The sequence below is a fragment of the Psychrobacter sp. CX97 genome (assembly GCF_057396285.1).
Window position 1 is genome coordinate 57,672 of sequence record NZ_JBXYJE010000004.1, and the last position, 115,343, is coordinate 173,014.

The following is a 115,343-nucleotide window of genomic DNA, read 5'->3' on the forward strand; positions in this document are numbered from 1 at the left end:
CGTTATTATAGGTAATGTAGGTACCAATATTATAAAAAGTGGTAATGGCAATGACGTATTAGATGGAAACAAAGGCAATGATACTTTGACCGGAGAACAAGGTGCTGATACTTTTCTTTTCCGAGCTGAGCTTAGTAAAAACAACTTGGATACCATTACTGACTTCAGCCGAGAAGAAGGGGACAAAATTGGTTTGAGTAAGGCTATTTTTGGTAAGCTAAACGATAATTGGTTCACATCAGATCCGAATTTAATAGACGCCAATACACGTATTATCCAAAAAGGAGATGCGTTATACTTTGATGCGGATGGTTCGGGAAGTGCTTATAATCAAATACAATTTGCGATAGTAAATGAACCCCTTACAGAGAAAGACTTTGTTATTAACTTAGTTTTATAAGAGAGTTTTTTAAAAATAATTTCATCTAATTCAATTGTTTATTTATAATTATTCAGCAACATTAAAAATAATTCATTAGACCCAGATTATAATAATTTTTGATAATTGTGCTTTAAAATATCTAAAGTATTTTCTACTGGTCTAATTAAAAGAAGGTTTTAATAATGTTAAATACTAAATTCTCGCCTTGGCCAAGCTTTACTCAAGAAGAAGCAGATGCCGTCAGTCAGGTTCTACTCTCTAATAAAGTTAACTATTGGACAGGCAATGAAGGTCGCGAATTCGAACGAGAGTTTGCTAAGTTTGCTGATAGCAAATATGCCATTGCAGTGGGTAATGGTACTCTAGCCCTGGATGTTGCTTTAGAGGCTTTGGACTTGCAACCAGACGATGAGGTTATCGTTACGCCGCGTACCTTTATTGCTAGCGTTTCTAGTGTCGTTAATGCTGGGGCAAAGCCTATATTTGCTGATATTGACCCTGACAGCGGTAATATAGCCCCTGAAACAATTGCTGCTGTTATCACTGATAAAACTCGGGCCATTGTTTGTGTCCATCTAGCAGGTTGGCCTTGTGATATGGATGGTATTATGGCATTGGCTGATAGGCATAACCTATTCGTCATAGAGGATTGTGCACAAGCCCATGGCGCTCGTTATAAAGGTCGTAGTGTGGGAAGTATCGGTCATATTGGGGCATGGAGTTTCTGCCAAGATAAGATCATGACCACTGGCGGTGAAGGGGGAATGGTTACTACCAATGATGAGACACTGTGGCGTAAGATGTGGGCGTTTAAAGACCATGGTAAAAGCTATGCTGCCGTTTATGAAAAAGAGCATCCACCCGGATACCGCTGGTTACATGAAAGCTTTGGTACAAACTGGCGCCTAACTGAAATGCAATCTGCTATTGGTCGTATTCAGCTTAGATATATGCCTGAATGGACCAAAAAGCGCACGGTTAATGCGCACGCTATATTGCAAGCCTGTAAACCATGGGAAGCCAAAGGCTATTTGAATGTTCCTGTTATGGAAGAAACCGAAGGCTTTACAGAATGCACGCATGCTTACTATAAGCTATATGTTTATGTAAACCCTGATAATTTGCCAGCAGGATGGACACGTGATCGTATTATTACGCAGATAAACGAACATGATGTGCCCTGTTATTCTGGTTCAGCATCTGAGGTATATTTAGAGAAAGCTTTTGATAATACCGGATTACGCCCAGACCCAAGGTTACCGGTTGCGAAACAGCTTGGCAACACCAGTTTAATGTTTTTGATACATCCAACGTTAACAGAAGATGAGATTAAACAAACCGTTGAAGCGATTCATGCTGTATTTAACGATATGGATAGAAGATAAGCAAGGAATAGTTGTGTAGTATGAAGGATAGATTAGAAATAGTAAGCCATGCCTAATCAGTGAATACCCAATCAGGTAATGCATTAGCTGATTGGGCTAATTGTATAAATGTTCAATAACTCTACCACTAACCTTGAAACATGGTTTCCTTGTGTATCGTGTAACTAAAGTATACTAAGTTAACTTATGAGGAACGATTAGTGTTAGTCAGTAAAAAACTCTTTAAAAAATACTAAAACTTCATATTCTACTATCATAATTCAATCGCCAAAAACTGACGTAGCTCATCTGACTGTTGACTAACCAGGCGTTTTTTATTAACCGCACGTTTTAGCGCTGTCCAAATATCTTTATTTAACGCTTTATCACGTTGGTCTGCTTCCCGCCAGCCATAAATGTTCCAACCTTTTTGCTTCGAAACGCTGATACTTTCAGCATGGAGCTCTTCAAACAATATAGCAATAAACTCAGTTCCTAAAGCTTTATCATCGCTCACAACTGTCTTACCATTTAGATATTTTTGTTGTTTCATATCATTAGTAAGCATCATTTCTTCGTCATCATCTAATAGCTTAAATAACCTGACCCACATCGTACTCGCACCATAACTCTTGTCCATGACTTGTAAGAGCTCTGCACGATTTTTTGGTAAAGGAGTATCTACACCAGCTCCTACACCTTCAGCTAACAAGGACTCCGACCAACGCGCTAAACCTTCAGTCAGCCAGCCTTGTTTGAACATCATATAACTGTTTTGATAAAGGTGGAATAACTCATGTGCAGGGGTATTGTTTTTATGCGCAAAAACCTGATTGCTTACTTTCATACTAATAAAGCAATCAGGCGTACTCAAATTATTATTAGTTGTTACTTCATCATAAGCGATACCATAAGCTCTATTGGCAGGCGCTATGGTTACCGTTATAAATTTAGCGTTCTGATAGCGTGGGGCTGATAACGGCGGTTCTAATTTTAATACGCTTTTATATAGCCTATCTGCTATTACTAGTTGTTTTTGAATATCAACGACTTGCTCAGCTGAGGTTATGCGTGTTAACTCTTGTTCGACATCTTTATCAGTTTCTAGTGAGAACTTAAAAACATTTTGATTAGGTTGACTGGGGTATTTAAAAAATGCTCTGGGACGGTTAAGCTTATAACAAATACCTGCAGAGTTTATCAGTGCTGTCATAGAAGTAAAACTACCGTTATTATCAGATATATTCCAACTAGCTGCTGCGCTTGAATTCATAGGTTGTAAAGCTGTAATAAAAGCAGAAAGAACAAAAACTGTGCGTTTGTCTGGTAATTTCTTCAACATGGTTATTTCCTTTTAAGTCAAGAGATAGGGAGGCATATTCGCATTTTAAAAATTTTCAGTATTTTTAGCGATTTTCATATTTACATAATTTGCTTAGATTATTTAAAACAAATTTTTATATTCTCTGCATATAATTCATCGCTAATAAAGCAGTAATGATCAGAGTAGTAACTACTATATACTAGTCCAAGAACAACTTATTTAAACCAATACCATGAGACGCTTTAATCAAAATATGATCATTTTCTTGTATTAGAGCATCTAACTGCGTGGCAAGTTGTTTACTGTCTTGAAAATAGTGAACGGGTACTCCACTCTCTTTAAGTTTTGTGGATAGCTCTTGGCTCAACTTACCCACAAAAATAACCGTTCGGTAGCTCATACCTTGAATGATAGGTGCTAAATCTATATGATATTTCTCACTATTATTGCCCAGCTCCAACATATCCCCCAAAATCAAAAGTTTTTGACGGTCAGGCACATTAAGTTGTTCAAACGTTTGTAGTGCGGCCTTCATAGATAACGGGTTAGCATTGTAAGCCTCATCATAAAGCGTGATAGGTTTATTTTGATACGACAATGATACAACCTTGCCCCTTCCAGACACCGCTTCAAATGTTTCAAGTATAGCAATTGCTTCCTTAATAGATAGATTAAAGTGGCTGGTAACTGCTAGAACAGCCATAGCATTTACCACCATATGCTGACCCCGAGCCATCAAACTTAATGTATATTTTTGATTATCAATCGCGATTATGGCCTGACCTTTTGACTCGGTATTTTTTTTCTTATCGTTGAGAGATAGTGATTTATTTTGTGTATAGCTAAGCAGTTTAATTGTCGAGTCTTTATGTACGCCATAACTGATGACTTTAAGCCCTTGAATATGAGCACAACGTTCAATCAAATCATATTGGTCAATATCTCGGCAAACCACAGCAAGTGAGCCTGGCAACATACCTTCAAAAATGCGCGCTTTTTTTAGCGCAATATTTTCTAAGTTATAGTGGTACTCAAGATGGGCGGGAGCAATATTAGTAATTAAAGCCACATCAGGGCGAACTAAATCAGTGTTTACAGCCATTGAGCCAATTGCCATCTCCATTACCCAATAGTTAACCTCCTGAGACATAGAAGCTAAATTCCATGCAATGCCTGCTGGCAGATTAGCGCTGGATTTCGTATAATCAGCACCACCGAACTTATCTAATGTATGCGCTAACATACTCACTGTCGTTGTTTTACCAGCACTCCCAGTGACACCTATTACTTGACCCTTTAGAACTTGCCTAGCATACCGACCGATATCAATAGTTGCCTCCCGTACGTTACCAACCTTTAGTACAGGCACACCAACATCTTTGTATTCAGTTTCATCGTCTGTAATGATTGCGGATGCCCCTTTTTTAACTAATGATACAACGGCAACTTTAGGCAAATAACCTGTTTTCATGTTTTTGCCACGCGCCACCAGTAGCTGTCCCTGTTTAAAACTAGGTGACCAAATGCAAAGCCCTGTAGCTTGCCACTCTGACTGTGGGGGTTCTAGCCATCTACCTTTAGTCGCCTTTTGTAATGAATGACCCGTTAATACTGGTTTGGATGAGACTAATTGCCTATTAACATCTCGACATGTAACATCTCGACATGAAGCTAGCTTCGGATAAGTTGCCGTTTTTATGAAGGTATTGTAAGCAATTAGACCAGATAAATAGTGTTCCACATCATCAATTCGTACTCTAAAAGAATGATGACGAATAAAGAAACCATGCAAAATACTATTTGGGGCTTTATAAAACATGGCCACTTCAGGAAAGAAGAATCCATTCATTAAGTAGTTTGCTCGAATATTCAGCGCCTGATAAAACCCTTGGATATCAAAGCCATCTAATATATCGTGAAACTCTGGATACTCATCTAATTTCAAAAGCATGTTATGAAATGCCATCGATAACTCTAATAAAGTGGGAAAGGTAGTAATACGATTTTTGATAAAATCGGTGTAGCCCTTAATATTATCGACGGCAAACTTAAAGTACTTCTTTTCAGGTTTATAAATAACCAGTTCATTTGAACAATAAGATAACCAATGGTCATGTGCCCGATAATGCTTGGCCTCAATAAAATAGTCAAACGCTCGGATAACGCAGTTGAGCCAACGATCATCCCTCGTAAGTCCATATAATCGCATTAAAGCAAAGGCAGCTTCTCCATCATAGTATATGATGCGGTTTTTTTGTTTGAGGGTTAAATCTTTGCTATGTAAGACATGTACAAAGCTACCATCCTCTTGTTGCATCGCAAGAATACCTAGTGCTAATTTCTCAGCCAATGTATGGTATTGAACGGTAAAAGACGTATCTTCAAAGACCTGTAAATACTTGACCAATGCCAAGATAGCGACCGCATTTGCACCTAGTTTGATTTCTCCCCCTGTATCGATAACGTACGCTTTATCGTCATACAATTGAATCAGTTCATGAGTTAAGTAATACATCGCCTTATCGATTTGTGCCTGTATTTCTTCTAAAGCAAATGCTAAAGGCAACCCTAAGGACGATTTCGAATCACTGCTTGAGTTTGAACTCACTTCAAGACGACCAAAAGCCTTACAGGCTTCATAGCCCTCAATCAAGGCGTAGGTGCTACTGGCATGGCGTAGGCTGTTGTATGTATTGATGCTGCGATTAAAACATGGAAAATAGCCGTAAGTATATTGACCCGATGGATTAACTTGCTTGGCTAAAAAAATGCTGGCCTGCTCAATAATTGGCGCCGTGTTATCAGTCGATAAAGGCAACATACGACGCCTACCCTTGTTACGTGGTTGCAGCTCCAGAATATGAAACTCATCCGTTACTAGATTGATAAAGACCCCTGCTGTATTAAAACTAACGACAGGTAAGTCATCTTGAAATTCTGGAATTTGACTACTGCCATGGCGAGCTCTTAAATATACCTTTAGGTTATTCTCATTAACGCCTGCATGAGCAACTTTATGACCCTGATACAAACACGCATTGGCATTGAGTTCCATTTCAGTCGCAAGTAACCAAGGCTCACGTATACCTTGAAAAGCAATACCTGATCGATAATAATTACGCTTAAACCGCTTCAAGCTGTCCTTAAACCCGCCCCATCTCATTGGTGTTATTTGGTTTAACCACTCAAGTCTTAACCAAATGATAGGCGACTCAAATTTAGAGGATAGCGTGTGTAGTTTTTTAGCTACTATTGGCAATATTTGTTCAAACTTTATAAAACCATTGCTATACTCAAGATTGGCCTCACAGATACCTTGTCCCTGATTATTTAACTGTCTAACAGTTACTAAGTCATCAATAATGAAGGTTACCGTTTTAGCTCTTTTATAACCATCAGATACCGACAAGATAAAAGTGCTAGGCAGTGTATGTAACGTTGCATCTAGAAAGTCGTTATCCTTACGGTTATTAAGTACAAACTGAGTAATACGCGTTTGCACCCAGCTCTCATAAATGTGAAAAAGATTTTTTTCTAAATAGCTTACTACATCAATAGAAGTTGACTGATTAACTACTGGATATTCATGAGTTTTTATACTTTTACTCTTGGTCATTCTTATTGCCTTCTTAAGCTGTTTTACTTATATTGTCATTCACTGATAATGATACTACCGTTTAAAACCTTAATAACAATAAAAATTTTATAAGTTTATCTTAACTGACATTCAAATTTAGTCTAACAGTAACCCTTTTATGATATAACGAGATAAAGGCATACATCTATCATCTCAGAATTTAAAATATTAAGTCTAAAAGTGTTGTAACAGAAAATCATTGCGAACATTGCAATTCTTAAATTTAGCAAGTTTGAAAATTTTAGATGTTTTTAAAAGTTACAATGACCATACGGGTAGTCTATAGGGATAGTATTTAATGGATTTGAGCACTTGGCCCATGGAAGCGCCACTATTTTATAAGGATGTGGTCGTTATTAATAACACTACTATTATTATAAAGTCCTTTTTTGTATTGGTGTACGCCAATGCAAAATAAAAGAGTTAGTACAGATAAATCCCACCCCACACTACCAGTTAAGCCTAATAGACTACACTATGCTTGGGTTGTTGCCATAACGGCAGCCATCGCCATGTTGTGCGGACTTGGTCTAGGGCGCTTCGCTTTTGGTATGCTATTGCCATCAATGTCATCATCATTAGGTCTCAATTATAGTCAAAGCGGTTTGTTAGGTTTTGCTAACCTAGCCGGATATTTATTTTCGGTCATGATTAGTCCGCTGATTATACCCAAACTGGGTATAAGGCTAACCACCACCGCCAGTTTGCTGGTTATCTCTCTATCCATGTTTGGTATGGCATTGACCACAAGCTATCCCCTTCTATGCGTGCTCTATATCATGACAGGTATAGGTAGTGGCGGCGTTGTCTTGCCGATGATGAGTGGCATGTCATACTGGTTCTACCCTTCACACCGTGGTCTTGCATTAGGGCTTGTGATGTCTGGCGCTGGGCTTGGTATTATCTTATCTGGCTTTATGGTGCCAAAACTATGGCCAATTTTTGGTTTACTGTCGTGGCAAACCGGTTGGTTATTTTTCTCATTAATCAGTGCGTTAGTAGCTATTTTGATATTTTGCATCATGCATAATAAGCCAAGCGATATCGGCCTAGTACCTTTTGGGGAGGCGCCTAAGCATCCGCCAATAGATCAGCAAAAGATTCAACGCAAAGATATCAGGTTGCTAGGGTATTTAGGCATCATATTTGCTATTTATGGGGCAACTTATATGACTTATGTCACATTTATTGTGACCAGTATGGTTGATAACTATCAGCTTAGTGAAGCCTTGTCTGGGCAACTTTGGGCAGGAATAGGATTTTTAAGCATGTTTTCTGGGCTGATCTTTGGCTGGATTTCTGATCATATTGGTAGGCGTCTCGGTTTGGCCTTGTCCTTTTTCTTTCTTGCTATCGCTTATATGTTGGTTGGTTTTAATGACTGGAGTGCTGGACTTTACCTATCAATTATCATCTTTGGACTGGTCGTGTGGAGCGTACCAGTTATTATGGCGGCCTGTGCGGGAGACTACTTTGGAACAGCCGCTGCTGCCAGTGCATTGGCGGCGTTGACATTTACTTTTGCCGGTGGGCAGTCTCTAGGCCCTGTCGTTGCAGGCACTATTGCAGAGTTAACAGGAAACTTTACCACCAGTTACTTGCTATCAGGATTTGCGGCTATTATTGCTATTGGGCTTTCTCTACTGCTTCGCTCTTTTGAACCTAAAAACTAATAACTCTATTGTATTGTTGTAAATATATATCAAAATATAGCCATAATGCCATAAAGGAATTGTTACAATGGTTCTATACAAACTTCAGTGAGGACACTATGCAAATTGTAAAAACAGATGTGGCCATTATTGGTGCTGGTGGCGCAGGTTTACGAGCTGCTATAGAGATTGCCCGTGGCTCACCTGAAACTGAAGTGACCTTGATATCAAAAGTCTACCCGATGCGTAGCCATACAGTAGCGGCCGAAGGTGGCGCTGCTGGGGTTGTACGAGAAGATGACTCATTAGACAATCACTTCAACGATACAGTATCTGGCGGTGATTGGTTATGTGAGCAAGATGTGGTGCAATATTTCGTTGAGCACGCCACTGAAGAGATGATCCAGTTGGAGCACTGGGGGTGTCCTTGGTCACGCTTGCCTAATGGACGTGCTAACGTTCGCCGCTTTGGGGGCATGAAAATTCCACGCACTTGGTTTGCCTCTGATAAAACTGGCTTCCATATATTACATACCCTATTTCAAACGTCTATGCAGTATCCAAATATTAAACGTTTAGATGAGTACTTTGCTCTGGATTTGATTGTGGATAAAAGTATAGGTAGCACCACAAATACAGATCGCGTCACAAATAAAAATATGGGCTCGCTTGAAGGTGTGCTGACTTACGATGTACAAAATGGCAAAACGGTAGCCGTGCAAGCCAAAAGCGTCATTATTGCTACTGGTGGGGCTGGGCGAGTTTATACCTTCAATACCAATGGTGGTATCGTAACAGGTGATGGTATGGCGCTTGCCTATCGTCACGGTGTACCTCTACGTGATATGGAGTTTGTTCAGTATCATCCCACTGGCCTGCCTGGTTCAGGTATTTTAATGACTGAAGGTTGCCGTGGTGAAGGCGGTATTTTAGTCAACAAAGAGGGCTATCGCTATCTGCAAGACTACGGCTTAGGGCCTGAAACGCCTGTCGGCAAACCTAAAAATAAATATATGGAATTAGGGCCACGTGACCGCTTATCGCAAGCGTTTTATCATGAGTGGAAAGCAGGCAGAACAGTGGATACCCCACGTGGTCCGGCGGTATATCTTGACCTGCGTCATCTTGGCGAGTCTTATATCAATGAGCGCCTACCCTTTATTCGTTCGCTTGCACAAAAATTTGTCGGTGTTGATCCTGTTTACGACCCTATCCCCGTTCGGGCGACGGTGCATTATACGATGGGTGGTATTGAGACAGACAGCCGTTGTCAAACACGTATTGCAGGGTTATTTGCGGTTGGCGAATGCTCGTCAGTAGGCTTGCATGGTGCGAACCGTTTGGGATCAAACTCACTGACTGAGCTTTGTGTATTCGGTAAGGTAGCAGGCGAAGATGCCCTAGTATTTGCCAAGCAACATACTTCGGATCTATCACAAGCACAATTTGAGCAACTAGCTAAGCAAGCTTATCGTCCATTTGGCGAGCTGCTGAATCGCACCAATGGTACAGAAAAGCCTGCGGATATTCGCCGTGCCTTGGGCGAGATGATGGAAGCCAACGTTGGCATCTACCGCAGTGCGGAAAACTCTGAGATTGCTATTGCTGAAATAAAAGCCCTAAAAGAACGTTACAAAAATGTGCGAGTCACTGACCACAGCACTACGTTTAATACCGATTGGCTAACCACGATTGAGCTTGGCTATTTATTGGATGTTGCTGAGAGTATGATTTATAGCGCCAGTGCGCGTACCGAGTCTCGTGGTTCGCATCAGCGTTTGGATTATCCAGAGCGTAATGATGAAAGGTTTCTCAAACATTCACTAGCCTTTCATCAGCCAGAAGGGCTTGGCCCAAAAATTGAATATAGTGATGTACTCATTACCAAGTCAAAGCCTGCCACCCGTGCTTACGGCGCTGCTGGGGAGAAATGATATGACTCATCTAAATAGTAATAAACCTATTAAAGTAACGGTAATGCGTTATCGCCCAGATGTTGATGACCAGCCTTGGCCTGAATCATTTGATATTAAGTGGACGCAGGATATGTCTATTTTAGATGCGCTTGGGGCTATCAAGGATGATTTACAGCCCGAGCTGGCTTATCGTTGGTCATGTCGTATGGAGGTGTGTGGGTCTTGCGGTATGGTTATCAATGGCAAACCTAAGTTGGCTTGCTCTACGTTTGTGCGTGATTATGCTGTAGAAAATGGCGGTCAAGGGGAAATTGTTATTGGTGCGATGGATAACTTCCCCATTGAGAAAGATTTGGTGGTAAATACGGATGGCTTCATGAAAAAGCTTGAATCTGTAAGCCCTTATATCATCACCAAAAACCCAAGAGCCTTAAGTGAAAAAGAGAATATTCAAACACCAAAACAGTTGGCAAAATACAAACAGTACACCATGTGTATTAACTGCATGCTCTGCTACCAAGCCTGCCCACAAGTGGGTTTAAATGCTGAGTTCTTAGGTCCTGCGGCTTCTGCTTTAGCACACCGTTATAACTTAGATAGCCGTGATGAGGGTGCCAAGATACGCTTTAAAATGCTCAATGAAGAAAGTGGCATCTGGCCATGCACTTTTGTTGGCTATTGCTCAGATGTTTGTCCGAAAAAGGTTGATCCTGCTGGTGCTATTCAGCAAGCAAAAGCTCAAGGCGTGGGTTACTGGGCGATGGATTTAATCGGCAGTAATAAAAAAGAGCAAGAGGAGTCTTAATCATGGCCAGAAAACCTTATATCGCCAAACAACCTAGTAATTGGTACATGCAAAGTACTTTTTATAAAAAGTATATGTTGCGTGAACTGACCTGTGTGCCGGTCATTCTAGCTTCTCTAAACTTATTTTGGTGCATTGCTGCGCTCGCCACATCGCCAGAAGCATGGGAGAGCTGGATGGCCTTTCAGCGTAATCCTATCGTGGTTGTTTTTAATATTTTTGCCATTATCGCCGCCTTGTTTAATACGGTTGAGTGGTTTGCGGCCATGCCAAAAGCCATGCCTATTCAAGTGGGCGAGACGTTTGTCGAAGATAAAAAAATGATTGCGGGCAGCTGGGTTGCTTTCGTTATTATCAGTGTCATTATTTTTGCCATTATTGCAGGGCTGGCTTGGGGGAGATTATGAGTAAGAAGCACCTGAAGCCCATATTTTGGGGTATTTTCTCAGCAGGCGGTACCACAGCGGCGTTAACGCTTGCCCCTATTATTCTTATTATTTGTATCCTGTTACCTTTTGGCGTTATTGGCGATACGGTAACCTTTTATGAGTATGCGCATCGGTGGATGAGCCATTGGTTCTTTCTATTGCTGTTTTCGGTACTGGTTTTTACCTTTATGTGGCATGGGGCACATCGTCTGTACTACGTGCTGCATGACATGCACATTCATGTGGGTAGTGGCACTCGATATGCGCTATACACGTTGGCGGTTGCTGCGTTTTTAATCACACTGTTTGTTGGTTTGTAATCGAGTTACTCTAAAATGACTGCTGTCAATTAAAAGGTATAGGGTAATATATGTAGCTGTTTTACTTTGAACTGGCTATAACATAATGAATCAGATAATGTAGAGCGGTTTAGCCACGATTGTAGCGGTATCCTGCTCATTTAGGCGGGCTTTGTGGCTTAGGTTTTGCACTGGCTACGCGAAGCAAGAGACGGTGCAGACCTTAGCCACACACCCTTGCCTAGATGAACAGATACAAGCGAAAAGCGTGATGGGCTACAAACTTAATTGTTTATAACCCATCACGCTTTTTTTAGTCTTTAAAACCGTTTAAAGCCGTCTACTAAACCAAAGCTAAGCTTCTTTTTTGTCCAGCATGGTAATAGTAATGCCAGTGAAACCGAATAGGATGGTTAATAACAACGACAGATAACAGAAGAAAGCATACGGTAGATAATCAAGCACCGGCACACCTAAGGCTTGGCTGATGAACACACCGCAAACGCTCCAAGGCACTAATGGGTTAATGACCGTTCCGGCATCTTCAATGGTACGAGAGAGGTTTTTAGGATGTAGGTTTAATCGCTCAAAAGTTGGGCGGAACGAGGTGCCAGACAATAGCAGACTCAAGTATTGTTCTCCGATAAGTACGTTGATACTTAATGCTGCCATCGCTGCTGCAAAAATCGCTCGACCAGAGCTGGTTAAGGTGTCTTTAATACCTAATAATAGTGCCGGTAAGATGCCAAGTGCTCGTAATAAACCGCCAAGACTCAAGGCCAGTATCACAATGGTTTGTGTGAAGAACATACTTTGTACACCACCGCGCGACAACATGCCGCCCACTTCGCCCAAATCTAGGGCTTCAGCCGGTTTGTAACCCGCAAAAAAGTAACCCCCTAACTCGCCAATGCTTGGCGTGCTGTGCATAAAGGTTACAATCAGTGCCACAATAATAGTGCAAATAATGGTGTAGATGGCGTTGACTCTTAATAATGCGAGGGCAACCAACACGATAAAGGGTACAACCGAATAGCCATGTACCAAGCCACTGTCAATAAGTTGACCTTGTAACACGCTGACTTGACTCAAATCTGCACTAACCGTTTGTCCAGAAAAAAACCAAAACAACGCTAAGGTCAGTAACCATGCGGGTATTGTGGTGTACATCATATTGCGAATGTGCTCAAACAAATCAATACCCACAATCGATGATGCGATGGTACAGGTGTCTGACAAGGGAGACATTTTATCACCAAAGAATGCCCCTGATACCACGGCACCTGCGGCGATTGCTACATTTGCTTCAAACGCATTGCTCATGCCAATAAATGCCACCCCCAAGGTGGCTACAGTGGTTAAACTACTGCCCAGTGCAACACCGATGATTGAGGTTAGCACAAAAGCAGAGATGTAGTAATATTGAGGAGAGATAAGTTCAAAGCCGTAGTACATAATGGTTGGAATAGCGCCAGACATCATCAGAGCAGCAACCATTAATCCGATAAAGAAAAACAGATATATGGCACCAATACCACTCATCACGCCAGCGGCCATTTGCGCTTGCATGTCATTAAAAGTGAGCTTTTTGTATAGCCCGACACCAAGCAGAGCACAAATAGCTAAGATAAGGGATAAATGAGGTACCCAACCAAATCCAATCATGGTAACGCCCATGATGGCAATGATGATGGCGGACAAGACAAATGCCGTTTTAGGCGAAAACTGAGTCAAAATCTTTGGCTTCATAAAACATCCTTGTGTAGTTGATTTGATTAGCAATGCTTAGATTAATGTTGGAATTATCGTTTAAATATCAATAAGATATAATATAAACAAATATAGGAGTATATAAAACGGTCATTATTACCATCATTAATCAAAAATGCCTAGACTCATCACTGATGAGTTTAGGCATTTGTCTGTTTGCAATCGTATTAGTCTTCTTTACTACCGATAGCACCACGGTTAATTTGGTCGCGTTCTATTGATTCGAATAAGGCTTTGAAGTTTCCTTCTCCAAACCCTTCTTCATAGTCGCCTTTACGCTGAATAAATTCAAAGAAAACGGGGCTACCCAAGATGGTTTCTGAAAAAATTTGCAACAACAAGCGTGGTGTACCACCCTCAGTTGTACCATCTAGCAAGATGCCACGAGTTTGCAGCTCTGATACATCCTCGCCGTGACCAGGTAGGCGCTCATCTAGCATTTGATAGTAAGTTTCAGGTGGGGCAGTCATCAACGGAATGCCCGCTGCGACTAACTTATCAATACTCTCCAGCAAGTTATCACTCAATAAAGCGATATGCTGAATACCCTCACCGTTGAAATGCATGAGGTACTCTTCAATCTGACCCCCACCCTGCTTAGACTCTTCGTTTAAGGGAATACGAATTTTGCCATCAGGTGCGGTCATTGCTTTACTGGTTAGCCCTGTGTATTCGCCTTTGATATCAAAGTAGCGGATTTCACGGAAGTTAAAAATACGCTCATAAAAATCTGCCCAATATGCCATACGACCACGGTAGACGTTGTGCGTTAAGTGATCAATGACTTTAAACCCGTATCCGACTGGATTTCTATCCACATCGGGTAAAAACTCAAAATCGACATCAAAAATCGAAGCGCCATCTTCATAACGGTCAATCAAATAAATTAACGAACCGCCAATACCTTTGATGGCAGGCAATTTCAATTCCATGAAGCCGGTGGGCACGTCTACAGGCTGTGCACCGTTTTCAATAGCAAGCTCAAAAGCTTGTTTAGAGTTTTTGACGCGGAAACCCATGCTACAAGCACCTGCCCCATGCTCCTCAACAAAGTAGCTGGCTTGGCTTCTTGGCTCACGGTTTAACACAAGGTTAATATCGCCCTGACGATACAAGGCCACATCTTTTGATCGGTGATTGGCAACATGGGTAAAACCCAACTTTTCAAATAGTTCTTCTACTGCTTCTGGCTTAGGTGAGGCGAACTCAACAAAGTCGAATCCATTTAGTCCCATTGGATTGTCAAATAAATCAGCCATTGTCATTATCCTTAATAGTGGTTGTCCATTAAAAGCAAAAGTAACATCCTGATCAATTGAGTGAGGTGCAATAAATCTGCTGTACGGATATTAAACTTGCAATCATATTAAATTAGGTTTATTTATAAGACTAATTGTATTTTATGATTTATTTATCAGGATTCCTTATGAATATCACGATTAGACAAATTAATGCCTTTATCCAAGTGGCTGACCAAGGCAGTTTTACTAAGGCCAGCGAGCAGATGCATCTTTCTCAATCTGCCGTGAGCGGATTAATTAAAGAACTTGAATTTAACCTTGATGTGGTTTTATTTGATCGCACCACTCGCCAGTTATCACTATCTAATGCTGGCATGAGCTTATTGCCGCAAGCAAGGCGGGTATTAAACGAGATGCATTTATTAGAAAACGAAGCCAATAGTTTGACTAATTTAGCAAAAGGCCACGTGCGTCTCGTTGTCTCTCAGTTTGCCGCCTCATCTATGCCTGCCGTTGTCGCTCAGTTTGCTAAGATTTATCCTGATATTAGAATTTCTATTTTGGACTGTTCTGCTGAAGATGTACTGAAAAAAGTACAGAATATTGAAGTGGATTTGGGTGTGAGTTCTGAGCTTGTTTTTCTACAAGATGATGATGTGAGCACTGATCTACTATACGAGCTGCCCTTTTGTGTGGTTATGCCTGACAGCCACGCGCTGACACAAAAAGAGAGTCTTCATTGGGGCGACTTAGTAAATTACCCACTTATTACCTTAAACGGTCCATTTATTGAGCAAATAACCATGGAGCTTGATGAAGCCGTCGCCAGTCACATCCTACAAACTCAATATAAAGTCAACTTTATGTCTACTGCACTTGAGATGACCCGACAAGGTTTTGGTATCACACTCTGTCTACCCTACATGCCTGAGGTTATTGACTGGGTCAGTGCCAACCAACTACAAATGAGACCGCTTACTGACCCCATTAAAACCCGTAAATTCTTCATTTATCAAAGATCTTCTCGGGCGCTTTCGCCAGCGACTATCGCCTTCAAGACATTTCTACAATCGCACTTCAAGAGCTATTTCAAAGACATATAACACCTTAGTTATTAGAGCATGTCCTAATTTACATCCATTTAGATATAGCAAGCTGCATACAGTAACTTGCATTTTATGGGTACAAAGTAGGATACAGCCCATTCAATAAATGCCTTCTTACAAACAAACACAATACTGCTTGCAATATCGGGCACTATAAATTACATTATTTGTAATTAATTTACTAATTCGTAAATAATAAATAAGAAAGTTCTATTCTTAACTTAATTTCTAAAACCCTATGCAAGGAGCGCAACCATGTCAAACGCTGACAACACCCTTTCATCATTCATTCGTGTCGCTAATGATTGCGACTTCTCCATTCATAATCTTCCTTATGGTATCTTCAGTGATACCCCTGATGGTAAACGTCGTGCTGGTGTAGCCATTGGCGATAAAGTGTTGGATTTATCCGTTCTTGAAGATGAAGGGTTACTGGTACTAAACGGTGGTAATTATTTTGATCAACCTACTTTAAACGCCTTCATCGAGTCTGGTAGAGACAATTGGACCCACGCACGCCACACCATTCAAAATCTACTGTCAGCCGACAATGCTACTTTACGAGATGATAAACAATTGCAAGGTAAAGCCTTGTTTAATCAATCTGATGTGACTCTCCATCTGCCTGTACACGTGCCGGGATTTACGGACTTTTATTCCTCTAAAGAGCACGCCACCAACGTCGGCACTATGTTCCGCGATCCGAACAATGCACTACTCCCAAACTGGACTGAAATGCCTGTTGGCTATAATGGGCGTGCCAGTACCGTGATCGTTAGCGGTCAAGATGTGGTACGCCCCTCAGGTCAAATCAAACCTAAGGCCGACGAGCGACCCATTTTCTCGCCCTGTCGTCGTTTAGATTTTGAACTTGAAACGGCTTTTGTGGTTGGTAAGCCAAATAAAATAGGCCAACCTATTTCAATCGATAATGCTTGGGAGCACATTTTTGGGATGGTGCTATTAAATGATTGGTCAGCACGTGACATTCAAAAATGGGAATATGTGCCTTTAGGCCCATTTAATGCCAAAACCTTCGCTTCCTCTGTGTCTCCTTGGATAGTGACATTAGATGCGCTGGAACCCTTTAAAACAGCATGCCCAACTCAAGACCCTACGCCCCTTGCCTATCTGCGTGAAAGTAAAGTAGAAAATACCTATGATATTAACCTTTCGGTAGAGTTAAAAGCAGAAAACCAACAACAGACGACCACTGTGTGTAAAACCAACTTTAAGTACATGTATTGGTCGATGGCGCAACAACTTACCCATCACACCATTACCGGATGTGAGGTAAATGTTGGCGATATGATGGGATCGGGAACTATATCTGGACCGACACCAGACTCCTACGGTTCAATGCTTGAAATCGCTTGGAATGCGACTAAGCCTGTTGATATTGGTAATGGCTTGACGCGTACCTTTATTGAAGACGGCGATACAGTAATTATGAAAGGCTATGCCGAAAAAGACGGCGTGCGGGTTGGTTTTGGCGAAGTGAGAAGTAAGGTATTACCCGCTGTGACGTTTGATTTTAAACAGTAATTTTGATTAAAAAATTAGGTTTAAATCCAGATTAAACTTTAATAGAACTACTTGCCATATGCTCAGTTAGGGTCTTACTTAAACCCTTTAAGTAAGACCCTAAGAAGTGACATTAGAAGAACTATTTCAGTGCAACATCAGTCAAAAGGATATTGATAATGAGCTTTAAAATTGAACAAATCCACCATGTGGCTTATCGCTGCAAAGACGCTAAAGAAACGGTTGAGTGGTATAAAAAACATCTTAATATGGATTTTATTTTGGCCTTCGCTGAAGACCACGTTCCTTCTACCAAGGCATACGACCCATATATGCATATTTTTTTGGATGCGGGTAATGGAAATGTGTTGGCATTTTTTGAGCTACCCAATCAGCCCGAAATGGGATCAGACCCCAATACGCCAGATTGGGTGCAGCACATTGCCTTTAAGGTAAAAGATAAAGATGCCTTAATGGCTGCTAAAAAGCAGTTAGAAGACGGCGGCATTGATGTGGTCGGTGTGACTAATCATGGCATCTTCCACTCCATCTACTTCTTTGATCCCAATGGTCACCGCATGGAACTGACTTATGATGACGTTACCTCAGAAGAAAAAATCTCTCGTATTACCGAAGAGATGAAATACGATATGTTGGAGGAATGGACACGAACCAAACGTGCACCAGCACATACTCAGTTTTTGCATGCAGAGGAGCTGGCAGAGGTTAAAGAAGTTATCCCTGTTGGCGAATAATTTGTTAACCTTTAACTCGAGATATGCACTACAAGGTATGCGGCACGAAACATGCGGCAGAGACAACAGATACATAAGGCTTAATCTTTCATAAAGTCTAGACTGCTTGAGTACTACCCTATCTGCCCGCCGTTCTAAACAATTTAAAATCAAAAAAGGAATTTTGATGCCTACTAAACTATTAGTCAGTATTGCCCTAGCAGCCTTCATAGGCTTGTCAGGGTGTACCAATAAACAAGAAACGAATGCCAATGTTGAAGGAGATGCGGGCGTTGAGTCAAAAGCTAAAGACGCTGCGCAAGAGGTTACTATACTTCGATTCTCACATTTCATGCCAGCAACTGACCCTGTTAATAAGCAAGTTTTCGAACCTTGGGCGAAAAAGATTGAAGACGAGTCTAACGGTAGGCTTAAAGTTGAGATATATCCTTCAGCCACATTAAGTAAACCGGGTGCAACCTACGATGCCGCAGCGAAAGGAACAGTTGATATCGGCATGCAAGCTTATGGTTATACTGCTGGTCGCTTTCCACTCTCTCAGATTGCTGAGCTACCCGGTATCTCAAACTCAGCGGCACTGCAAAGCTGTGTTATTCATAAGTTATATGATGACGGCGTTATCGCTAATGAATATGATGACTCGCACTTACTTTATGTCATGGGCACAGGACCAGGCGCCTTACATACGGTAGATAAACCTATCAAAGTACCCGCTGATTTGAAAGGTCTACGCATTCGTCAGCCCTCAGCTGTCGCCAGCCATATTATTGAAACTGTGGGCGCGGCGCCTGTGGGGATGCCAGCCCCAGATGTCTATATGTCCATTGACCGTGGGGTTATTGATGGGCTGAGTTTTTCTTGGCAGCCCTTTGGTGCTTTCAGGTTAACGGAGCTTATGCACGCTCATACCAATATTCCTTTTTACAGTGCTGCTCTAGTCGTTAATATGAACAAGGACAAATATGAGAGCTTGCCGGATGATCTAAAGAAAGTAATCGACGATAATTCTGGTGCTTCTATGGCTGCTATTGCCGCTAAAGTTTTTGACACGGAGAATGCAGCCGTGATGGAAGAGGCTAAAGCGAATGGGGATATTATGATTGACATCCCCGACCCACTGAATGACCCCGATTGGAAGGGCCCTTTGCTTGAAGGGACGCAGCGATATCTTGATGAGGTTAGCGCAACAGGTTTGGATGCCCAGAGTGTTTATGAAAAAGCCAAAGAAGCCAGCTTAGCGTGTGCTCAATAGCGTTACGGTTTAATCGAGCCTGCATGTTACACCTGTTTGTTATAGGCTAGTTATATAGATTACATGCTGTGGTGTGTAGCGATTGACGAGATAACATCAGCAATATGCTGGTGTTTCTCTCTTGGTAGCTGCTCTGCCGTACCAATAACTGTAATGGCATACTCTAAAGGCTTGGTGGTAGACGGCGATAGCAATACCGGTAAAGATATAGCGTTGATGCCCATCAGTAAATCACCTGTTACAGCAGCATACCCTTGGGTTAAGATGGCTGCCTTAAGCTGTGTGAATCGTTCCCAATTCTTATCGAGATCACTGTTATGAATTGATCGGTTAGATTGCGTATTCTCACTGGAAAATGCCGACTGCATTTTGTCAGATTGAGTTTGCCACTCCGCAAACATAAGCCCTTTTACCACAGACTCAGGTTGATAAGCCGCAAATAAATAACCCGTTGCAGACGCCGTTAGTGGCATTCTTGAGCCAATGCGAGTAATAAGGCTAATAGGGCTATCAGGCTCTACAGACTGAATAATAACTGGACCCTCACTGACCCATTTTGCGATTTGTACACCACAGTTTAAAGCGTCTTTAATATCAGTTGCTGCATGCAATAGTCTCTGTAAAATATTGTTTTGCTCTAAGCTATTATGTCCAAGCGCATTTATTCGTAAGCCTAAGCTATAACGGCCATCCTCTAACTTTTGCGCATATTGCTTTCGGATGAGGCTTACCAAATAACGATGCACTTTTGCAGGATTCATATCCATAACTTGGGCAATATCTTTGAGCATCATAGGCTGATTTTTATCAATAAGTACATCTAACACAGACAGACCGATTTCAAGTGACTGCACACCACTTTGGATTTTGTTTGAACGTGCAGATGGTTCGACTAATGACATAGTTTTAGTTTACTCTGTAAAATCGTAATGTATTCTGAAAATTTAGCCATTGGGATATGAGATAAATTCTGACCTGATTATAACCATAATGTAAGCTGTTTAACATGTACAAAAGCAATTTCTATTAACGATGGCTGTTTATTGAAACTATCTATAACTGCTTATAAGGACACTAAGATGATGCAACTTTATGGCTACTTTCGCAGTGGCACATCATACCGCACTCGTATAGCGCTAAACCTTAAGGGGTTAGATTACCAATCGCTACCCGTTAATTTAGCACAAGACGAGCAATCTGAGGCGGCGTTTAAATCTATCAATCCACAAGGCTTAGTCCCCGTACTAAAAGTAGACGACTTACTGATGTTTCAAAGTCCTGCTATTTTAGAATGGCTAGAGGAAACCTACCCAGATAAGCCTTTATTACCTAAAGATGCAGAGGGTCGTTTACGTGTGCGTGCGCTCTGCGCTATGATTGGTTGTGATATTCATCCCATCAATAATCGTCGTATTTTACAATATCTACGCAACCAATTATCAGCAGATCAAGACCAAGTAATAGCATGGTGCCAACGCTGGATGGTGGATGGCTTTAGTGCATTAGAAACGTTATTGGCAGCAGATACTAGCCGCGGTAATTTTTGCTATGGCAATAGCCCTACCTTAGCAGACTGCTATTTAATTCCACAGATTTACTCAGCCAATCGCTTCAAGGTAGACCTCACGCCTTATCCAAACATTGCTGCTATTGATGAACATTGCCGATCATTGCCGGCATTTGAAAAAGCAGCACCGAATAACCAAGAAGATGCGCCAAAAAGCTAATTGTGACTGAACTGTTAGCCCCTAGATAATTAAGAAAGCTCTGCCTATTTCTAAGCAGAGCTTTCTTAATTTGACCATTTAAGACTAAACATTAAAGCAGTCTATTTTTCTTAAGCCATTCGACATTCAGCTCTTTTACGGCAACAATTTCTTCATCCATAAATTCTTTACTCTTACCGGGGTATTTAACGAGCGAATATCCATATAAAAGGATACCAAGCACTGTCCATCCCAAGAAAATCCACCATTCAATGGCTATTAGGGCCGACGGCATGCCCGGCATATATAAAGCCAATAAACCAAGACTTAAAATAATGGTCACAAAACCAACCGCTTTACCCGCAGGTATTTTGAAAGGTCGAACCATATCTGGCTCACGATAACGTAGCACTAAAAAGGCAAGGGCAACACAAGTATAAGCAATGACGATACCAAAACCACCGGCATCGACCACCCAAACCAACATTCTACGCCCAAATAATGGCGCTAAGGTGGCAAGCCCACCAATAAGCAGAATAGCATTAACTGGGGTATTGTATTTAGGATGAATTTTTGCCAAAAAGTTGGGTAACATGTGTGACTTAGCCATCGCAAACATTAAACGGCTGCCACCAATCAAAAAGGCATTCCAGCTTGATAGAATACCAAGTACACCAGCCATCACGAGTAATATCCCTGCCCATTTACCATTCCACGCATTAGTCATTGCATCGGCAGTGGCTAGGGTAGATTCTTGCGCTTGTAAAAGCGGTAGGGTACGTCCTACACTCCATGCAACACCAGCATACCAAGCAACGGCAACTATCAATGATAGTATTAGGAACTTACCAATATTTGGGCGGGTTAAATCAATCTCTTCTGCAGCCTGAGGAATCACGTCAAATCCAACAAACATGAACGGCACCATGATGATGACGGCCATAATACCACCAACTCCGCCAATAAAGGCAGGGGCTTGAACCGCATCAGAGTTAGCTGGTGTATATAAAAGCGCACCGATGAACAGCAATATACCAACCAGTAAAATGCCTGTCACTGCGATTTTCTGGAACATAGCACTAACACCTATACCGCGAATGTTCAGCCAAGTCACTACAATTGAGCCTATCATACCCACTGCCACCCAAGAGCCGTAAACATCCCAGCCAGCAACATTCCAAAGTAGACCTTGGTTAAAATTTGGTACAAGATATTCTACAACGGTCGGTAAGGCTACTGCTTCAAAAGCAACGACAGATAAGTAGCCAAATAAAATACTCCACGAGCATATAAACGATATATGCGTGCCCATCGCCCTATGGGTATAGGTATGCTCCCCACCTGTAATAGGCATTGAAGCAGCGAGCTCCGCATAAGTGACACCTATCAGTATTACCGCCAAACCACCAATCAAGAATGCCAGTACAGCACCCCAAATACCTGCTGAGATAACCCAGCCTCCCGCTAAGACTACCCAGCCCCAACCTACCATGGCACCAAATGCGAGTGCAATAATATCAACCGTTCCTAACGATTTTTTAAAATCAGACATAACAAATCCTTTGTTTTAATCTATGACTTAATTTAATACCACCGTCTACATTGCTCATCTCAACAAAAAGAGCTTATATCCGTAAGAAAACTAGCATTAATATTAGGTAACATTTATCCCGATTAATCTAAGAGCCTGTATTCATAGGCACGCCTTAATAATCTCTAAACCTTCATTTAGTATCTCGTCTGACACCGTTAACGGCACCATAATGCGTACCGAATTACCATGGCGGCCACAGGATGCCAATAACAGACCTTTTTCAAAAGCAGATGCTCTTAAGTCTACAGTTGCAGCAGGGTCAGGGCTACCCTTGTCATCGACTAAATCAAAAGCCAACATTGCCCCTTTATGGCGTATGTTTGCGATATTTGGATGGCTCAAATCTTCTAAAAATCTAGCGATCTTATTGCCGATAACCTGACTGCGCTCAAGTAAGTTTTCCTCTTCAATCACTTCCATAACTGCTAATGCTGCGACACAGCCAAGGGGGTTCCCCGAGTATGTGCCACCCAGACCACCCGGTTGTGGCGCATCCATAATATCAGCGCGTCCGATAACTGCTGAGAGGGGATAACCCCCTGCTAGACTTTTGGCACTGGTCATTAAATCTGGCTCTACCCCCAATTGCTCAGTCGCAAACAAGGTACCCGTACGTCCAAAGCAAGATTGTACTTCGTCAAAAATAAGCACAATGCCATGTTCATCACATATCTGACGTAGCGCTTTCGCAAAAGACGGAGTCACTTGATGGAAGCCACCCTCGCCTTGTACTGGCTCGATAATCATCGCTGCGACATCGCTAGGGTGAATGGATGCTTGGAATATCATATCAATACTATTTAGCGCCTGCTCTTCAGTCACACCAAGCTCAGGTGCGGGGAAAAGCGCATGATAAATAGACGCTGGCATCGGACCAAAATTGTTTTTGTAGGGTACTACTTTACCTGTGAGCCCCAGACACATAGCGGTACGACCATGCCAACCGCCAACAAATGAGATAACCCCATAACGACCCGTACTCGCCTTGGCAATTTTTAAAGTATTTTCAACCGCTTCAGCACCTGTGGTAAAAAATACTGCTTTTTTGTCGCCGCTGATGGGTGCTTTTTCGCACAGCTTTTCTGCCAAGGTCACATAGCTTTCATAGTTCATAATCTGAGCAGCGGTATGGGTAAACTTATCAAGCTGTTCACGCACACGCTGAGTAATTTTTGGATGATTATGACCGGTATTCAATACAGATATCCCGCCAATAAAATCAATATAACGGTTGCCTTCAATATCCCAAACCTCTGTATTTTTTGCTTTATCTGCAAACACCGGAAAAGCCACACCAAGCCCTTTTGGCAATACAGCTTGGCGACGGGCTAATAGTGATTGATTGGTTGTCGCGGTTGCTAGATTATTATTCGTCACATTATTCATCATATTATTCGTCATATTATTCGTCATATTATTCATAGTTACTTTCCTTGTATTAGATGGTTTGTCTAGGGCGTGTCCTCATTTTGAAAATGGAGATAAAAATTAGATAAATCGCAGTCAGACAAGGAAAATAATAGGTAAATATCGAGATATTTACCCGTTATTTGACGTGGTATGACAAGATTTAGCTATTTTTAGCCCATTTAAATGCAATTGTACGAATTGAGGATACGCCCTAGCGTTTGCTGAATAAAATTACCTGTAACGCTTACTTTCTATCACATTTAAATTCACTGAATTTAAAGTTATCGGCTATCAAAATTGGCCTTCAAAACAGCTATAAGAAGAAATCTAAAGTAGATATTGGGCAATCCAGCATGAATCGTACAAGGTATATTTTAAGCGAGACAAACCAGAGTACAAATTGAGTAAGGTTACCCCTTATATCAAGCTGTCATATCAATCCGTCATATCAATCCGTCACATCAAGCCACCGTAGAATGTTTGACTAAGGTTTGGGCAAGCATTAGCCCAGCTCTTGACACCAGTATTTAACAATCAGGTACTCTTCAATACCGTATTTCGACCCTTCTCTACCAAAGCCAGACTGCTTAACCCCACCAAACGGAGCGACTTCGGTGGATAAAATGCCTGTGTTTTGACCCACCATGCCGTATTCTAAGCCCTCAGTGACACGCCATGATCGGGCTAAATCTGTACTATAAAAATAGGCAGCCAAGCCGTAGATAGTATCATTGGCTTGTTTAATAACCTCAGCTTCATCATCAAATGTAAAGATAGAGGTGATGGGGCCAAAAATTTCTTCATGTGCAATATCCATATCTGCACTAATGTCCGTGATAACGGTTGGATTAAAGGTAAGTTTTGCAGCCTCGTTTTCACTACCGCCTGCTAGTAAGTTTGCCCCTTTATCTAGAGCATCTTGCAACAAAGCTTTTACTTTATCTAAGGCATCTTGGTTAATAAGTGGACCAATATCCACGCCCTCGGTAAGACCATTACCTACTTTTAATTCAGCCACTTTTTTGAGGTATATGTCTAAAAACTTATCTTTAATTGACTGTTGAACGTACACACGGTTGGCACAGACACAGGTTTGTCCTGCATTACGATATTTGGCCGCAATCAAACCCGCTGCTGCCTGCTCTAAATTAGCATCCTCAAATACAATGAACGGGGCGTTGCCGCCAAGCTCAAGCGATAACTTCTTAATCGTATCGGCACATTGCGCCATTAAGTTGCGACCTACCTCGGTAGACCCTGTGAAAGAGAGCTTATGAATACGTTTATCGCCTGTCAGTACATCACCGACGACAGATGATTTACCCGTCACTATCTGTAAAACGCCCTGAGGGATACCCGCTTGCATAGCAAGCTCGCCTAAAGCTAATGCTGATAAAGGCGTTTGCGAGGCAGGTTTAACCACCATAGTACAGCCCGCAGCTAAGGCAGGCGCAGCCTTACGAGTGATCATAGCAGAGGGGAAATTCCAAGGTGTAATAGCCGCACATACACCCACAGGTTGTTTAAGCACGGTGATACGTTGGCTGGCTTTGTTAGCAGGAATAGTATCGCCATAAACACGCTTGCCCTCTTCGGCAAACCAACGAATAAAGCTATTCGCGTACGTAATTTCTCCACGAGATTCTTTTAATGGTTTACCCATCTCAGCCGTCATTAGAACGGCTAAATCCTCATGGTTTTCATCAATGAGATCCGCCCATTTATTCAACAATTTTGCCCGCTCGCTAGGTGTTTTCGAGGCCCATTCGGCTTGTACACTATCTGCAGCAGCAACCGCCTGCTCAACTTGCGCTTGGCTTAAGCTAGGTACCTTACCAATAACTGAACCATCAAATGGGTTGGTTACCTCAATAGTGCTGCCATCTTCAGCATCAATCCAGCCATTGCCTGAACTATTGCCAACCAAGCATTGAGACTTAATCAATGAAGGATTCTTTAGTGAGAACATTACGACACTCCTTGGGCGCTAAAATTGCATTTGATTAAAAATATTAAATTCAATATACTGAATTGTTGTTTTTTATATAAGACAACTCATTATAAAGTGCCTTTTCGAGTAATTGCAATAAAGACGATAAAAATCGATTTTAAAATATAAAAGTTATTAATCCATACAAAGATCTATAGGAATAGCCATTTGAAACCATCTCAGCACAAGCCTCAGGAAAAAGCCAATGACCAAAGACCTGCTGTTAGCGTACCGGCTATTGACAAAATGTGCCTCATTTTAGATTTAATCACGGTAAGCCCTTTTCCGCTGACTTCAGCGGAGATTGCAACGCAGCTATCATTACCAAGAAGTAGCACTCACACTATTTTGCAAAGTTTATTATCCAAAAACTTGGTTTTTAAAGATCGTGACAATCGGTTTCACTTAGGATCATATCTGCTTTACTGGGCAGGAAAATACGAGCAACAGCACACGGTGATTCAACTATTCCATGAGCTAATCAACCACTACCCAACCTTACTCAAACATACAGTTACCCTATCAAAGATGGATGGTCATGAAGTCGTGTTTCTAGCCTGCCACGAATCTCCTGCCCCACTCGGTTTTACCTTCCATGCTGGAGTGCGTGTGCCCGCTGTGTTTGCGGCTACTGGTAAAGCCATGCTGGCAACCTATAGTGACGAGATGTTAATGCAGATGTATCAGTATTCGATGCCTGATCCGATGACCAGCTATGGCGTAACCACTTTAGGAGAGTTGCAGAATGAGCTCAGCCAAGTCAGAAAAACTGGGGTTTCATTGGATAACGGGCAGTTACGTGAAGGTATGTATTGTTTGGGCACTTGCATTCGCGACGCAAGTGGCACCGCCATAGCTGGCATGGCAGTGAGCTTTTTGCAAAGAGAGTACCAGCAAAATAAAAAGGAAGTGAGTGAGGCCTTACTGGCACTTTCAGCAGACATAACCGAACGATTGAGCTCAGCCAACGCGGCTTAATCAGTTTTTAATGACTAAAACTTTAGCTTTCTTGTCTTAGTTAATTTCTGTTGTTAAACGCTTCACCCTTATAACTAAAAAAAAAGCCTTACTCGGTAGGAGTAAGGCTTTAGCATTGCTATTTATAATTGCTATTGGTCTCATTAATATCCTGCGTGCGCCGTTGCATTACTAGTCGCACTAATATAGTCAGCGAACTACTAAACGGTTACGGCGTTAACCTCGTTAAGCCTACTCCAGTAGTACTTGCACTCGGTTGCCTTATAACCATTTTAGACTTCTTTGACTATAGTATCAATAGCACTAATAGTATCAATGACGGCATCGGTATCATTGGCATCAACATCAACTACACTATGTCATGAGACTGCAATTTTTCAATTTCATGAGCCGTTAGCCCTAAGCTTTTAAGGACTGCTTCGGTATCAGCACCAAATCTAGGTGGTGGTGTATCGTAGCGCACGGGCGTGCCAGATAACTTAATAGGATTGCCAAGCACATGAACAGGACTATCTGCAAAGCTTATTACCATATCACGCGCCGCCACTTGCGGCATTGCCAAGGCTTCTGTCACATTATGGATTGGCCCACAAGGTACATGTGTCGCTTGTAGAATAGCTAACCATGCATCACGATTTTTTTGTTTAAATGCAGTGGTTAAAATGTCTGTCAGCTCATCACGATTTGCTACTCGGCTTGGATTGGTGGCAAAACGCGCATCTTCATGTATCTCTAACCCTAATACCTCACAAATCTTAGCAAACTGGCTGTCATTACCACATGCTAAAATAAAATGATTGCCATCACCCGCTTCAAAAACTTGGTACGGGCAAATATTGGGGTGAGCGTTACCCAATCGGGGTGGCGTATCGCCAGTTGCTAAATGGTTCATACCAATATTTGCCAACATGGCAATAGCACTATCAAGAAGTGCCACATCAACCTGCTGACCTAAGCCTGTTTGTTGCCTCGCCAATAGGGCCGCTTGTATACCAATCGTCAGCTGCAAGCCTGCAAACAAATCCACCACAGCAACGCCAACTTTATGTGGCTCGCCGTCACTTGGGCCAGTAATGCTCATCAATCCTGATAAACCCTGAATAATATAATCATATCCTGGCTTATGGGCATCAGGGCCTGTTTGCCCAAACCCTGTTAGTGATGCGTAAATAAGCGTTGGGTTTAACGCTTTTAACGACGCATAGTCTAAACCGTATTTTTTAAGTCCGCCCACTTTAAAATTTTCCACCAACACATCACTATCCATAACTAGCTTTTTAATTAGCTCCTGCCCTTCTGACTGAGTAATATCCACAGTGATGGATTTTTTATTGCGATTAACCGTCGCAAAATAGGCAGAGGTTAACTCATCGCCATCAACAAAGCTCGGCGGTGTCCAATGCCGTGTTTCATCGCCAATTTTTGGTCTTTCCACCTTGATAACTTCTGCACCCAGATCTGCCAATATTTGTGTACAAGACGGGCCTGCCAACACGCGAGATAAATCTAGCACTTTAATACCCTGTAAAGCTTGGGTTTGAGCGGCTTGCTTGGTTATTGTTTTATTATTTATGGCTTGGTTGTTTATTGCTTGAGTGTGCATATTATCTCCACAAAAATCCATTTTCACATTTATTACAAAACATGCCCTAAAGCGCTTTAATCACTTTAGGGCATGCTGTGAAAGAAACTTTGCTTGTGAAAACTATAATTAATACCATTTTCAACAAATACAGTAGTGAGTTCAAGGTATAGACTAGCGAGGTAAACGATTAAAAGCACGACATTGGGTCGTCTAAACGAGGTTAACACCTCAGCAGCTTATAGGCTCACTGACTACCGACTGTATTAAGATTAAGCAAACGCTTGAATACCCGTCTGTGCACGACCTAAAATAAGGGCATGAACATCATGAGTACCTTCGTAAGTATTAACCGCCTCTAAATTCATAACATGACGAATAACGTGATACTCATCACTGATACCATTACCTCCATGCATATCACGGGCAACACGAGCAATATTCAATGCTTTACCACAGTTATTCCGTTTAATCAGTGAAATCATCTCTGGGGCTGCATTATGCTCATCCATTAACCGGCCAACCCGTAGTGCGGCTTGCAAGCCTAAGGCAATTTCAGTCTGCATATCAGCAAGCTTTAACTGTACCAGCTGGGTTGCTGCTAAAGGACGATTGAACTGTTTGCGGTCCAGTGTATATTGACGTGCTGCTTGCCAGCAAAATTCTGCCGCACCCATAGAGCCCCAAGCAATGCCGTAACGCGCTTTATTTAAACAGCCAAACGGACCTTTTAAACCGCGTATATACGGAAAGGCATTTTCTTCTGGTACAAACACATTATCCATCACAATCTCGCCTGTAATTGAGGCTCGCAGTGAAAACTTACCTTCAATTTTAGGTGCAGATAATCCTTCCATGCCTTTCTCTAAAATGAATCCGCGAATCTCATCATTGTCATCTTTTGCCCATACTACAAACACATCAGCAATCGGACTATTAGTAATCCACATTTTGCTACCTTTAAGCTGATAGCCGCCGTCTACAGATTTAGCACGGGTTTTCATCGACCCAGGGTCAGAGCCAGCATCCGGTTCTGTTAAACCAAAGCAGCCAACATAGTCGCCAGTGGCAAGCTTAGGCAAATATTTCTCTTTCTGCGCATCGGTACCATAAGCCCAAATTGGATGCATTACCAGACTTGATTGCACACTCATAGCAGAGCGATACCCAGAATCGACCGCTTCAACTTCTTTGGCGATTAACCCATATGCCACGCTCGACAACCCGGCACATCCATAACCGTCGATAGTCACACCAAGTAAGCCAAGCTCACCCATTTTACGCATGATGTTACGATCGAAGTTTTCATGACGGTTGGCTTCCTTAATACCAGGCATTAATTCGCTTTGGCAAAAGTCACGCGCCGAACGCAGAACCATTAACTCCTCTTCCGTTAACTGGTCACGTAGCAAAAAAGGGTCCGACCATTCAAATGATGGCTGTGAATATGTTGGCGTATCAGACATGACTAACTCCTTGTTAATGTCATCAATAATTGAGGCTTTACTACTCATTTGTTGCTATCAAAGGCTATGAAAAGTTAGCAGTAACAGCTAATGATAAGAGTTATATTAAAAGCGCTATTCAAACGTCGCTCCTTTTAAACAGCCCTAGTTTTGAACATTACGACGTTCAGCAGGTGCGGCGATACGAGTATGGATACTTTAAAAACTAATCGGTAAAAAATATTAGACAAACAAGTTCCACTATGCGAAACTAAGTTCCATTAATTGATAATTATTAAAGCAGATGTCATCACTGATGTAAAGTCATTGAGTTAAATCAGTGCATTCATTTAAATTAGTGCTATAACCATGCTTTAGCTATTGATGATTGGCTTAAGCATGAGCGCTATAACGTAGCCATACCAACCGACAGCCTAAGACAGGGGTATCAATATGAATACAATCAACACATCTGAGCAACCGCCTCACATAGATCCGCACCCCGAATTAACGGACTCAATCAAAGCCTCCCTGTCACAAGCAAAACATAATGATGATAGAGCCTTCATTCACGCACTCGGACGCGGTATGTTGTTGCTTAGTACCTTTGAAAATGCAAGCGAGCTGACTCACCAGCAACTATGTGAACTAACACAGTTGCCCAAAGCGACGGTCAGCCGACTGATTCATACCTTACACACACTTGGTTTTATGCGCCGAAAAGAGAATGACACCTACTGCTTAGGAAAAAACCTACTGAAGCTCAGTGCTAGCTCTTGGCACAGACATGACCTAGCAAACGAAGCGCTGCCCCTGCTTAAAGATTTTGCTATGGAAAATAAGGTGTCTGTGAATATTGCCACTGAGATAGAAGGCGAGATGCATTATTTGGCTTGCTATCGTAGTCCGGCTCGGCTTGCGGTTAATCTTGCTGCTGGCTCTAGCGTGCCCATTGATAAGACGGCAATTGGTCGGGCTTATTTTGCGATGCTTAGCCCATCTATGCAGCAACAGGTTATTGACAGCTTGCCAGATTTAGATAGTGAAGAAGAGAAACAGCACATTAGTGAAAAACTAAAAACTCAGGCGCAGTTTTTTTATCAACATGGGTACTGCCTATCAGATGGAGAATATTCTCCCGACATATTGGCCGTTGCCGTTCCTTTATACGACAGTACAAAAAGAGAGTATACCCATGCCCTAAACGCCAGTGTACCCAAGTCAAACTGGGCTACCCATGATTATGTGAACACTATTGTCCCCAAGCTTAAATTGCTTGCCTCACAAATAGAGGGCGAATAAGGGCGACTTTATTTTTTCAGAGTGTTACTAATTAGTTTAGTTTGAGCAACCAGCGCTATCAGCCCATTAATCTACTTATATAATGTAGTCTCCATTAATCTAATTATTCACATTTTTCAATATTCTCATACTTAAATAATTAACCACATAATATCAACCACACAATATTAAAAAGAGTAATTATGGAGTTTTTAGGGTTTACCTTAGACATTGCGAGCTTAAGCGAAAATGCATTAGGTTTGGTTATCAAAGTAGCAGTAGCAATACTGATATTTATTGTGGGCCGCTGGCTGGCTAAAAGACTGGTACATCTTGCCACTCGAATGATGAAACGCAGCCATCTAGATGATACGGTATCTGGATTTTTAAGTCGGTTATTATATGGCGTATTACTAGTTATTGTTATTTTAGCCGCGCTGAACAAAGTCGGTGTGCAAACGAACTCAGTTGTGGCTATTCTAGGTGGTGCCGCTCTAGCTATTGGTCTATCATTAAAAGACCAACTGTCTAACTTTGCAGCAGGCATCATAATTGTTCTATTTCGTCCTTTTGTCAGCGGCGACTTTGTACAAATTAGTGATTACACCGGTACGGTCACAAAAATTACCTTAGTCAACACCCATCTCACTACTATGAATAATCACGATGTCATTATTCCTAATAACGACATCAGTACATCTGCGATTATCAATTATACTGCTCTGCCCAATCGACGTGTCGATATCACAGTCGGCATTGGCTACGGTGCAGATATCAAGACAGCAAAGGAAATCATGCTAAAGCTTGCAAAAGATAACCCCCTTGCTCTTCAAGATCCTGAACCTATCGTACGAGTGACCAATCTTGGTGATAACGCTGTCGATTTAACCTTGAATGTATGGACAACGAATTCAGACTGGTGGGCATTAAACTGCGATCTACTTGAGCAGTTTAAAATAGCGCTGGATGATCATCATATCGAAATACCATTCCCACAACGCAGCGTACATATCGAAGGTTTAGAAAAACTGGTGGCTAATACCAAACAGTCCTAAACTACTGAAGAACTTGTGATTAAAAGGGTTTTATTTACAACTGTTTTTAACATAATGACAGTAGTTATACAGGGTGGCGATACCAACATTTCAGCGTAACAGCCTAGTGAATTTGAAGGGGAGACAGTATCGAAAAAAATTGCTTGATACTCTTAATGCTTGATACCCTCAAATAACATAAGGTATGTTATATTTAAACTGCCTATATTAAACTGCCTATAAATAACACACGACTCGTTAAGGATGACGAATGACACACTCAAATACCACAACTTACCCAGAAGACCCTTTTGTCCTAAGAGACAACAGCAACGCCATAAATGGTGTTGTTACCCTCACACTAAACCGTCCCAAGCAATTTAATGCGCTATCTTCTGATATGTTATCGGCTATACAAAAAGAGCTTGAAGGCATTGCACAAGATAAACATATCAGCGTTGTGGTTATTGGTGCAAATGGCAAAGCATTTTGCGCTGGTCATAACCTTAAAGAAATGCGAGCGAATGCCGATAAAGCGTTTTATCAGTCCTTATTTAAACAATGTAGCGATATGATGATGCTTATTAACCATATGCCGCAAGTGGTCATTGCAAAAGTTCAAGGTATTGCAACTGCGGCAGGGTGCCAATTAGTTGCTGCCTGTGACTTAGCGGTTGCTGCGGATAGTGCAAAATTTGCAACTTCTGGCATCAATGTCGGTTTATTCTGTTCTACGCCTGCCGTCGAAGTTAGCCGCAGCTTATTACCCAAAAAGGCATTTGAAATGCTCATTACTGGTGAGTTTATTGATGCGCATACGGCGTTGCAACAAGGCCTTATTAACCGCATTGCAGCCCCTGATCAATTAGAGGACGTGCTCCTGTCTTTAATCAACGCCATTACCTCCAAATCTCCCGTAGCAGTAAGTACCGGCAAAAGCATGTTTTATAAGCAATTAACTATGGGCGTGGAAGACGCTTATCACTATGCCAGTGAGGTAATGGTCGGTAATATGATGACAGATGATGTTGCCGAAGGGATTGATGCTTTTATTGAGAAACGACATGCGGTATGGAAAGGTCGCTAATCTCACTAAACCAAGATATTACAATATGGGCATTAAAAACATTGAAAAAATAGGCATTGAAAAAGCGTAGTGCCAATCCAAGGGTAGTTAAGCCGTTCAAACCTGTATTCACAATCTAAAACAAGACTGTTTTGACTAAAATAACGTAATATGAGGCGATATTTAGCGCCCATAGTCATTCTATTTAGCCTGATTTTTTAGCCTAATCTTTAGCGCCGTAGCGTGAATATTGTAGGTAGAAAGACTCCATGATCGCTTGCGAATACAGGTACTTAGCATTGACCTTAGCTTTTCTTATATTTCATTATCATACTGAATTACATCGCCATTTTCTTTAGTGAAACACTTCACTGGATTATCTAATACCTCAAATATCCTTTCTAAAGGGCGACTTAACACAGCTCCTTTATTGGAAATAACAATAGGACGGTTGATTAAAATAGGATGCTCAATCATCGCATCAATCAACTGATTATCAGAGATATCAGCAACTTCTAACCCTAGCTCTTTATATACTGGTTCTTTGCTTCGCACCAGCTCTCTTGGCGATATCTTCATTTGCGACAGCAGCTCGACTAAATACTCACGTGATGGCGGCTCTTTCAAGTAGTCAATAATGGTTGGCTGCTCGCCCGAGGCTTTAAGAATAGCCAAAGCATTTCGTGAGGTACTACATTTTGGATTATGAAAAATAGTGGTTGTCATAGTTTAAAAACCCTTATTGAATGATTGGTATATTAATACTTTCAGGGCAAAGCCTTTTTAAAACTGTTTTAAAACTGAGAGTTATTACACTTTAATATTTGATGACTTAAGTGTAATTTTAATACTCGCTGGATTTTAGACATAAAAAGTCCGGCCAATTCTACTATATCTTGCCAGAAAACAAGCAATTTCTCACGACAAATATTGTCGCATGAGTCCGTTACTATATTAAATTTGAGCAAAATTGAATTTTAGCAAATCAAGGTATAAGTGGCAGTGAGTAAAGTATTACTGCGGATAGTTAATACCGCATTCATACGGATAACACCACATTTAAGAAATCACTCAAATGTGAAGCTTGCTGCACTGGGGTGTAGTCTTGTGTATAAACAGAATTATATTGAGCTATATCGCATACTGAGCTATTGGCCATGACGGTAATGGTTGGAGCCTCAGTGAGCGCACTTGCAGGATGGGTAGATAGTGCAACAGAAACTGCCACAGTTAAAGTTGATAACTAAAATCGATATGACTTCGAGGCAACACTTACTCTCTATAAAATCAATAAACAAGCCGCACAATAAACAGCCGCACAATAAACAGTATGCTAAACAAAGGAGAAATACGCCATAGACATAGATAGGTTGATAAAGCTAAATCAACTTTAAGTCATATGAAACTAGTGTTTCTAAAACACTTAAGACGCTTAGCCAGACCATTTAATACCTATCTAAATATCGCACCATTTACTCGCTTATGAAAGCAATTTTACTCAGGTTAGCACCACTAGCTACTGCAAGTATCTGAGCGACCGTTTCATAGCGCGCATCTTTATCTGCACGCAAACGAATGGTTGGCTCCTCTTCGAGCTGGGATTGGGCTTGCATACGTGTTTCAAGCTGTTCTAAATTGATAGGATGATCGTCCCAAAATATGCCAGCGTCCTCATCTACGCTTATTTGAATCACTTTAGGAGGTTGCTGCTGCACAGTAGCACTTGTTTTTGGTAAATCTAACGGTACTGAAGGATTCAATATCGTAGCAGTTACCATAAATATGATCATCAGTACCAACATAATATCAATCAGTGGGATGAGATTCATCTCACTCATTCCTTGCATATCATCCTCGCCTAATTGGAAGGCCATTTCATACTCCTATCTACTCGTCTTAACGTTATGGTTCATCTAGTACCCAAAACTATCGGCAACTATGAAAAACTATCAAGTAAAGCTTAAAGGCTGACTGCACTGCCCTACTCTTTCAGCAAGCTTAGCCTGCTGTTGATGAGGAGTACTCTCTGGTTTGATTAGTCGCTGAAGTAGCCTTATCTTTTTTTACGGATACAGCTACTTGTCTACCATCGCCCTTTGCGGTATTACCTAAAATGCTATAGGCAACATCATTTGCCTGAAACAGAACTCTACGGTTAAGACGTACCGCTACGTTGTAAAAGATAACAGCAGGTATTGCTACTGCCAATCCAAGACCCGTCATAATAAGAGCTTCGCCTACTGGGCCAGCCACTTGACTTAATCCTGCCTGACCAGACTCACCGATACTATGAAGCGCGTGAAAAATCCCCCATACGGTCCCAAATAATCCAATAAATGGCGCAATACTGGCTGTGGTACCCAAAAGAGACAGACCTTTTTCACTGTTATAACGATAGCGTCCGATTTGTTGTAATAATATCTGCTCGGTTGCCGTTTTACGCTGAGAATCTGACAAGGTTGCTATTTCATTAGACTCGCCCTTAACTGCTGAGGAGAGATCCACTGCCACTTTACCTTTCATTTTATAACTTTGATAAATACGTAAAATACCAGTAACCCAAGATAGTATAGACAACGCAATTAAGCAAAAAAACAAAAACTTGGTTACTATATCGGTATACTGCCAATAACTTGTAAAGTCCATAATGAGTCCTTAGTTAACTAAATTTTGCAAACTTAATATCAATAATAGCCACGTTAATAGGCTTAATGTTTTATTTAAGGTATCCGGTAATCAAAAGGCAAAATAATATCACCCATTACAGGCACACCATTTTTAATAAAGGGATTAAATTTAGCCTGTTTCACAGACCTTATAGCTGCGTTATCGATAGTTTTATTGCCAGAAGAGCTGACAATGCTAGCACTGGTCACGTTGCCTTGTTTATCAACCCGCATTTTTATCGAGAGACTGTAGGTATCACCTGAACGTCCTCTTCTTCTAACCTGTTCGGGAAATACAAAATTGGGCTTGCGACGCCAGCTAGCTTGACTTGCAGAAAATGATTGAGGCGTGTTGCTGGCTGCTTTTCGCGCACTCTCTTGCTGTGCTTCTCGTTCTCTTGCTTGCTGTGCTTCTCGTTCTCTTGCTTGCTGTGCTTCTCGCTCTCTTGCTTGTTGCGCTTCTCGTTCTTTTGCTTGCTTCTGCAAACGCTGTTGTTCAATTTCCCACTGTCGCTGCTGCTCTAAGGTTTCATCTGTTGAAATAACTGGTTTCGACACAGGTTTTGGTTTTACAGGTTTTGGTTTTACAGGTTTTGGCTTTGTCACAGGTTTTGGCTTTGTCACAGGTTTTGGCTTTGTAATAGGTTTTGGCTTTGTAATAGGTTTTGGCTTTGTAATAGGTTTTGGCTTTGTAATAGGTTTTGGCTTTGGCTCAGCTTTACGTACCGGCATAGGTACGGGTTGTTGCTTCTGTTCATTAAGTTCTAATTGATGAGCTGGCTCTTCTTCAATAGGTTTAACCAACTGTATTTCGATTGGTTGCGCTTCTTGCTGATCGGGTAGTTTCAGTTTAGGCACTTCCATATTCGCTAATGCGGAAGCCACAATGCCGTGTAAAGCCACTACTGCAACAAAAGTGGCTATATTGACAAGTGTCAGTCTTTTCGTATTATGGTTCTCATTTGTCATGGCAGTCTATTGGTCGTGAAGAAAATTAACTTAAATGTAGTGCATTTCTGCCTACTTTTTTGTTCAAGCAAGCCTCTACTTATATTGGCTTCTAAGCTCATTTAGTAGGAAGATTATTAGTAGCAAGGCAATGCCCTAAAACAAAATAAGTTATCTATATTATTAATCCTACCTACTATACTAAGTACCTTAAATAATTAGATAATGCAGAGGGTAGATAATAATATAAAAACATAAACTTGTAAATAATAATCATTATCAATTTAGTTTTAATGAAATTTAGTTTTAATAAAGACACTGGCTTAGATGCGTTATCATCTATATTTGGATATGAGGGCAAGATAACGAAGATTTGAGGACAAGATAATGAAACAGTCACATTTTATTTATGGCACCTATTTTAAGCTTTTTATCGTTTAAAAAAGGTGACAAAATCGTATTTATACATTTTTTTAATTCAAGATAATCTCCAAAGCTGTCTGGGACATATATTTTTCCGCTTCCACTCACACCATAAAAACCTACACCATTTTTTTAGCTTTACCAAACATCGCATTATATGCTTTCTGCGCTACTGACCATCCAAAGTCAGTATAGATGGCATGTTTACCACTGCTATATAACCAGTAACCCTTTTTTTGAACCGCCCCGACTATATCGGAGAGTAAATTACTTGAGTCAGGCAGCTTTGTCTGACTCACTAAGACTATCATAATATCGTCTCTCAAACTCAAAAGGCGACACATAACCAATCGTGCTATGTAAACGTGTTTTATTAAACCTGAAAAGCGTTAAAAATCGATTAAGTATCGATTTAGCTTTGCAAGGCGAGAGCTGTGCTCGAGTGACAACCCATTCAAGGGTTGCTAATTCAACATCACTCACACCTTGCCACTGTTGTTTTAAATAATCAATCACCTCCGTTTAATAAAGCCCGTTAACCGTTTCATCTAATGCATTATCGTATGAGCGAGGTAATAGCAAAGCACTGCTTTGCCCGAGCGCAAGGGGAGAGCTGTGCTCGAGTAGATCACCTGTCATGCCAACAGATGCAATGACGCCAGAATCAGCCATCTTATCAGTATAGCGAATGGATAAATACTGAACACCTCTATCACTGTGGTGGATCACATCCTTGGGATGGTTTCTATCCGCTATTGCTTGATTAAGTGCTGCCATTACCATATCGGTATTCATACGGTTAGATACTTTCCAACCAACGATACTGCGGGCAAACACATCAATAATAAAAGCGGTATAGACCCAGCCACTTAACGTTTTAACGTAAGTAAAGTCAGCAACCCACAGTATTGCAGCGATGATTATCGCAAAAATAATCAGTAAACACGGTTTTAAAGGATCTATGAGTGCGAGAGGTAACTGTTATGACAATGCGCCAATAGAGAGCTTCTGGGGCGTTTTAAAGAATGAGTTGATATATCATCATAATTACAAAACTCGATTTGATGCAATCAACGGTATCATGAAATATATCGAGTTTTATTACAATGAGGAGCGATTAGCAAAGCACTGCTTTGCAGCGACGCAAGGCGAGAGCTATGCCGAGTGGAGTCAGGATTCAGCAGAGTTTAGGTATGAGATCGCCAAGACAGGTTTGGGTGGATTTCTATCGTCAAGCTGCCTGATTAAAATCTCCCAAGTTTAGGTGTACGGATTTGACAGCAGGGGTCACTCAGTAAATTGTGCGAAGTATTGGAAGTGACGCCTGGTGACATTCTAAAATATGTACCTGATGAGGAGAAAACTTAAGATTAAAAATAACTTTGGGCACGTAAAGAATGAGGTATGCAAGTAAGGGCATAAATTATAAATTATTTAATATCAATAACTTATAAGATAAAACTTTAATTTAAATCTTACGGATTCAATTCAGCAATAAAGTTTTGGGCACCATTTTCATGCGCTGAAATTTAGCTTGCATAGTTCAAGTTAGATCCAAAAAATTTATGTTAGGGTCTAAACTTATAAAAGATTAAATTTCTAAAATTTCAATGTTTTCAAGTTGGGGTCTATGCTATTTAAATGATGCAAAATTACCTAAAAATATATGTCAAGGTTGGGGTCAAATTTTGCTTAGTCAATTTTAACATGGGCACATTCTGGGCACCAAATGGGCACCTCGTTGGATTTGGCCAAAATTATTAGGTAGTTATACTTCATCAAATTGGTTTCACTAAATATTCAAAAAGTGCTTAAACCCCCAATTTTAAACGCAAAAAAAGCCCTACTGTTAAGTAGGGCTTTTTAAAATTTGGAGCGGGATAAGAGATTCGAACTCTCGACCCCAACCTTGGCAAGGTTATGCTCTACCACTGAGCTAATCCCGCATAATATCTAAAAACCAGATAAAACTAAATATTTTTTAGATAGGTTGGCTATTATAATCTATTTTTTTTATCTGTCAATATCTTATTTTCCAAGCCTGACTATTGAATGCTTGTGCACAGCTTTTGGGTTATCTATTCAAATCGGGTGCGTTGCTATTTATTGGCGACGCTGTATTTACTTAATCGATAATCTAACTTAGCTCTACTAATATTGAGTAACCTTGCCGCTTTAGAGACATTGCCATCACAGTGATCAAGAGCGGCTGTTATGACCCTCTTATTAAAGTCATCTAAATCAAAAGCATCATGAAGTAATGCGTGTAAGATATCATTATCAGAGGCTTTTTCATTACGTTGTTAGCTGCCACTTTTGCTTGATATTTTTAGCTTACTTTCTAAATGTTCATTCTCGTACAAGTCTTTATCAGAGAACTGTAAATCACTACTATCTATCAAACTATGCCCCTCATTTAAAATAACCGCCCGTTCAATCACGTTTTGTAATTCACGTACATTACCAGACCAGTCATGTAACTGTAAATATTCACGCGCTTGATCAGTAAACCCCTCAATAGTTTTGTTGTACATAGCCGCATACTTTTGTAAAAAGAATTTTGCCAATAAAAAGATATCTTGGCCCCTATCACGTAATGGCGGAATAAAAATAGGAAAGGTATTGAGACGATAAATACGCTACCTCAAATGAATTATACCAATCAATACTGGCAAAAAAATCTCCCGTATCAAAATCAGCTTTTAACTCAACAGGTACTACCTTTACCATTCCCCGTATGGTATGCAGCTGTGGTCCTGCTAAAAAACCTCTTTCCAACTCCCATTGGGTCTAAGCTTTTTTGCAATTTCTGCATCTTCAATGCCAGCATAATAACCGTATTGCGAGAATAAACGCTGGGTAGTCTCTTCTCCAAGGCCTTTGGATAAATCTTGACGAAGCCTCCATAGTGCAGAGGCATAGTTGAGCATCATACGCTGCCCACCAAACTATATCTTGCCAGCATTGACATCAAAGTGAATATGATCAAGCAAATCTTCAATACTCTTTGAGAACTGGCTATCCTCTATATCGGTGCTTGAGCTACTCGTGGCGTCTTTCCGTGTCTTTGTTGTTGCGTTCTCGCTTAAGGAAGAATTTTTAAGCGGTTTGGGGGCAAACGCTTTCGATGAATACTTTTTCATATCTATGCAATCCTTGCAACTGGCTAAGTCTCTATCCGTAGAGATTGGCTTAAATGTATAAAGGTAATACCTAATTTTCCAGTAATAAAACTTTTATACGCCATGTGTTATCAATTGAGCAAGCAATAAATGCAATGTTTGAATAGCAATTATGCCTAAACTGGTTAATAAATTTTAAATTCATTATTTCATGATACTGGTCAATTCATATTAATCAAATGATGAATTTTATACATGGATTAAACTTATTTGCTTTATAAAAAGGTCGACTCCAATTTTATTTAACTAATAAAATCAATAGCTTATTATCTTTAAATTAAATTTGGCACGCTACTTGTATTAACTTCATTAGTAACGTTGCGTTTCTTATGATAAGCATTCGAGCTCCGTATCAAAAGTCATTGCTATGACGACGTCAGTTTTTAAGTTCATTTGCAGGAAGCACTAGAAGGGATTCAGGATGAATTAAGATCAATCATACCTTGCCACCCCCATTAATAAACTCACTAAATACGTTCGTGTGCGAAGCGATGCAGATTCGAGGTTTGTCATGTTCGATTTTGCCATTGGCGACCCCACGTTGTTTGTGGAGCTGGTTCTACCGCCTAAAAGCTTTGAAGAATTTTGTGCTATCAACAATGTCGTCTACATGACGGACGAGCAGATGGCGCTTAATGATGCCGAAGAAGACAAATGGCGCTATGGTCAGGAGCCTACCTTGGTAGGTAGCAACCATACTGACATGACTGCCACCAAAACCCATAGTTAGCCCCTTAATAACGTGAACCTTAATAACGTACATTTTACAACTTTTTTCATTTTAGGGCTTACGCAAATGACTGTGTTTAAAGCGTTTACAGTCGACTAGGAGAGTTCCTCATGTCTTTAGAAATCAAAACAGCTGGCATTGAGCCCATCAGACATACTTATAACCATATTGCCAATCGATTTGGCGACAAACCTGCTACCCGATATCAAGAGGCCACTTATGATCTGCAAAGTGCGGTTAACTTCCATTACCGTCCGTTGTGGAATCCTGATAAAACCCTAAACGATAAAACCTACACTTGTATTGAAATACAAGATTGGTAAGACTTAAAAGACCCCAGACAGTTCTATTACGGCGCTTACGTTCAAAATCGTGCCCGTATGCAAGAAGGCGCCGAAACCAATTACAACTTCTTTGATAAGCGCGACTTACAGGCGAACCTATCTGATGAGGTAAGAGACAAAGTTATTTTAGGTCTTCTACCTCTTCGTCACGTTGAGCAAACTGCCAATCTAAACTTCATGTACGGCAGTGCTTATGGATATGGGACTGCCATTACCCAAGTCTGCTTATATGCGGGCATGGATAGACTGGGCATGGCGCAATATCTCTCTCGTATTGGCTTATTGATTGATGGTAATTCGAGCGATTCTTTAATACATGCAAAAGTAAGTTGGATGGAGAACGAAGCATGGCAAGGCATTCGTGCCCTGTGCGAGAACATGCTGGTGCAAAAAGATTGGTTTGAGCTGTTTATTGCTCAGGCATTGGTGCTGGACACTTACATCAAAGTCATTCATTACGACCACCTTGATAGCTGGCTGGTGGAGCATGGCGGGCGCGACATCGCAATGCTCACAGAGTTTATGCAAGATTGCTTTAAAGATTTAGGCAGATGGAGTACCAGTGTCATTAAAACCGTGGTTGCCGAAAGTGATGCCAACAAGCACCAGTGCTAAAGCTGGCTTGAGACGTGGAATGACAAAATCATGAGCGCTTATCAGCCTTTAATCGATGCGCTTTTTGATGAAGAAGACGCGAAAAATATTCAACAAGCCATCAATACTGAGCTTAAAAAGCGCTGTAAAACCATCGGGCTTAACCTTTAAAAGCAAGCTCTAACAATCAAAACAAGCCTTAACAAACAGCCCTTACTCATCTATATAAATAGGAAAACATCATGTCAAAAGTATATTTAGCCTTACAAGATAACGATATGTCACGCTAAATTGTGCAGGCAGTGGAAGAAGACAACCCTATGGCGATAACATTCTCGTATTTATCGGGTGGGACGAGCACCTGTTATTTTGTTCTGCCAAAGCTTTTCCCGTACCACCCAAAATGACGTTTAAGGACTTTAAAGACATTATTCTCAGAGAAGGCTTCAATCAACACCCAGACTTTGAACACATCAAATGGGATGAGGTGTTATGGAATTTAAATGACGAATCCATTACCCCGTCAGATGAGCAAACTTTAGCAGACATAGGATTTGACCATAAATCATTATTACGTTTTAAAACGCCGGGCTTAAATGGTTGGAAAGGAACGGGTGTATAGAGTTAATTCCTTTATCAACCCAACCTTTTTTAAACAACTTGAGGAGAATATCCAATGAGTTATGAAGTAACCATTGAGCCTACGGGCGACATCATTGAAGTAGAAGAGGACCAAACCATTCTTGAAGCCGCATTACGCCAAGGGGTGTGGTTGCCTTTTGCTTGTGGGCACGGTACTTGTGGCACCTGCAAAGTTCAAGTCATGGATGGGTTTTATGATGTGGGCGAAGCATCTGCCTTTGCTTTATTAGATGTGGATCGTGAAGAAGGTAAAGTTTTGGCATGCTGTTGCAAGCCAGAATCAGACTTAGTCATTGAAGCAGATGTCGATGTGGACCCAGACTTTATGGGCTATCCAGTAGAAGACTATACTGCGACGGTGGAAGATATTACCCCTCTTTTGCCGACCATTATCGGTATCCGATTGAAGCTTGACCGTGACATGCAGTTTCAAGCCGGTCAATACATTAATCTGGATATCCCTGATGTGGGCACACGCGCTTTTTCAATTGCAAATAGTCCCGCCCAGTCTGACACAGTAGAGCTTCATGTTCGTCTTGTGCCAGAAGGCAAAGGGACAACATGGCTCCATAATGAGCTTGCTGTTGGCGATAATATTCCGCTTTCAGGCCCCTATGGTCAGTTCTTTGTACGTAATAGCGATGAGCAGGATGTCATTTTCATTGCCGGTGGCTCAGGCTTATCTAGTCCTGAATCAATGATTCTCGATATGCTTGAAAAAGGCGATAGTCGCCAGATTTATCTGTTCCAAGGCGCCCGCAACGTACCCGAGTTATACCACAGAGAAAAATTTGAACAGCTAACAAATGAACATGATAACTTCCATTATATTCCCGCATTAAGTGATGAGGATACAGTGGGAGAATGGAGCGGATTTAAAGGGTATGTGAATGACGCTGTCCATCAGCATTTTGAGGGCAAGTGCTCTGGTCATAAAGCCTATTTATGTGGACCACCCCCAATGATTGATGCGTGTTTAACAACACTGATGCAGGCTCGCCTTTTTGAGCGTGATATTTATATGGAGAAGTTTTTAACTGCTGCAGATCTTGATGCTGGAAGTAGCCGTTCTGCTTTATTAAGAAAGGTATAACTGTTTTATAGTCACTAGAAAATAGAGTTAAAGTTATTTAAAGTAGTTACAAGGCAACCGAGCGACACTACGACAACAGTAAGTTAAGCGAAGTTACCACCGTAACCGTTTAGAGTGACTTTAATTTTAGCAAAGTAACCGTAAAGTATCCTTCATACTATTAAAACTATCGGTGCCAACACGATTAGATAATTCCATTTTATATTCTTCAGCAATCTCTAATAGCCCTTGAGCCATTTTTATCCCTTCTTCAGTAAGGTTCGCACTTTCATTGTCGTATATCACATGACTATTTCCCATTGCAGATAAGGAGTCCAACAAGGCCTTTTTCGGTTGCATAACCAAGTACGCTAATATTGCTAAAGACATTTTATTACCATCTGAAAGGCTGGCATATATCCGCCAAGCGTCTGGATTAACGCCTTTGCGCACACTCAAACGTCGATAAAACTCCTGACTCAAACTATTGTAAGAGGCTCTTAGCAAATACAATAAATGATTGTTCAGAAAGTCTTGCTCAAATGCAGTTTCAGTATGATCTGCATTGGCGGGCTCATAATGAGGATTAGCTTGTGCGTATGACCCTTGCGAAAACACCAGAGGTCGTAAGTTATCTGTCATTCTGTAGTCAAGCACTTTACCAACCATGATAAGATGATCGCCCCCTTCATAAACATTCCAGCGCTCACATTCTATTTGTGCCAATACATTGGGAAGTAAGGGTATTCCACCAATGCCATCACTATATTCAAGATCCTTAAATTTATCTTGCCCGCGGCCTGCAAACCTATTTGATAGGTTGATCTGGTGTTCCGATAAAATATTGATTGCAAAATACCGACAGTTTTTAAACGTCTCTAGGCTGTAATTTCCTTTATCAATACTCCAAAGTATCAGTGCAGGGTCTACAGAAACCGTATTAAAACTGCTGGCAGTCATACCAATAGGCTCGCCCTTCTGGCTACGGGTCGTAATAACCGTCACGCCTGTTGGAAATTGACCAAAAAGTTGGCGCAACTGTTTTGCTTCAAAGTTAGGCACAGTGTTCTCCCGAAGTAAATTAAATATCTAGAATTAATATGGAGGATTTTGAGCGCGAGCAGCATACTGCTATTTGATCGTTGTCTGCTTTTTCATCGTCAGTTAAAAACTGATCTCTATGATCAGGTTCCCCTTCAATGACATCCACGATACAGGTGCCACAGATACCTTGCTCACACGATACCTCGACCTTTATACCCGCCTCAGCCAGCGCTTGTACAATCGATTGATTCTCAGACACTTCAATGGTTTTGCCACTTTGCTCTGCGATCACAGTAAATGCCGTACCAGCTGTATCGACATCGACGTTAAAATACTCGCAATGTATGTTTGAGTCTGGAAAACCTAACGCTTTAGCAGAGTCCATGACCCAATTCATAAAACCACTTGGACCACACGTATACAAGTGAGTGCCCTCAGGAGCATTGCTAAAGTGCAACTGAGGATCTAAACGTTGGGTGTCCTCTAAATCATCACAGTGTAACTTTAGCGAGCTTCCAAATTCATTTTCTAACTCTTCGGCAAATACTGCTGATATCTTAGACTTTGCGCAATAGTGCAGTTCAAATGACTTATTAGCCGACTTCAAGGTATAGGCCATAGAGATCATTGGTGTAATCCCGATACCGCCCCCCACTAAAATGCTGTGTTCAGCAGATAAATCTAAGGGAAATAAATTACGAGGTTCACTAATGGTTATCACATCGCCTACATGAAATGTCTCGTGAATGCCAATTGATCCACCTCTAGATTCTGGTTCTTTTAAAATACCTAGGCGGTAAAACCGAGATTCATTGGGCGCACTACAGAGCGAATACTGGCGAACGATATCATCGTTAATATGCACATCAATGTGGGCACCTGCGCTAAATGCTGGCAACGCCGTACCTTCTTTATTCTCTAATGTGAGCGATAAAATATCGTCATTCAATCGTTTTTTTTCAGTGATAACAACTTCTATTAAATTACTCATTATCTATTCAATTCCATTTTGTGTCCCAATCTTTAAACCCTTGATCCGCAAAGTTTAAACTCTCATTACTAACGCATATATAAGCCACCATTTAAGTCCCAAGTAGCCCCCGTAACGGCAAACGCATCTCGGCTCATGAGCTGAGCAACTGTTTTCCCTATAAAGTCTGGACTACCTAATGCTTTTACCGGAATGACATTCTCTAATAAATGCTGCAGTTTTTCTGCAGACACTAACTCATGAACAATAGGCAAATCTAATGGGCCTGGAGCGACTGCATTTACGGTAACGCCACTTGCGGCTAAATGACCTGCAAACACTTTGGTCATCGTGAGCACTCCCCCTTTGCTTGAAGAGTAATGAACCCCAGCCGCTGCCCCACCATTTTGTCCCGCTAACGAGGCAATATTGACAATACGGCCATAGCCTTTCTCAGCAAGATAAGCACCAAATACTTGACAACCAAACAACGTACCACGCAGGTTGACGTTTATGACCTTATCAAACTCATCTGCAGTGACCTGCATGACAGGCGTTGTCAAAGTGAGCGCCGCATTATTGACTAAACCATTGACTTGTCCAAAATGCGCCTCAACTTTATCAAGTGCGTTCTCAAAGTCAGACTTTATAGTCACATCTAAACCAAAGCCAATAGCCAACTTACCACTAGCATCAATGTTCTTAGCCGCCTGTATGGCTTTGTCTTCATTGACATCTGTCATAGCAACACAAAAGCCATCTGACACAAGTGCCTTTGCAATACATTGTCCCAACCCTTGGGCAGATCCTGTTATGACAATAACATCCTTCATATTAGCTTCGCCTCTTATGCTTTATGCTCGCTTATATACCTTTACTATTGACTAACAAAGGCCGTTCTATCTATACTCTTTATAGTAAATAGCTAATAGTGCGTAGATAGTCTTCTGCATTAATCAGTTTGACAATTTTTTGATAAATTCTGAATGATTGATCTTGTTCAATTAGCTTATATTCAACATTGGCAATGAATTGTCTGATATCACCAAGTCGACATTCATTAATCATTAAGGCACATTTAGCCGTAATCATACCTTCAGCTTCGTCAACGACTAAGCGAGAAGGAAGACGAACCGTACCACTGGTCGTTGATGCTGAAATAGATTCGCCACTTTTTAAGCGTGCCACACGCATACGCCGCATTGCCGCATTGTCGTAAGCAAAGTTAAGCTGGTTCTTATAATCATCATTTTCTAAGTCAATGGGAACAATATACATCCCCTCGTCTTCCCAAAGTGTGAGCCACTGCTCATAATTCATTGAGTCCAACAAATCATTTTCATAATCAATGAATACTGAGACTTTATTATGTAAATCGTAATTCATTTCTATTCTCCTTGCTCAGCAGCCAGCATCATTTTTTCCCATTGGCGGTATGCCGCTTTCATACCCACTTCAGAGCACACTGAACTATAGGTGTTACCAAGCTCATTTTTTTGAGCGATGCCTTGCCCTCGGTTGACAAGAATCCACTCTCTATTTCCACTCCTCGAACCTTTTTGTACACGCTCCCAAGCCTCTGAGTCATCAGGTGTTCCAAAACCCATCGGTCCTTGAAAATGTTCATGTAAACGCATGCGTTTCTGATTAAATACATCAGGTGCACCATCGCCTCCGACAGCCACATGATGTATTTCTGTTTCGTTCGCTGAAATAGGTGCTAACACTCTAAAAAATGCCATTGAACAAGCAACATTAGGGAAAAGATTAAGATTGAAGCCTGAGCCATGCGCAGCGCGTACGAGTCTTCGAACTTCCTCATCACTTTTACCTTCTGCTATAAGCGCATCTGCTAAATCTTGAAAGCGCTCTGGAATAGGGGCATCAAGGTTTTCTTCTAAATCAACCAATTCAGGAATCATTACCATGACACTATGACCATTGCCTAAATCTTCGACAAATCCATCGCCATCCAAAAAGTCGAATATCTCAGCAGTATCGCCATCGAGAGAAGAAATAAACGATTTATGTATGATAGGAAAGTGATAAGCATCGGTTGTATTTTCAAGTTGAATTTTCCAGTTGCCTGGGAACCTAAAACGATGCGCCCCTAATGTTTTGATGGGGTAACCACCTCCTTGTTTCATAAATAAGTCCATCCACTTTTTAGCGCCACCAAGAAAATCTTCTAATGGTTCAATATCATCTCTAAAAGTGGCAAATAACATACCCTGATAAGATTCCATTCTAAGCTTAATGAGTGGTAGCTCTTCTTTATCTATCACACCTTCATAAGGGTCAGGATTTGGGATTGCTCTTAAAGAGCCATCTTGGCCGTAGCCCCAGCCGTGATATGGGCACACAAAACTTCTCGTATTGCCTTTATTTTTTTCACAAATAGTCGCACCGCGATGACGGCAACGGTTGACCAACACATGGATGTTCATCTTACGGTCACGTGATACGATAACCGAGTGCTTGCCCATGCGAGCCGTCTTATAATCCCCTTTATTAGGAATTTCACTTTCATGTCCAACCCATACCCATGTATTATTGAAAATGGCATCCATTTCTGCATCAAACAGTTGCTCGTCGGTATACATTTCTGATAAAACTTTATTGCCATCTTCTGAAACATACTGATTGATTGGTATTTTTTTCACACCTGACATAATAACTTCTCCTTGTAATAGGCGTTTTGATACGTCTAAATTCCCCTAAAAACCCTTTGCACGGTTTTAGTTAACCTAACGCTTATTGGGTGTTGGTAACTCTTTATTAACATCCCATGCCGTCTCTATAGGTCGATTAAAGATACTTTCGGTTTGGAAATGTTGAATTTTCCACTGTTCTCCTTCAAGAACAAACTCAACTGAGAGTTTCGCACTACTCAATTGTGATATACCTGAGTGAAATGTTGCTGTCTGCAACAATAACCAAGTACCTCTAGCCACTGTATTCTTTACTGTAATGAGCTCATTGGTTAAGTAGTGCGAATTCAAAGCAAAATGTGCAGGCGGTAACGTGTATTTTTCAAACATTTTAGCGATGCTCTCTTTTCCTTTATAAGCACCAAATGTGTTCTTGTAACGTTTACCAACACCTTCCCAAACCGCATCTTGAGTAAACAAATCCATGAGTAAATTTAGATCAAATCCCTCATCGAGTACATCGCATAATGCCATATAGCGGTGCATGCAGGCTCTCACTTCTTTTTCCTGCTCTAATGCCCACACTCGCCTACTTAGACTTGCTACTGTTTCTCTAGCTACTGTCTCTTTAGCCATAACACCACCCCAATCAATGCGTTATTCAGGTACAACCAGTTCTCTACCAATGCGCGCTTCGACTTTGCAATACTTCCAAAGTTTGTATGTACCATCACCAACAGGGGTGGTTCTAAAGAAATTACAAGACTCTATAACCGTTTCGAGATCTGGCACGTCTGCCATAATATAGGCTGTCCATGGCGACTCAGTTGAAGGACCAACTTGAATACGGTCATCATCCATAATGCCCAAAATATTAACACCTGGTAGCTCATCAATACTTTTCATCATCTGACTAAATGCCTGCCAAACCTCCCCCATGACCTCTGAAGTTGCATCCATAAAATTTTGATTAACACCAATACAGAATAAAACGCGGTATGAGTTTAATTTTTCCATGACTAAATCCTTTTTAAGTAGTTTCAATTAAATGAACAAATAAAATCGTCAAACTCTACTGTTTGCCATTACAAATAACCGGGGTACGGTTTGTGACCAAACGCCATTGCCCCAGCATTCCTAAAGGTAATCTCGCCCATAAACGCATGTTGAGAAACAAGGGAGGCATTCCTCAAAATTCGTGTCATAGGATGGGTATTTTGGGCACTGGTCATGCCCATTAATTTATACACTTGACGTATGGCTTCTACACACTCATGCGTTAAATGTGAACTGGATAAACGCAGCATACTAATTTGCTCATCACTGGGTTTTCCGTTTTCTAAAACAGCTTGCCAAGCATCATCAGTAGCTTGATAGAAAAAGGCTTTACTTGATTTAACTTTGGCTTGCATCTTTCCGATAGCTATTTGCACATACTCACGCTCGCCAATATTAGGAGCGCCCGTAACTGACTTGCGTCCTTCGGCTTCATTCAAGATGATATTTAACGCTTCACGCGCCAGTCCAAGCGAGGTAACAGCCAGTACTTGAGTCGCTAATGCTAAAGAAGGGTAATTAAATAACGGTTCAGTTAGGGTAAGCTTTCCGCCACGCTCAAATGTCCACTCCTCTTTAACATTCACATGATCAATCACAATATCGTGACTTCCTGTGGCTCTCATGCCAATCATGTCCCAAGTTTCATCGATCTCGGTCTGATCAACCGGTAGAACTGCCATTCTAGGTAATGCACTATCATCGTCAGGCTTAATACCCACGCCAATTAACGATGCCCCCATGCAACCACTAGCAAATTTCCAGCGACCATTTACCATATAGCCATCTTCCGTCTTTTGTGCTGGCATGACAGGAAATACCGCCCCTGCAAACACCACATCAGGCGTATCAGCCCAAACTTTCTCAATGGTTTCAAGTGGTAAACCGCCCAAGTAAAAAGGACTCATCCCAAAGCTGGCAACCCAGCCAGCGGAACCATCGGCCATAGAAATGGTTTCAATCAATTGGAGAAAGTCGGTTGGACTACGCTCATCGCCACCAAATCGCTTAGGTACAAAAGCACGATAAACACCGATTTCTTTAAACTTTTCTATGATGTCCTGATCAATATGACCTTGATTGTCAAAATCTGTCGCTCGAGCTCTAATATCAATGAGTAAATCATTCAACTTTGGATGCTCAATCAAAGGGGCTAAATTTGTCATATAAAATCCTTTTTTTATTTATAATGTTGGGTGCTACATAAGCGATTTGGCAATACGCTCACTTATGGCACATAAAAACGCATCGTCGTTTTTACGACCAACTAACTGCAAACCAACAGGTAATTCTGATTGAGAGGGGCAAGGTATAGAGATCGCAGGATGCCCCGACAAATTAAACGGGCGAACCAATTTAGAAATAGTGATATCTGTCTTGCCTGCTAATGCTTCTTCAAGGGTCATTGGAAAGTGAGGTAAAGTAGGTAGGGCAAGCACCCGTGTCTTTTCTAAAGTTTGATCAACCTGCTTGGTAAACGCAGTACGGACGCTTTCAGCCTCAGCAACCTCGGCATCCGTCGTATGGCTGGCTTTTTCAAGACGTTTAGCCACATCATCGCCCAACTTTCCAGTTGCAAAGAAATCTGCACAGGCAAGCCATGTTTCTCGATTAATGATTGTGAGTCCAGCTTGAAAAGCGTCATCCATCAGAGGAAGTTCTACTTTAACCAGTTCAATGAATGAACAGTCTGACAACGTTTTTTGAGTGATATCGAGAATATCGCTATTTGATTCGACAGTTATCCAGCCTACTTTTAAATTGCTTTCCTTTGCAATTTCTTGACGAGCACTTGTCGCATCAAAATCAGCACTGATTGCTTGCATAACTTTCGTGATAAACTCAGGTGTTCTTGCAAACACACCGACACAATCTAAAGAGGTGTTAGGGGGCCAGACGCCTTCTCGACTCACTAGCCCAAACGTGGGTTTAAATCCATAAATACCACAACATGCGGCGGGTAGGCGCACCGAGCCTCCTGTGTCTGTACCCATAGCAACATCGGCTTGATTGCCTGCCACAGCAGTTGCAGAGCCAGATGAAGAGCCACCAGGAATCAAATTCGGATATAATGGGTTAACGGGTGTGCCAAACACTTGGTTGATGCCTGTCATTCCAAATGCCAATTCATGCATAACCGTTTTTCCGCAAATGGAAAATCCGCTTTGCTTGAGGTATTTAGTGACCGTTGCATCGTATTGGGCAGGTCGTTGATCAAGGCATGCACGACTGCCTAGTTGCGTAGGAATACCAGCCACATCAATACTGTCTTTGATGGCAACAGTTGGCTGATCTGTCCCTGTTGTTGGGGTTTTAACGACAAAACTATCCATGTCTGGGTACCTTAATAGGGTGCCTAAAAATTCGTCCTTGTAGAAAAGTATCGTCAAATTTAGTTGAAATGTCAAATAGTTTTAGACTTTTATTTAAGGTTTTCTTCAAACACAGCTAAAAACAATCATCTAAAGAGTTTTTATATGAATCAAAATAAACCAGAGTATTTCCCTAATAATCCACATTTTGACTACTTGAAGTTTCCTTTTTACTGGATTGCGCAGGTAGAATCTTTATATACTCAAGAAATGGAAAAAACGCTTAAAACGATGGGAATGGATGCATCACGTTGGCGGGTTGGTCTTTTACTTCATGTGCATGATGAACTGACTATTTCTCAAATTTCACAGAATGCTCTGATGAAAATCTCAACCATTACAAAGATTGTTCAACGCATGGAAAAAGAAAGTCTGGTTACTGTTTACAAGCATGAAAGTGATGGCAGAGTGAGATTGGTCAGATTGACTGAGCAGGGGAAGTCGTACGTAAACTCAATTATTAAAACGACGGCGCCTATGTTTGAAAATGTCTTTAGTAACTTCAGTAAAGATGAGATTGAAACCTTTGTTCAACTGAGCAAAAGATTATTTGATAATCTTGAAAATAATGTAAATCTCTTTATGGTACACAACCAATAATTAACGACGCCATTTATTTTCTTAAATAGTAAGTTTAAATAAGACAACACCATCAAAATTGACTTAGATCGAAGTCTTACTAATTCTTATTCTTTTATTAACATACAAAAAACACTGAGCCCTGATTAATACAGGGCTTAGTGTTTTATTACAATAAACGATGACATGAATTTAATTTAAAACTGACATTTTAATTTAAGACTGACATGCCTTACTTACTTCTTTAGCTTTGGCATAGACACCTTGAGCATCTAGTCCTGATGCTTCAACTTGCGCTAGATACTTCTGTGTACCCTTTTCTAAGGGAATCTTCCAATCTGGGTCATTCAAAGGATCAGGGATCTCAATCATAATATCTCCTTTTGCAATAGCACCCGCCATTACTTTAGCAGCTTGGTTATCAAACACCTTACCGGCTATATCTGCCATCATTCTACCTGAGTTGTTATCTATAACTTTTTTAAGATCATCCGGCAAACTCTCATACTTATCTTTGTTCATTGTGACGTGTAATGCTGAGCTATAAAAAGGCATAATCGTATGTGTATTTACCAGCTCATTAAGTCTGAATGATCCTGTAGGACTCCATGGAAAACTCATTCCATCTATCACACCACGTTCTAAAGAACTATATAAATCAGGTGCGGGAAGACCGACTGGTGAACCTCCTGCTGCTTCAATGATATCACCTGCAATAGCAGATGGGCGACGTATACGTAATCCCTTCATATCTTCTGGTTTACGAATGGGTTTGTCTATAGTATGCAATACACCAGGCTCAGCACCAATCATAAATAAAACATGCGTATCCTCATACTCACTTGATATAACACCTTCATCATAAAGGGTTTGCAACATACAACTCATCTGAGTTGCTGAGTTTGATAATCCAGGTAGCTCAGCAATTTGAGTAAGCGGAAATCTGCCATTCATATAACCTTGAACTTGCATACCAATATCAATCACACCTTTTGACGTTGCATCGTAAGTCCCTTGAGGCTTACTTAATGTGCTAGATGGATATATTTCTATTTTCAACCTACCATTTGACTCTTCTGCAATTTTACGTACCCAAGGCTCAAATGTTTCAGTATGCATTGCAGCCGTAGATGGCCACAAATGTGAAAAACGTAAGGTTACAACGTCTTTTGATTCAGAGATTGACGTGGTCTCTTTAGAATTTTCAGCGTCCGCAGAGGTAATATTTTCTTTTGAACAGGCAGTCAAACTCAAAATGCCTGTTAAAGCCATTACTAGTGCTATGTTTTTATTCATCACAGAATCCTTTCTTGATGGTTTAAAATATGAGGGTGTACAGGGGTGGAACTAATAAAGTTATCAGATTATAAAACTCCATAATTGTTAATAACTCATTAATTAGGAGTGTTTAAAAAGACAATATTTAATAAGGATAGTTTTATAACAAATCCAGCATAACTACTTTACTTTTCAACTAAATCTAGCAGTCGTAACTGGATATGTCAACAAATATAAGGTTTTTTTAATACAACACAATTTATTGTCCATTGATAGAAAGGACAAGGACAAAGACAAAGTTACAGATAATATAGTTAAAGAAATTTAACATCGATACAAGCCAACCGAGTCAAAGCACTATAATTGTAGGCGACACATCGCTAACACCGTAGCGATTTATAAGGTCGCTGACCATAATCGTTTAACCATAAGGCTTAAACCATATACTATAGATAATAAAAAAGGCCGTCGTTACTTCTCATATGCAAAGAAGCAACAACGACCTTAAAGCTAACCATTAACTATAGTCAAAGAAGTCTAAAATGGTTACAAGGCAACCGAGTGCAAGTACTACTGTAGTAGGCTTAACGAGGTTAACGCCGTAACCGTTTAGTAGTTCTCTGACTATAATAGCTTATACAAGCGACACTATAATGGGCCTAGTTGTCAGACTATGTCATTATAACAATATGTAAATTATAATTTGTTAGTCAGTCAACTTTTGACCACTATTGTTTATGATAACTATTATTTAAATACCTTTAAGCGTTTTTCTAAAGGCTCGAATTCTTTCTCGCCGGCTGGCTGTTCGATACCACCAAACACCATTTGTGCCACAAGATGCCATTTTGAATCAATATTCCAAGTACTAGCAACTTGAGCATCAATTAATGGGTTATAGTGCTGCAAGTTAGCACCAATATTCAAAGTAGCAAGCGCTGTCCAAATAACATACTGATGCATCGCATTAGTATGATGAGACCACTCTGGGAATTTATTGGCATATAAAGCAAAGTTATTTTGTAAATACTCTACAACATTTTGATCTTCAAAGAAAAGTATGGTTCCCGCACCCGCTTTAAAGCCTTCTAGTTTTTGCTTAGTGCCTTCAAACTGTTCATCATCAGCAACCACTTTGCGTAGCTCATCTTCGGTTATTTGCCAAAGTTTTTTATGATCTTCACCAAATAGTACAACAATGCGAGTGGACTGCGAGTTAAATGCAGATGGTGTATGTAATATTGCGTGCTCAACAAGCTTGACCACCTCTTCTTTGGCAACAGGAAGTTGGTCATTTAACGCATAGATTGAACGACGCGCTTCAGCAGCATTTTGTAGAGTTTTTAAGTCAGACATAATTATTCTCCGTTTATTTTTCAAGGTAATAGCTTAAATAAGCTAATTTTTAATAAAGTTGAAAGATTCAGGTATTATAAAACTTATTCCTTAAATCCTTCAGGTAAAGGTGGCGCAGGTAATCTATGTAAGTCAGAGTCCACGTCACCGAAGCGTGGATGATGGTTGTTCCAATCAATGATAGATTGCTCTATCTCAGCTTTACTATCAGCGACAAAGTTCCACCATAATAAAACCTTATTGTTTAGAGGTTCGCCACCAATAAACATGATGCGAGTGCCTTTGTCCGCTTTGATTGTAATGCTGTTCGTTTTCTCAATATCGCTGTTGTCAAAGTAAACCATTTCATTTTGTTTGTAGAGCTCACCGCCAAAAACAATCTCGCCCTTGACCACTAACATGCCATACTCTGAACCACTCTCAGTAGTCAATGTGACTTCATTATCCTCAACAAAATTAACATCTAGCCCTATTAACTTTGAGTATTGTTTTGTTGGCGCCTTGTAAGTTTCTCCTGAGACAGACGTATAGCGTCCTGTGGTTAACACAAACTCAGTACTACCCTCCTGCCAGCTCGGCAATTCTGGATAATGATCGAATGCAGGTTCAATCTCTTTATCCGTAGGCAGGGCGATCCACAGCTGTACCATATTGATACGGCGGTCATCTTCATTGGCACCGCTTTTACTGGAAAATACACTTTGCTCAGTGTGGCTAATGCCTCTGGTTGGACCTGTTCCAGCAGTCATTAAGTTGACTTTGTTTGCAGTGATGATCTGTTCATTACCTAGACTGTCTTTATGTAAAATCTCGCCTTCAATCATCCAAGTAAACGTTTGCAAGTTTGTGTGTGGATGACGACCGACCTGCATGCCTTCATCGCCCTCATTAAAAGTAGAGGGTCCCGCATGATCCAAAAAGCACCAAGCACCAATGGTTTTTATTCTTTTATTAGGTAAGGCACGCGCAATAGGTACACCACCCACATCTTTAGCCCTAGGTTCTAATTTTGTTATGTCCATCAGTTGCCTCACTAAATGTTCAATGAATTAGGTTTTATCAGTCTTATAGATACAAAGCAGTGTTACCTACTTTACATTTTTATAGTTATTAAAGCTGGTACTGAAGTTTAGCTTAAATACCAGCTTAGTAGATTATCTTTTATTACATAAGTAATTTACACATAAGTACTTTACTTTACATAAGTACTTTAGATAAGTACTTTACATAACTAATTTACATAGGTACTTCCATTAATAGCACTCTCGAGTCTTCAAGTGCTTCAACATCAAATGAGTCAACCTCTTCAATACCCATGCCATCACGAGTCTCTAAGGTCACATCATCAATCTTAACCTTACCCTCGATAACAAAGGCATACACGCCATTCTTTTTGTTTTTCAACTCATAAGAAGCGGTTGCCCCTTTATCTAAATTGCCCATATGGAACCAAGCATCTTGATGAATCCACACGCCAGCATCATCAGGATTTGGCGACAAGATTTGACCAAACTCATTTGGCGTTAGCATATCAGCAATTTTTAATTGTTGATAACGTGGCTCTACCCCTTGTTTATTTGGCATGACCCAAATTTGGAAAAATTTAACAGGCTCGTCAGCATTGCCATTCATCTCACTGTGCGCAATACCTGTACCAGCAGACATGACCTGTATTTCGCCACTTTCAATAACGCCATTCGTACCAATGGTATCTTTATGAGCTAATCTACCAGATGTCGGAATAGAGATAATTTCCATATCACGGTGTGGATGCGTGCCGAAACCTTTACCACCTTCTACATGGTCATCATTAATCACACGTAGAGCACCAAATCCCATACGTTCTGGGTTATAGTAATTAGCAAAGCTAAAAGTATGTTTGCTTTTTAGCCAACCATGATCAGCATTTCCACGAGTGTCAGCAGCATGATAAATTGTTTTCATAATAAGTCCTTAATAGTTTGTGTGTGTTGCAAACAAGTTTAAATGACGCTGGCTTGTTTGTTTCAATGTCACTATTGTACTTGTTGATGGATATAAGATAAATAACAATAAAATCAAATCATAGTTCTCTAAAGTAGAACAAAATGCCTATAATAGAGTGTATTCAGTCAGGTAATTCATATAGCGATATACGTTTAAATAGACTAAAATTTAAATTGACACAATCAAAGGAGAATAAAAATGCCTAACAATGAGCCATTAACCTATGAGGTTATTGATAATAAAGAAGCAAAGCGCTTTGAGATCCATGTCGATGGTAAAGTAGCATTCGAAGATTATGATTTCTTTGAGACCAGCGAAGGCGAAAAAGGCATTGCTTACTTACATACCGAAGTGCCAAAAGAGCTGGGTGGCAGAGGCATCGCAGGCTATTTAGTAAAATATATATTAGATGATGCGTCTCGTAAAAATCTAAGAGTAAAACCAATCTGTCCTTATGTTAAAGCTTATATCGACAAGCACCCTGAGTATCATGATAACTCGGTTTTCCATAATGCAAAACCATAACTATAAAACTTAACCTGATATAAGGTAAAACAATAGCCAATAGTGCCTACTCTATTCAGCATTGGTAATTTAGATACTCACTTGCTTCTGTCTGATATAAGGGATATAAAAAGGGAGAGATATGCTGCGTACCTCTCCTTTTATAACTACTTATAACTACCTTTTGGTTTTAATTGCTTTTTATAGTCTAAAAATCTCACAAGCTGACCTCCATGCACCCATACATGCAATATAGTAAGTGGATGTTGAATTATAGCTATGTGTAAAGCCACTATTTATAGGATAGCTGTATATAGATTAGCTGTCTTGATTTAGCTTAGCCCGCGCGCTTGGCTTGTTTAATACCTTTATTTTTTAATATTTTTATTTTTTAATATTTTTATTTTTTAAAATCTTTATTTTTCTGAAGCGAATTCAGTAAATGCCTCAATAAACTTCTGCAAGAATTCTTGGGTACGTTCGATAACATTGCCCTCATCATCTAAGCTATCAGTCGCATGACTTAAAAATATTTCAGGATTAATCATCATTTGCACAGATAGGTGTTGCATACTTTTACGCACATCCAGCCCACTATTAATACCCCCATAGCTGCTTGGCGACGCAGTGACAACGGCGACCTTCTTGTTTGTCCAAACACTCTGTTTGAAGGGTCTAGAACCAATATCAATCACATTCTTAACAGCGGCTGGCATGGTACGGTTATGCTCTGGTGTGACAATGAGAATAGCATCTGCTTGCTTTATGTCATGACGCACACGCTCATAACTTTCAATCGTTAAACCATCATAATCCTGATTGTAAAGAGGGAGATCTGAGATTTTAATTTCTCGTACAGTAATATTGTCCGGTAGCTGTGAGACAATAAATTCTGCGAATTTCCTATTAATAGAATCGGTTCTTAAGCTGCCAATAATTAGGCCTACATTAACAACTTTATTATTCACTGCATTATTATTATTCACTGCATTATTATTTATGCCATTATTCATAATTGAACCCTGTACAATGTTATTCATTTAATTAGAAGGTACACAATAACTTAGGAGGTACGCAATAACTCGATTTTATGGATTCGATTTTAAAAACAAAAAAGCGACTGGTATTGATGATAATGCTTCCTGAACAAAAGGTACAGTCAGCAAATTCATCATCACCAGTCGCTCAAGTTTTAAATTATGCGCAATGCCTATGAATAATACCAAAAATACGATAGGTTATGCGACATAGCATGTTGTGACTATATTAATTTATTGTTTTCACGATCATCAATCGCATAGGCACCAGCACCGTGAACAAATAACATTAAAAAGCCACCCGCAATTGCGATATTTTTCATGAACATTGTCATCTGCATTTGGTCACTAAAGTCAGAGTGGAAAATCACAGCAGAAACAATATTAAAACCGACCATCAACAGTGCCACTAAACGGGTTTTGAAACCAAGAAGAATGGCAAAACCACCTAGTATTTCAAAGGCAATAACTAAAGGTAGTAGCATGCCTGGCACACCCATCGCTTCCATATAGCCTTGTGTCGCTGCATAGCCTGATATTTTGTTAAAACCTGACAAAATAAAAATAGCAGATAGAAAAAGACGACCAAGTGGTGCGCTGATCTCTTGTAACTTATTCATAATGGCTCTCCGATATATTTGTTTGATTAAAATTAGTTTGATTGAATTATCATATCTATATTATGAGTCGTTAACTCTAAATTACGTGCATATTGTATGCGTTGACTAAAATTAAATAAACCCTAATAATTACAAATGAGTGTTCCTATATTTAGAACAATTATTTACAGAAGTTATTAGGATAAAATTCGATAAATCACAAAGAGGCTTAAGTATGGGACAGCTTGAAGATATGGAAATGTTCATACGTATCGTTGATGCAGGCAGTATAACAAAGGCATCAGAACAACTTAGTGTCGTCAAGTCTGCGGTCAGCCGACGCTTAAAAGAGCTAGAGGAAACTTTGGGCGTTCAACTTCTTACTAGAACCACAAGACAATCTAACTTAACAGAAGCTGGCGAGTATTATTATCATAGAGCACAGAATATCTTAGATGAAGTAAAGGCGCTGAATGAGCGTACCAGTGGGTCAAAAACCAGCATTGGCGGTACACTTAAAATATCTGCACCCCTCTCGTTTGGGTTGATGCATTTTGCGCATATTATTGATGAGTTTGCTAGTAAGCATCCAAATATCAATTTTGAACTGGATTTTTCAGACAGAAAGGTTGACTTAATCGAAGAGGGGTTTGAGCTTGCCATTCGTATTGGAAACTTGCAAGACTCATCACATCAAGCCAAACGCTTGACCCCAATAAGATTTGCTCTTTGTGCTAGCCCAGATTATTTAGCTGAAAAAGGCATACCCACAACGGTTGAGGACTTAGAAGCTCACGATTTTTTACAATACGGTTTAGATAGAAATATAAATCTAGAATTGACCGATAAAGAGGGTGTTATACACAAATTGCCTGTTAGCTCTAAAATAAAGTCCACAAATGGAGAATTTCTGATTGATATGGCAATAAAAAACCATGGCATTACATTTTTACCCACTTTTATTTCCTACAATGCTTTAAAAAGTGGAAAACTTGTTTCGCTCTTAACAGACTATCAACTACCCAGTTTAACTGCTTACGCCGTCTACCCTAAAAATCGTTTTTTATCTCAGCGCTGCCGCTACTTTATTGACCATCTCAGTACATGCTTTAGTCATGAACCCTATTGGGATGCCGATCTATAGCCTGTTCTGGAGACATTATCTATATCAATCCTTTAATGTCATAAATACATTCATATTGGAATAAAGCTTATATGTCGTCAACGTCATCTACTCAATTCACTAAAGAGATCTGTGCTAGAGACCCACATGAGCCAAATCGTACGTCAACAACACTTGAGCTATTCTTTGACTTAGTTTATGTTATAGCGGTCTCTGCAGCAGCAAAAGGCTTTTACAACCAGTTAAGTGAACACGATATTACAGGCTTTATTACGTTTACTTTGGCATTTTTTATCCTATGGAATGCCTGGACGAGCTTTACATGGTTTGGATCAGGTTATGACCCAGACGATACCAACTATCGAATCTCTGTTTTATTTCAGATGTTAGGCTCATTAATGATTGCCTCTAACATCAATCAGTTTTTTGACAGCGGCTTAACTTGGCTAGGTGTCGTTGGCTACGCTATTATGCGGCTTGCCAGCTGTAGCCAGTGGTGGCGTGTTTATCAGCATGTACCGGATCACAAAAGCGTGGCTGGGCGTAGCATTATCGGACTCTTGGTACTGCAATGTATGTGGATAAGCTGGTTGTTTTTACCCTCTTCTATACAAACACCTGCTCTATTTATATTTATTGCTGGGGAGCTGATTATGCCCATATGGGCACGCTCAGAGCATTTTAATAACTGGCACCCCGAGCATCTGGCAGAACGTTATGGTCTACTGACTATCATCGTTTTAGGCGAAGGTATGGTCGGTGTCAGTACGACCATGCAACATTTTATCACTCAGCCTACTTATCATACTGGATCGATCTTTCTATTGTGTGCCTTCCTAATATCGCTGTTGTTTTTTTCGTGGTGGCTATATTTCAATATTCCCTTTAATGAGATCTTGGCGAGAGAGCATCGTCGTCACAACTTAATCTTATTTGGTTACGGTCATTTCTTTATCTTTGCCTCTTTGGCAGGTCTAGGCGCCTCTTTAAATCTTGTGCCTAATGCCATCGCTCATGCTTCAGATAACATTGCTCATAATGTATCGTCTATCTATACCATTTGTATGATCTTGCTACAGCTGTTGGCTTTTTTGGTTATATTAACATTAATGCGTAAAACGATGTGTCATCAATCTACTCATAATATGGCAGCGCTAACGACCGCTATTGCTATCATAGCCATCAGCATATTTATCGTGTATCTTGGCTTACCGATACTCTATGGCATAGGCGTCAGCGTTTTGGCACCCGTATCAATGATCATTTGGTTTAGGAGAGATACTAGAGATACTGACCCTCATTTTGAACGGGCTTGAGTGAATAAGCCTGACGAGCATTATCACTGCAGAACATTATGACTTAGCCAGACTGACTTTGTGAGTCATCTTTAGACTTATCAAATAAGTTATCAATTGGTTTATTGTGAACTTTTGAGCTATTAAATAGCCTTTTCTTTTCATCATTAAGCTCTTCCACCCAGAAGTTAATATTAAACTGTGCGTCATCACTTAGCTCGACACGGTGCCAGTATTGTGGTGGGCTGGTAGCGAATTGTCCTGCTTGTATCACAACCTTCTTCTCAGGTTCAGTAGCCGTTTCATCTGCAAAACCATAAAAAGTAACCACTCCTTGCATCACACAAATCTGACCAAAGACACCTTCGGCAGTATTGTGATGCGTTAGCAATGCCTGAGGCACATTTTCTTTAGTAAAAAATGGTGTTGAACGTTTTATTTTCCAGTGGCTGGGGATAATCGTGTGATTCATATTGTAGCTCCTATCTTTTATTGATCCAGCCTTTGTCAAAGTACTTAACGGTCTTCATTATGACGCTTTACCTTTTCAGAGCTGGCGTCATAAATCGCAGTCAGCTCTTGTTCCGATAGCAACGCTTCCACTAATGGAAACAGTTCTCGTTCTTCAAAACGAATATGATCATATAGCGCCGTACCCAGCTCACGAACTTGATCCACACCAATACTGGGCAACTCTATTAACTCATATAACTTTTTGTACTGTGATGCAATTGCATCAATAATATCTGCAACCTTAGGATGTGTTTGTTTATAACTTTCTAGTTTAGATAACATCAAATCATCTTCAACATCGAAATGATTGATCATATTCTGATTAATATAATGGGTTAATGCCGTCCAATGCTCAGCAATTTCTTTAGCATCATTAGAGCACTCCTTCGCATGTCTGGAAAGAACCAAACCTAAATGATGCTCTCTTGATAAAGGCTGGAGTTGATCGGCTCGCTTCATAGTACATCCTTATTATGTCATTATGTCCGATATCAAAAGTGAAATGATACAGATAGTTTTGTTTTTTCTTTATTGACTTAGTACTTAGCCTCTAAATATATTTTCTTGAGCCAGCTCCATCTGTATACCGTCAATATCAGCTTTATCAGCTTTATCAGCTTGCACAATGGCTTCTCTATCACTCTCAATACCATTGACATAGATAGTAGGCAATTCTTCACGACTTGAGGCAATTAAATGACTATGATTGCTACGCTCTTCAAGCATCGCTTTTTTGATAAACACTTAGTCAAAATGTGGTTTTTTCAAATCATCTGACGTTGGCATAATCCGAACATTATCATCTGCAGCGTGTTTCGGATCATAGGTCGTAACAGTCATGTGTCATGTGATACTGCGTTTAATCATCTGTCTCCCTATAGATTTCAATTAGTAATACTCCATTTTAATGACGTATTTAAAAACTGAATAAACTCTATAAAGGTACCACTAAACACTAGTGGTAAGGTCGGGTATTATATTAACCAGCATTCAAGCTCATTTTTGGACCAAAAGGCTCATAGTGAATGTTATCCCCACTGTGTTCCAGAGATATTAACCCATCTATCATGCTGTCCATAAAGGCCATAGAACCACAAACATAAACATCAGCAGGGTTTGGCAATGTATTTAGCCAAGACTCATTAAGAATTTGCTTGTTTTCAGAATAGAAATAATGCTTGTCTGTGTGTGACCCTTTTTTTAACACATTTTCCACTTGTTTAAAAAATGCATGGTGTTCAAAGTTTTGACACGCATAAGTCCAAATAATTGGACGCTCAGAGTTTTCTCGAACCTGTGTTTCAAGCATAGATAATACAGGAGTAACCCCAACGCCTGCGCTAATCAACACTAAAGGTATTTCGTTTTGATTGATTAACGCTGGGTTTAGTTTAAAATCGCCTGCAGGTGCAGATAATAAAATGGTGTCGCCTATCTCTACCTTATCGTGTAAGTGATTTGAGACCAAACCTCGGTGTGCGTTACGATTATCACGGCGCACTGCAAATTTAATCCCCTCGCTTGCATCTGTCGAGTAAAGCGAATAATGTCTTAATGCAATATGGTCACTGTCTTCTGGGTCGGTTTTAACAGTGATGTATTGACCTGCGCTGAGCTTAAGATTATTTAACTTAATCGATTCAGCATCTATAGGCTGTACTGTAAAGGCGGCGATATCGCTACCTGTGATTTCTTTTTTAACCACTTTAAATTCAGCAAAACCTTGCCACATTGCTGAATCATACATTTGTTTTTCAACATTGATAAAGACGTTAGCAATCTCATCGTACGCCTCTGCCCAAGCATTAATGATGTCATCTGTCGCTGCATCGCCGAGCACTTCTTTAATACCGCCTAATAGGTGCTTGCCAACTATGGGGTAATGCTCAGGTTTAATTTGTAGTGCACGGTGCTTATGACTAATCTGCATGACCTGCGGTAATAGCACCTCAAGATTCTCAAGATGCTTGGCAGCGGCCAATACTGTGGTTGCTAAGGCGGTCTGCTGACGTCCAAGCTTTTGGTTAGTTTCATTAAAAATATCCAGTAGCTCTGGATGCTCAGCAAACATGTTTTTATAAAATACAGTTGTTATCTCTGTACCGTGTTTTTCAAGCACAGGAACAGTTTGTTTGACAACGTCTAATGTTTTGCGAGACGCCATAGTCATATCCTTAGTGATTGCTTATCAATAGACTGCAAACAGCTCATTGATTATGAATTGGTTCAATCCTGCGTTGATGGGTCAAATGTGTAGTCTGCACTACTAGGGAGGTTACTTTAACATAACATTCATTTCAAATACATGTTATGAGCTTATATTATCCACACAATCATGTATTGCTTTGGTAAGACATTCTATTGAGACTTTTTCTGTCTCAGAAAATCTTCAGTAAAACCAATATCTTTAGGTTTAAACCAAAGCGCCGTCATATGGATACCAACAGCAAAACCAGCACCTACAATAGACATAAATAGCCGCGACACAAAAACCGCATCGCGGAGTTACCAAACGCAAAAAACCAATTGGGTATTGCCACCATTACCATTAATATGGAAAAACACGTCTGGGTCCAAACCGATCCAGTGCCATACCTACCACCACTCGTCCTGATATGGTTAATGCAACGTTGGCTATTAAAAATAGCTTAATATGATCATTGGTTAGGTAGTTTTCTATTGCTAGCATTGAGGTTACCAACGGTGCCATAGTGAACCAGACATAAAATGTTGTAAAAAACAACAATCGCATTGGTTGTTGTCTCAGCTATGTGTTCGCATAATAGGATATGGATTATAGATAGGGATGTTTTTTTGGTAGATTTAGCGAGAATAAAAGCTGAATGTATGCTTGTGCTTGGCTTGCTAACTATTTAAATCTTGCTAACTATTTAAATAAAGACTAGAAATTAAATAAAGACGAGAAACCAAGATTAGAACCCTGATTTTATAGAAAAAAAGTCTCACTACTCTTAAAATGAGTAGTGAGACTTTTCAATTGCTCTATGAGCCGAATTTGGAGCGGGAAAAGGGATTCGAACCCTCGACCCCAACCTTGGCAAGGTTATGCTCTACCACTGAGCTATTCCCGCGTTAATCAAGCCTTACAACTTGATAGGGTCGATATTATATAGGTTATTTAAAGTCTGTCAACACTTTTTGCTAAAAAATAGTTTATAGTTGTTCAAAAAAGTTATTTAGAATATTCATCAAACTTTTAGAACTTGTATTCATAAGCGAAAGTTAGGGAGTTTTTAGAATAAAATGACTCAATACGAAGCGCCATTAAGTTAAAAGCTCGGGTTGAATAGTCATTCTATTTAATACTAGCTTAAACGAAATAGTGGCTTATTTTAGTCAAAAATAGCCTTATAGGTTATGAATATAGTTTCTTAATGTGCTGTTATAAAGTGTAATTTACAATAATGAGTTAGTTTGTTACGGTCAGAAGGTTATTTTTTATATAGTATTATAATAGACGAACATTATTAACTTTTTTGATAAGGATATATGGAATGCATAGCATTGTAATGAGAAATTTTTTAATTCGTAGTACACTTGCAGCATCAGTTTCTATAATGGCGCTATCGGGCTGTAGCAGCACGACAAATACTGGTGTTTTAGGGGGCGATAGACAACAGCTTCTATTGGTATCAAACGAACAAGTCCTACAACTGTCCGCTCAAAGCTATAATAAGGCAATTCAAGAGGCGAGAAAAAAAGGCGTTTTAGATACTGATGCGGCCACCCTTGCTCGGTTAAAACGCATCGCTAATAGACTCATTGGTCAAGTAGAGTTATATCGTAATGATGCCAGCAAATGGAATTGGGAAGTACACACCATTAAGTCAAACGAGTTGAACGCTTTTGTTATGCCAGGCGGTAAAATAATGTTTTATACGGGGATTATTGACCGTCTAAACCTTACTGATGCTGAGATTGCAGCAATCATGGGTCATGAAATGGCACATGCTATCCGTGAGCATGCTCGTGAACGTATTTCTGGACAATATGCAACCCAAGCCGGTATTGGCATTGCGGCTAGTGTATTTGGTTTATCACAAGGTCAAGCGCAACTTGCCACTATTGCAGGTGATTTGGGCATTAGCCGTCCACACAGCCGTACGCAAGAGTCTGAAGCTGACAAAGTTGGTTTAGTGCTGATGGCAAAAGCAGGATATGACCCGCAGGCAGCAATTACCCTATGGCAAAAGATGCAACGTGCTGCTAAAGGTGAACCACCGCAGTTTTTAAGTACTCACCCCTCAAGCTCTAACCGTATTGCTTCACTGCAATCTTTAATGCCTCAAGTTAAACCTTATTATTTGCAAAGTCGTTAGTTTATGATTACATCTTTTATGATGTCAATCTATAAATAAACTTTCACGAAGACAGCCATTTAATAAGTAATGGCTGTTCTTTGCATTTTTTACTAGAGTGTCACACCCTTTAGCTGTTAATATATTATATACAGTTAACACTTGTTTTCTAATATTGATTTAGCTCAGGAACTTTTCACAGTGCAAACTCAAGACAAAATTATTCAAAGTTTACAAGTCTTAAACCCTACTCATACCCAGCTTATTAATGAGTCAATGAATCATGCAGGCTACTTTGAAGGTAAAGAGAGTCATTTCAAACTTACGATTGTCAGTGAGGCATTTGAAAATAAGCGTTTGGTCGCGAGACATCAATCGCTTTATGCGCTTGTAGACGCATTAATGACAAGTCAGGGAGGAAGCATTCACGCCCTTGCTATTCACGCTTATACCCCTGCAGAGTGGGGCTTACTAAATAAAAATAATGGCAATGTTCCCCAAAGCCCGCTTTGCGCGGGTACAAATGCTAACTAATAACTCAGCATTTTAACTGCTTGTTATGCTAATTGCCTGAGACTGTGAGACAGTTATGAAACATATACATATGATGATGGCGTTTATTACCATTGCTTTATTTCTATGGCAAAGTTATTTGCTGATAATTGCGAATAAGCGCCTAACTAAATCAGTCAAAATAGCAACACATGTCGTCTACACGTTATTGGTGGTTTCAGGGGTCATGGTTGTTATGCCCTTACTGTCTACCAACGCCCCATTACAGTGGGTTGCCGGTAAAATCATATTACTCGTTGCAGCAATAAGTGCTAGTATTAAGGCATTTAGATCGACAGCTACCAAAGAGCAAAGCAAAGCAGGAATTTTTATTGCTTTAGTTGCTTATGTTGGTATTTTGGCTTTAGCTTTTATTAAACCCAGTAATTTTATTTAATTATTTAATATTGGTCTTATATATTTATATGAATGGATCAAATCACTTGAATTTCGGATTGTATATGTTTACCTCAATGAAATCTCTCTTATCCACAAACAGCGTATTGCTTATGAGCTGTCTACTGCTCTCTAGCTGCGCCAGTACGGGAAATATATCGCCACAATATATTCCGCCAAGTAATTATCAAAGCTATGACTGTAAGGGTCTTTCACAAGAATATAGCCGCATCAATAGTTATGTTGAAAAAACGCAAGCTCAACAGTCTTCAATTACCACAACAGGTGTTGGCGTTGGGGTTTCTGCAGGGCGCTGGGGAATTTCTCCAAATATCAATATTGGTTTAGGGAAAAGGGGTAACACTCAAGCTCGTGACGCCAAACTTTCCCGTCTTTATGGCGAACGCGATGCAGTTATCCAGTCTGCACGTATGAAAAAATGTGCCTTTGCTACTCATTTAAAGATTTATGGTGAATAACTGGTAATAATTGAATAGCAATAATTAATGGATAGCATTAGATAAGGAAATACAACTATGACTCAATCTTCTTCTCGTCAAGCAAAACCGCCACACTTTGAACGTGATGACCAACAGCGCATTGTTATTACTGGTATGGGAGCTATCACGCCATTGGCATTGGATGCGGATAAGACGTGGCAGCGTATTCTAAAAGGTGAGAGCGGTATTAAGCCAATCACCCATTTTGATGCCTCAACCTATCGTGCACAATTTGCTGGTACAGTTGAAAACTTTGACCCCAGTCAATTCATGCCCGCTAAAGATGCCAGACGCTATGATAGCTTTATTCATTATGGCGTGGCTGCTTCGAGCATGGCTCTCAAAGATGCGGGATTTATCTCAGAAGTTTCTGCCGATGATGCTTTAGTTGAAAATGTAGACCCAAACCGTTTTGGGGTTATCATTGGTTCAGGTATTGGCGGTCTACAAACGTTGGAAAACAATCGAGATGACCTAAGAGAAAAAGGCATACGTCGAGTTTCGCCCTTTTGTATTCCAGGCACAATTATCAACATTACCGCAGGTATTGTCGCGATGAAACACGGTTTAAAAGGTCCCAACCTTGCTACCTCAACAGCCTGTACGACAGCGACCCATGCCATTGGTCTAGCAGCTAGATTAATCGCCTACGGTGATTGCGATGTGATGTTAGCAGGTGCTAGTGAAAAGGGTTCAAGCCCACTAGGAATGGCAGGTTTTGCAGCAATGGGAGCCCTATCCACTCAAAACGATGATCCTACTGGCGCAAGTAAGCCTTTTGATAAAAATAGAGATGGTTTTGTACTCGGTGATGGCGCAGGCGTGATGGTTTTGGAGAGCTTAGCGCATGCCAAAGCTCGTGGTGCAACTATCTTAGCTGAATTAGTAGGCTTTGGCATGAGCGATGATGCTCATCATATTACCGCGCCACCTGAAGGTGGCGAGGGTGCTGCACGCTCTATGAAGCATGCAATACTAGATGCGGGTATTAAACCGTGTGATATTGGCTATATTAATGCTCATGGCACCAGTACACCAGCAGGAGATGTTGCAGAGTCAGCCGCTATCGAAAATATTTTTCACGAATGTAAAGATGATATTCTGGTAAGTTCAACTAAATCGATGACGGGTCATCTACTTGGTGCGGCAGGTGCTATTGAAGCCATTTTTAGTGTTCAGGCATTACAAGATCAAATTGTTCCACCCACCATCAACCTAAAAGAAATTGACGAAAACTGTCGTTTAGATTACGTTGCCAATCATGCCCGTAAAGTTGAAGGGTTGAATTACGTCATGTCTAATAGTTTCGGATTTGGCGGTACCAATGGCTCACTTATTTTTTCTCGCTGGGAGAAATCAGAGTAGCTTGTAGCTTATTATTACTCATGTCATCATTAAGCTGCCATTTCTGATTTGCTTTTAGAGCACTAAGGCACTAAAGAGCAACTGGCTATCAAACCCCTGTTTAGGGCTTATTAGTCTAGTTACTCTTTAATGACTATTACTGAGTATTTTAGATTTATTAGGGCTGCATTGAGTTCACAAATAAGCATCACTGTGCTATGTTTGGATTCAATACAGCCTTTTATAATTAAGCCTACTAAGAAACATACCTAGAATAAACTTTTGACACATATGCTCAAAAATATTTCGCCTAACTGGAAAATACTCATATGACACAAATTGCATTTTCACATCAGTTTTCAAATCGTTGGTTAGCCGCCCCTCAGCAAATTAAAAACGCCATTGTTCAGGAGCTTGATGATATCGTTCAGCTGTTAGACCATAAAACTGAACTTAGTGAGTTTAAATTTACTACGCCAGATCTCCGAAGTTATATAGATACTATTTACGCAGATTTAGCTCGCGAAAAAGCAGCTAAACTGGCATTGCAACAGAAAGAAAAACTCGCTAAAGAAGCGCTAATAGATGACCAAGAGGCTTTAAAAGCAGTAGAGAATAAAATGAGTGATGCATCAAGCACCTCTAATACCCCCAGTAGTGGCAATAGTACCGACCAAAGTGATCATGCTAAAAACAAAACACACCTTATTATTAAGCCATCTTACGGCAAACCATTAACAAGCCAAGATACTGTCCTTAATGCTAATAAGACAGAGAACGGTAATGACAATAACAATAAAAGGAATCAAGAAAACCAAAATTCTAACTCTGCGGCTTCTTGGTCTGATCCCAAAACTGAATTAGAGAAACAGCCTGCTAGGGTAGAGGACTCAGTTACTTTATCTTCGGCAAATGATTGCACAGAAATTGATGAGTCTCTACTCAAAGAGCTTGAAACCCGAATAGACGATTATTTGAGTGAACAGCTGGCTATCATGTCTGAGGATTTAAAGTCCTGGCTTAGAGATCAAGTCAGTAAAAAATAAAAATCGCTGCCAGATGACCACTCCGTTCTAACCCCTACCCTCTAACTATAAAACCGCTTATACACTTTTATATAAACATATAAGTATATAAGCGGCTTTTATGCCTACTAAAAGCAAACTTAATGGAAAAATTGTGTAATAGACATAATCCAGTCCGCCTTAATCATGCAATACTTTGTAAATGGTTTTAGCCAATACACTTCCAATACCCTTCACACCTGATAGCTCTTGCTGCGAGGCACCTAGTAATTGCTGTAGCCCACCAAAGTGATTCAACAAATCACGACGACGCTTTTCGCCAAGACCAGGTATGGCCTCTAAAACGGACGATGATCGACGTTTATCTCTTTTCTTTCGGTGGGCAGTGATGGCAAAACGGTGCGCTTCATCGCGGATGTGCATAATGAGATGGAGTGCTTTAGAATCCATGGGTAGATCAAGTGGCTCATGATCAATAAAATGCAGTACCTCAAGCCCAGCCTTACGCCCTTCACCTTTTGCGACGCCAATTAACAACGTATCATCCAATATACCTAACTCTGAAAGCACATTTTTCGCCATATTCAACTGACCTTTGCCCCCATCAATCAACAACAAATCAGGTAAAGGCTGTTTTTTGTAACGTCGATTTAGAACTTGTGACATGGCAGCATAATCATCGCCACCTTGAATGTCGTGAATAGCATATTGACGGTAATCCCTTTTTCGTGCCCCGCCCTGATCAAAAACAACGCAACTTGCAATAGTCGCCTCTCCCATCGTATGTGAGATATCAAAACATTCAATACGGTCAATCGTAGTGTGAGTAATGGGCTCAAGAGTTTGTTTTAAAGCCAAAAACCTTGCATGCAACTCTAAATAATCGCCCAATTTAGTTTTTAAGGCGTTATTAGCATTTAGCTTCGCCAAGTCTAACCATTCCGCTCGATGTTCACGCACACTCGTTTTAATAATCGTTTTACTCTCAAAATGAGTACATAATGCTTCTTGAACGGCAGTTTGGTCTGGCAGTTCATGGCTTATAATAATTTCATTTGGCAGATCATCGGTGACCTGAAAATAGAAAGAGATAATAAATGCTGATAAGTTTTCGCCTATCGGCGCACTACTATCGACATCTGGGAAGTAATTTTTTCCGCCCAAGACACGGCCACCCCGTACGGTAAGTACATTAACACAAGTCATACCCGCTTGACTGGTAATGGAGATAACATCTGCTTCTCCCTTCACAGTGTACACTGCCTGACGGGCCTGTACTTCTCGCATTCTTGACAACTGATCGCGATAAAATGCGGCTCGCTCAAAATTCAGCTCATCAGCAGCCGATTCCATCTTATCGATAAGTGCCGTATGAATGTCACTTGAATCGCCACGCAAAAATCGAATGGTATTGTTTACATCTTCGGCATACTCTTCAGGTGTCACGAGTCCAACACAGGGCGCACGGCAACGCTTAATTTGATACTCCAAACATGGACGTTTGCGTTGTTTAAAGAATGTATTGGTACACTGACGCATCTGAAACATTTTTTGCATTAGAACTAGCGTTTCTCTAGCGGCATGTGCCGAAGGAAATGGGCCAAAAAACTTTCCTTTTTGATGCTTGGCTTTTCCGCGTCCATAGGCAAGTCTAGGATAAGGTTTATCAGCTGAGATAAAGATATATAAATATGATTTATCATCACGTAGCAATACGTTATAAGGTGGGCGATGCTCTTTGATTAGGTTTTGTTCAAGCAGCAGGGCTTCAGTTTCACTTCGAGTAATAATAGTTTCGATATTATGAATACGAGACACTAGCGCACGAGTTTTTGGATGGTCGATGGATTTAGCAAAGTAGCTATTTACTCGACTTTTTAAAGACTTAGCCTTCCCTACATATAGAATATCACCTTTTTTATCCAGCATCTTATAAACGCCAGGCAAGTTGGGCAAACGCTGAATGAGATGCTTAAGGCGGGCTTTTTTTTCATCGATATTATTAGATGCAGTTTCACTGATCATAGTAGTCGTATAGTCAATAATTATAGTCGAAGTACTCCAATGACGCAGTCTCAAATAGTTACAAAGCAACTAAGTACAGTTGTAAAGCAAACGAGGTTAAGCCCGCAACCATTTAGAATTACTTTGACTATATAACGCCAAAATTAAGTTTAGATTATTTATTAATGGGGGGATGAGTAGCCAATTACAAGTTAAAAAAGCCAGCACAAGGCTGGCTTTATGATATTTAGCTTGATTTCATTCATCTGAATAATCTCAATAAACACAACGTCATTATTTATTTGCTGAAACTCTCTAATAGCGCTGGGATACCTGGTAACATTCCTACCATGGCCATGACGACAGTCAATAAGATGAACATAGCTGCCGGTATAATCCAGCGGCTCATTTTAGTTAGATTAGCGCTTCGCTCTTTTGAGCCAATCAAGCCTAAGTTATCAAGCAGCACTGTGAGCGACCAACCAAATGCAGGATTAACCAATGCTGAGGCGAATACAACAATAGCGGCAGACTGTGTCGTTTTCCCTTCACGCGTCATTTCCATCCCAGCTTCAAGTAACGGAATGAATACACCCACAATTAGCGCCACACACATGACAGGCTCCCAAATAGCCAAGTCCATTGGGTAACCCCATATAGAAGCTACCACGCAAAAAAGTGCCGTTAAAATTGCACCTGCAGGAATCGGACGTTTAGCAATAGCAGCCGGCACAATATAGGTACCCCAAGATGAAGCAAAGTTTGCACCACCCAGTGCAGACCCCACCACCTGACGAAAAGAAGTACTGACCATGGTGTCATCAATATTCATTACCACTTTTTCAGTACGTTTTGGATAACTGATTTTTTGAAAGACTTGATGACCCAAAAAGTCTGGGGACCACATAGCCACTGCTAAGATTGCAAATGGTAATACAACGATAAAGCTCTCTAAACTTGGTAACCCCAGCATCCAACCTGTATTGTCGCCCCACCAATAAGCAGGGCTCATATGAGGCATACCTGGTGCGGTTACAAAATTGAAAGGAGCACCTAGTAAGAATGCGCTTCCACCTCCTAATAAACAGCTTAAAGGTACGGCAAGCCAACGCTTATTAAAGTGTTCTAAAATGGCATACAATATGATTGTTCCTAGAATTACCACAAAGGCTATATGCGATAAACCTATGCTTTCTGACCAAGTTAGTAGTTTTTTTACTTGACCAGTTGTTCCAATAAAGCCGAGGTAAAGTAATAAACCACCGCATACCCCTTTACTGGTTAAGTTTGCAAGTAAGCTGCCCCCTTTACTCATTGCAAGTAACAGACCAAATAGACCAATCAACAAGCCAAAAGCCATTGGGTGGCCACCCGCAAGTACCACAATAGGAATCAAAGGTATGAGTGGACCGTGCGTTCCCGCTAAGTTGGCTGTCGGTAATAAAAAACCTGAAAATAAGACAATAAATAAAGAAACGATAAGCAACTCATATCGTACGTTTTCCAAGATAAATGCATTATTTAAATCTAATGCGCCAGCAAATGTTGCTGCAATTGCGCCCACCATTACAATTTTACCAATCGTCGCTGCTAAAGCAGGAATCGTATCTTCAAACTCAAAACGATAATCACGAAAAGGGAGGTTCGGTTTCCAGCGCTTTGGTTGCATAATCTGCAACTCGTGATTTAAATAAGCATCACGGCTATCAAAACTTGAGCTAGGTTTATGCAGTTCCTTATACTCGCCCACTAACGATATATCATTGTTACTAGCAAGGGATTGTTGATAACTCTCTGAATTAGACATTTGGCTATTATTCATTTTACCTCCTTTTGCAAATGCGAGATCCTCCATGATAACCATCAAAGATTAATATAATCGAAAACCTCAATTTGCACATTTGGTACCATTATAAGGCGCTTATTTTAAGTCAACATCCCCAAAATTACGAGCCTAAATTAAAAACTGATAAAAATTAGCCACTTACCCTTATTGTAATATTAATCCTTAAGTAGACTAAAATACTATAGTCAAAGAAGTCTAAAATAGTTACAAGGCAACCGAGTGCAAGTACTACTGGAGTAGGCTTAACGAGGTTAACGCCGTAACCGTTTAGTAGTTCGCTGACTATATAATCAAATGTTTAATGTATCAATGTGCTAAGTACCATATCATCAAATGCTAGCCGTTTTAACAAGGTAGTTAGTTATGCTAGGTCGTTGTATAGGCAAAATATAAGCCGTCACACAAAAGACCCCCAACCTTTTATAAGGGGTGGGGGTCTTAGTTTTAATAGCCACAAGCTGATTAATTTATAGCTAATGGATTACATAAGTAAAAGAAGCGGCTAAGCTTAAATACCTGGAGCTGTTTCAACTGCGTCTGGAACACCAGCGTCAGTTTTAGGCTTTTCAGATGAGCGGTAAGCCAGCTTTTCACGAATACGCGCAGATTTACCAGAACGCTCACGCAAGTAGTAAAGTTTCGCACGGCGAACAGCACCACGACGTTTCACTTCAATGCTATCAATAATTGGCGAATGCAATTGGAAAGCACGCTCTACACCAATACCACTGGATATTTTACGCACAGTAAAGGCAGAGTTTAAACCGCGGTTACGTTTCGCAATAACCACACCTTCAAATGCTTGAAGACGCTCGCGGTCACCTTCGCGTACTTTAACTTGGACAACTACGGTATCTCCAGAAGAAAATTTTGGATGTTCACGTAGTTGAGAAGTTTCAACTGCTTGTACTAATGGATGTACGTTGCTCATGAGAATGCTCCTCACATGGGATGACAGAGGCTCCACGCATGCCACCCGTTTATAGTAATTGCCTTATACGCTTCATATTGGCGACATAAGGAAACGGGAATAATAGAATCTAATAATTTTTTAAACTCACATGTCATAATCAATGACATCTAACCTAATAAGATAATTAATAATATAGTCACTAACTAATCTAAAATTAGTTAGCAATATCTCTGGATAATAAATTTTTAATATAAAGCCAGCAAGATATCAAAGAGGCATACTCACAATTTACTCTATCTCGCTTTTAGCCTGCTTAAGCAATTTTTTCTGATCTGGGGTAGGGTTAAACTTCTCCCATAAATCAGGACGGCGCAGCTTGGTACGTTTGACTTGTTGTATAAAACGCCATTTCGCAATATTAGCATGATGACCAGACAACAACACTTCTGGAACGCCTAAGCCTCCAAACTGATGAGGTTTTGTGTAATGGGGACAATCAAGAAGTCCATCAACAAACGAATCTTGCTCAGCAGATTTCGCATCCCCCATTACATTGGGTAATCGACGAATAACGCTATCCATCAAAACCATTGCAGGGAGCTCGCCACCTGTTAACACATAGTCTCCAATGGAAACTTCCCTATCAACATGCTGGATTAGCAATCGTTCATCAATACCCTCGTAACGACCACACAATAAAACCATGCCATCAAGCTTGTTAAATGACATCACCACACTTTCGTCTAAAATACGACCTTGCGGAGATAAATAAATTACTGGGCAGTGCTGAGCATCAACAGTACAACCATGCTTTTTTGCTTGGTCTTTTGCATAACTAATGGCTTTAACCAGAGGTTCTGCCATCATGACCATACCGGGTCCACCTCCAAAGGGGCGTTCATCAATACGGCGATAATTATCTGTCGTAAAGTCTCTAGGGTTAATAAAGTCAACAAAGACTTGTTTTTGATGTACTGCTCGACCAGTAATGCCGTAATCTGTAATAGATTTAAACATCTCTGGTAAAATTGTGATGACCGCAAAATACATTTTATCTTTCCAGCCAACCTTAGTCATCAATCAAGTCCGTAAACGACAACGTATACGACTTAAAGTATGGGAATTAAAAATCACGTTCCCAATCTACAGTTAATTGACCCCTGTCCAAATCAATACCATCAATTGTCTGCTTATGCCATGGAATCAAGCGTTCTTCATCATCAATACTGTCTGCGCTTGGTTTAATAACCATTACTTCGTGCGCGCCAGTCTCAAATAGCTCTTTGAATGTGCCTAAACACTCATCTTGCTTATTGACTACCCTAAGTCCAATTAATTCAGACAGGTAGTATTCATCATCAGCTGCTTCAGGGAAAGCATCTTTAGCAACCCAAACACTGACACCGTTCATAATCTCAGCCACGTTGCGATCAGCGATTTGTTCAAACTGCGCAACAAGACCCGATCCTTGACGACGCCAATTACTCACAGTAAGCGGTTTAAAACCACTTGCTGTTTTCATCCACCACGGCTGCATATCAAAAATAATGTCATGGTTTTCAGTTTCACTATAAACCCATAACCAGCCTTTTATGCCGTAAGGTTTTTTTAGCGTTGCTATTTTAACTAGACTGTCAGCACTAGGTGCATTCATAAGTATTGCTGCACTATCTATCATATATGATTAAAACAGGCATGTATCATTAAAACAGATATTACTAAAAGATATAACTGCTAAAAGAAACAACTTGCTATAAAATGAGATACAATCTCAAGTTAAATATTAAGCAGTTTCTGCTGCTGCTTCTATCTTATAGCTTTTTACCAAGGCCTTAACTCGATCCGAAGGCTGCGCACCTTTCTCGAGCCATTCATTGTAAGCTTCTAGGTCTAAACGTAAAGGCACATCTTGACCTTTAGCTAGTGGGTTATAAAAGCCAATGTTTTTGATGTAGCGGCCATCGCGTGAACGACGCTGATCTGCAACAACAACTTGGTAGAATGGGCGTTTTTTGGCACCGCCCCGTGCTAAACGTATAACAACCATTTGATTTCTCTCATCCGTAGGTATACCAAAAAGGGCATAATTATATCAGAATATAATATAATTGGGAACCTCTAGTTCAACTAATTTTTAACTATAAAACGATATGTTTATGAAATCTTCTTTTTTGACATCTTTTTGGCCAAATTTACGTCTTATTCCACGCTCTAATACTTGGCAAACGACCATATCAGTCATGCTCATTGTTATTTTAAGTGTGGTGGTGTCTATTTGGTTTTTTTGGCGTAGTCTATATTTACCTGAACTTCAAAATCATGCTCGATATCTTGCAACTGAGCTCAAACTTGTGCAAGCCACCCGTGAGCGTTGGAAAACTAATCCTGAAGTATTAAATTGGATTTTAAATCATAATCATATTGCCGTTGTGGAAGATCCTAAACATTTCCCAGATGTTTCTAAAAAGGCAGTTGCAGGTTTCTTTACAAATATATTAGAAGAAGAAATTAGCAAACAGATTGGTCGAGAAACAACTGTTTATTTTAAATTCAAACCCACTCCACAGCTTTGGATTCAAGATTCTGGCACAACTAATTACTGGATACGTGAGCCTGTTATCTTCTATGCTCAGTATAGCCCCAGTTCGCTTATCTTCTTTATATTAGGTATCCCTATATTTACACTGGTCACGATTCTGCTTTTAGTTCGCCAATTAAACCGTCCCTTACGTAAACTACAGCAAGCGGCCACCAACTATATCAATTTAGGTAGCGCTACCACCCTACCCACACGCAAAGGGACCACTGAAATAAGACGAGTCAACATGGCATTCAACCGTCTTTTCACTACCCTAAGTCAATCACAAAAAGAGCGTACTATTATGCTGGCGGGTATTTCGCACGATTTACGCACTCCATTAACCCGTATGCGACTGACCGCTGAAATGCTGCCTGACGAGTTTTTGCGTGAAGGTTTAATATATGATATTGAGGACATGAATGCCATCCTTGAGCAGTTCATCTCTTTCATGAAAGACGGCTCAGATGAACCTGTAAGGTTGACAAACCTAGACTCTATTTTTAAAGAAGTCATGGTGCAATTTGCCCCTTTAGAGTTTGTTTATAAAACACACAATGTTGTACAAGTGCCCGTACGGCCGCTTTCAATCAAACGATTAATCATTAACCTTGTGGTTAATGCTCAGCGATATGGAAAACCACCCATCTATCTCTCAGCAACCATAGAGCCGACATTTATTTCTGATGAAAAAATAAGTGATGAAGAGGAAACAGTATCAACACCTAATGTGATGCGTTCAGCTAAAGATCAGCTAATTATTTGTGTACGTGATTGCGGACCAGGAGTTGCAAACGATCAACTAGAGCGTATTATGCAACCGTTTGAACGTGGAGAGTCCGCCAGAACCACGCAAGGTAGTGGATTAGGATTGGCTATTGTAAGTCGTATTGCTGAGCTTCATCATGGTAGTGTTGACGCTAGAAATCATCCAGAGGGCGGGCTGCAAGTGTGTGTACGAATTCCGTTGATATCTCAAACTGGTACTTATACTGCTATTAATGAACATGACTAAAATTAGACAAAACTAATTATAATTAAATAAATAGCGCACCTGTAGAATTAGTCTTTAGTGCCTATTAGGGGAGGTACACTAGAGGACGTGTTCTCAAAGTCGATAGGGGCAATGAGATTTTCTTCTGCCTCTAAAACGCTTGAGGTTGGTTTAGGCTCATACAAAAAGGTAAAGTACCCTAACACTATAATGTTTATTATTACTAAACCCAAAAATAAATATGGCATTTTTTTTCCATTCTAAGATAGAGTGAGAGTTTAAAAGCTAAGACAAATTGGCTATGCTATACCAAAAACCCCTATGTTAAGCTAAGGCTAAACTGGTTAAAGGTATAGATCATATAGCTTAAACTTTTTTAAGACACATCATCAATCAGCTTACGCATACCTTTTTCTTGAGTCAAGGGATCTGCAGAGATTGTATTTGCTAAGGGGCGGATTGGCCAACGCATAATAAATCTTGCGCCACCTAAGCTTGGACTTTCATCTACACTCATTTCCCCATTAAACCAAAACGCAATACGTGAAACAATAGATAGTCCTAAACCATATCCTCCAGATGCTCTAGTTCTGCTATCATCTAACCTTGCAAAAGGTACAAAAACTTTGTCTCTATCTTCTTCTGCAATACCTTGACCATCATCTTCGACACATACAAATGCTTCACCCTTATTTACACCTGCACTAATAAGAATTTTTGAATCCGCATAACGTAATGCATTGCCAGCTAAATTTTGCACTACCCGGTGTAAATAACGTTTATCAGCGAATGCTGTAACTTTTGGTGGAGGGGGTAACCCTACGACATTAACCGGTTTACCAAGCGCATTGGTTTCTCGAACAATTTGCTCTACTAAATCGCGTAGATTAACTGACTCAAGATCAAGCTTAGGAGAACCTTCTTCTAATTTAGCATAGGTTAAAATTTCATCAATAAGTCCATTTAATGACTCAATATCTTCATCAATATAGTCTTTCTGCATTTGTCGTGAATCAGCGTCTTCTGTATCAGCCAACATATCTACAGCAAACCTAATACGAGCAACTGGTGTACGTAACTCATGCGACACCGCTCGTGTTAGCTCACGCTGCGACTCAATCAAACGTTTAATGTGGGCGGTCATGGCATTAAAAGTAGCCGCTAACTGAGCAATTTCATCCTGACCCACGACTTGCACACGCGTATCCAGATTACCATCGCCTACTTCATTCACACCTGACTGAATAAGTTGCAATTTACGCTCTAATGGAAAAATTAGTGCGTAAACACCCAAGCTTATCAAAAACATACTGATGAGTACCACGCTGATTATCAAATTAAACGGAAACCATTTAAAAAGACTAACAGGGCCTATCAAAACAACCATATTTTCAATCTTAGAGGGGGCAATAATTTTGATGGCTGAATTCTCTGTGCTGGCACTGTCACGAAACAGTATAACCACTTCATCTCGCAACAGACGACGCATTTGATCATCATCAAGATCCATGTCTGTGGTTTTTTCAAGGCTTAATGGAAAAGCAAATTTCTCAGAAATTTGCGCCAAGCGTTGTTTTTTTGCTTCAACAGTTTCAAAGTAAGACAGATCGTTAAGCAGTAACACTGCCATTGCACGCACTTGTTGCTCAGTTACCTTTGTCATGCGAACGGTAACAATATTGTCCTCGTTTTCAATGGGATGAAATATATCAGCGTATGGCGTTGGCTGGCTAACATAACGTACAACCGTCTTTTTACTTTCGAGTCTTTTTAACTCACTGGCTGTAAAGTCGATACTCTTTGATGGTTGGATACTAAAACTATTACCAAACAAGCGGCTCACATCATTCAACCAATACTGGCGTTGTATATCTGAAGGCTGTTGCTCCAAACCTGAGCTTACTAAATATAGGGCGCCGCTTGCCATATTTTCACGATAAGCTTGGATACGCTCTTTATTAATGGTATCTACTAATAGTTGTGCAAATAAAGCAACAAAAAGACAGACGAGTAGCAGTCCAGCATATATCCTTAAAAAGATACTATGTTTTAATGACGATAAAAATGGCATGAGTTGACTAACCAAAATAATTTAATACTAGTTTACCTTAAGTTATAGATTAAGCCTATATATCCTGCTCAGCTTTGGCACGAAATTCAAAGAATCGCATAAACACTGCTTAAAGATTCTAACAATTATTATCCTTCTACTCTATCCGCGATTATTACTTCTATTACTGATATTATTAATTAGAAGCTCAAATACCAACCCATACAGTAAAATTTAGCTAAAACACTCATTATTGATAAGACAAAAGCCAGTGCGATACTGGCTTTTACTTGAGATAAACAATTTGATAAAGAGACGCTAATCGTTGAACTAAAACGACTAATTACCTTCTTTTACAAATAGATACCCCTTACTGCGTACGGTTTTAATACGTTTAGGATTTTCTGGGTCGTCGCCGATTTTAGGACGAATACGAGAGATCCGGACATCAATAGAACGATCTTGACCATCATATTCAATACCACGTAAACGCTCAAATATATCTTCTCTCGACAAAATTCGACCTGCATTAGAAGCCAGTAACCATAATAAATCATATTCTGCACTAGTAAAGTCGACTAGCTCCTCATTGAGCGTAACAGAACGACCTCCATTATCAATAACAAGCTCACCAAACTCCAAGCGCTGCGGTACTTCCTCAGAAGGGGCACTATCAGATCGACGTAATAAAGCCCGAATACGTGCTAACAAAACTCTAGGTTGGGCGGGCTTAGCGACATAATCATCTGCACCCATTTCTAAACCAAGTACTTGATCCATATCTTCAGTACGTGCGGTTAGCATGAGTATTGGGTTATGATAATGAGGTCTAACTTCTCGGCATACTGTTAATCCATCACTACCAGGTAGCATCACATCCAAAACAACCAAATCCGGCTGCTCATTGACGATTCGACGTATCGCACGATTACCATCTGTTTCAATAGCCACGTCAAGACCGTTTTTTATTAAATAGTCTTGGGTTAGCATAGCAAGGCGTTCATCATCTTCTACAATAAGTATTCTTGGGCTTAACTCTTCTTCGACATTAGACATTTAAACTTCCTCAAATATTTTTATAAAGTAACAATAGTCAAATAGGTACACTGTCTTCAGAACTACTAAATAGGATAGAAGACCTAAACCAGAAAAACATAATTTCATCAAACTTATTTTCAACTTTCTGAAATAATACAGTTTGCTTATAAATTATATTATAAACATAGTTCATGTATAAGCAGATTTTTATTATCAAGTAATATTAACACATAAAAAAACAGCCTAATATAGGCTGTCTAATTATTTGTATATTACATACTAAAAGTTATATAAGATTTACAAAACTCTATGCACGGTTGCGGTACTTTCTTAATGTCTGCAACTGAGCAACGGACTCTGCAAGAGATGCCAAAGCAGCGCTCGTTTGAACGCTGTCTGTTTGATTCGCAAGTTGCTGCTCTGCTTCTTTACGAGCAGCCATAATTTTGGACTCATCTAAATCGTGAGCTCGCTCAGCTGTATCTGCAAGCACCGTTACTAGCTTAGGTTGAACCTCAAGAACGCCACCTGATACATAAATTACTTCTTCATTTCCATCAGCAGTTTGAATGCGCATCGAACCTGGTTTCAGAAGGGTTATAAGTGGCGTATGACCAGCCAAAATACCTACTTCACCCTCACTACCTGTCGCAATTAACATACTAATTTCGCCAGCATATATCTCTTCACGAGCACTAACAACTCGGCACTGTAAGGTTGCCATGCGACTCTCCGTTATAAACTCATTATCGTAATAATAGAAGTATCACTTAAAAATTCAACAAAATCTAAAATAGGTATAATCTTGCCAATGAAGACTCAAATCAATCAAGCTTATACGTTTTAAATAGCTACTATAATTGATAATCAAGCAGCCGACTTCATTTTTTCCGCTTTAGCGACAACTTCTTCTATACTACCAGCCATGTAAAATGCTTGTTCTGGTAAATCATCATATTTCCCATCCAGAATATCTCGGAAGCTAGAAATAGTATCCTGTAAAGTTACGTACTTACCTGGTGCACCAGTGAATACTTCAGCAACGTGGAAAGGTTGTGATAAGAAGCGCTGAATTTTACGAGCTCGGTATACCACCATCTTATCTTCTTCAGATAGCTCATCCATACCTAGAATAGCGATGATATCTTTAAGCTCTTTATAACGCTGTAAAACTTCCTGGACACCACGTGCTACTGAATAGTGCTCTTCACCGATCACTAGAGGATCAAGCTGACGTGACGTAGAATCTAGTGGATCAATCGCAGGGTAAATACCTTGTGAAGCGATATCACGACTCAATACAACGGTTGCATCTAAGTGAGCAAATGTTGTCGCTGGTGATGGGTCGGTTAAATCATCCGCGGGTACATATACAGCTTGAATAGACGTAATAGAACCCGTCTGAGTGGATGTAATACGTTCTTGCAAAACTCCCATCTCTTCGGCCAATGTAGGCTGATAACCTACCGCAGATGGCATACGCCCTAACAGTGCTGATACCTCAGTACCTGCTAATGTATAACGGTAGATGTTATCAACGAATAATAGTACGTCTTTACCTTTACCATTTTCGTCTTTTTGATCTCGGAAATATTCCGCCATAGTTAAGCCAGTTAAAGCAACACGTAAACGGTTACCTGGTGGTTCATTCATCTGACCATATACCATAGCAACTTTAGAGTTAGTAAAGTTTTCAACATCGACAACGCCAGCTTCCTGCATCTCGTGATAAAAGTCATTACCTTCACGAGTACGTTCACCCACACCCGCAAACACTGACAAACCTGAATGCTTAAGTGCAATATTATTGATTAATTCCATCATATTGACGGTTTTACCAACGCCGGCACCACCGAACAACCCTACTTTACCCCCTTTAGCAAACGGACAAAGCAAGTCAATGACTTTAATACCAGTCTCTAAAAGATCAGTACTATTGGCCTGTTCATCATATGAAGGCGCTTGACGATGAATAGACCAATGATCTTCTGAATTCACAGGGCCTTGCTCATCGATTGGACGACCAAGTACATCCATAATTCGGCCTAGTGTTGCTTCACCGACAGGAACAGTAATCGGGGCACCCGTGCTAGACACTGGTAGCCCGCGTTTAAGACCTTCGGTAGATCCCATTGCGATGGTACGTACAACACCATCACCCAGCTGTTGCTGAACCTCTAATGTTGTATCAGTACCGTCTACAAGTAATGCTTCATAAATTTGTGGCACGTCAGTGCGGTTAAACTCGACGTCAATAACTGCGCCAATAATCTGTACTATACGACCGCTACTCATGGCGTTCTCCTTGAACTTCTAAAATATGGGCTTCTAAAATAAGTGGGTCAATTAGGAAACAGCAGCAGCACCGCCAACAATCTCCGAAATTTCTCGGGTAATTGCCGCCTGACGCAGCTTGTTATAAACTAACTGTAAATCGTCGATGAGTTCGCCAGCATTATCAGTGGCAGCTTTCATCGCTACCATACGTGCTGACTGTTCAGAGGCAATATTTTCCATCACGGCTTGATAAACGATTGATTCAATATACCTTCCAAGAAGACCATCAACAAGAGTTTTGGCATCTGGCTCGTAAATATAATCCCAATTTATCTCAGTTTGAACACCTGATTTTGTATCAATAGCTTCATCAGGTAATGGCACAAGCTGATTTACAGTAGGCTGTTGCGTCATAGCATTTACAAACTTGTTGTAAACAATATAAATACGATCTAAATGACCCTTAGAATAGTCATCAAGCATCGCTTGTACTGGAGAGTTCAATTGTTCAAAAGTTGGATTATCTCCATAATCAGTTACTGCAGAAGTTACTTTGCCACCAAAAGTTTTAAAAAAGCTCACACCCTTTGAACCGACTACTGCAAATTCTGCGTCTACAGACTGGTTTTGGTAGTCTTTTAAATGGTACATTAACTTTTTAAAAAGGTTAATATTAAGCCCACCCGCAAGACCTCGATCTGAGGTAACTAAAATATAACCGACACGGTTCACTGCCCGATCAGTCATATAGGGATGCTTGTATTCTGAAGATGCTTTAACCAAATGCGATACAACACGGCGCATATTTTCAGCATAAGGACGGCCAACTTCCATACGTTCTTGAGCACGGCGCATTTTACTGGCAGCAACCATCTGCATCGCACGCGTGATTTTCTGCGTACTTTTAATGCTGGTAACTTTAGCGCGAATTTCTTTTAAACTTGCCATATCCATTCCAATTCGGCGGGGTTTAAATGAGGATTATTTATTATACATATCATTGCATATGTGATCAGTGCTTAACTAATCACATGCCCATTTAATATGTATGATTCTGTAAAAATGTCTCAACTGAAGCTTTCAAACGATCTGCGATTTCATCATTGTAATTTGCAGTTGTATTAATTTCATTCATCAACTCAGCTTGCTCATCATGCATATAGCGTAAATAAGCATCTTCCCATGCACCGATTCTTTCAACTGGAATATCCGCTAGGAAACCTTCATTTGAAGCATATATAACCGCCGCTTGTTCAGCCACTGACATTGGTTGATACTGCTTTTGTTTCATAAGCTCGGTTACACGCTCACCATGATCAAGTTGAGCTTTAGTCGCATCATCAAGATCTGAGGCAAACTGAGCAAAAGCTGCTAATTCACGATACTGAGCTAGAGCAGTACGGATACCACCAGATAGCTTTTTAATAATTTTAGTTTGCGCAGCACCGCCCACACGTGATACTGAAATACCAGCATTAACAGCAGGTCGTATGCCTGAGTTGAATAAGCTAGATTCTAAGAAAATCTGCCCATCAGTAATAGAAATTACGTTAGTAGGTACGAAAGCAGAAACGTCACCTGCTTGAGTTTCAATAATTGGTAATGCAGTTAAAGACCCTGTTTTGCCTTTCACTTCACCTTTAGTAAACTCTTCAACATAGTCTGCATTCACTCGAGAGGCGCGTTCTAATAAACGTGAATGAAGATAGAACACATCGCCTGGATAAGCTTCACGTCCTGGTGGACGACGCAATAGTAATGAAATTTGGCGATAAGCAACAGCTTGTTTAGATAAATCATCATAAACAATTAGGGCATCTTCACCACGGTCACGAAAATATTCACCCATTGTACAACCGGAATATGGGGCTATATACTGTAGAGCAGCTGGTTCAGAAGCAGAAGCGACAACAACGGTCGTATATTCTAAAGCACCTGATTCCTCAAGCTTACGCACTACGTTTGCAATTGTAGAACGTTTTTGACCGATTGCGACATACACACATTTAATACCAGAAGCTTTCTGAGCAATAATCGAATCAATTGCCAGAGCTGTTTTACCTGTCTGGCGGTCGCCAATGATAAGTTCACGTTGACCACGCCCAATTGGAATCATAGTATCGACAGCTTTATAACCTGTCATTACAGGTTGGTCAACCGATTGGCGGGCAATTACCCCAGGGGCAATTTTTTCTACTTTATCAGTTAACTTTGCATTGATTGGGCCTTTACCATCGATTGGATTACCTAACGCATCTACGACACGTCCCAATAGTTCAGGACCTACTGGAACTTCTAAAATACGACCAGTACAGTAAGCTTTTTGACCCTCTTGAAGGCTTAGAAAATCACCCAAAACAACCGCACCGACGGAGTCTTGCTCAAGGTTCAATGCCATACCATAGACATCACCTTCAAACTCAATCATCTCACCGTACATTGCATCTTCAAGACCATGAATCTGAACAATACCATCAGATACTTTGACAATGGTGCCTTCGTTTTTAGAGGTTGCACCTGTATCAAGGTCTTGAATACGCTGCTTAATCAGCTGACTGATTTCTGCTGGATTCAATTGTTGCATTGCCTTGTTTCCTTTAATTTGTGATTGCCTGCTTACTCGCCAGTTTCTTAGCTTAATTTACTATACAGGTTTATGATTACCATTATTATAGTGAAAAAAATATAGTGAAAAAAATGCGTTGTTATGTGTAAACTATGTATTTAAGTGAGTCTATCTAAAAACAATACACATTACAAAATGTATCGTATTAGATAAGTTTCATAATCTGCTACTATTGCAAATTAGGGGTTAAGCCGTTAGCTGTGTTTTTAACTGTTTTAATTTGCCACGTATTGAATCGTCAACTAGTTTGTCGCCAATTTTAATTGTGGCACCTGCTATTAGCGATGGGTCTACATCTTCATGTAAAATCACGTCAGCATTTAATGACTCTTCAAGTTGCTTTTGAAGGGATACTTTTTGTGAATCAGTCAATGGATATGCAGATGTGATATAAGCATTAACTTGCTTAAGAGCATTCGAACGATACAAACTAAACTGCTCGTGAATCTGTGGCAGTAAGCCTAGACGTTCATGTTCAGCAAGCTGCTGAACGAAGTTCTTAATAGATATCGACGCTACTGGAAGCACCTCTGTTAAACTATTTTCTCGTTTAGCATTAGATAGCATAGCCTTGAAAGGAGTTGCTTCAGTAGTCGCTACCTGTTCGTCATAGATACTAATCAGAGCATCCACTTTACTTTGAGCAGAAATAGCGGGATTTTCAAGCATTTTCTCAAAGGCAGAATCACTAACCACGCTACTTGCGACCACTAAAAAGCCTTCCCACTCCCCAATAGCTGAGTTCTCATTAGCATAATCAAATGCTGCCTTGGCGTAGGGTCTCGCTAGTGTAGATAATTCAGCCATTATGTCCTCTTAGCACATACTCTGTGTATACATTACTTAAACGAAGATAGTTCAAAACTAGGATGACTATAAATAGGATCGTTATAAAATAAACATTTGAAATAATCGATATTTATCTTACACAGACCTTATCATCATCCTTAATTAGATTTGGCCTTGATACACACTTATGTAACCGTGGTAAATTAGCCTAACATCACTAATCTTAAAATTAAGGTCGCTGATTCAACTGTCTTATTGAGTAGAAAATTATGATTACAGCTTAGCAGCTAATTGATTTAACATATCAGCATGTTTTTGTTCATCAATTTTTTCTTGCAAAATTTGCTCAGCACCTAATACAGCAAGTTCTGAAACTTGTACACGTAGACTTTCACGAGCTTGATTAATCTCAAGATCAATTGATTCACGTGCTTGCTGGCGGATACGTTCACCTTCAATTTGAGCTTGAAGTTTTGCTTCTTCGATGAGTTGGTTAGCGCTTTTATTTGCCTGATCAATTAAGGCAGCAGCTTTAACTTTTGCAGAAGCAAGTTCTTGCTCGACTGACTGCTCAGCGCTTGCTAAATCAGCTTTCGCTTTTTCAGCTGCATTAAGACCTTCAGAGATTTTTTTCTGACGTTCATTAATAGCACCTATCAACAAAGGCCATACGAATTTCATGCAAAATATAACAAAAATTGCAAACGCAATGGACTGACCGATAATGGTTAGATTGATATTCACACGATCACCTCATTATTTATAAAAATCAGTATAATTGACCATTCAAGCTAGTCTTTATATTAAAGTTTAACTCTCTAAGAATGGCCAACAGGGGTCACTGATGTTTAAATTAAGCTAGAGGGTTGGCGAATAATAATAACATCGCAATACCAACACCAATCATTGGAACCGCATCAAGAAGACCGGCCACAATGAACATACGAGTTTGAAGTTGTGAACCAAGCTCTGGTTGACGTGCTACGCCTTCAAGAAATTTACCGCCTAAGATAGCAAAACCAATACCAGTGCCTAGAGCCCCTAGACCGATTAATAATGCAACTGCGATAACTGTGTAACCACCTAATACTGGATCCATTGATGTATCCTCATTTACCTGTGAAAAACTGTAATTAATGTTCGGTTTGTGACGCCAATGATAGATAAACTATCGTAAGCATCATAAATACGAACGCCTGAAGGGTAATAACTAAAATGTGAAATATCGCCCACGGTACTGATAGTGCCCACTGAATCCAAAATGGCATTAAGGCAATCAACACAAATATCAATTCACCAGCATACATGTTACCAAACAAACGCAAACCAAGTGAGATTGGTTTAGCAATAAGCGTAACAAATTCGAGGATGAAATTGATTGGGATTAAAATTATTTTTGCAATTGGGTTCTTGGCACTAAATGGATGCAAGGTCAACTCGCCCATAAATCCACCAATCCCTTTCTCTTTAATACTATAGTATATAATTAATGCAAATACTGAGAATGACATTCCTAGCGTAACGTTTGGATCAGTACTGGGTACAATTTTCATGTACACATGATGTGGGTCATGCCCCATTGCTGCACCTATCTTCTGCGCCAATACCGGTATGTAGTCGATGGGAATTAAATCCATCAAATTCATTAGGAATATCCATACAAATATAGTCAACGCTAAGGGTGCTATCAGCTTCGAGTTTCCGCTATAGGAATCACGCACATTAGTGTCAACAAATTCTACAATTAACTCTACAGCTGACTGCAATCTTCCAGGTACATTTGACGTGGCCTTTTTAGCAACTAACCAAAAAACGGTACAAAATAAAATACCTAGTCCTATAGACCATAACATTGAGTCTAAGTGGATGGCATAAAAGCCCATTGCCTTAGCTTCTGCAGCAGTATGTGCTACTGTCCATCCTTCGCCGGGTAAGTACCCATACGTCCAATTTGTTAAATGGTGAGCAATATAATCAGATGAGGTTATTTCAGCTGCCATAATCTTAGCTTCTTATAAGTATTGAGTTAACCATAAATTTTTAGCAAAAAATACAAAGGTGTAGTTTATTAAAGTTTTACATTAAACTTTTAGGTTTTCAAATCTTCGCAACCTATCAATTAATACTTTTTGCTAAAAATATCTGGAACTTAGAATGAATGCATATCTTAATGCAGCTTTATAAAAGTGTAAAGAAAACCTTCACTTTTTTTGCTATGTATATAAAAGATATAAGTTTAAAACGTTTTGATTATGCTAATTTCTGTTTATTTAATATTGGATATAATACCATTAACTGTAACTAAGGTGTCAAATCATCTCATATGTTTTAATATTTTATGCGCACCAACCATAAACTTATAAAATAACAAATTTGCATCATTATAAAACCACTTATTACTGCACCAGCAGATATGCGATAAGGGGACATAAAAACAATACTAAACCCTATTATCAATATGAGCCACTTTACAAGTTGACCAACATAGAGTTGGTTTACTACTCCCCTCGTTTGGATGGCGCCTGAATATTTAAATATAAACGATGCGAATATAGCTTGTGATAACCAGTTTAAAGTTGCTCCTATCACAATGCTTTTTGTGTATTGCAGTCCGCTTTTAAAATAAAATATATCAAGAAGCCATGTTATAAAAACAATAAACAGTAACCCTATTGATCTGAATCTTGCTTGCTTTCGCAAATTCAGCCGTTGCTGCTGCTTCCTTTCGGATGCCCTTAGGGGTGTGCTAGGTGCCGAATTCGAGTCAGGTAACATAACATTTCTACAACACAAAACGCCGACCATTATAGACACGGCTTATCACTAAAGCAAGATAAAACTTATCGATATTGCAATTTTATTCATTTAATTAAGGGCCACTACACTAACACTCTATTGCAGCAGCTATATTTATAGAGATAAAAAGACATAGATAAGCAATGATTGTTGTCTATTTGTGCTTTTAGGCAATATCATATCTATCGCACTTGTTTATAAAATGCTTCGCTATCTATAACTGAGTCGATTTTACTGTCCGTTTAATGGTTTTGAACACATTTGTTAATATCAAGCGCTATGGATAACCATCCTGTAATAAAATCCTCTGAATTACTCATATCCTCTTGCTGTATACTGCTACGTATAGGCTTGAGTTTACTCAATACCCCTTTATTACTATCGGATTGTAATACAATACACATGTTTTGTTGTGATCGCGTTTTCTTTAACCAACGAAATTGACTGGCCTTAGGTGGTAAGTGATGATCAGCGGTTAATGCGCCTACCATATCTAGATTCAAGGTTGCTTCGATATATTGAAAGGCATCATGATACGCCCAATAAGGTACTTTTTTTGATGGGGTATTAGACGATTGATGTACTTGCTGTACAGCGGCATCCATCTTAATGGCAAAAGTCCTCACATTTTTGGCATATATCTCTTTGTATTTTGGATTGGCTCGGCTATATATAGCACCTAATGCTCGAGTAATAGCTTTAGCATTGTCTGGATCTAACCAAATATGAGGATCTAGTGTCCCCTTGATTGGATGACCTTGAATATTTCGAAAAGGTAACTTTTTGAAACCTTTCAAATCAAACAAGGCAATTGTATTCGGACTTTTGGTAAACGGCTTAACCAAGTTGGTTTCTAAGTCTTTACCAAACCAAACCACATAGCGACTATCACTCACTGTTTTCATATCGCCAGGACTTAGGCTACCATGATGGCCTATATCTCCTGCATCAAGTAGCAGTTTCGCTGATGGTGCTCCTTTAGTTACCGCTTCACTCAGTAAAAAAAGCGGATAGTTACTCACTGCGACTTCTGTTTTGGCGCTAATATAACTGGGAACTTCTGCTAAACTAGTGGCCTTATGTGGGTTTGCACTAGCCACTGATGGTAGAAGGCTAACTATTAAACTTAGAACAGAAACAGAAAAACCCATTTTGATTTTTTTGGTCAAATTGATAAGTGCTAGAGAAGAGTTGGTATACTGCTTTCTGCTTTTAAATTTTTTTTTGTTTTTAAAGGTTAGTATTAACATCGTGGTCTCTTAATAAGTTGTGTGGTAAGTAAGATTTAAGATAGATTATTGAAAATACATCCTTCTCAATATACGAATGCTAGTCTGAGCGCTGAAATGACTTATAGTAAAGATATGTTATAATATAACTTTTTTTATTTTTAGCAAGCTTTATAGCTGTATTTTATGTTTATCTGCCTACAGATATAAAAGTGTGTTACATATAATATTAATGACAGACGATTTGAATAGTGCACTGAGGTTAAATATGTCTAATGAATTACAGTTAAGTCTAAATGAGCACCAACATTCAGGTGGTACAGCTTGTCGCACTCACTTATCTTGCGATCATTCAGATAATGATGACTTATTTCACTTACACGATGTTCATGCGCTAACCGAGCCCGCAATTGAAAATAGACTAAATAAAGCCGAACAACTGTGTCAAGCACAGGGAGCACGATTTACCCCCTTAAGGCAAAATGTTTATAAACTCATTTTACAATCAGATAAACCCATTGGCGCCTATGATCTTATTCAAAGCTTGCAGGCTAATCGTGAACAAGCAGAAGGCCACAAAGCCAAACTGGTTGCGCCTCCTACAATCTATAGGACACTCGATTTTTTGCTCAACCTTGGTTTTATACATCAGTTAACGTCAATAAATGCCTTTGTACCCTGTTGCCATCCTAGAGAACTACACAATGCAGTGTTTTTGATGTGTAAAAACTGCCAACGGGTACAAGAATGTAGCAACCTCCCTGTCGGTGATATAGTAAGTTACGTCAATCAGGAAATTGGATTCCGAGTTGAGCAAAGTGTCATGGAACTAAAAGGCATCTGTCAGCGCTGCTTACCCAATCCGAAAGTGTCTTTGGAGGCCTAAAAATGACCGTCATTTCACTTCAAGATCCACCACAAGATGCAGGATCTGAGACCAGTAGCTATGATAGTCACACACTATTTAACTCTGAATCCACTTCAAATCCTCAAGCCACCCCAATAATGAGTCTACATTCTGTGGGGTTTTCGATTAATCAACACTTTAAAGCTAAACGCTTACGACCTAAGCACTGGCTCAATAGCGCGCGCTCCAATAAAGGCAGTATAGGTTTAGCATCTAGTAAGATTGATAGTGATAGTACTATGCATTTAACGTTGCAGCAGAGTAAAGACCTACTGACCAATATCAGTCTAGACATCCACCCTTATGAAAAAATGACTGTTATTGGACCAAATGGTGCTGGAAAGTCAACGTTAATGAAGCTGATGCTAGGTTTACTTACCCCAACTACAGGTAAGTTAACGCGCCATCCAGAGCTAACTATTGGCTATGTTCCACAAAAATTTTCGGTGCCAGCTATATTGCCACTTAGAGTTGAGGACTTATTGGCTCAAGTAAACATGAAGCTTACTAAGTCGCAACAAGCTTTGCTCTATGATAGTCTATCCATCCAGCCATTATTAAAACAGCAGGTTATACACCTGTCTGGTGGAGAGACTCAGCGTATTCTCCTTGCCCGCTCATTGCTTGGCAAACCGAATCTTCTGATATTGGACGAGCCAATGCAGGGGCTGGATCCTGAAAGTGAACGTTGGCTTTACGAATTCATTGACGATTTGCCTGACTTTTTGCAGTGCGCAATGGTAGTAGTATCCCATGATCTACATTGGGTAATGCGTGGTAGTAGACGGGTAATCTGCTTAAATAAGCATATCTGCTGCGAAGGACAACCCAGCAAGCTTGAGGTATCAGAAGAATTCAAACTACTATTTGGGCGCCAGTATGCGCAACCTTATATCCATAAGCCACACGACTGCCAACATACGGTAACTTGTGATAGCTGATTTAATATCTCTTTTTTTATAAGATTTATCGTAGGATTTGTTAAATATGTTCGCTGAATGGCTAGAAATTATCGCACCTGCGTGGATTGCCGGTAGCTTATTGGCAGTATTATCAGCACCGCTAGGTTGCTTAGTGTTATGGCGTAGAATGGCTTTTTTTGCCGATGCCTTAGCACACGCCACCCTATTTGGCGTTGCATTGGCTGCATTGTGGCAACTGCCTTTTACTATTGGTATTATCCTTGTCAGTGTTTTGGTGGTAACAGGTTTAGTTTGGCTTGAAGATGACCGTTTACCTAGTGATGCTGTGCTCGCTGTCGTGTCTGTATTTATGCTATGTTTAGGGCTTTTGACTATGACACAATTGACTCAAATGCAAGCGAATGTGCTGGGGTATCTTTTTGGCAACTTGCTCGAGGTTGGGTGGGATGATTTATCTATACTCTTTCTTTGTGTAACGATTGGCATTGGCGGCTTGGTCTATGTTTGGCGGCCTCAAGTCATGTTAGCCACTCACCTTGAGCTTGCACAAGTTGCTGGGATTAATGCGACTCATCAGCGCATATTTTTCATGAGTATATTGGCGGGATTTTGTGCTTTAGCTCTACAAGCCGTGGGGAGTCTTCTAATTAGTGGCCTATTAATTTTGCCGGCATTGACTGCCAGATTATTCGCCCACTCTCCCAAACAAATGGTTATTATATCGATCATACTTGCCCAACTTGCGGTTACCACTGGGGTTTGGGGAAGCGTTTTATTAGATATTCAAACCGGCCTAGCGATCGTTTTAGGGCTGGCTGTGGTATTTTTTCTTTCATTTATTGTGACGCGTGTGAATGCGTAGTTTATTAAGCCCTTAGCCTCTTAATCAATATGCATTTATAAAAAAACAAAACCATATTCAGATTTTATACAACGATTCAAAAGGGTCTTATTTGCGACCTCACGTTACAATTACAATAAGAAAGGTTGAAATAAATGAGCCAACTAGCCTCTCCTACCACAATTTATCCCCCTCATCATATTCCTAATAATGATAAATCAGTTAACGTATTACAGCTGACTGACCTACATTTATACCTAGATACAAATAAAAAAACTGCTGGAATAAATAATCAGCAGAGTTTTGACAACTGCTTACATCAAGCGCTTAACGACAACATTCGCTGTGACCTGATTTTACTAACTGGCGATTTAGTCAATGAAGTTAAGTCTGAAATTTATGACCGTATTTTTGACCAATTAGAGCAGACCGGCATACCTTTTGCATGTATTGCAGGTAATCACGACGTTACTGATGAATTAAATACTCACTTGGCGTATAAAAAGCATGAATACGTGGCTCATACTCGAGACCCTCGTTTGCTATCACGTCATATCATTAAAGCTAACAATTGGCACATACTCTTAGTAGACTCAAGTGTACCAGGGCATGTTTATGGCTACTTAGGTAAAGAAAACATTGAATGGTTACAACAAACCTTAGCGATAATTCATACGCCTGTCATAATTGCCATGCATCATCATGTGCTTCCGATGACATCCTCATGGATTAATCAGCACATTACCAAGGATGCTGATGACTTTTGGCAAGTTGTTACGATGTATTCAAATATCAAAGCTGTCATAACAGGCCATGTTCATCAAAAGTATGAGACAGATTATTGCAATACATGGGTGTATGCCACGCCATCAACCTGCTACCAATTCAAACCCAATTGTAATGACTTTACTTTAGATGTTAACGCTCAACCTGGCTATCGCTGGTTGCAGCTTGATCAAGAAGGTAAAATAAAAAGTTGGATTAGACGGTTGACTGCATAAGTAAAAATCAATAATAACTAACACTAAATACGTCTCTAAACCACTAAGCGAATGATGAAGACGACATTTAATTAAATAACCATAGCGCGTGTTTGAACATTCGGTCATAGTATTTACAGTGGCGATTTTAATGTTCATCACGACCTACCAGAACTGTTACTTAACATGTTTAAACATGTGTAATAGTGATAAAAATGCTTGTATCTACAAAAAATTGGTGTTATAAGAATCAATTATTTTTAGCGCCACCTACTTATAGGCATAGGAAGTTGTCATGAGTCAAACCACTACAAACGATCTAGTATTCACGCCTTACGAAGCCAAGCCAGACGAAGAATATATGTCTAATGCTCAGCTCAAGCACTTTGAAACTATGCTAAAAGCATGGAAACAACAGCTTGCAGGTGATGCTAATCGTACCAAAAACTACATTCAAGATGAGTCTACCTCGCTATCAGATATAAATGATAGGGCGACTCAAGAAGAGGAGTTTGCACTTGCTTTAAGAACACGTGATCGTGAGCGCAAACTGATTCGTAAAATTGACAAATCTTTGGCTGAAATCAGTAACGGCGATTATGGTTTTTGCCAAACCTGTGGAGTCGAAATTGGCTTGCGTCGCCTTGAAGCACGCCCAACAGCTACACAGTGTATTGACTGTAAAACACTGTCAGAAATGAAAGAGCGTCAAGCTTGGGGACATGCATAGTCACGTTTGCAACCTAACTATTGGCCTATTAATGGCTATTGGCTTATTAAATGGTTTGTTAGCCAGTTCTATGTGTTTAGGTAATTGCGCAATCCTATATTGATTCGATTTGACCGATTGCATTTGCTTATATATGGGTGCTAATCTTATATATGGGCAATTACACAGGTTAATGCTACCATATAGTCAGCGAACTACTAAACGGTTACGGCGTTAACCTCGTTAAGCCTACTCCAGTAGTACTTGCACTCGGTTGCCTTGTAACCATTTTAGACTTCTTTGACTATAGCTTTAATTAAGTTTGATGTAACGTTTTTTCCGCATTTTTATTGCTCGCTTATCTTGTTTGTCATAGCCATATGCAAAAACATCCTATAGAGCAACCCTTTGCAGGGCCTAACCCAAGGCCCGCAGTGGGTCGCTTTGCGCCTTCTCCGACTGGAGAACTTCATCTTGGCTCTCTAACAACTGCTATTGCTAGCTACTGCCATATTAAATCGCTCAATGGGCGGTGGCTGCTGCGCATAGAAGATACCGACTATCAACGCTGCACCCGTCAATATAGCGACAACATTCTTTATGACTTGGAGAAGCTCGGTCTACATTGGGACTTGGAAGTAGTCTATCAGTCTCAGCGTAATGAGTTATACAATGACATGCTCAGCAATCAGCTAGACAAACGCATTTATGGCTGCACGTGCTCTCGTAAACAACTGCAAGGTCATGACATCTACCCAAGATTTTGCTTACCCAAGTCAATCGATGAATATTCACATCATAGTACTCATGCTAAAGCTGTAACAGCCGACCTAAAGCCGTCATTAGAATCCTCAAAGGTTAGAGTGCAACTGCCCAACCACAGCATTGGATTTTTAGATCATCTTCAAGGGATGCAATGGGTAAATCCACAACGAACCTTGGGGGATGTAGTGTTGCGGCGGGCTGATGGTATTATTAATTATTTTTTAGCCGTGAGTGTGGATGATGGCTTGCAAGGTGTGACCCATGTCATGCGTGGGCTGGATATTTTACCCTTAACTACTGCCCAGATTGCACTGATGTCCTACTTAGACTTGCCTGCGGTGGAGCGATGGTATCACCTACCCTTGGTTGAAAACTCACAAGGTCAAAAACTATCTAAACAAAATCTTGCCAGCCCAATTGACACCAGTAGTATTGAAAAATGCCAACAGCTTATTCAATTAGCATTGACCCTACTCAAACAACCTAAAGTTGAAATAGGTGCACCTAGAGACATGCTCCAACAGGCTACGGCACAGTGGCAGAACGATCCGCTTAAAAACCAAACCTCACTGGGAAAAGTCTAGCGAACTGACTGTGTTGAGCGAATCAATGCGGATGCTATTTTATCCTAGTGTCCAATGGTTCACAGCAGAACGGGTAGCGACTCGATAGTAAATCACTGGATAGCAATTAACTCAATAGTGACGGCACTGTGCAGCAGGAATTAAGGGGCTTTTCTTATGTATTTTTAGCAATAAACCCACCATTACTAAACAAACAAGCATTGATGACCCTCCATAGCTAAAGAACGGCATGGTTAGCCCTTTAGTTGGCATAATGCCCATATTCATACCTGCATTGATAATGCTCTGTCCAATAAAAATAATACCAAACCCAAATGCAGTGTAGCTCAAACGCATTTGACGCCTTTTTAAGGCTAAGTAGCTAATACGCATGGTGCTAGCAATAATCAGTGCTTCAAGTAGCAATACAGCAATCACACCAATAAAGCCCAGCTCTTCCCCTGTAATAGCCAATAAAAAGTCAGTGTGTGCTTCAGGTAGATGAGCCAGCTTTTGTACGCTTTCTCCATAGCCAACACCTGTTACCTGACCACGGCCAAAAGCTATCAGGCTGCGTGCAAGCTGATAATCTGATCCTTGAATGTCATTAAAAGGGTCTAAAAAAGAAGTCACTCGCGCAAAGCGGTATTCTTTAAACCAAATCGCCAGCGCAGATAGCCCTGCAACGACTGAGCCGAGTATCATAAATTGACCTTGCGGCGCTCCAGCAACATAAAACATAGCCAAAATTGTGCAGATAATAATGACCAGCGAGCCGAAATCTGGTTGTAGCAATAGCAAAGTAGTAATAAGAGAAACAACAATAAATATTCGTAAAAAACCATCCCAACTGTGGCGAACCTCATTGGCTCGGCGTACCACAAAATCCGCTGTAAACAATACCATAACTAGCTTTACTAACTCAGCAACTTGGAAGTTAAATGAGCCTATTTCAATCCAACGTTTTGCCCCATTAATTGGATCACCAAATACCAGCGTTAGGATTAACAACGCTACCGTTATCAACAAACCAAAGACTTGTAATAGCAACACGTAAAACCAGCTTAATTTAAAATAATAGGTTATGATTCCCGCTAAAATCCCAATACCAATATAAACCAATTGGTGCTGAAAAAAATACAGCTCGTCCATGTCTTGACTAAAAGCGAATGGAATAGATGCTGACGTTACCATGACTAAGCTAAGCACTAATAAACAACCCACACTAGCCAGTAAAACCCCACCAGCTGATGGTAGTGAAAACACACCAGTGTTTTTATCTTTATGAGTCGGGTTCATCCTTGAAACGGGACTTTTTGTAGAGGCAGGTGCGGTGGGGGTAACTTTAGCCATAAGGGTATCTACTGTGCTTAAAACGGTTTATTCACGTTGGTTTGAGTTTGGAGTTTAAAAGCTGAGCGTAAGCGTCCTTTTTGATGTCTCATTTAATAAGGCATCCTATCCAACGATGACGTTGATTAAAATCAGACGCTTATTTTAAGCTATTGATTATGGTTTCATTGCTTCAACGAGCTGACAAAAATGCTCGCCTCGCTTAGTATAGCTCGTATATTGATCAAAGCTAGCACAAGCTGGGGATAATAACACAGCAGCAACCTGCGACAAGCTACTCGCAATAATTTCTTGCGATTTATTTATTGCATTAGGCAATGTTTCACAAAAATGCATCTCAACGCTATTATCAATGTTGGCCTGCCTTAAATGCTCAGCAATAAGGTTAGCGTCTTGGCCAATTAACAAAACTTGGCTGACATAGTCATTAATCAGTGGGGCAAGCTCGCCAAACTTTTGATTTTTACCTTGGCCGCCCAATATGAGTAGCAGTTTCGTTTTACCATCAGACTGTGTACTATACCCTGATCCCAGCCCAGTAATAGCGGCCCTTGTAGACCCAATATTCGTCCCCTTTGAGTCATTAAAGTAATCAACGCCTTTAATGTTAGCAACATACTGGCAACGATGTTCTAAACCTGCAAAGCTTTTAAGGGTGTGTAGCATACTGTCTAAAGGAATGTGAACAAGCTCGCCAATCGCTACCGCAGCCAGCGCATTTAACAAATTATGCTTGCCTTTGATTTTTAATTCATCTGCATTAATGAGCTTTGCTGTTCCCTTTGCTAAATATAAACGTCCATTACCTTCGTCAATTAGGCCATATTGGCCGCTGTCAGGTGCATTTTGACCAATGCTAATTCGGGGTAGATTGTCAGCTACTAAAGGCCGTGTTAGTGCATCTTCACGATTAATCACGATGGACTTTGCGCCCTGAAAAATACGATGTTTGGCTTGGTGATAGCCGAGCATATCACCATGACGGTCTAAATGATCAGGCGACATATTAAGTACGGTTGCCACACTTGCACCAAGATCAGTAACCGTTTCTAACTGGAAACTTGACAGTTCTAAGACAGCAAGTTCCATGTTATTAGCAAGGCTCTCATCATCTAATAAGCTTAACGCAGGCGTGCCAATGTTACCGCCTACGCCTACATTAATACCCGCATCTTTTGCCATTAAACCCACCAAAGTCGTTACCGTGCTTTTTGCATTTGAACCGGTAATGGCAACAATAGGCGCTGGGCAAGCTGCTTTAAATAGTTGAATATCACTGACAACAGGGATACCAGCTCGTTTGGCTGCGGCAACTGCTGGCACGGTTAAAGGCACGCCTGGACTGATAATAATACGAGAGGCACTTAGGAGTAGTTCGCCATCTATAGCACCAAAAGAGCGAATCTCAACACTCTGCGGCAATTGTTTAGCCAACGTTGGGTTATCGCTAGCGTCCGTTACGGCGACTTTGAAGCCCCGCTTAGTTAAATATTTAACCGTTGCTAATCCCGATTGGCCCAATCCAATCACTACCTGCAGCCCTTCTCCTTTATGAATGAGTGAAGACAATTCTGCATCAACCGACTTATCTGATAACAGACTCTCAACGGTGGGGTCACTAAATGATGAATTACTTTGTAACGTGTTAACGGATTGCTCTATGCTCATGGTCTGTTTTGTGCCTTTATTTATTATGCTATGATGCACCCATTTTATGGCTATTCACTTATATTTAATAATGTTGCAATTTCCTAGAGCGTGTCCTAAATTCGTACAATTGCATTTAAATGGGCTAAAAATAGCTAAATCTTGTCATACCACGTCAAATAACGGGTAAATATCTCGATATTTACCTATTATTTTCCTTGTCTGACTTCGATTTATCTTATTTTTATCTCCATTTTCAAAATGAGGACACGCCCTAATATGGGTATGTTATGCAGTATATTAACCATTGGGCTGACATTACCTTAATGAATTAGGTTAGCAGGTAAACTTAAAATATCTGAGAGTTTCATACATAGTTTGATTGTTTTATACATAAATATGTTGCCTTACAATTCTATCATGACCCAATTGTTAAATAACTTAATTTACAAATGATTGAGGCACACTCAGTTATTTTATTGATAAAGTGACATAGATATAGATAAAGTTGTATCAATAAAGCTGCATTTATATCCTTGTACTATACTACCCTAAATAAACAAACAACCTGAATAAGCTAAATAACCAAACAATCGTTTTAAATATATACGAACTGACCAACCAATAGTTGACCTGACAATATGATCTTTCCTTCTATAGATACCGTGCGAGATGAGTGGTTTTCTAATGTGCGTGGCGACGTACTTTCTGGACTTGTGGTTGCACTGGCTTTAATACCTGAAGCAATTGCATTTTCTATCATTGCGGGTGTTGATCCTAAAGTGGGGCTATACGCCTCATTTTGTATTGCTGTCGTTATTAGTTTTGTCGGCGGCCGCCCAGGCATGATATCGGCAGCCACTGGGGCCATGGCTTTAGTGATGGTCACACTCGTGGCAGATCATGGGCTTGAATACCTACTGGCTGCCACGTTATTGTGTGGTGCCATACAGTTTATTATGGGCGTATTTAAACTTGGTAACCTGATGCGCTTTGTTTCCCGCTCTGTCGTCATTGGGTTTGTTAACGCCCTTGCTATTTTAATTTTTATGGCGCAGCTTCCAGAGCTTGTTCCCGCATTAAACCCAGCTGCTGGCGATCGAATCGGTATGCCTGTCTATATTATGACGGCTGCTGGTCTTGCGATTATCTACGGTTTTCCCCTACTCCCCAAAATTGGTAAACTAATACCCTCTCCATTAATTTGTATTATGGGTTTAACGGCTATAGCGATGTATCTTGGCTTAGATATCCGTAACGTAGGAGACATGGGCGACCTACCCGACACGCTGCCCATGTTTTTGATACCGGATATTCCCTTAAACCTTAATACTTTACTAATTATTGCGCCCTATTCAATGGCGCTTGCGATAGTGGGCTTACTTGAATCCATGATGACAGCAACCATCGTTGATGATCTAACCGATACCAGTAGTGATAAAAATAGAGAATGTCGTGGTCAAGGTGTGGCAAACGTAGTTTCAGGCTTCTTTGGTGGCATGGCTGGCTGTGCTATGATTGGTCAATCAATCATCAATGTGAAATCTGGCGGTCGTACACGCTTATCCACTTTTATCGCTGGCGCGGTACTGCTCATCTTAGTCGTTTTCTTGAGTGAGTGGGTCAGTAAAATTCCAATGGCAGCCTTAGTGGCGGTTATGATTATGGTCTCTATTGGTACATTTAACTGGGAATCGTTGCGAGAGTTTAAAACACATCCTATGTCGTTTAATGTCGTTATGTTAGCCACAGTCCTTACAACCGTATTTACCCATAACTTAGCCTACGGTGTGTTGGTAGGTGTGCTGTTGTCTGCCTTGTTCTTTGCTAATAAAATTGGCCAGTTTCTTACCGTATTTAGTGAGTATGATGAGCCGAGTAATACGCGCTATTATTATGTACAAGGTCAAGTATTTTTTACCTCAACAACCCAGTTCTTAGAGAGCTTTGATACTAAAGAAGCGTTAGATAAAGTAGAGATTGATGTCAGTCATGCTCATTTCTGGGATGTCACTGCCGTTGATACACTCGATAAAATGGTCATGCGCTTTCAGCGTGAAGGGGTTGAAGTAAAAGTCGTGGGGCTTAACGAGGCGAGCCGAACTCTTATTGATCGCTTTTCAGTACATGACCGCCGAGATATTGGTTTATTAGACTGATACAGCGAGCGAACTGCAAAGCGTCAAACGATTGCCATCCTACTTTTTTAATTTAAAGTAGGATCTTTTAATTTCTTGATTAAAACCGTCAATACCATTATAACTAACTAGGTATAATGAGTATTAATTTATCAACCTATTCCTTTGGGTGATTTTCATGAGCAACTTACGTCCTGATAGTGTCATTGCTTGTTTAGACGCGCCGACACATATACAAGCTGTACTAAATGCCAGTATATGGGCAGCAAAAATGTTGCAAGCACCTTTAGGGATGCTCTACGCTTCTCCTCAAAGAGCACGTGCCGCTGCAATCGACTACTCAGGATGTCTTGTAGGCGACGATGACGTACACATGATGAATCAATTTACCCTTGAGGAGAAAGACAGTAATGGCAAATTAAATAATCAAGGTCGTGCCTTACTCAAGCAAGCAAATGAGTATTGCCAGCAAAAAAAAGGGCGATATGATCAGCCCATATACACCTTGCATCGTCACGCAACAGTTGCAGCAAGCCTTGACTATGTTGACAAAGATGCACAGCTGGTTGTCATTGGTCATCAAGTAACCTGTAAAAATACGTTAGCTCAGCTCATACGCATGAGCGACTGCCCTGTATTAGTTACCCATACCTCTTTTACCACCCCCAAAACTGCTCTATTTGCTTTTGATAATCGACCAACTTGTCATGCCCTACTTGATTGGTTATGTGACAATGCACTGGTTCGTAACATGACTGTACATGTGGTCATGGTTGGCGACGAGAATGAAACCAATAAAGACGCTGTGCGAGAAGCTTATGCTCGCCTAAAACAAGCGGGTATTAAATGTAAAAAAGCACTCGTTAATAGCCGTGACATTACCGCGGCCTTAATGTATTACCAACAAGAACATCAGCTTGACTTACTCATGACTGGCGCATTTGGCGAGTCGCGTTTGCGTGAGCTATTACGAGGCAGCGATACCCGTGAATTGCTAAAAGCCAGTAGCACACCATATTTACTTTACCCTCGTATGTAGTAGCGCTTGTCTGTATAAATTACTATATATGAAGACATGCACTAATTTACCCTCAATATTCTTATTAATAAATTCGATTGATACTACTGATAATTTTGTTGATGTCTATCATTTTCGTTTATCCCAATCAGACTCTTTCACAAATTGCTAACTAACCCTTAACCTCCAACCCTTAAACTTCGCTATAATAATCTCACTATAAATGGTGTTTATCTGGCGCGGTGTATGCTTTTATGGTGCATCGCAATTTTTACTTGCACTACTTTGATGCAAATCTCACTTAAAAAGCGTCTTCCCCCTTCGTTTTTTAAATGGCACGATTCTTGAATCAAAGTAATAACGATATTGAATACGACAGATATATTAAAAAGAATATTTCTTAAACCGATATCGAAACTAATATTAAGGAGCTCCCTATGAAGCTGATTACTGCTATTTTAAAGCCTTTCAAACTTGACGATGTCCGTGAAGCGTTATCTGAAATTGGCGTGAAAGGTGTGACCGTTACTGAGGTTAAAGGTTTTGGTCGTCAAAAGGGTCATACAGAACTGTATCGAGGTGCAGAGTATGTGGTTGATTTTTTACCCAAAGTTAAAATTGAAGCGGCGGTCACAGATGAGATGGTAGAACCTGCTATTGAAGCCATTACTCGCATCGCCAGTACAGGTAAAATCGGTGACGGTAAAATCTTTATCTCCCCGCTAGAACAAGTGATTCGTATTCGTACCGGTGAGACTGGTCCTGACGCTATTTAAATTAAATATTGAACCTAAGCGTGTCGTCACTTAAGTGCTCAAAAAATCTTACGTACCATACGTTCATGGACTCAAAACAATATCTCATTACTATTGATTGTATTCCAAGGGGGAATCATCGTGGAAAATCAGTTAAATTATATTTTTGAACTTCAGTATGCCATAGATACTTTTTATTTCTTAATATGTGGTGCACTGGTCATGTGGATGGCAGCCGGTTTTGCCATGTTAGAGGCGGGTCTTGTTCGCTCTAAAAACACCACTGAAATTTTAACTAAAAATATTGGACTATTTGCCATCGCTTGTACCATGTATTTGGTTTGTGGCTACCACTTTATGTACGGCGGTGGTTTCTTCTTAAGTGGCATTGCAGGTGGCGAAACTTTAGTTGCCGATGCGCTAGCTTCTTCAGCTGAAAACGGTTTCGGTGGTGACTCTGTCTATTCAGCAGCCTCTGACTTTTTCTTCCAAGTAGTGTTCGTCGCAACCTGTATGTCTATCGTATCGGGTGCCGTCGCTGAACGTATGAAGCTTTGGGCATTCTTTGCCTTTGCTGTTGTGATGACTGGTTTTATCTATCCTATGGAAGGAAGTTGGACATGGGGCGGCAACCCAGTACCGTTTATTGGCGAGTTAAACTTTAGCGATTTCGCAGGCTCTGGCATTGTTCATATGGCTGGTGCTGCTGCTGCATTAGCGGGCGTATTACTCCTTGGGGCTCGTAAAGGAAAATATGGTAAAAATGGTGAAATTCGTGCCATTCCAGGAGCGAACTTACCTCTTGCTGCCTTGGGTACCCTTATTTTGTGGATGGGTTGGTTTGGCTTTAACGGTGGTTCCGTATTGAAGCTTGGCGATATCGCTAGTGCCAATGCTGTTGCTATGGTGTTCCTAAACACCAATGCCGCAGCTGCTGGAGGTGCGATTGGTGCCCTAGTTCTTGCACGCCTCGTCTTTGGTAAAGCAGATTTAACCATGCTATTAAATGGTGCTTTAGCCGGCCTCGTTGCCATTACCGCAGGACCAGATACCCCAACACCATTATTAGCTACTGTGTTTGGGCTTATTGCTGGCTTAATTGTAGTGTGTTCAATCATATCTTTAGATAAACTAAAAATTGATGATCCAGTAGGTGCGATATCCGTTCATGGTGTGGTCGGTCTATTTGGTCTATTAATTGTACCAATTACAAATTCCGATGCGACTTTTTTAGGACAACTTGGTGGTGCAGCCGTTATATTTGTCTGGGTATTCGTAACCAGTCTAATTGTTTGGGGTATTATCAAAGCAGTTATGGGCATTCGTATTAGTGAAGAAGAAGAGTATGAAGGTGGCGATTTATCAGAGTGTGGTCAAGAAGCCTATCCTGAATTTGTCAACTAATCAGGTGTCTTGGTAAACTCGTTTCTAAATCTTAACTCACGACTATAAAAGGAGCCACTAAGGCTCCTTTTTATAGTCAAATTATAGTCAAAGAACTTTAAAATCAATTTAAGCCAACCAAGTGAAAGTACGACCATTTTAGGCTAAGCACGGTTTATACCGTAGCTATTTATAAGTTTACCAACTATATTATGAGTGTTACCTCTAAGCAGTTACCCACTGAATAATTCTATCTTCTAGCTCTTCTTCAGCCACACCAACTTCACTCACACACCGCCCAGCCACCCCGACTCCAGCGTCGCGCATGCCTTGTTTTGTTAGCTCAACATTGCCAGTTATCAATAAATGCCAATTTGGCAGGCTTTCTCCTAAATATAAGCGCTTGTAGGCACAGTTGCTCGGTAGCCACATCATGTTACCTACATTCTCAGGCGTTAATGACACACAGCTAGGTACAAACTGGTGACGGTTTACATAGTTTGAGCAATACCCTGTATTACAATCCAGCAGGCGGCAAGCCACATTGGTATAAGCCACATCAGATGGATCCTCATCAACATCTAAGAACTTTTCTAGGCAACAAGCGCCGCACCCATCACACAATGCTTCCCATTCAGCCTCGGTCAGCTCATTCAAAGCATACTGTTGCCAAAAATTTGGACGTAACTGTTTTGCAGGTAACTCATTCGTAAATGTATTGGTGTTCACAGTGCTGCATTCCATAGTTTAAATTTAAGTTAACTCTCATAACCCAATTGCATTGTTTTCATTGGCGTTCTCACTCTATGAAATTCTCATTCCATACGTACCCATAACATTTTGCAATCGAATTTATCATTTAACTTTGCTATGTTATAAATAGCTATGTTATGACTCTTATTTAAATAAAGAGTCAATATAGTCGCTCTCATATAAGTTCACTACAATAAGGTAACTAAGTACAGATAAGAGCTGGCTTGGAGAAGCAGGACAAAAAACTAGGTTAACTGCGTCGTGAATTTATAGAAAGACGACGATATATAGATCGTTGCTTGCATAAAGTCACATTTAAGTGCGGTATAGTCGCATTTAAAGGCTGTATAGAAAATCACGTAAATAAATAGCACTTAAATAAATGACACTTAAATAAATCACACTTACTAAAACATTATAACGCTAAAGGAAAAATTATGAGTATAAAAACATACGAAATTACCTCAACTACCTCTGACGGTATGGAACTAATTAGCTACATTGCTTTGCCTGAAGGTGCTGATGAGCACAATCCAGCGCCCGGTATTTTAGTCGCACCAGAATGGTGGGGCGTTGTTGAATACCCACGCGAGGTCACTGAACGTTTGGCTAAAGCTGGCTTTGCAGCGATAACGATGGACGTTTATGGCGAAGGAAAGCTCACTGCTGATGCAGCTCAAGCCAACGAGTGGATGAGCCAAATGCTCGAAGATCAAGACATGCTGATGTCACGCTGTGAGCTTATTTTAAATGACTTTGGCGATCAAATGGAAGTTGACCGTAATCGCTTAGGGGTAGCGGGTTTTTGTTTTGGCGGCAAAATAGCTTTAGATATGGCCCGTGTGGGTATGCCAATTAAAGCAGTGGCGAGTTTCCACGGTAACCCAGCACCTATATATCCCGCTGAAAAAGGTAAGTTTAAAGCAGAAGTATTGGTGGCGCATGGTAAAGACGACAGTATGGTTTCTATGGAGGCTATTGATAACTTAAAGGCAGAGCTAGACAATGCCGATGTCAATTATCAAATAGATGTTTACGACAATGCAAAACACGGCTTTAGTAACCCAAATGCAGATAAACGAGCAGCAGACAACGGCATAGACTTAGGGTATAACGAAGCCGCTGCCAAACAAAGCTGGGATAAAATGATTAAGTTTATGCGTGAGAAGTTGAAATAATCTATTTTTTAGGTTATATCTTTTTAATTTAAAATTTTACCCTATGATTAAAACGCACAAAAATGTGCGTTTTTTTATTTAAAGCCTATTACTCAACATAGCAATCGTCAAATTTGGTAGAACTATTTATGCCAAATTCCTTTAATTGCCTCCCACTGCTGGGTAATAAATGAGTCGTTTTTCGTCATTTCATCTCGCGTTTTTCGCTCATCATTTTTAGTTTTGACAGGTGGTAAAATATGCTCATAATAAGTGCCTGTCAATAACTTGCGTAATATACCTTCACCAATAAAGCCTTTGCCATCATTTAAAGTATTGTCAGCACGTAATAAATGGCGAATATCATACTGTGAAGGGTCAATATCAGGCACTTGTTTTTTGACATCAAGTAGCTCATACACTGCTACGCGTCCTGTACGCACCGAGCTTTCCACAGTAAATACCACATCATTATGCGTTTCAACAAACTGACCCACCAATCCTAAATTTGTACATCCCTGCGGTACAATTTCAGGGCGGTCACCTTGTGCACGTACCATAAATTGCGAGGTAATATAGGGCATATAAGCAGTTCTAACAATGGTATTTGCCAGCACATCATCTAACTCATCAATGACACCTAAGTGATAGCAAAGCTCGGTTAAAATCTCATTTCCTGTACACTCTGGCATGGCTTTTTTAACGTAGTTACCCTCTGTATCCATTAATAAGCTATATACCCAAAGCACCAAGGTATCTTTCGGTTGGTTGGGGAAATGTGGCTGACGATTACAGGTAAAGCTCATTACCCAATTAGAATCGGTAAAGGTAATAATACCACCAGTGGCAGTTTTACCTGAATATGGGTCGTTTACCGAAACGGTTTTCAACTTCTCAACCAATGCCGAAGGCTTACAGGTCAAGGTTGCAGACATCCACGCAGACTCATCCACATTACCGTTGAACTTAGCAGGATTACCAAATACTTTTGATTTTTTAGCCAAATTATTCCAAAGTGTCCAACCCGCTGATTGCCCCATATTATCAGGCGTAAAGTCTAAGGTTGGCGCTGTATTGCCATCGCCGTAGCGTGTATCTTCAGTCATCGAGCCAGTTGTGACAATCACAAAGTCCTTATCAGTAATTTGTATGGTCGAAGTTTCCCTTGCTGTGTCGTCATCTGCTTTTTTACTGTCAGCTTTCTGACTGTCAGCTTTTTGACTATCCGTTCTCTGAATAACAATCGCTTTTACCGTTTTATTTGAGGTATAGTCGTCAGCACTGTCAAACTCAATCTCTAGATCAGTCACTAAGGTGTTGTACTCAAACTTCACGCCTTGTTTTTGCAAGTAATTACGTAATGGCGCAATAAAACCATCATATTGATTGTATTTAGGGAACACCAAAGCTGACATATCATTCAAACCGTCTAAATCATGTAAAAAACGGTGCATATATAATTTGCATTCTAGCAAGCTGTGCCAGTTTTCAAACGCAAACATGGTACGCCAAAATGCCCAAAAATTACTGCTTAAAAAGCTTTCACTGAAATAGTCGCAAACCCTCACATTATCCAGTTCTTCTTTACGTTTTAATAACAAACGAATTAGCGCAAGCTGGTCTTTTTTACTTAAACCAAATTGGCTAAAATCTTTCACCTCACCCTGATTATGCATTAGACGTGCGATAGAATAGTTTGGATCATCATCATTCACGAGTCGGTATTCATCAAGAATACTATAAGGCTCTGGCATTTCTATCGCAGGGATATCTTGGAATATGTCCCAAAAATTCTCATAGGTAAACTCCATCTCACGACCACCACGAATTATGTAACCCTGATCGCTATTACCAGAACCATCCATTGAGCCACCAGAAACATCAAGTTGCTCTAAAAAAGTGATGTTTTCAGCGGGTACTTTACCATCTCGGATAAAATAATAAGCACTTGATAGCCCTGCAATACCGCCACCAACGATATAAACGTTGCTGTCTTTGTAAGCCTCATTTGGTCTGCCTATATTGCGTTGATAGTTGCCAATTTTATCGGCAAAAGGTAACGTCTTTTCGGGAGAATTATGTAAATAAGTGCTATTGGCATCTGGCTGGTGGGGGAATTTGTTATCAGTGGTTTTATTATTACTGTTCATGTGCTTATCCTTTTGTTGGTAATTGTACTAGGGTACAAATTTCAGTGGCAATAAAAATAATGCCCACTAATAGCGGAATACACCAAAATCTGACAGAATGATTGACACCCCCAAAAAATAATTGTGCTCATAGTAAAACGCCTTAACCTTTATAATATTAAAAAGTTTTTACTACACACTAAATTGAGCAGATTTATTGTTTATCGCTTATTAAGCACTCATGGTTCTATGGTGCTTGTCGTAAAAATCGACATCACATAATTCACATGCTGCTCAATGCATTCATCTGAATAGGGGTCTCTGCCTGATAACCTTGCAAATTGAGGGGCAAATGTAAAAATAGAGGTTGCCGAGCCAATCAACAAATAACGTATATGTAGGCTATCCCCTTGTGGCATCACACCAAGCTTTTGCGCCTGACGGATGATATCCAATTCTTCATCATAAGTAGAGCGTAAGAGGTTATCCGCCACCCAATTTAATAACTCTGAATCACCTTGATTAGCTTGTATCAAAAAACGATATATCTCTGGATAATTGGCACAAAACTTAATAAAGTCTTTTAACAACTCCCGTATCATTACCACAGGCTCTATGCCTTGTAACGCCTCACGCCGTCCAAAGCTCTGCTTTGTATATATTTCGAACGACTGCTCTGCAACTACTTTCCAAAGCTCCTCTTTAGAACCAAAATGATGCGCAATGAGGGTATGATTTACGCCTGCCCTATTGGCTATGGCTCTAGTTGAAACGCCATCAAACCCTGCCGACCCAAATTCCACAAGTGCAGCTTTCAAAATCTTTCGCTTAGTCTGTAGGGCACGTTGTTGTTTGGCACGTTGCTCTGGTTTTTTTTGTAAAGTGTTAATCATATCCACAACCTTTATATTGAACTAATGGTTAATTTAATACAACTATATTTAACAAACGTAATATTTAGTTTTGTAAATATTTCTTTCTCACATCTATATCACATTATAGACAGGTTAATAACAATTCAGAATTCCACAGTATCTCATTGTTTCATTATCTTTTATTATTAAGCATATAAGTTTAAATACTAATACTTGCAAATGAACATCAAAGGAAATAAGAACCAAAAGCACTGCCATAAAAATCCAGAGATAAGGTAAACTAGAGGCAATACAACCGACTACAACTTAAGCGAAACGAAAGGCCAATTCAGTAATGACACAAATCATGCAATCAACGATTCAGTGGTTCCCTGGGCACATGAACAAAGCGCGTAACGAAATCAAAGAAATCATGCCCGATATGGATGTGGTCATCGAGGTAATCGACGCACGCATCCCATTTAGTAGCGAAAACCCTATGGTCGCCAGCTTATATAAAGATAAGATACGAGGTGACAAACCCGTTATCAAAATACTAAACAAAGCCGATCTTGCTGACCCTAACGTAACACAGGCATGGATTGCTGACTTAGAAAAAACCGAAGGTACCAAAGCCATTGCCTGCGATGAAAATAAATCTTCTGACGTTAAACGTATCATTCAGATTTGCAAACAGCTCATGCCAAACAAAGCCGGCACAGGCAGGCAAATCAAAGTATTGATTATGGGCATACCGAACGTCGGAAAATCCACGCTTATTAATAGCCTAGCAGGACGCAGTATTGCCAAAACAGGCGACGAGCCAGCGGTCACCAAGTCGCAACAACTGATAAAGATCGACAACGACATCATGCTCTACGATACTCCCGGCATGCTATGGCCCAAGATTGAGAACCCCAATTCTGGCTTTCGCTTAGCGGCCACTGGTGGCATTAAAGACACCGCTTTTGACTTTTCGGATGTCGCCAGTTATACCGCTGAATATTTGATTCAGGCGTACCCAAACCTATTAAAAGAACGTTATAAAATAGAGGATTTACCGCAAACCGATTGGGAGTTCTTCGAGGTGGCAGGTCGTAATAGAGGCCTGTTAAAAAAAGGCGGTGTGGTGGATACTTACCGTATGTCTGAGATTTTGGTTAACGAATTACGCAGTGGTACATTGGGACGTATTACTTTGGAAACCCCTGCCATGCGGGAAGAAGAAGACAAACTGGTGGAGCGGATACGAGAAGAAGCCGAGCTGAAAAGGTTGGCTAAGATTGAAGAAAAAAAGCTTCGCCGTAAGCGTGCTAAGAAGAATCGGAAGTAATGAATCGAGCTTGATTAATTTACGTTGTAGGCTGTGGCTTTAGTCGAGCGGTTTTGAATTTCGATTTAGTAGCTATTCCTGCTATTCGCTCGTATTTGCCAGTCTAGGCGAGGCAGTGACACGATTTGAGTCATTACTGTTGCCTCGATACTACCTCAAAATCTAGCCCCTGCAACTCGCCCAGACCAGCAGGATACCGCTCCTATCAGGGCTAGCGGTCACATCGTGTGCTTGCATATATATATCGTGGTTTACGCCAGCTTTCTTCCGCTATTAGATAACTTGCTTCCACTAAGATATAAATATATAAAATAAAATTTACAAACTTGCATATTAATAGCAGAAATCCAGTTTTATAGAAAATAGATAGTAAACAAGTTATATAGCATGCTTAGTTCTAAAAAAAAACAATGCTGTCATTATAGTACCCGAAGACACATCAAGCCTTAAGAGTTTGCTTAAATATGCTCTCCCCTATGCAATCAGTTATCATTTTTTGCCTATTTTTTTATCAAAATTAGGCTTATATTTAGATTGGATATTAATGACGAGTTTTGTGATGCTCTTCCTTAATACACTTATTATTACATTATTTAATAAAAATCAGCAAAGAGCTCTAAACAAGAAAGAATGTAGCTATATTAGTATGATAACCGCCTTTATAGAGGTGGTTTTATCAGATATTTTACTTATTTTTATACTAAAACACTCTCTACCAGATAATTTTGGTAGAGAAAACTTGTTTACTAAAACTGACGTGCTCTATTATAGATCGATACAGGTAGTTGCCATGTTATTTATTCATTATATTGCCGTCCGTTATAGCTTAGGGTTTATGCAAAAAAAATTAAGCCTTATGTATAATACATAACAGAATAATAATTAATTTGAAAAGCGACACTATGACCCAGCCAACCGCTAATCCAAAAACTAAAACTAAAACTGAAACCCAAACTGAAACCCACTCCAAATCTCAAACCTTTAACCACACACCCTCCGCACTTGACAGCTTCGCTCCCCGCATCCTTAACTGGTTCGATAAACATGGTCGCCATGATCTACCGTGGCAACAGCACAAAACCAACACTCCAAACCCTTATATCGTTTGGCTGTCCGAAGTGATGCTTCAGCAAACTCAGGTCACTACCGTTATCCCTTACTTTCAGCGCTTTATGACCTCGTTTCCAACGGTGCAAGATTTAGCCAATGCGGAGTGGGATATGGTAGCCGAACACTGGGCAGGGCTTGGTTACTATGCTCGCGCCCGCAACTTGCACAAAGGAGCCAAGCAACTGGCCGAGATTATTGAAAAGACAGGCGAGTATCCGCAAACCCTAGAGGGTTGGGAAGCTATCTCTGGCGTCGGGCCTTCAACGGCAGGTGCTATCGTAGCAATGGGACTGCATGGCTACGGGGTGATTTGTGATGGTAACGTCAAACGAGTGATGACTCGCTGGGCAGGTAATGATGGCGATATTATGAAGTCGGCTACTACCAAACAGTTGTGGGCATTGGCAGAACGATTGACACCCAAAGATGATAGTGGACACTTTGCTCAAGCGATGATGGATATGGGCGCTACCTTATGCACACGTCGCAATCCCAATTGTGAGCAATGCCCCGTTAGTAATGATTGCATCGCTCATGCTCAGGGGCGTGAAATGGACTATCCGGTGAAAGCCAAAAAGAAGCCTAAACCCAGCAAATTTAGCAATGCGTTGGTTGTTTGTAACCCTAAGAACGACATACTATGGCTACAACGTCCTGATAGCGGTATTTGGGGCGGATTGTGGGTATTGCCGTTGCAGTTTGACAAAAAGACACTTGGAAAAAATGTGGTTTCCACATCGGACGAAGACAACGCCTTTGAAAGTGAAAACACGCTTGCTGAGCAAGTAGTTGATAAATGGGTTGCAGATAATAGCTTAAATGCTGTCTCGATTAGTCATGGGTTATTAGACGACTCCCCTATTAAACATACCCTGACCCATTTCCATTGGTACCTGCAACCTAAACAGCTTATTTTGGATAATAAGCAATCGTTAGCGTTAACACAGCACCTTGAAAAAGCGGATATTAACTTGGTTTGGTTGTCAGCAGATGAGGCAAAAGCAACGCTGGGATTACCGAAGGCGATGCTGAAGGTATTGGAAGTAGTTGGTTAAGACTTTTTTTAGGTCAATGACAACTCGATTAAAGGTCAATTAAAGGTCGATTGAATACGGAGAATAATATGCACATCGCTATCCTAACGATAACTTTATCCCTACCCGGATGTGGGTCATTGAAAGAAAAGCGTACTCGGGTGGGTGGACTACATCAGCGCTTTGGTAAAAATCCTGCTATTGCAGTCTGCGAAAGTGGCGAGCGTGACCGACATGACGCCAGTGAATGGACGTTTGTGGTTGTGCAAACCTCTAAGCGTGAGGTTGAATCTTTATGCAGTCAAATTGAGGACAAGATACAAAGCATTGTTGATGGGCGGATTATGACTATCGAAAAGGAATTTATTTAGGTAATAGAGGTTTTATACCATTGATAGTTTTGTATTTATGATGTCGTTGAAGTGGAAAATAATGGTTTAAGTTTTGCTGGGTTTTTAGTCCGCTGGGTTTAAAGCCTACCTTAATCATGATACGCCCCCTATATCAAAAAAAGACCTTCCACGTGTCAATTATATATAAGATATATATTAATATAAAAAGATCGCCAAAATTCAAACGGAAAAATGGCCTGTTACAGATTAGGAATAAAAAATATAAACTGAGCAGATAACCAACTGGAATATCAAAAATGTAGGGGAGTCGCTTTGCTACTTGATATTGATTAGCAATGTTCCTGCAATGCTAAAAAGTGTAATACGACCTGCAACTCGATAAGTTTAATGCCCTTTGCCTTAATAAGGCTTTTGCCGAGGGACGAGGAGCGGACATAGTCATAAAAAATAGACTCATCATACTTCGCATATTTCTCCCCTTCTTAAGAACTCCGATATTAAGGCTCATATTTTTCCTTATCTTTATCTCCAATCTTTTGGCATTCAGTTTAGTTTCTATAGTTAGAGATCTCTAAAACTGGTGCAAGACAGCCGATTGCACAAGTAGTGCATCTAGGGAGACCAACACCAGAGCAGTTTAGTCGTTCGCTGACTATGTTTGCTTAAGCTATTAAAACGTGTTGAAGATGAGTGCTAAGGATTTCATAAATTGACACGTTGTTATCATGATCTTTATTATCGTGTCGTTAAGTCTCAAAATTTTACACTAGTATGATGGTGTATTATCGACTTTATGTGTATTTGTTGATACAGTGCTTTTACCAACTTTTTTATAGGCAATATGTGCTTATTATACC

Annotated in this window: 107 protein-coding genes, 2 tRNA genes and 5 pseudogenes (1 of these 114 only partly in view); 47 read left to right on the forward strand and 67 right to left on the reverse strand. The window is 40.3% G+C overall.

Translation table 11 applies throughout. The annotated features are described in order from the left end of the window. On the forward strand, positions 1-400 hold the final stretch of the coding sequence (locus tag AC2SLL_RS04410; RefSeq protein ID WP_486530476.1) for a right-handed parallel beta-helix repeat-containing protein. 2,225 nt of this gene lie to the left of the window's left edge; only the last 400 of its 2,625 coding nucleotides appear in the window; its start codon lies off the left edge, out of view; its stop codon occupies positions 398-400. A 164-nt stretch (positions 401-564) separates the two neighbouring features. Beyond that, the gene (locus AC2SLL_RS04415; RefSeq protein ID WP_486530477.1) at positions 565-1,767 is read left to right on the forward strand and encodes a DegT/DnrJ/EryC1/StrS family aminotransferase; all 1,203 of its coding nucleotides are present in this window, start codon (positions 565-567) and stop codon (positions 1,765-1,767) included. A gap of 253 nt (positions 1,768-2,020) precedes the next feature. Here AC2SLL_RS04415 and AC2SLL_RS04420 read toward each other — a convergent pair whose 3' ends face one another. Together AC2SLL_RS04420 and AC2SLL_RS04425 are read right to left on the reverse strand one after the other, a co-directional pair. Then, positions 2,021-3,088, reverse strand: a complete 1,068-nt coding sequence (locus AC2SLL_RS04420; RefSeq protein ID WP_486530478.1) for a hypothetical protein — start codon at positions 3,086-3,088, stop codon at positions 2,021-2,023. Between the two features lie 181 nt (positions 3,089-3,269). Further along, a complete protein-coding gene (locus AC2SLL_RS04425; RefSeq protein ID WP_486530479.1) occupies positions 3,270-6,686 on the reverse strand; it encodes a UDP-N-acetylmuramoyl-tripeptide--D-alanyl-D-alanine ligase in 3,417 nt (1,138 codons plus the stop codon). A gap of 428 nt (positions 6,687-7,114) precedes the next feature. On the opposite strand from AC2SLL_RS04425, the gene AC2SLL_RS04430 reads away from it, so the two are divergent. The 5 genes from AC2SLL_RS04430 (at position 7,115) to frdD (ending at position 11,828) form a co-directional block, all read left to right on the forward strand. After that, positions 7,115-8,380, forward strand: coding sequence for an MFS transporter (locus AC2SLL_RS04430; RefSeq protein ID WP_486530480.1), 1,266 nt, complete (start codon positions 7,115-7,117; stop codon positions 8,378-8,380). A gap of 98 nt (positions 8,381-8,478) precedes the next feature. Then, complete coding sequence (gene frdA / locus AC2SLL_RS04435) at positions 8,479-10,293, forward strand: fumarate reductase (quinol) flavoprotein subunit (RefSeq protein ID WP_486530481.1); 1,815 nt, start codon at positions 8,479-8,481, stop codon at positions 10,291-10,293. 1 nt (position 10,294) lies between these two features. Beyond that, complete coding sequence (locus tag AC2SLL_RS04440) at positions 10,295-11,080, forward strand: succinate dehydrogenase/fumarate reductase iron-sulfur subunit (RefSeq protein WP_486530482.1); 786 nt, start codon at positions 10,295-10,297, stop codon at positions 11,078-11,080. Positions 11,081-11,082: 2 nt separating this feature from the next. Beyond that, positions 11,083-11,487 carry a fumarate reductase subunit C gene (locus AC2SLL_RS04445; protein ID WP_486530483.1) on the forward strand — a complete coding sequence of 135 codons (405 nt, stop codon included), beginning with the start codon at positions 11,083-11,085 and terminating at the stop codon, positions 11,485-11,487. Continuing rightward, entirely contained in the window at positions 11,484-11,828 is a 345-nt protein-coding gene (gene frdD / locus AC2SLL_RS04450; protein ID WP_486530484.1) for a fumarate reductase subunit FrdD, read from the forward strand. The genes AC2SLL_RS04445 and frdD overlap by 4 nt, the downstream gene beginning before the upstream one ends. 333 nt (positions 11,829-12,161) lie before the next feature. On the opposite strand, the gene AC2SLL_RS04455 is transcribed toward frdD, so the two are convergent. Together AC2SLL_RS04455 and hppD are read right to left on the reverse strand one after the other, a co-directional pair. Further along, entirely contained in the window at positions 12,162-13,556 is a 1,395-nt protein-coding gene (locus tag AC2SLL_RS04455; protein ID WP_486530485.1) for a Na+/H+ antiporter NhaC family protein, read from the reverse strand. A 188-nt stretch (positions 13,557-13,744) separates the two neighbouring features. Next, on the reverse strand, positions 13,745-14,836 hold the full coding sequence (hppD, locus tag AC2SLL_RS04460) for a 4-hydroxyphenylpyruvate dioxygenase (protein WP_486530486.1): 1,092 nt from the start codon (positions 14,834-14,836) through the stop codon (positions 13,745-13,747). Positions 14,837-15,003: 167 nt separating this feature from the next. Here hppD and AC2SLL_RS04465 point away from each other — a divergent pair, with 167 nt between their 5' ends. The 4 genes from AC2SLL_RS04465 (at position 15,004) to AC2SLL_RS04480 (ending at position 19,455) form a co-directional block, all read left to right on the forward strand. Beyond that, on the forward strand, positions 15,004-15,921 hold the full coding sequence (locus AC2SLL_RS04465; RefSeq protein WP_486530487.1) for a LysR substrate-binding domain-containing protein: 918 nt from the start codon (positions 15,004-15,006) through the stop codon (positions 15,919-15,921). Positions 15,922-16,179: 258 nt separating this feature from the next. Then, on the forward strand, positions 16,180-17,469 hold the full coding sequence (gene fahA / locus AC2SLL_RS04470) for a fumarylacetoacetase (protein ID WP_486530488.1): 1,290 nt from the start codon (positions 16,180-16,182) through the stop codon (positions 17,467-17,469). A 158-nt stretch (positions 17,470-17,627) separates the two neighbouring features. Further along, the gene (locus AC2SLL_RS04475; protein WP_486530489.1) at positions 17,628-18,203 is read left to right on the forward strand and encodes a VOC family protein; all 576 of its coding nucleotides are present in this window, start codon (positions 17,628-17,630) and stop codon (positions 18,201-18,203) included. Between the two features lie 166 nt (positions 18,204-18,369). After that, positions 18,370-19,455, forward strand: a complete 1,086-nt coding sequence (locus tag AC2SLL_RS04480; RefSeq protein ID WP_486530490.1) for a TRAP transporter substrate-binding protein — start codon at positions 18,370-18,372, stop codon at positions 19,453-19,455. Between the two features lie 59 nt (positions 19,456-19,514). Here AC2SLL_RS04480 and AC2SLL_RS04485 read toward each other — a convergent pair whose 3' ends face one another. After that, positions 19,515-20,357 (reverse strand): IclR family transcriptional regulator, encoded by an 843-nt coding sequence (locus AC2SLL_RS04485; protein ID WP_486530491.1) that lies wholly within the window; start codon positions 20,355-20,357, stop codon positions 19,515-19,517. Positions 20,358-20,537: 180 nt separating this feature from the next. On the opposite strand from AC2SLL_RS04485, the gene maiA reads away from it, so the two are divergent. Continuing rightward, complete coding sequence (gene maiA, locus AC2SLL_RS04490; RefSeq protein WP_486530607.1) at positions 20,538-21,182, forward strand: maleylacetoacetate isomerase; 645 nt, start codon at positions 20,538-20,540, stop codon at positions 21,180-21,182. A gap of 91 nt (positions 21,183-21,273) precedes the next feature. On the opposite strand, the gene AC2SLL_RS04495 is transcribed toward maiA, so the two are convergent. The 3 genes from AC2SLL_RS04495 to AC2SLL_RS04505 all read right to left on the reverse strand — a co-directional run bounded on the left by AC2SLL_RS04495 (position 21,274) and on the right by AC2SLL_RS04505 (position 26,134). After that, entirely contained in the window at positions 21,274-22,713 is a 1,440-nt protein-coding gene (locus AC2SLL_RS04495) for an APC family permease (protein WP_486530492.1), read from the reverse strand. 141 nt (positions 22,714-22,854) lie between these two features. Beyond that, a complete protein-coding gene (gene gabT / locus AC2SLL_RS04500) occupies positions 22,855-24,141 on the reverse strand; it encodes a 4-aminobutyrate--2-oxoglutarate transaminase (protein ID WP_486530608.1) in 1,287 nt (428 codons plus the stop codon). 526 nt (positions 24,142-24,667) lie between these two features. Further along, positions 24,668-26,134 (reverse strand): NAD-dependent succinate-semialdehyde dehydrogenase, encoded by a 1,467-nt coding sequence (locus AC2SLL_RS04505; RefSeq protein ID WP_486530493.1) that lies wholly within the window; start codon positions 26,132-26,134, stop codon positions 24,668-24,670. 189 nt (positions 26,135-26,323) lie between these two features. Between AC2SLL_RS04505 and AC2SLL_RS04510 the strand changes: the two genes are divergently transcribed. Further along, complete coding sequence (locus AC2SLL_RS04510) at positions 26,324-27,133, forward strand: IclR family transcriptional regulator (RefSeq protein WP_486530494.1); 810 nt, start codon at positions 26,324-26,326, stop codon at positions 27,131-27,133. A 349-nt stretch (positions 27,134-27,482) separates the two neighbouring features. Here the strand turns inward: AC2SLL_RS04510 and AC2SLL_RS04515 are convergent, their stop codons facing one another. Next, positions 27,483-28,736, reverse strand: coding sequence for a CaiB/BaiF CoA transferase family protein (locus AC2SLL_RS04515; protein ID WP_486530495.1), 1,254 nt, complete (start codon positions 28,734-28,736; stop codon positions 27,483-27,485). A 251-nt stretch (positions 28,737-28,987) separates the two neighbouring features. Continuing rightward, positions 28,988-30,181: an acyl-CoA dehydrogenase gene (locus tag AC2SLL_RS04520; protein WP_486530496.1), complete on the reverse strand. Its 1,194-nt coding sequence runs from the start codon at positions 30,179-30,181 to the stop codon at positions 28,988-28,990. A 432-nt stretch (positions 30,182-30,613) separates the two neighbouring features. Here AC2SLL_RS04520 and AC2SLL_RS04525 point away from each other — a divergent pair, with 432 nt between their 5' ends. From AC2SLL_RS04525 to AC2SLL_RS04535, 3 genes are all read left to right on the forward strand, one after another. Next, complete coding sequence (locus AC2SLL_RS04525) at positions 30,614-31,462, forward strand: IclR family transcriptional regulator (RefSeq protein ID WP_486530497.1); 849 nt, start codon at positions 30,614-30,616, stop codon at positions 31,460-31,462. A gap of 182 nt (positions 31,463-31,644) precedes the next feature. Continuing rightward, a complete protein-coding gene (locus AC2SLL_RS04530) occupies positions 31,645-32,496 on the forward strand; it encodes a mechanosensitive ion channel family protein (RefSeq protein ID WP_486530498.1) in 852 nt (283 codons plus the stop codon). Between the two features lie 250 nt (positions 32,497-32,746). Continuing rightward, the gene (locus AC2SLL_RS04535; protein ID WP_486530499.1) at positions 32,747-33,562 is read left to right on the forward strand and encodes an enoyl-CoA hydratase; all 816 of its coding nucleotides are present in this window, start codon (positions 32,747-32,749) and stop codon (positions 33,560-33,562) included. 294 nt (positions 33,563-33,856) lie between these two features. On the opposite strand, the gene arsC is transcribed toward AC2SLL_RS04535, so the two are convergent. The 7 genes and pseudogenes from arsC to AC2SLL_RS04570 form a co-directional block, all read right to left on the reverse strand. After that, positions 33,857-34,267, reverse strand: a complete 411-nt coding sequence (gene arsC, locus AC2SLL_RS04540) for an arsenate reductase (glutaredoxin) (protein WP_486530500.1) — start codon at positions 34,265-34,267, stop codon at positions 33,857-33,859. A gap of 313 nt (positions 34,268-34,580) precedes the next feature. Further along, positions 34,581-34,769 carry a hypothetical protein gene (locus tag AC2SLL_RS04545; RefSeq protein ID WP_486530501.1) on the reverse strand — a complete coding sequence of 63 codons (189 nt, stop codon included), beginning with the start codon at positions 34,767-34,769 and terminating at the stop codon, positions 34,581-34,583. 244 nt (positions 34,770-35,013) lie between these two features. Next, on the reverse strand, positions 35,014-35,415 hold the full coding sequence (locus AC2SLL_RS04550) for an ExbD/TolR family protein (RefSeq protein ID WP_486530502.1): 402 nt from the start codon (positions 35,413-35,415) through the stop codon (positions 35,014-35,016). Positions 35,416-35,539: 124 nt separating this feature from the next. Continuing rightward, the gene (locus AC2SLL_RS04555; protein WP_486530503.1) at positions 35,540-36,187 is read right to left on the reverse strand and encodes a MotA/TolQ/ExbB proton channel family protein; all 648 of its coding nucleotides are present in this window, start codon (positions 36,185-36,187) and stop codon (positions 35,540-35,542) included. 74 nt (positions 36,188-36,261) lie between these two features. Beyond that, positions 36,262-37,176 carry an energy transducer TonB gene (locus tag AC2SLL_RS04560; RefSeq protein ID WP_486530504.1) on the reverse strand — a complete coding sequence of 305 codons (915 nt, stop codon included), beginning with the start codon at positions 37,174-37,176 and terminating at the stop codon, positions 36,262-36,264. A 521-nt stretch (positions 37,177-37,697) separates the two neighbouring features. Then, positions 37,698-37,877, reverse strand: coding sequence for a hypothetical protein (locus tag AC2SLL_RS04565; protein ID WP_486530505.1), 180 nt, complete (start codon positions 37,875-37,877; stop codon positions 37,698-37,700). After that, a pseudogene (locus AC2SLL_RS04570) lies at positions 37,855-38,484 on the reverse strand (DDE-type integrase/transposase/recombinase); the annotation flags it as partial. The gene AC2SLL_RS04565 and the pseudogene AC2SLL_RS04570, both read right to left, overlap by 23 nt. On the opposite strand from AC2SLL_RS04570, the pseudogene AC2SLL_RS04575 reads away from it, so the two are divergent. Continuing rightward, positions 38,482-38,822: pseudogene (locus AC2SLL_RS04575) on the forward strand (integrase core domain-containing protein); the annotation flags it as partial. The pseudogenes AC2SLL_RS04570 and AC2SLL_RS04575 overlap by 3 nt on opposite strands. Positions 38,823-38,871: 49 nt before the next feature. Then, positions 38,872-38,946 (forward strand): annotated as a pseudogene (locus AC2SLL_RS04580) (helix-turn-helix domain-containing protein); the annotation flags it as partial. A 503-nt stretch (positions 38,947-39,449) separates the two neighbouring features. Here the strand turns inward: AC2SLL_RS04580 and AC2SLL_RS04585 are convergent. From AC2SLL_RS04585 to AC2SLL_RS04605, 5 genes and pseudogenes are all read right to left on the reverse strand, one after another. Beyond that, positions 39,450-39,524 (reverse strand) — tRNA-Gly (locus AC2SLL_RS04585). Positions 39,525-39,677: 153 nt separating this feature from the next. Continuing rightward, on the reverse strand, positions 39,678-39,851 hold the full coding sequence (locus AC2SLL_RS04590) for a helix-turn-helix domain-containing protein (protein WP_486530609.1): 174 nt from the start codon (positions 39,849-39,851) through the stop codon (positions 39,678-39,680). Positions 39,852-39,881: 30 nt separating this feature from the next. Then, positions 39,882-40,214, reverse strand: coding sequence for an AAA-type ATPase lid domain-containing protein (locus tag AC2SLL_RS04595; RefSeq protein ID WP_486530610.1), 333 nt, complete (start codon positions 40,212-40,214; stop codon positions 39,882-39,884). A gap of 123 nt (positions 40,215-40,337) precedes the next feature. Continuing rightward, positions 40,338-40,514 (reverse strand): annotated as a pseudogene (locus AC2SLL_RS04600) (XylR N-terminal domain-containing protein); the annotation flags it as partial. A gap of 12 nt (positions 40,515-40,526) precedes the next feature. Next, a complete protein-coding gene (locus AC2SLL_RS04605; RefSeq protein WP_486530506.1) occupies positions 40,527-40,721 on the reverse strand; it encodes a hypothetical protein in 195 nt (64 codons plus the stop codon). Between the two features lie 493 nt (positions 40,722-41,214). Between AC2SLL_RS04605 and AC2SLL_RS04610 the strand changes: the two genes are divergently transcribed. The 4 genes and pseudogenes from AC2SLL_RS04610 to AC2SLL_RS04625 all read left to right on the forward strand — a co-directional run bounded on the left by AC2SLL_RS04610 (position 41,215) and on the right by AC2SLL_RS04625 (position 44,163). Further along, positions 41,215-41,490, forward strand: a complete 276-nt coding sequence (locus tag AC2SLL_RS04610) for a phenol hydroxylase subunit (protein WP_486530611.1) — start codon at positions 41,215-41,217, stop codon at positions 41,488-41,490. A 110-nt stretch (positions 41,491-41,600) separates the two neighbouring features. After that, a pseudogene (locus AC2SLL_RS04615) lies at positions 41,601-42,599 on the forward strand (aromatic/alkene monooxygenase hydroxylase subunit beta). 160 nt (positions 42,600-42,759) lie between these two features. Beyond that, positions 42,760-43,050, forward strand: a complete 291-nt coding sequence (locus tag AC2SLL_RS04620) for a phenol hydroxylase subunit P4 (RefSeq protein ID WP_486530612.1) — start codon at positions 42,760-42,762, stop codon at positions 43,048-43,050. Positions 43,051-43,104: 54 nt separating this feature from the next. Beyond that, complete coding sequence (locus AC2SLL_RS04625; RefSeq protein WP_486530507.1) at positions 43,105-44,163, forward strand: 2Fe-2S iron-sulfur cluster-binding protein; 1,059 nt, start codon at positions 43,105-43,107, stop codon at positions 44,161-44,163. A gap of 126 nt (positions 44,164-44,289) precedes the next feature. On the opposite strand, the gene AC2SLL_RS04630 is transcribed toward AC2SLL_RS04625, so the two are convergent. The 9 genes from AC2SLL_RS04630 to AC2SLL_RS04670 form a co-directional block, all read right to left on the reverse strand. Further along, positions 44,290-45,204: a flavin reductase family protein gene (locus tag AC2SLL_RS04630; protein WP_486530509.1), complete on the reverse strand. Its 915-nt coding sequence runs from the start codon at positions 45,202-45,204 to the stop codon at positions 44,290-44,292. Between the two features lie 19 nt (positions 45,205-45,223). Then, complete coding sequence (locus AC2SLL_RS04635; protein ID WP_486530510.1) at positions 45,224-46,177, reverse strand: PDR/VanB family oxidoreductase; 954 nt, start codon at positions 46,175-46,177, stop codon at positions 45,224-45,226. Positions 46,178-46,245: 68 nt separating this feature from the next. Next, complete coding sequence (locus AC2SLL_RS04640; RefSeq protein ID WP_486530511.1) at positions 46,246-46,989, reverse strand: SDR family NAD(P)-dependent oxidoreductase; 744 nt, start codon at positions 46,987-46,989, stop codon at positions 46,246-46,248. Positions 46,990-47,068: 79 nt separating this feature from the next. Then, entirely contained in the window at positions 47,069-47,542 is a 474-nt protein-coding gene (locus AC2SLL_RS04645; RefSeq protein ID WP_486530512.1) for an aromatic-ring-hydroxylating dioxygenase subunit beta, read from the reverse strand. A gap of 2 nt (positions 47,543-47,544) precedes the next feature. Further along, positions 47,545-48,828, reverse strand: a complete 1,284-nt coding sequence (locus AC2SLL_RS04650) for an aromatic ring-hydroxylating oxygenase subunit alpha (RefSeq protein ID WP_486530513.1) — start codon at positions 48,826-48,828, stop codon at positions 47,545-47,547. Positions 48,829-48,903: 75 nt separating this feature from the next. After that, positions 48,904-49,443 (reverse strand): nuclear transport factor 2 family protein, encoded by a 540-nt coding sequence (locus AC2SLL_RS04655; protein WP_486530514.1) that lies wholly within the window; start codon positions 49,441-49,443, stop codon positions 48,904-48,906. A 21-nt stretch (positions 49,444-49,464) separates the two neighbouring features. Then, positions 49,465-49,824 (reverse strand): IacB protein, encoded by a 360-nt coding sequence (locus AC2SLL_RS04660; RefSeq protein WP_486530515.1) that lies wholly within the window; start codon positions 49,822-49,824, stop codon positions 49,465-49,467. Between the two features lie 68 nt (positions 49,825-49,892). Then, positions 49,893-51,029 (reverse strand): acyl-CoA dehydrogenase family protein, encoded by a 1,137-nt coding sequence (locus AC2SLL_RS04665; protein ID WP_486530517.1) that lies wholly within the window; start codon positions 51,027-51,029, stop codon positions 49,893-49,895. A 33-nt stretch (positions 51,030-51,062) separates the two neighbouring features. Next, entirely contained in the window at positions 51,063-52,196 is a 1,134-nt protein-coding gene (locus tag AC2SLL_RS04670) for an amidase (protein ID WP_486530518.1), read from the reverse strand. 144 nt (positions 52,197-52,340) lie between these two features. Here AC2SLL_RS04670 and AC2SLL_RS04675 point away from each other — a divergent pair, with 144 nt between their 5' ends. Continuing rightward, the gene (locus AC2SLL_RS04675) at positions 52,341-52,835 is read left to right on the forward strand and encodes a MarR family winged helix-turn-helix transcriptional regulator (RefSeq protein WP_486530519.1); all 495 of its coding nucleotides are present in this window, start codon (positions 52,341-52,343) and stop codon (positions 52,833-52,835) included. 195 nt (positions 52,836-53,030) lie between these two features. Here AC2SLL_RS04675 and AC2SLL_RS04680 read toward each other — a convergent pair whose 3' ends face one another. From AC2SLL_RS04680 to AC2SLL_RS04695, 4 genes are all read right to left on the reverse strand, one after another. Next, on the reverse strand, positions 53,031-54,110 hold the full coding sequence (locus AC2SLL_RS04680; RefSeq protein ID WP_486530520.1) for a TRAP transporter substrate-binding protein: 1,080 nt from the start codon (positions 54,108-54,110) through the stop codon (positions 53,031-53,033). A 729-nt stretch (positions 54,111-54,839) separates the two neighbouring features. Further along, entirely contained in the window at positions 54,840-55,448 is a 609-nt protein-coding gene (locus AC2SLL_RS04685) for a nitroreductase family protein (RefSeq protein WP_486530521.1), read from the reverse strand. An 83-nt stretch (positions 55,449-55,531) separates the two neighbouring features. Then, positions 55,532-56,470 carry a pirin family protein gene (locus AC2SLL_RS04690; protein ID WP_486530522.1) on the reverse strand — a complete coding sequence of 313 codons (939 nt, stop codon included), beginning with the start codon at positions 56,468-56,470 and terminating at the stop codon, positions 55,532-55,534. A gap of 214 nt (positions 56,471-56,684) precedes the next feature. Continuing rightward, positions 56,685-57,392 (reverse strand): pirin family protein, encoded by a 708-nt coding sequence (locus tag AC2SLL_RS04695; RefSeq protein ID WP_486530523.1) that lies wholly within the window; start codon positions 57,390-57,392, stop codon positions 56,685-56,687. A gap of 240 nt (positions 57,393-57,632) precedes the next feature. On the opposite strand from AC2SLL_RS04695, the gene AC2SLL_RS04700 reads away from it, so the two are divergent. After that, the gene (locus tag AC2SLL_RS04700; RefSeq protein WP_486530524.1) at positions 57,633-57,959 is read left to right on the forward strand and encodes a GNAT family N-acetyltransferase; all 327 of its coding nucleotides are present in this window, start codon (positions 57,633-57,635) and stop codon (positions 57,957-57,959) included. A 395-nt stretch (positions 57,960-58,354) separates the two neighbouring features. Here AC2SLL_RS04700 and AC2SLL_RS04705 read toward each other — a convergent pair whose 3' ends face one another. Continuing rightward, on the reverse strand, positions 58,355-58,951 hold the full coding sequence (locus AC2SLL_RS04705; RefSeq protein ID WP_486530525.1) for an NADPH-dependent FMN reductase: 597 nt from the start codon (positions 58,949-58,951) through the stop codon (positions 58,355-58,357). A 248-nt stretch (positions 58,952-59,199) separates the two neighbouring features. Next, positions 59,200-59,595, reverse strand: a complete 396-nt coding sequence (locus tag AC2SLL_RS04710; RefSeq protein WP_486530526.1) for a DoxX family protein — start codon at positions 59,593-59,595, stop codon at positions 59,200-59,202. 214 nt (positions 59,596-59,809) lie between these two features. Here AC2SLL_RS04710 and AC2SLL_RS04715 point away from each other — a divergent pair, with 214 nt between their 5' ends. Together AC2SLL_RS04715 and AC2SLL_RS04720 are read left to right on the forward strand one after the other, a co-directional pair. Next, positions 59,810-60,718, forward strand: a complete 909-nt coding sequence (locus AC2SLL_RS04715) for a LysR family transcriptional regulator (protein WP_486530527.1) — start codon at positions 59,810-59,812, stop codon at positions 60,716-60,718. A gap of 71 nt (positions 60,719-60,789) precedes the next feature. Continuing rightward, positions 60,790-62,013, forward strand: a complete 1,224-nt coding sequence (locus AC2SLL_RS04720) for a low temperature requirement protein A (RefSeq protein WP_486530528.1) — start codon at positions 60,790-60,792, stop codon at positions 62,011-62,013. A gap of 43 nt (positions 62,014-62,056) precedes the next feature. On the opposite strand, the gene AC2SLL_RS04725 is transcribed toward AC2SLL_RS04720, so the two are convergent. The 6 genes from AC2SLL_RS04725 to AC2SLL_RS04750 all read right to left on the reverse strand — a co-directional run bounded on the left by AC2SLL_RS04725 (position 62,057) and on the right by AC2SLL_RS04750 (position 65,597). Then, positions 62,057-62,464, reverse strand: coding sequence for a TehB family protein (locus AC2SLL_RS04725; protein WP_486530529.1), 408 nt, complete (start codon positions 62,462-62,464; stop codon positions 62,057-62,059). Between the two features lie 44 nt (positions 62,465-62,508). After that, the gene (locus AC2SLL_RS04730) at positions 62,509-62,964 is read right to left on the reverse strand and encodes a hemerythrin domain-containing protein (protein WP_486530530.1); all 456 of its coding nucleotides are present in this window, start codon (positions 62,962-62,964) and stop codon (positions 62,509-62,511) included. Between the two features lie 84 nt (positions 62,965-63,048). After that, positions 63,049-63,249 carry a hypothetical protein gene (locus AC2SLL_RS04735; protein WP_486530531.1) on the reverse strand — a complete coding sequence of 67 codons (201 nt, stop codon included), beginning with the start codon at positions 63,247-63,249 and terminating at the stop codon, positions 63,049-63,051. A gap of 235 nt (positions 63,250-63,484) precedes the next feature. After that, positions 63,485-64,669, reverse strand: coding sequence for a globin domain-containing protein (locus tag AC2SLL_RS04740; protein WP_486530532.1), 1,185 nt, complete (start codon positions 64,667-64,669; stop codon positions 63,485-63,487). A gap of 384 nt (positions 64,670-65,053) precedes the next feature. Next, positions 65,054-65,215: a hypothetical protein gene (locus tag AC2SLL_RS04745; protein WP_486530533.1), complete on the reverse strand. Its 162-nt coding sequence runs from the start codon at positions 65,213-65,215 to the stop codon at positions 65,054-65,056. 307 nt (positions 65,216-65,522) lie between these two features. Continuing rightward, positions 65,523-65,597, reverse strand: a tRNA-Gly gene (locus AC2SLL_RS04750). Between the two features lie 438 nt (positions 65,598-66,035). Here AC2SLL_RS04750 and AC2SLL_RS04755 point away from each other — a divergent pair. The 6 genes from AC2SLL_RS04755 to AC2SLL_RS04780 all read left to right on the forward strand — a co-directional run bounded on the left by AC2SLL_RS04755 (position 66,036) and on the right by AC2SLL_RS04780 (position 70,662). Next, positions 66,036-66,845, forward strand: coding sequence for a M48 family metallopeptidase (locus tag AC2SLL_RS04755; protein ID WP_486530613.1), 810 nt, complete (start codon positions 66,036-66,038; stop codon positions 66,843-66,845). 180 nt (positions 66,846-67,025) lie between these two features. Next, positions 67,026-67,358 (forward strand): BolA family protein, encoded by a 333-nt coding sequence (locus tag AC2SLL_RS04760; protein ID WP_486530534.1) that lies wholly within the window; start codon positions 67,026-67,028, stop codon positions 67,356-67,358. Positions 67,359-67,413: 55 nt separating this feature from the next. Next, positions 67,414-67,773 carry a SirB2 family protein gene (locus AC2SLL_RS04765; RefSeq protein ID WP_486530535.1) on the forward strand — a complete coding sequence of 120 codons (360 nt, stop codon included), beginning with the start codon at positions 67,414-67,416 and terminating at the stop codon, positions 67,771-67,773. Between the two features lie 64 nt (positions 67,774-67,837). Then, positions 67,838-68,251, forward strand: coding sequence for a hypothetical protein (locus AC2SLL_RS04770; protein WP_486530536.1), 414 nt, complete (start codon positions 67,838-67,840; stop codon positions 68,249-68,251). A gap of 57 nt (positions 68,252-68,308) precedes the next feature. Next, positions 68,309-69,637 (forward strand): beta-ketoacyl-ACP synthase II, encoded by a 1,329-nt coding sequence (fabF, locus tag AC2SLL_RS04775; RefSeq protein WP_486530537.1) that lies wholly within the window; start codon positions 68,309-68,311, stop codon positions 69,635-69,637. A gap of 308 nt (positions 69,638-69,945) precedes the next feature. Continuing rightward, positions 69,946-70,662 (forward strand): hypothetical protein, encoded by a 717-nt coding sequence (locus AC2SLL_RS04780; RefSeq protein ID WP_486530538.1) that lies wholly within the window; start codon positions 69,946-69,948, stop codon positions 70,660-70,662. 159 nt (positions 70,663-70,821) lie between these two features. On the opposite strand, the gene uvrC is transcribed toward AC2SLL_RS04780, so the two are convergent. The 6 genes from uvrC to rpsP all read right to left on the reverse strand — a co-directional run bounded on the left by uvrC (position 70,822) and on the right by rpsP (position 77,451). Beyond that, positions 70,822-72,666 (reverse strand): excinuclease ABC subunit UvrC, encoded by a 1,845-nt coding sequence (gene uvrC / locus AC2SLL_RS04785; RefSeq protein ID WP_486530539.1) that lies wholly within the window; start codon positions 72,664-72,666, stop codon positions 70,822-70,824. A gap of 277 nt (positions 72,667-72,943) precedes the next feature. Continuing rightward, a complete protein-coding gene (locus AC2SLL_RS04790; protein WP_486530614.1) occupies positions 72,944-74,452 on the reverse strand; it encodes a DUF3360 family protein in 1,509 nt (502 codons plus the stop codon). Positions 74,453-74,999: 547 nt separating this feature from the next. Then, on the reverse strand, positions 75,000-75,422 hold the full coding sequence (gene rplS / locus AC2SLL_RS04795) for a 50S ribosomal protein L19 (protein ID WP_486530540.1): 423 nt from the start codon (positions 75,420-75,422) through the stop codon (positions 75,000-75,002). A gap of 270 nt (positions 75,423-75,692) precedes the next feature. Further along, on the reverse strand, positions 75,693-76,454 hold the full coding sequence (gene trmD, locus AC2SLL_RS04800) for a tRNA (guanosine(37)-N1)-methyltransferase TrmD (protein ID WP_486530615.1): 762 nt from the start codon (positions 76,452-76,454) through the stop codon (positions 75,693-75,695). A gap of 73 nt (positions 76,455-76,527) precedes the next feature. Continuing rightward, positions 76,528-77,058 (reverse strand): ribosome maturation factor RimM, encoded by a 531-nt coding sequence (gene rimM / locus AC2SLL_RS04805; protein ID WP_486530541.1) that lies wholly within the window; start codon positions 77,056-77,058, stop codon positions 76,528-76,530. 129 nt (positions 77,059-77,187) lie between these two features. Beyond that, positions 77,188-77,451 (reverse strand): 30S ribosomal protein S16, encoded by a 264-nt coding sequence (rpsP, locus tag AC2SLL_RS04810; protein ID WP_486530542.1) that lies wholly within the window; start codon positions 77,449-77,451, stop codon positions 77,188-77,190. A gap of 109 nt (positions 77,452-77,560) precedes the next feature. Here rpsP and AC2SLL_RS04815 point away from each other — a divergent pair, with 109 nt between their 5' ends. Next, positions 77,561-78,997: an ATP-binding protein gene (locus tag AC2SLL_RS04815; protein ID WP_486530543.1), complete on the forward strand. Its 1,437-nt coding sequence runs from the start codon at positions 77,561-77,563 to the stop codon at positions 78,995-78,997. Between the two features lie 47 nt (positions 78,998-79,044). Here AC2SLL_RS04815 and AC2SLL_RS04820 read toward each other — a convergent pair whose 3' ends face one another. The 13 genes from AC2SLL_RS04820 to AC2SLL_RS04880 form a co-directional block, all read right to left on the reverse strand. Beyond that, positions 79,045-79,224 carry a hypothetical protein gene (locus tag AC2SLL_RS04820; RefSeq protein ID WP_486530544.1) on the reverse strand — a complete coding sequence of 60 codons (180 nt, stop codon included), beginning with the start codon at positions 79,222-79,224 and terminating at the stop codon, positions 79,045-79,047. Positions 79,225-79,352: 128 nt separating this feature from the next. Next, on the reverse strand, positions 79,353-81,047 hold the full coding sequence (locus AC2SLL_RS04825; RefSeq protein ID WP_486530545.1) for an ATP-binding protein: 1,695 nt from the start codon (positions 81,045-81,047) through the stop codon (positions 79,353-79,355). A gap of 318 nt (positions 81,048-81,365) precedes the next feature. Continuing rightward, positions 81,366-82,082, reverse strand: a complete 717-nt coding sequence (locus AC2SLL_RS04830; protein ID WP_486530546.1) for a response regulator — start codon at positions 82,080-82,082, stop codon at positions 81,366-81,368. A 289-nt stretch (positions 82,083-82,371) separates the two neighbouring features. Then, on the reverse strand, positions 82,372-82,788 hold the full coding sequence (locus tag AC2SLL_RS04835; RefSeq protein WP_486530547.1) for a F0F1 ATP synthase subunit epsilon: 417 nt from the start codon (positions 82,786-82,788) through the stop codon (positions 82,372-82,374). A gap of 143 nt (positions 82,789-82,931) precedes the next feature. Next, the gene (gene atpD, locus AC2SLL_RS04840; protein ID WP_486530548.1) at positions 82,932-84,359 is read right to left on the reverse strand and encodes a F0F1 ATP synthase subunit beta; all 1,428 of its coding nucleotides are present in this window, start codon (positions 84,357-84,359) and stop codon (positions 82,932-82,934) included. Between the two features lie 51 nt (positions 84,360-84,410). Next, positions 84,411-85,289: a F0F1 ATP synthase subunit gamma gene (atpG, locus tag AC2SLL_RS04845; RefSeq protein WP_486530549.1), complete on the reverse strand. Its 879-nt coding sequence runs from the start codon at positions 85,287-85,289 to the stop codon at positions 84,411-84,413. A 91-nt stretch (positions 85,290-85,380) separates the two neighbouring features. Beyond that, positions 85,381-86,925, reverse strand: coding sequence for a F0F1 ATP synthase subunit alpha (gene atpA, locus AC2SLL_RS04850; protein WP_486530550.1), 1,545 nt, complete (start codon positions 86,923-86,925; stop codon positions 85,381-85,383). 228 nt (positions 86,926-87,153) lie between these two features. Further along, positions 87,154-87,774, reverse strand: a complete 621-nt coding sequence (locus tag AC2SLL_RS04855; RefSeq protein WP_486530551.1) for a F0F1 ATP synthase subunit delta — start codon at positions 87,772-87,774, stop codon at positions 87,154-87,156. Positions 87,775-88,029: 255 nt separating this feature from the next. Then, a complete protein-coding gene (locus tag AC2SLL_RS04860) occupies positions 88,030-88,500 on the reverse strand; it encodes a F0F1 ATP synthase subunit B (RefSeq protein ID WP_486530552.1) in 471 nt (156 codons plus the stop codon). Positions 88,501-88,609: 109 nt separating this feature from the next. After that, complete coding sequence (gene atpE / locus AC2SLL_RS04865; protein WP_096065249.1) at positions 88,610-88,855, reverse strand: F0F1 ATP synthase subunit C; 246 nt, start codon at positions 88,853-88,855, stop codon at positions 88,610-88,612. 34 nt (positions 88,856-88,889) lie between these two features. Further along, positions 88,890-89,756, reverse strand: a complete 867-nt coding sequence (gene atpB, locus AC2SLL_RS04870; protein WP_486530553.1) for a F0F1 ATP synthase subunit A — start codon at positions 89,754-89,756, stop codon at positions 88,890-88,892. A gap of 328 nt (positions 89,757-90,084) precedes the next feature. Then, entirely contained in the window at positions 90,085-90,561 is a 477-nt protein-coding gene (locus tag AC2SLL_RS04875) for an ATP synthase subunit I (RefSeq protein ID WP_486530616.1), read from the reverse strand. Positions 90,562-90,794: 233 nt separating this feature from the next. Then, positions 90,795-91,802 carry a metal ABC transporter solute-binding protein, Zn/Mn family gene (locus AC2SLL_RS04880; protein WP_486530554.1) on the reverse strand — a complete coding sequence of 336 codons (1,008 nt, stop codon included), beginning with the start codon at positions 91,800-91,802 and terminating at the stop codon, positions 90,795-90,797. Between the two features lie 247 nt (positions 91,803-92,049). Between AC2SLL_RS04880 and AC2SLL_RS04885 the strand changes: the two genes are divergently transcribed. The 6 genes from AC2SLL_RS04885 (at position 92,050) to gluQRS (ending at position 97,490) form a co-directional block, all read left to right on the forward strand. After that, positions 92,050-92,667 (forward strand): transcriptional repressor, encoded by a 618-nt coding sequence (locus tag AC2SLL_RS04885; RefSeq protein WP_486530555.1) that lies wholly within the window; start codon positions 92,050-92,052, stop codon positions 92,665-92,667. A gap of 260 nt (positions 92,668-92,927) precedes the next feature. Next, on the forward strand, positions 92,928-93,629 hold the full coding sequence (locus AC2SLL_RS04890) for a metal ABC transporter ATP-binding protein (RefSeq protein WP_486530617.1): 702 nt from the start codon (positions 92,928-92,930) through the stop codon (positions 93,627-93,629). Between the two features lie 46 nt (positions 93,630-93,675). Further along, positions 93,676-94,473, forward strand: coding sequence for a metal ABC transporter permease (locus tag AC2SLL_RS04895; RefSeq protein WP_486530556.1), 798 nt, complete (start codon positions 93,676-93,678; stop codon positions 94,471-94,473). Positions 94,474-94,607: 134 nt separating this feature from the next. After that, complete coding sequence (locus tag AC2SLL_RS04900; protein ID WP_486530557.1) at positions 94,608-95,453, forward strand: metallophosphoesterase; 846 nt, start codon at positions 94,608-94,610, stop codon at positions 95,451-95,453. A 274-nt stretch (positions 95,454-95,727) separates the two neighbouring features. After that, a complete protein-coding gene (gene dksA, locus AC2SLL_RS04905) occupies positions 95,728-96,162 on the forward strand; it encodes an RNA polymerase-binding protein DksA (RefSeq protein ID WP_486530558.1) in 435 nt (144 codons plus the stop codon). Between the two features lie 359 nt (positions 96,163-96,521). After that, the gene (gene gluQRS, locus AC2SLL_RS04910) at positions 96,522-97,490 is read left to right on the forward strand and encodes a tRNA glutamyl-Q(34) synthetase GluQRS (protein WP_486530559.1); all 969 of its coding nucleotides are present in this window, start codon (positions 96,522-96,524) and stop codon (positions 97,488-97,490) included. A gap of 111 nt (positions 97,491-97,601) precedes the next feature. On the opposite strand, the gene ftsW is transcribed toward gluQRS, so the two are convergent. After that, entirely contained in the window at positions 97,602-98,768 is a 1,167-nt protein-coding gene (gene ftsW, locus AC2SLL_RS04915) for a putative lipid II flippase FtsW (RefSeq protein ID WP_486530618.1), read from the reverse strand. A gap of 210 nt (positions 98,769-98,978) precedes the next feature. After that, positions 98,979-100,490 carry a UDP-N-acetylmuramoyl-L-alanine--D-glutamate ligase gene (gene murD, locus AC2SLL_RS04920; protein ID WP_486530560.1) on the reverse strand — a complete coding sequence of 504 codons (1,512 nt, stop codon included), beginning with the start codon at positions 100,488-100,490 and terminating at the stop codon, positions 98,979-98,981. A 620-nt stretch (positions 100,491-101,110) separates the two neighbouring features. Between murD and AC2SLL_RS04925 the strand changes: the two genes are divergently transcribed. From AC2SLL_RS04925 to AC2SLL_RS04940, 4 genes are all read left to right on the forward strand, one after another. Continuing rightward, on the forward strand, positions 101,111-102,628 hold the full coding sequence (locus AC2SLL_RS04925) for a SulP family inorganic anion transporter (protein ID WP_486530561.1): 1,518 nt from the start codon (positions 101,111-101,113) through the stop codon (positions 102,626-102,628). Between the two features lie 157 nt (positions 102,629-102,785). Continuing rightward, complete coding sequence (locus AC2SLL_RS04930; protein ID WP_486530562.1) at positions 102,786-103,646, forward strand: universal stress protein; 861 nt, start codon at positions 102,786-102,788, stop codon at positions 103,644-103,646. 416 nt (positions 103,647-104,062) lie between these two features. After that, positions 104,063-104,401, forward strand: coding sequence for a P-II family nitrogen regulator (locus AC2SLL_RS04935; RefSeq protein WP_486530563.1), 339 nt, complete (start codon positions 104,063-104,065; stop codon positions 104,399-104,401). Positions 104,402-104,521: 120 nt separating this feature from the next. After that, on the forward strand, positions 104,522-105,784 hold the full coding sequence (locus AC2SLL_RS04940; protein WP_486530564.1) for an ammonium transporter: 1,263 nt from the start codon (positions 104,522-104,524) through the stop codon (positions 105,782-105,784). A 204-nt stretch (positions 105,785-105,988) separates the two neighbouring features. On the opposite strand, the gene AC2SLL_RS04945 is transcribed toward AC2SLL_RS04940, so the two are convergent. Beyond that, positions 105,989-106,492 carry a YcgN family cysteine cluster protein gene (locus AC2SLL_RS04945; RefSeq protein WP_486530565.1) on the reverse strand — a complete coding sequence of 168 codons (504 nt, stop codon included), beginning with the start codon at positions 106,490-106,492 and terminating at the stop codon, positions 105,989-105,991. 461 nt (positions 106,493-106,953) lie between these two features. Between AC2SLL_RS04945 and AC2SLL_RS04950 the strand changes: the two genes are divergently transcribed. Then, positions 106,954-107,694, forward strand: a complete 741-nt coding sequence (locus tag AC2SLL_RS04950; RefSeq protein WP_486530566.1) for a dienelactone hydrolase family protein — start codon at positions 106,954-106,956, stop codon at positions 107,692-107,694. A gap of 122 nt (positions 107,695-107,816) precedes the next feature. Here the strand turns inward: AC2SLL_RS04950 and AC2SLL_RS04955 are convergent, their stop codons facing one another. Together AC2SLL_RS04955 and AC2SLL_RS04960 are read right to left on the reverse strand one after the other, a co-directional pair. Further along, positions 107,817-109,823: an oleate hydratase gene (locus AC2SLL_RS04955; protein WP_486530567.1), complete on the reverse strand. Its 2,007-nt coding sequence runs from the start codon at positions 109,821-109,823 to the stop codon at positions 107,817-107,819. Between the two features lie 218 nt (positions 109,824-110,041). Continuing rightward, entirely contained in the window at positions 110,042-110,695 is a 654-nt protein-coding gene (locus tag AC2SLL_RS04960; protein WP_486530568.1) for a TetR/AcrR family transcriptional regulator, read from the reverse strand. A 316-nt stretch (positions 110,696-111,011) separates the two neighbouring features. Here AC2SLL_RS04960 and ylqF point away from each other — a divergent pair, with 316 nt between their 5' ends. The 3 genes from ylqF to AC2SLL_RS04975 all read left to right on the forward strand — a co-directional run bounded on the left by ylqF (position 111,012) and on the right by AC2SLL_RS04975 (position 114,504). Further along, positions 111,012-111,989: a ribosome biogenesis GTPase YlqF gene (gene ylqF / locus AC2SLL_RS04965; RefSeq protein WP_486530569.1), complete on the forward strand. Its 978-nt coding sequence runs from the start codon at positions 111,012-111,014 to the stop codon at positions 111,987-111,989. Between the two features lie 902 nt (positions 111,990-112,891). Then, positions 112,892-114,154: an A/G-specific adenine glycosylase gene (gene mutY / locus AC2SLL_RS04970; RefSeq protein ID WP_486530570.1), complete on the forward strand. Its 1,263-nt coding sequence runs from the start codon at positions 112,892-112,894 to the stop codon at positions 114,152-114,154. A gap of 68 nt (positions 114,155-114,222) precedes the next feature. Continuing rightward, positions 114,223-114,504: a DUF503 domain-containing protein gene (locus tag AC2SLL_RS04975; RefSeq protein WP_486530571.1), complete on the forward strand. Its 282-nt coding sequence runs from the start codon at positions 114,223-114,225 to the stop codon at positions 114,502-114,504. The last annotated feature ends 839 nt before the right edge of the window (positions 114,505-115,343 follow it).

Excerpts from the sequence above, each read along its gene's own strand:
- AC2SLL_RS04680 (WP_486530520.1), bottom strand. The coding sequence starts at position 54,110 with ATGAATAAAAACATAGCACTAGTAATGGCTTTAACAGGCATTTTGAGT.
- AC2SLL_RS04660 (WP_486530515.1), bottom strand. The coding sequence starts at position 49,824 with ATGGAAAAATTAAACTCATACCGCGTTTTATTCTGTATTGGTGTTAAT.
- AC2SLL_RS04445 (WP_486530483.1), top strand. The coding sequence starts at position 11,083 with ATGGCCAGAAAACCTTATATCGCCAAACAACCTAGTAATTGGTACATG.
- AC2SLL_RS04640 (WP_486530511.1), bottom strand. The coding sequence starts at position 46,989 with ATGAAGGATGTTATTGTCATAACAGGATCTGCCCAAGGGTTGGGACAA.
- AC2SLL_RS04635 (WP_486530510.1), bottom strand. The coding sequence starts at position 46,177 with ATGAGTAATTTAATAGAAGTTGTTATCACTGAAAAAAAACGATTGAAT.
- trmD (WP_486530615.1), bottom strand. The coding sequence starts at position 76,454 with ATGTATTTTGCGGTCATCACAATTTTACCAGAGATGTTTAAATCTATT.
- AC2SLL_RS04465 (WP_486530487.1), top strand. The coding sequence starts at position 15,004 with ATGAATATCACGATTAGACAAATTAATGCCTTTATCCAAGTGGCTGAC.
- murD (WP_486530560.1), bottom strand. The coding sequence starts at position 100,490 with ATGAGCATAGAGCAATCCGTTAACACGTTACAAAGTAATTCATCATTT.
- AC2SLL_RS04790 (WP_486530614.1), bottom strand. The coding sequence starts at position 74,452 with ATGTCTAATTCAGAGAGTTATCAACAATCCCTTGCTAGTAACAATGAT.
- AC2SLL_RS04530 (WP_486530498.1), top strand. The coding sequence starts at position 31,645 with ATGGAGTTTTTAGGGTTTACCTTAGACATTGCGAGCTTAAGCGAAAAT.
- AC2SLL_RS04770 (WP_486530536.1), top strand. The coding sequence starts at position 67,838 with ATGTTTACCTCAATGAAATCTCTCTTATCCACAAACAGCGTATTGCTT.
- AC2SLL_RS04880 (WP_486530554.1), bottom strand. The coding sequence starts at position 91,802 with ATGTTAATACTAACCTTTAAAAACAAAAAAAAATTTAAAAGCAGAAAG.
- AC2SLL_RS04955 (WP_486530567.1), bottom strand. The coding sequence starts at position 109,823 with ATGAACAGTAATAATAAAACCACTGATAACAAATTCCCCCACCAGCCA.
- AC2SLL_RS04515 (WP_486530495.1), bottom strand. The coding sequence starts at position 28,736 with ATGCACACTCAAGCAATAAACAACCAAGCCATAAATAATAAAACAATA.
- AC2SLL_RS04675 (WP_486530519.1), top strand. The coding sequence starts at position 52,341 with ATGAATCAAAATAAACCAGAGTATTTCCCTAATAATCCACATTTTGAC.
- gluQRS (WP_486530559.1), top strand. The coding sequence starts at position 96,522 with ATGCAAAAACATCCTATAGAGCAACCCTTTGCAGGGCCTAACCCAAGG.
- AC2SLL_RS04650 (WP_486530513.1), bottom strand. The coding sequence starts at position 48,828 with ATGTCAGGTGTGAAAAAAATACCAATCAATCAGTATGTTTCAGAAGAT.
- AC2SLL_RS04755 (WP_486530613.1), top strand. The coding sequence starts at position 66,036 with ATGAGAAATTTTTTAATTCGTAGTACACTTGCAGCATCAGTTTCTATA.
- arsC (WP_486530500.1), bottom strand. The coding sequence starts at position 34,267 with ATGACAACCACTATTTTTCATAATCCAAAATGTAGTACCTCACGAAAT.
- AC2SLL_RS04715 (WP_486530527.1), top strand. The coding sequence starts at position 59,810 with ATGGGACAGCTTGAAGATATGGAAATGTTCATACGTATCGTTGATGCA.
- AC2SLL_RS04495 (WP_486530492.1), bottom strand. The coding sequence starts at position 22,713 with ATGTCTGATTTTAAAAAATCGTTAGGAACGGTTGATATTATTGCACTC.
- rpsP (WP_486530542.1), bottom strand. The coding sequence starts at position 77,451 with ATGGTTGTTATACGTTTAGCACGGGGCGGTGCCAAAAAACGCCCATTC.
- dksA (WP_486530558.1), top strand. The coding sequence starts at position 95,728 with ATGAGTCAAACCACTACAAACGATCTAGTATTCACGCCTTACGAAGCC.
- AC2SLL_RS04935 (WP_486530563.1), top strand. The coding sequence starts at position 104,063 with ATGAAGCTGATTACTGCTATTTTAAAGCCTTTCAAACTTGACGATGTC.
- AC2SLL_RS04705 (WP_486530525.1), bottom strand. The coding sequence starts at position 58,951 with ATGAATAATGGCATAAATAATAATGCAGTGAATAATAATAATGCAGTG.
- AC2SLL_RS04560 (WP_486530504.1), bottom strand. The coding sequence starts at position 37,176 with ATGACAAATGAGAACCATAATACGAAAAGACTGACACTTGTCAATATA.
- AC2SLL_RS04625 (WP_486530507.1), top strand. The coding sequence starts at position 43,105 with ATGAGTTATGAAGTAACCATTGAGCCTACGGGCGACATCATTGAAGTA.
- AC2SLL_RS04700 (WP_486530524.1), top strand. The coding sequence starts at position 57,633 with ATGCCTAACAATGAGCCATTAACCTATGAGGTTATTGATAATAAAGAA.
- fabF (WP_486530537.1), top strand. The coding sequence starts at position 68,309 with ATGACTCAATCTTCTTCTCGTCAAGCAAAACCGCCACACTTTGAACGT.
- AC2SLL_RS04480 (WP_486530490.1), top strand. The coding sequence starts at position 18,370 with ATGCCTACTAAACTATTAGTCAGTATTGCCCTAGCAGCCTTCATAGGC.
- rimM (WP_486530541.1), bottom strand. The coding sequence starts at position 77,058 with ATGAATGCACCTAGTGCTGACAGTCTAGTTAAAATAGCAACGCTAAAA.
- AC2SLL_RS04425 (WP_486530479.1), bottom strand. The coding sequence starts at position 6,686 with ATGACCAAGAGTAAAAGTATAAAAACTCATGAATATCCAGTAGTTAAT.
- AC2SLL_RS04475 (WP_486530489.1), top strand. The coding sequence starts at position 17,628 with ATGAGCTTTAAAATTGAACAAATCCACCATGTGGCTTATCGCTGCAAA.
- mutY (WP_486530570.1), top strand. The coding sequence starts at position 112,892 with ATGACCCAGCCAACCGCTAATCCAAAAACTAAAACTAAAACTGAAACC.
- AC2SLL_RS04690 (WP_486530522.1), bottom strand. The coding sequence starts at position 56,470 with ATGGACATAACAAAATTAGAACCTAGGGCTAAAGATGTGGGTGGTGTA.
- AC2SLL_RS04855 (WP_486530551.1), bottom strand. The coding sequence starts at position 87,774 with ATGGCTGAATTATCTACACTAGCGAGACCCTACGCCAAGGCAGCATTT.
- AC2SLL_RS04890 (WP_486530617.1), top strand. The coding sequence starts at position 92,928 with ATGCATTTAACGTTGCAGCAGAGTAAAGACCTACTGACCAATATCAGT.
- AC2SLL_RS04535 (WP_486530499.1), top strand. The coding sequence starts at position 32,747 with ATGACACACTCAAATACCACAACTTACCCAGAAGACCCTTTTGTCCTA.
- AC2SLL_RS04925 (WP_486530561.1), top strand. The coding sequence starts at position 101,111 with ATGATCTTTCCTTCTATAGATACCGTGCGAGATGAGTGGTTTTCTAAT.
- AC2SLL_RS04655 (WP_486530514.1), bottom strand. The coding sequence starts at position 49,443 with ATGGCTAAAGAGACAGTAGCTAGAGAAACAGTAGCAAGTCTAAGTAGG.
- AC2SLL_RS04695 (WP_486530523.1), bottom strand. The coding sequence starts at position 57,392 with ATGAAAACAATTTATCATGCTGCTGACACTCGTGGAAATGCTGATCAT.
- AC2SLL_RS04605 (WP_486530506.1), bottom strand. The coding sequence starts at position 40,721 with ATGAAAAAGTATTCATCGAAAGCGTTTGCCCCCAAACCGCTTAAAAAT.
- maiA (WP_486530607.1), top strand. The coding sequence starts at position 20,538 with ATGCAACTTTATGGCTACTTTCGCAGTGGCACATCATACCGCACTCGT.
- uvrC (WP_486530539.1), bottom strand. The coding sequence starts at position 72,666 with ATGATCAGTGAAACTGCATCTAATAATATCGATGAAAAAAAAGCCCGC.
- AC2SLL_RS04725 (WP_486530529.1), bottom strand. The coding sequence starts at position 62,464 with ATGAATCACACGATTATCCCCAGCCACTGGAAAATAAAACGTTCAACA.
- atpG (WP_486530549.1), bottom strand. The coding sequence starts at position 85,289 with ATGGCAAGTTTAAAAGAAATTCGCGCTAAAGTTACCAGCATTAAAAGT.
- AC2SLL_RS04710 (WP_486530526.1), bottom strand. The coding sequence starts at position 59,595 with ATGAATAAGTTACAAGAGATCAGCGCACCACTTGGTCGTCTTTTTCTA.
- frdA (WP_486530481.1), top strand. The coding sequence starts at position 8,479 with ATGCAAATTGTAAAAACAGATGTGGCCATTATTGGTGCTGGTGGCGCA.
- AC2SLL_RS04895 (WP_486530556.1), top strand. The coding sequence starts at position 93,676 with ATGTTCGCTGAATGGCTAGAAATTATCGCACCTGCGTGGATTGCCGGT.
- AC2SLL_RS04765 (WP_486530535.1), top strand. The coding sequence starts at position 67,414 with ATGAAACATATACATATGATGATGGCGTTTATTACCATTGCTTTATTT.
- AC2SLL_RS04525 (WP_486530497.1), top strand. The coding sequence starts at position 30,614 with ATGAATACAATCAACACATCTGAGCAACCGCCTCACATAGATCCGCAC.
- AC2SLL_RS04665 (WP_486530517.1), bottom strand. The coding sequence starts at position 51,029 with ATGACAAATTTAGCCCCTTTGATTGAGCATCCAAAGTTGAATGATTTA.
- AC2SLL_RS04830 (WP_486530546.1), bottom strand. The coding sequence starts at position 82,082 with ATGTCTAATGTCGAAGAAGAGTTAAGCCCAAGAATACTTATTGTAGAA.
- AC2SLL_RS04520 (WP_486530496.1), bottom strand. The coding sequence starts at position 30,181 with ATGTCTGATACGCCAACATATTCACAGCCATCATTTGAATGGTCGGAC.
- AC2SLL_RS04930 (WP_486530562.1), top strand. The coding sequence starts at position 102,786 with ATGAGCAACTTACGTCCTGATAGTGTCATTGCTTGTTTAGACGCGCCG.
- AC2SLL_RS04670 (WP_486530518.1), bottom strand. The coding sequence starts at position 52,196 with ATGGATAGTTTTGTCGTTAAAACCCCAACAACAGGGACAGATCAGCCA.
- AC2SLL_RS04645 (WP_486530512.1), bottom strand. The coding sequence starts at position 47,542 with ATGAATTACGATTTACATAATAAAGTCTCAGTATTCATTGATTATGAA.
- AC2SLL_RS04505 (WP_486530493.1), bottom strand. The coding sequence starts at position 26,134 with ATGTTCTCACTAAAGAATCCTTCATTGATTAAGTCTCAATGCTTGGTT.
- AC2SLL_RS04685 (WP_486530521.1), bottom strand. The coding sequence starts at position 55,448 with ATGTCTGACTTAAAAACTCTACAAAATGCTGCTGAAGCGCGTCGTTCA.
- AC2SLL_RS04835 (WP_486530547.1), bottom strand. The coding sequence starts at position 82,788 with ATGGCAACCTTACAGTGCCGAGTTGTTAGTGCTCGTGAAGAGATATAT.
- gabT (WP_486530608.1), bottom strand. The coding sequence starts at position 24,141 with ATGAATAATGTGACGAATAATAATCTAGCAACCGCGACAACCAATCAA.
- AC2SLL_RS04975 (WP_486530571.1), top strand. The coding sequence starts at position 114,223 with ATGCACATCGCTATCCTAACGATAACTTTATCCCTACCCGGATGTGGG.
- AC2SLL_RS04720 (WP_486530528.1), top strand. The coding sequence starts at position 60,790 with ATGTCGTCAACGTCATCTACTCAATTCACTAAAGAGATCTGTGCTAGA.
- AC2SLL_RS04900 (WP_486530557.1), top strand. The coding sequence starts at position 94,608 with ATGAGCCAACTAGCCTCTCCTACCACAATTTATCCCCCTCATCATATT.
- fahA (WP_486530488.1), top strand. The coding sequence starts at position 16,180 with ATGTCAAACGCTGACAACACCCTTTCATCATTCATTCGTGTCGCTAAT.
- AC2SLL_RS04485 (WP_486530491.1), bottom strand. The coding sequence starts at position 20,357 with ATGTCATTAGTCGAACCATCTGCACGTTCAAACAAAATCCAAAGTGGT.
- AC2SLL_RS04885 (WP_486530555.1), top strand. The coding sequence starts at position 92,050 with ATGTCTAATGAATTACAGTTAAGTCTAAATGAGCACCAACATTCAGGT.
- frdD (WP_486530484.1), top strand. The coding sequence starts at position 11,484 with ATGAGTAAGAAGCACCTGAAGCCCATATTTTGGGGTATTTTCTCAGCA.
- AC2SLL_RS04555 (WP_486530503.1), bottom strand. The coding sequence starts at position 36,187 with ATGGACTTTACAAGTTATTGGCAGTATACCGATATAGTAACCAAGTTT.
- atpB (WP_486530553.1), bottom strand. The coding sequence starts at position 89,756 with ATGGCAGCTGAAATAACCTCATCTGATTATATTGCTCACCATTTAACA.
- AC2SLL_RS04780 (WP_486530538.1), top strand. The coding sequence starts at position 69,946 with ATGACACAAATTGCATTTTCACATCAGTTTTCAAATCGTTGGTTAGCC.
- AC2SLL_RS04550 (WP_486530502.1), bottom strand. The coding sequence starts at position 35,415 with ATGGCCTTCCAATTAGGCGAGGATGATATGCAAGGAATGAGTGAGATG.
- AC2SLL_RS04430 (WP_486530480.1), top strand. The coding sequence starts at position 7,115 with ATGCAAAATAAAAGAGTTAGTACAGATAAATCCCACCCCACACTACCA.
- AC2SLL_RS04730 (WP_486530530.1), bottom strand. The coding sequence starts at position 62,964 with ATGAAGCGAGCCGATCAACTCCAGCCTTTATCAAGAGAGCATCATTTA.
- AC2SLL_RS04440 (WP_486530482.1), top strand. The coding sequence starts at position 10,295 with ATGACTCATCTAAATAGTAATAAACCTATTAAAGTAACGGTAATGCGT.
- AC2SLL_RS04745 (WP_486530533.1), bottom strand. The coding sequence starts at position 65,215 with ATGGCACCGTTGGTAACCTCAATGCTAGCAATAGAAAACTACCTAACC.
- AC2SLL_RS04420 (WP_486530478.1), bottom strand. The coding sequence starts at position 3,088 with ATGTTGAAGAAATTACCAGACAAACGCACAGTTTTTGTTCTTTCTGCT.
- atpE (WP_096065249.1), bottom strand. The coding sequence starts at position 88,855 with ATGGATCCAGTATTAGGTGGTTACACAGTTATCGCAGTTGCATTATTA.
- ylqF (WP_486530569.1), top strand. The coding sequence starts at position 111,012 with ATGACACAAATCATGCAATCAACGATTCAGTGGTTCCCTGGGCACATG.
- AC2SLL_RS04740 (WP_486530532.1), bottom strand. The coding sequence starts at position 64,669 with ATGGCGTCTCGCAAAACATTAGACGTTGTCAAACAAACTGTTCCTGTG.
- ftsW (WP_486530618.1), bottom strand. The coding sequence starts at position 98,768 with ATGAACCCGACTCATAAAGATAAAAACACTGGTGTGTTTTCACTACCA.
- AC2SLL_RS04455 (WP_486530485.1), bottom strand. The coding sequence starts at position 13,556 with ATGAAGCCAAAGATTTTGACTCAGTTTTCGCCTAAAACGGCATTTGTC.
- AC2SLL_RS04960 (WP_486530568.1), bottom strand. The coding sequence starts at position 110,695 with ATGATTAACACTTTACAAAAAAAACCAGAGCAACGTGCCAAACAACAA.
- hppD (WP_486530486.1), bottom strand. The coding sequence starts at position 14,836 with ATGGCTGATTTATTTGACAATCCAATGGGACTAAATGGATTCGACTTT.
- AC2SLL_RS04820 (WP_486530544.1), bottom strand. The coding sequence starts at position 79,224 with ATGCCATATTTATTTTTGGGTTTAGTAATAATAAACATTATAGTGTTA.
- rplS (WP_486530540.1), bottom strand. The coding sequence starts at position 75,422 with ATGAGCAACGTACATCCATTAGTACAAGCAGTTGAAACTTCTCAACTA.
- AC2SLL_RS04950 (WP_486530566.1), top strand. The coding sequence starts at position 106,954 with ATGAGTATAAAAACATACGAAATTACCTCAACTACCTCTGACGGTATG.
- atpA (WP_486530550.1), bottom strand. The coding sequence starts at position 86,925 with ATGCAACAATTGAATCCAGCAGAAATCAGTCAGCTGATTAAGCAGCGT.
- AC2SLL_RS04825 (WP_486530545.1), bottom strand. The coding sequence starts at position 81,047 with ATGCCATTTTTATCGTCATTAAAACATAGTATCTTTTTAAGGATATAT.
- AC2SLL_RS04815 (WP_486530543.1), top strand. The coding sequence starts at position 77,561 with ATGAAATCTTCTTTTTTGACATCTTTTTGGCCAAATTTACGTCTTATT.
- atpD (WP_486530548.1), bottom strand. The coding sequence starts at position 84,359 with ATGAGTAGCGGTCGTATAGTACAGATTATTGGCGCAGTTATTGACGTC.
- AC2SLL_RS04875 (WP_486530616.1), bottom strand. The coding sequence starts at position 90,561 with ATGGTCGGCGTTTTGTGTTGTAGAAATGTTATGTTACCTGACTCGAAT.
- AC2SLL_RS04415 (WP_486530477.1), top strand. The coding sequence starts at position 565 with ATGTTAAATACTAAATTCTCGCCTTGGCCAAGCTTTACTCAAGAAGAA.